Consider the following 114,240-nt stretch of genomic DNA (forward strand, 5'->3'; position numbering starts at 1 on the left):
GCTGGTCTTGAAGGAATTGAGCAGGATGACCGCGAACGGGGCGAGGAAGGCCAGGACGAAGGCGGTGACCGCGGCCACGATCGCGTAGGAGCCGGGGCTGCGGCGGCTTCCGGTGGGCTTGCGGTCCCTGTGCTTGTGCTTGGGGGCGGCGTGGCCGGGGTGTGCCGGTGCGTGGGCGCGGGGTGAGGTGGGCGCGGGGGTGGTGATGTCGGTGGTCATGGTCATCCGTCCTCGCGGGCCTGGCGGGTGAGCATTGTTCCGGCGATGATCAGCACGAGCAGGGTGATGGTGCTGGAGATGGCGGATCCGTAGCCGACGTCGGCGCGCTCGAAGAAGTTCTGGTAGGCGAAGTAGGCGGGGACCAGTGTCGAGTTGCCGGGTCCTCCGCCGGTGAGGACGAAGATCTGAGCGAAGACCTTGAGGCCGGCGATGGTGGTGGTGACCAGGACGACGTAGACCTCGGGCCGCAGGATGGGCACGGTGATGCGGGTGAAGCGCTGCCACCAGGACGCGCCGTCGAGGGATGCGGCTTCGTAGAGTTCGGGGTCGATGCGCTGGAGGCCGGACATGAACAGTACGAGCGGGTAGCCGAGCTGCATCCAGACCAGAACGCCGAGGACGACCCACAGGGCGAGGTCGGGGTCGCCGAGCCAGTTCTCGGTCAGTGACGAGAAGCCGATCGTCTCCAGGACGCTGTTGACGGCGCCTTCGGGGGCGAGAATCCATCCCCACATCAGGCCGGTGACGGCGACCGGGATGACCTGGGGCAGGTAGAGGCCGGAACGGAAGACGCTGACCAGGCCGTCGCCGTGCTTCTTGCCGATGTAGTCGAACAGGAGGGCAGCGAGGAACAGCCCGAGGAGGGTGGGGGTGACCGCGATGCCGATGATGACGAAGGCGATGTTGCGGAAGGAGGCCCAGAAGTCCGCGTCGCCGAGGAGCCGGGTGTAGTTGTCCAGGCCGATCCAGGTGGGGTCGCCGATGCCCTGCCACTGGGTGAGGCTGTAGTAGAAGGTCATCACCAGCGGGACGACGAGGAAGAGCAGGCTCAGCAGCAGGCCGGGCGCGAGGAAGACGGCGTACCCCGTGGACCGCGGGTGACGTGTGGTTTTCACTGTTGCTCCTAGGTGGGCGGGACGGCGGCCGGTGCGGTCGGGCCGCCGTCCCCGGAGGTGAGGGGCTGATGCTCAGGGAGTGGAGCGTCAGTCTCAGCGCCGCGAGGCGGCGTACTTCTCGTACGGGGCGGCGAGCTCGTCGAGGGCCGCGTCGGGCTTGCCGCCGTTCATGAGGTTCTGGGTGGCGGCCATCCAGGTGTCGTAGTAGCCGGTGACGGGCCAGTCGGGGTAGAAGGCGAGCCCGTTGCTGCTCTGGTAGGTGTTGAATGCGGTGATCAGCTCGCGGGACTTGGGGTTGGTGATGGAGTCCGGCTTGGCGGCCAGGGGCACGTTGCCCTCTTCGCCTATGAGCTTTTGGATCTTGTCGGACATGGTGATGTCGATGAAGTCCTCGGCGAGTTCCTTGTTCTTCGCCTTGGTGGGGATGACCCAGTGGTTGCCTCCGGAGCCGAGGGTCTTCTCGCTGCCCGGGTAGGGGGCGGTGCTCCACTGGAAGTTCTCGATGTCGGTGGTGAAGCCGCCGAACCACCAGTTGCCGCCGACCAGGATCGGCCGCTTCTGGGAGACGAACTGCTCGGTCATGTCGTTGCCCTTGAGGCCGACGTCCTTCTTGTCGAAGTAGCCCTTGTCGAGCCACTCCTTGTACTTGTTGACGGCGTAGGTCCACTCGGGTCCGTGGAAGTCGACCTCGCCCTTGTAGAGCTGGTAGTTCTCGACCCAGGTGTCGTCGGCCTTGGACAGGGCGAGCAGGTAGAGCCAGTGTCCGGCGGGGTGGTCGTTGCCGGCGTTGGCGAGTGGGGTGATGCCGGCGGCCTTGAACTCGGCCAGGGCGGCTTCGAAGCTTTTGAAGTCGGTGGGCTTGGTGATGTCGTGCTTCTCGAAGAGGTCGTCGTTGTAGTAGGCGAGGACGAACTCGCCGTAGTTCGGAATGCCGTACCAGGTGTCGCCGCCCATTTCGCCCTTGGCGTCGTAGCGGGCGGTGACGGAGGCGCTCTCGCTGATCTTCTTGTCCCAGCCGCGTTCCCTGACGGTGGCGGTCAGGTCGGTGAGCAGGCCCTGCTTGGCGAGCAGGCCGGTGGTGGCGTTGCCCTTGTTGTACTCCATGACGTCGGGCGCCTTGTCGGAGTTGAGGATCATGCCGGCGTTCTGCTGGATCTGGTCGAACGTCTTCCGTTCGAAGACGACCTTGACGTCGGGGTGGGTCTTCTTGAATTCGGCGATGGCCGCGTCCCAGGCGTTGCTGAGGGCGCCGTCTTCCTGCTCGTAGTGCCACAGGCGCAGGGTCTTGCCGTCGCCCTCCGCGGTGTCGGAGCCGCCACCGCATGCGGCGAGGGGTGCCATGAGCGCCAGGACGGTGCCGGCGAGCAGGGCGTGGCGCGTGGTGTGGCCCGTGGCGCGGAGGCGCATGGTCTTCATGGGAGTTCCTTGGGTGTGCAGGGGTGGGGCGGTGTGGGTGTTCAGGTGGTGCGGCGGCGGTGGACGCGGGCTTCCCACGGCTGCAGGGTGTGCGGGGTCGTGAGAGGTGTGGTGGCGGGTACGTTGGCGATGAGGGTCTCGCTGTGCTCCCAGCCGTCGGGCAGGTCGACGGTGAGGTCGGCTCCGCTGATATTGGCCAGGACGAGCAGTTCGGTTCCCGATGCCGTGTCGTGGCGGGTGAAGGCGTAGAGCTGCTCGTGGTCGGGGTGGAGCATGTGGAAGTCGCCGTGGGTGATGGCCGGTTCGGTGTGCCGCAGGTCGACGAGGCGGCGGTAGTAGTGGAAGACCGAGTCGGGGTCGGCGAGCTGGGTTTTGGCGTTGACTTCCGTGTGGTCGGGGTTGACCGCGATCCAGGGGGTGCCGGTGGTGAAGCCGGCGTGCCGGGTGGTGTCCCACTGCATGGGGGTGCGGGCGTTGTCGCGCCCCATCGCCCGCAGTCCTGCCAGGACGCATTCGGGGTCGGCGCCGTCGGCGACCGCGTGGGCGTAGTGGTTGAGGGATTCGATGTCGCGGAAGTCCTCGATGGAGGTGAAGGGGGCGTTGGCCATGCCCAGTTCCTCGCCCTGGTAGATGTAGGGCGTGCCGCGGTGCAGGTGGAGGACGGTGGCCAGGGCCTTGGCCGAGCGCACCCGGTGGGCGGGGCCGTCGTCGCCGAAGCGGGAGACGACGCGGGGCTGGTCGTGGTTGTTCCAGTACAGGCTGTTCCAGCCGGTGGTGCCGAGGCCGGTCTGCCAGCGGCCGAGACTGGCCTTGAGGTCGGTGAGCTTCAGGGGGCGGGGGTCGAACTTCCCGCCGGGGCCGTGGTCGAGTCCGACGTGCTCGAACTGGAAGACCATGTCGAGTTCGCGGCGGGCGGGGTCGGTGAAGAGCTTGGCCTCCTCCACCGTCACGCCGGGCATCTCCCCGACGGTGAGCAGCCGGCGGGGGTGGCCGGCGAAGACCTCGCGGTGCATCTCGGCGAGGTACTCGTGGATGCGGGGGCCGCAGACGTAGTACGGGGAGCCGTCGCCGTGGCGGCCGCCTTCGGGGACGCGGCCGTCGGGCAGGGCCGGGTCCTTGGAGATCAGGTTGATGACGTCCATGCGGAAGCCGTCCACGCCCCGGTCCAGCCACCAGCGCATCATGGCGTACACCGCCTGCCGCACCCGGGGGTTCTCCCAGTTGAGGTCGGGCTGCTTGCGGGAGAACAGGTGCAGGTAGTACTCGCCGCTGCCCTCGTCCCACTCCCAGGCCGGGCCCGAGAAGAACGAGCCCCAGTTGTTGGGCTCGGCTCCGGGGGTTCCCGGTTCCATGTCGTCGCGGGCGGGCCGCCAGATGTACCAGTCGCGCATCGGGCCGTCCGCGCCGCCGTCGCGGGAGGCGGTGAACCAGGGATGCTCGTCGGAGGTGTGGTTGACCACCAGGTCCATCACCAGCTTCATGCCGCGCTCGTGGACGGCGGCCAGCAGGCGGTCGAAGTCCTCCAGGGTGCCGTAGAGCGGGTCGATGCCCTGGTAGTCGCTGATGTCGTAGCCGTTGTCGTCGTGCGGTGAGGGGTAGACCGGCGAGAGCCACAGGACGTCGACGCCGAGCTGGGAGAGGTGGTCGAGGCGTTCGATGATGCCTTGCAGGTCGCCGATGCCGTCCGCGTCGGAGTCGGCGAAGCTGCGCGGGTAGATCTGGTAGACCACCGCGTTGCTCCACCAGGAGTCGGCGGGGTTGGCTTCGTTCACGGGCACGTCATGACCTCATTGCAGCTACTCGGTTACTTTGTGTGAAAATCTGGAGTATCGGTGACCGGTGCGCCGGCCGACGCCGGGGGTCAGGGGATGGCGGCGCCTACCGCGTCGCGGATGACGAGGCAGGCCGCTCCTCGGGCCCATAGGTCGTGGCGCACGGGGTCGACGTGGACGGCGCAGTCCAGGGCGGCCGTGGAGAACGCGTGCGCCTCCAGCGCCGCGGTCATGGCCGGGCCGAACAGGTCGTAGGCGACCGCGCCTTCTCCGGCGATGATGATCTTCTGCAGGTTCAGCAGGTTGCACATGCCCGCCAGGCCCCGCCCGAGGGCTGTTCCGGCTTCGGTGAACGCCGAGCGGGCCACGGTCTGGGACGAGCCGCCTGCGGTGCGGGCGAGGTTGATGGCGTCGGTGATGGTGGCGCAGTGGACGCCGGCGTCTTGGAGGTGGCGCAGGACGGCCCGGTCGCCGGCGAGGGCCTCGAGGCAGCCTCGGCGGCCGCAGCTGCACATGGGGCCCGCGGGGTCGAGGGGCAGATGGCCGAGTTCTCCGGCCATTCCGGTGGTACCGGAGAAGAGGGCGCCGTCCAGGAGGAGGCCGCAGCCGATGCCGGGGCCGACGGTGACCACGGCGAAGGAGTCGATGTCGCGGCCCTGCCCGAACCAGCGCTCGGCGACGACCAGGGTGTTGACGTCGTTGTTGACGACGACCGGCAGTCCGGTCGCCTCCTGGAGAGGGCCGGCCACGTCGACTTTGTTCCAGTCGAGCAGGGCCGAGTAGCGGCAGACTCCGGCGTCGGAGTCGACGTGGCCACTGACCCCGACGCCCAGGCCCAGCACCCTGTCCGCCGCTTCGGGCGCCTTCGAGAGGAGCCGGCTGGTCAGGGCAGCAGCGGCGGACAGGGCAGTTGTGGGGGTGCAGTCGGCGATGGGCTCCTCGGCGCGGGCCAGGACGTTGGCCGCCATGTCGGTGACCACTCCGGAGACCTGCGCAGGGCCGATCTTCAGTCCGACGACGATGTGTTTGTCGGGGTTGACGTGCAGCATCTTCTGCGGTCGGCCCCTGCCCTGCGGAGCGGTGTCGCTCTCGCGCAGGTAGTCGTGTTCGAGGAGCGGCGGCAGCATCCGTGTCACGCTGGAGGGCACCAGGCCCAGGCGCTGGGCGAGCTGGGTGCGCGAGATCGGCCCCGCGGTGAGTACGGTCGCGAAGATCTCCGCACGGGTCTGTTCACTGACGAGTTCCGAGAACCGGATCTTCGACGGGCTCATCACGCGCTGCCTCCAGATGGCGGTCGGTCAGGGACGGTGGGGCTGGGTCATCACCGTCGGCCCCGGTACGGCTGGTGTCGGCCCCCCGGAGCGCGGGGCGGGACCCGCTGCCGCGCGCGGGACGCGGAGATCGTCATAGTGCCTCCTTGGCTCCGCCGTCGTCGGCGTGAGGACGCCGGTCAACTGCGTATGACGGGAGTGTGTCCCCCGGTTTTTCGTGCGTCAAGAAACAAAACAGCGCGTTACGCAACCGTGACCGATGTAAGTTTTGTCTCATTTGACGCAATAGCCCCTCCTTCTGAGGGCGAGAAGACCTCCGCAGGACGCGAATCTCGTTCATTTCATTGACACGCAGAAGAAATGAGGGGACGTTATCCGGCGACCGAGGAGTGCTGCGGCCGCCGGCCACGGCGTCGCAGCAGCCCTGGTGTCCGCCGACTCCGCCCTGCGCGCCTGCCGGAGGCGCGGAGCCCGCCGGAGGCCCGTGGGGCCGGCGACCTCAATCCCCCGGCCCCACGGATGACGTCCGGTCTCGCCCGCACACAACTCGCCGCCTGACCACCGTCCGAAGCGAGGACTCGATGACGACACGACCTGCCCGCTGGCTGATGCAGAGGCCCGTCCACGGCTCCATGCGCACCGCTACGCCGGCGCGGGCCGGCGCCGCCCGCCGTGCGCACCCCGCCGCACCCGGTCCCGAGCCCTAGACACAGGCGGTGTCCAGCGCAGGGCTCCCCGGGCCGCCGACCCGTGGTGGTGCGCGCATCGCACCCCGGGACCAGGCCAGGCACCTCATGCTCCCGGCGATGCCTCACGGCGTTCCACGCCCGCGGGGCAGCGCGCCGGCTCGCCCGTCCTCTGCGGGCGCATCCGCCCGCAGAGGCGCACCAGGGGCATTGCCCCGATACACACAAGAGAGGACACACTCGCATGTCCACATCACGACCGCGACCACGGGCACGGGCGGCAGCGGCCGTCGTCGGCCTGGTCCTGGCTCTGGCCGCCGGCATAGTGCCCGCCGGCGCCGCGGCCGCCGCCGACACTCCCGGTACGGGCGCCGACGCCAGACGCCAGGCCGCCCAGGCCAAGCGTCTGGCCGCCCAGGCCAACGGCACCGCGGTGGCCGACTCGGCCCGGGCGGAGACGGCGGACAGCGCGCAGCTGAAGACCTGGTGGCACGACAACCACGAGTTCAACACCACCAGCCCCGTGCAGAACGACAAGGTCCGCCGCTCGTCCTTCTACGACGTGAAGGTCGCCACCGCAGCCGCGCCGACGACCCGGTACGACTCGTTCGCCTACATGAGCATCCCGCGCGGCGGGAAGGGCAAGATCGGCTACACCAAGGAGGACGGCGCCGAGTTCGCCTCCTCCGCGAACCTCACCATGAGCTGGTCGTCCTTCCAGTACTCCACCGACGTGTGGGTCGACGTCTCCCTGCGCACCGGCCAGACCGTCTCCTCCGCCGACCAGGTCAAGATCAAGCCCAGCAGCCTGAACTTCGCCAAGGAACTCGTCAACGACAGGACCGTCCGCATCAAGGTCCCCTACGACGCCAAGGGACACCGGTTCTCGGTCGAGTTCGACCCGCAGCTGTACACCGCGTACAACGACATGTCAGGCCCCGCGAACGACGCCGGCAAGCTCACCACGCAGGGCGGCGGCGGCAACCGCGCCATCCACACCGAGCCCCGCAACTCCATGATGATCTTCGCCGAGCCGACCCCGACCGGCGCGGAGAAGGACCGGCTGGTTCCCACGGCCGACTCGGGCAGCATCCACTACCCCCAGCCGGGACAGGTCACCAACCTGAACAACGTCAGCCAGGAGATCATCTACTTCCGCCCCGGCACCTACTCCATGGGCTCGAAGTACCACGCCGTACTGCCGGCGAACGTCAAGTGGGTGTACCTGGCTCCCGGCGCGTATGTGAAGGGAGCGTTCCGCTTCTTCCACGACAACCAGGGCCTGTACAAGGTGACCGGCCACGGGGTGCTCTCCGGTGAGCAGTACGTGTACGAGGCCGACACCAACAACAACTACGACCACCTCAGCGGAGCGTCGAACTGCCACGCCTCCTGCGTGAAGATGCTCCAGTTCCAGTCCTCGGACCGCCAGCAGTACCTCGACCTGCAGGGCGTGACCATCAACGAGCCGCCGTACCACTCGTTCGTCGTCTACGGCAACGAGCAGACCTTCCAGATGCGGGTGGACAACTACAAGCAGGTCGGCAGCTGGTACTGGCAGACCGACGGCATCGAGCTCTACCGCGGCAGCACCATGAAGAACACCTTCTTCAACGCCAACGACGACGTGCTGAAGATGTACCACAGCGACGTCACCATCGATAACACCGTCATCTGGAAGAACGAGAACGGCCCCGTCATCCAGTGGGGCTGGACGCCCCGCAACATCGACAACGTACGGGTGACCAACACCCACGTCATCCACAACCGCATGTACTGGAAGGACGTCAAGTACAACACCTGCATCCTCAACTCCTCCTCCCACTGGGAGGACATGGGATCGACCACCAAGGCCGACCCGGGCGCGTGGGTGAAGAACATGACCTTCGAGAACATCACCGTCGAAGGCATGACCAACTGCGCCATCCGCGTCTTCGCCCTCTCCAGCACCGAGAACATCCACGTCAAGAACCTCAAGATCGGCGCCTGGAACGGGCTCGACCCCAGCTCCCAGGTCAGCCTGCTCAAGCGGTACACCAACTCCGCCGGCCAGAAGGTCACCCTCGGCAACGAAACTCGTGACAGCCGGGGGCTGAAGCTGGAGAACTACACCGTCGGCGGCACCGTCATCAGCAAGTCCGGCGATAATTGGGCCGCCGACAAGCTCGGCCGGATCGGCTTCGACGCCGAGACCTGGGACAACTGGAACGCCTGGGGCTCTGGTGGCAACGACCCCGGCCCCGACCCGGTCACCGGCGGCAAGATCGTCAACGGCGCGACCTCCAAGTGCGTCGACCGCGCCGGCAGCGGCACGGCCAACGGCACCGCCATCCAGCAGTGGGCCTGCGCCGACGTGCCCTCCATGGCCTGGTCGCTCGACGGGCAGCAGCTGAAGTCCGGCGGCAAGTGCCTCGACGTCGTCGGTGGAGGCACCGCCAACGGCACCAAGGCGCACCTGTGGGACTGCGGCGGTTGGGACAGCCAGAAGTGGGCCTTCCAGTCCGACGGCACCCTGAAGAACCTCAAGTCCGGCCGCTGCCTGGACATCGAGGGACAGAGCTCGTCCGACGGCGCCCGCCTGCACCTGTGGGACTGCGGCGGCTGGGACAGCCAGAAGTGGGCCATCACCTCCTGACCCGCCGGAGGGCCGCCGGCCCGTCACACCGGCGGCCCTCGACCCCGCACGCATCCGGCGCCCGGGGCACGGCCTACACGCCCCGTCGAGAAAGGGCATCGCTGTGGAGTCATCGAGATACCAGGGCCCGGCTCTGGGCCTGTTCCGGATGGTGATCGGACTGCTGTTCGCCTGCCACGGGGCGGCGACGCTCTTCGACGTCCTCGGCGGACCCCACGGGCCTCCGCCCGTCGTCGGGCAGTGGCCCGGGTGGTGGGCCGCGGTGATCCAGCTGGCCGGCGGCACGCTCGTGCTGCTCGGCCTGGCCGCACGGCCGGCGGCGATCCTCTGCTCGGGGTCCATGGCCTACGCCTACTTCGTCCACCACCAAGGCGACGGGCTCTTCCCCCTGGAGAACGGCGGTGAAACGGCCGCCCTCTACTGCTGGGCCTTCCTGCTCCTCGCCGCCCTCGGGCCCGGCCGCTGGTCACTGTCCGCCCTGCTCGGGCGCACCACACGCACCGAGCCCCCCGCGCGGAGGGAGGTGGTCGACCGGAGGGCCAACTGAGCCAGGACCGCGAGCAAGACGTCATGTGCGCGCAATGAGCCGCCCGGCCGGCGACACCGGCCGGTGATCCCCCGACACACGGAGGAAGAGCACCATGAACCTCGCACCGAAGACACTGTCCCGCCGCACGGCGCTGAGCACCGCAGTGCTGTCCGCCAGCCTGCTCTGCCTGCTCCCCACGGCCCCGACGGCATCCGCCCACGGCACGGTCATCACCCCCGAGACCCGCAACTACGGCTGCCTGCAGCGCTGGGGCCACAACGAGCCGAACGAGGCCCAGGACCCCATGTGCTACCGCACCTACCACGAGAACCCGAACGCCATCACCGCGTGGAAGGCCGTCTACGCCAACAACACCGGGGGCAACTACCAGCAGGCCATCCCCGACGGCCAGATCTGCAGCGCCGGCGGCCAGGGGGAGACGAACTACCGACCGCTCGACCGTCCCGGTCCGTGGAAGACGACCGACATCGGCGCCAACTTCACCGTCGACATCTACGACGAGGCACGGCACGGCGCGGACTGGTTGGAGATCTACGTCACCAAGCAGGGCTTCGACCCGGAGTACCAGTTGATCGGGTGGGACGACCTGGAGCTGGTGAAGAAGACCGGCCGCTACCCGTACCAGGCGCACTACACCACGGACGTCAGTACGTCGGGCTACAGCGGGCGGCACGTCGTGGTGACCGTCTGGAAGGCGTCGCACATGGACCAGAAGTACTTCCTGTGCAGCGACGTCAACTTCGGCTGACCTCCTGCTGACCGGGCCCCGCGAGATGCCGAGCGTCTCGCGGGGCCCCAGCGCCACCGCCCCCCTCCCCGCAGGCCGGCATCCCGTACCCGCCTGGGTCCCCCCGCAAAGCTGAAGGGCAGACGATGACCAGCACCTTCCGCCGCGAGCCCGCCGACGGCGCGCACCCCGCCGCAGGCCGCCGGTCCCGCACCCGTCAGCTACTTCGACGGCTCGCCGCCCTCGCATGCCGCTACCGGCACAGCAGCACCACGGTCTTACGCGTCTGCGTCGGGGTGGTCTTCTGCTGGTTCGGGGTCCTGAAGTTCTTCCCCGGAGCAAGCGCGGCGGAAGGCGTCGCCGTCCACGCCATGACACGGATGACCTTCGGCCTCGTCCCCGCCCAGGCGTCACTGCTCATGCTCGCCGTCCTGGAGGCAGCCATCGGTCTCGGCCTCATCACCAAAATGATGCTCCGCTACGCCCTGGCCGCCTTCTTCCTCCACATGGCAGGAGTCTTCCTCACCCTCCTCCTGCTGCCCGGCGACATGTGGCACACCTACGGCGCCGTCCCGACCCTCGAAGGCCAGTACGCCATCAAGAACCTCGTCCTCGTGGCCGCCTGCCTCCACATCGCCGCCGAAGAACTCGCCCCCTGACCCCTCGCACACCCCGCCGGCACTCCACGCACCAGGAGCAGCACGTTGGGCAGCACCATCACCCTCCACGACCTCGCCAAGACCTACCCCAACGGGCAGACGGCCGTGAACCGGTTGTCGCCGGCCATCGAAGCGGGTGAGTTCCTCGTCCTGCTCGGCCCCTCCGGCTGCGGTGAGTCCGCCCTCCTGCGCATGATCGCCGAACTGGAGACGATCACCGAGGGAGAACTGCGCCTGAGCGGCCGCCTCGCCAACGACCCCGACCCGAGCGAGCGGGACGTCGCCGTGATCTTCCAGAGCTCCGCCCTCTACCCCACCATGCCGGCGGCCGAGAACATCGGCTTCTCCCTGGCGGTCCGGAAACAGGACCCGCCACACGTGGCGGTACAGGTGCAGACCGTGGCCGAGCCCCTGGGGATCGGCCACCTGCTCGGACGCTCCCCCTCCCAGCTCTCCGGAGGAGAGCGGCAACGCGTGGCCATGGGCCGGGCCGTCGTCCGCCGCCCCTCGGTGTTCCTCATGGGCGAGCCGCTGTCCAGCCGCGACGCGCGGCCGCGCAACCGTCTGCGGATGGAGATGCTGTCGGTAGCGCGCAGCACCGGCGCGACGACCGTCTACGTCACCCACGACCAGGCCGAGGCCATGGCGCCGGGCGACCGGGTGGCCGTCCTGCGAGGCGGTGCGCTCCAGCAGGTCGACACCCCGCGCCGGCTCTACGAACTGCCCGCCAACGCCTTCGTCGCCTCCTTCGTCGGCACACCACGAATCAACCTGGTGCACGGCACCGTCCACGCCCTCATCGACGGGTCCCTGTCCGTAAGCCTCGGCGCGCAGCACCTCCCCTGCCCCAGCCGCTCGCTCACGACCACCATATGCTCCGTGTCGTGCAGAGCCGCCCCCTCCTGATCGGCCTGCGCCCCGAAGCCGTCCGCATCGCCGAACACTCACAGGCCACCCTGTTCGAACGCCCTCTCACCGGCGTCGTCGAGCACATCGAATTCCAAGGACACGAGGCTCTGCCGCACCTGTCGCTCGGCGGACGACAAGCCGACGTGCCACCCCATCCACTCCCCCAGGAACCGCACAAGCCCTCACGAAGCACCACAGCCGACCTGGTCCGACGACTCCTCCACCGAGTCCGCGCAGCGAAGGCAGCCCGGTTCACCCACGAAAACCGCTGACTACCACAAAACGTGTTGAAACCCGCACAATCGGGCATCGGTGAGTTGATCGTGCGCACGACGCCGGGCGCACACCACCGCAGAGGACAGCGCATCCCCTTGCTTGTCGATGTCCGCGGCCTGCTCGTCTTGGACGAACACGGTGACCACATCAGTCCAGCCCCCGCCCGGATCCCCGACATCTGACCACTCCCCGAAGGGCCGGATGGTCAACCGTCCGGCCCCGTCGCGCCTCCTCCCACTGCCGGAGACCTGTCCGCGGCGCCGCTTCGCCCCCGATCGGGTGCGGGTCCGGGACGGGGACGCCTACCGGGCGGTGGACCGCGCCGTCGCCCCGGGGCGGTGGGTGGCCGCGATGCATCCGGGGCCGGGGGCGGCTGGGGCACGTCGCCCTCACCGTCGCTCCTGACGGGCGGTCGGCGTCGGGGTGGATGCAGTAGGCGGCGGCCTGTCCCGGCCCGGGCGCCCGGCCCCCGGCCCCCGGCCCCCGGCCGCCGTGTTCCGGCGCAGGATCCTGGCGTTCTGCTTGCAGGCGAGGAGGTCGAGCAGGCCGATCCAGGCTGTGGGGCTGGCGACGTAGGCGAAGGGGTCGGGGCGGGTTCCAGAGCGAGGGGGCCGGGGGTGGTGTAGCGGGCGGTTTCCAGGTCGTGGTGGCGGAAGTGGTTGCAGTGCAGGCCGGTCTCGGGATGGGCGTATGACCGTCTCTTCGGTGACCTGACCCGGGCCGGCGTGGGTCAGGTGCAGCCGGGAGGCGGGTGAGACGGCGGACAGCAGGCGTCCGGCGGCGTCGTAGGTGAAGGAGGTGACGGTGCCCGCCGCGTCCTTGGTCACCGTGCGATCCGTCGCGTCCAGGGTGAGGGAGGTGGCGCCGCCCGCATCCCGCAAGACGCGGGCGGCACCGGAGAGCTCGCGCACCACATCCGTGAACACGGATGTGTCCGGTGGAGTCCGGCACCTTTCGGCATCGTTCGGCGGACGGGTCCTCTACCGTGTTGTCCGCACAGGTGAGGGGGTGCGCATGAGCGAAAGGGACGCGCCAGTCCACTCGTCGGCGCCGTCGTTCGATGAAGAATTAGCGCGCTTTGCTCACGATTTGCGTGATTTGCGCATATCGTGCGGCAAGCCGTCACTGCGGGCGCTGGGGAAACATGCGCCTGCCGCGCGTCCGTTGTCGGCTGCCGCGCTCAGCGAGGCTTTCAACGGAAAACGGCTTCCGCGGCTGGACTTCCTGATGGCCTTGGCCAGGGCGCTCCTGGCCATTCATGACGGGCGCCCTGTGCCCCACACCGACGACCGGCTGGCCCCATGGCGGGATCGGTGGATGAACCTGGAACGCCTGCGCCAGGGGCAACGACTCGCCCACCGGGCCACGGGAGCCGCCCATGTGGCCGAGCGCGGTGAGGACCGCGCACCGGACGTGCCGGCAGGCGAGCGGGGACCGGAGCCCGGCAGCGTGAAGCCGGTACCCGCCGGCAGTGAGTCCGGCCGTTCCCGGGACGAGGCTCTGCTGGCAGCGGCGAGACGCGAAGCGGAAAGCCTCAGGGCAGTAGCCGCCGCCCGCGCTGAGGAACTTCTTGCCGAAGCTCAGGCCGAGCGCGACCAAGCCGCCGCCGAGCTGGCACAGCTGCGCAGCAGGGTCGCCGAGGAGATTTCCTCGGCCGCTGAGGAGTCCAGGCGCCTGCGAGAGCAGGCCACAGCAGAGGCCGCCCGCATACGTGAGCAAGCCGAGCAGGACGCCGCAGCGCGCATGCGTACCGCCCCCGAAGCCACCGCACCGGCCGACACCGGCACTGACGCGGGCCCTCCCCCAGACAGCGCAGCATCCGATGCGGTGAGGAACGCCAAGGCTGCCGGCGGCAGCTTCTCCGACATCATGGACGCGTTTTTCGGCCCCGCCTCACAGCGCGGACCGAAGACCCGCACACGGCGCGGCCAGGACACCACGATCCGGCTCGACATCGATCTGGACGAGGCCGCCTTCGGCGCCACCAAGGACATCCGGTTCGACACCGCAGTCCGGTGCGGCACCTGCCAGGGCGCATGCGCGGCTCCGGGCACATCCGTCCACACCTGCGGCACATGCCGCGGACGGGGCGAGATCTCGCAGGCCACCCGGTCCGTTCCGGGCAAGGTCATGACCACACGCCCCTGCCCGGACTGCCAGGGCTTCGGCACGGTCATTCCCACCCCCTGCCCGCAGTGCGCCGGCGAGGGCCGGGTACGCACCCGGCGCGACCTGACGGTGAAGATTCCAGCCGGTGCCGGTGATGGAACCCGCCTCCGGTTCGCCGGCGAGGGCGAGGCCGGCCCCGGTGACGGGGAAGCAGGCGATGTCTACGTCGAGGTCCACCAGATGGCGCACCCGGCCCTCCAACGGGACGGCGACGACCTGCACTGCATAGTCACCGTCCCCATGACTGCTGCCGTCCTCGGCGCGAAGGTGCCGCTGGAGACGCTGGACGGCCCGGAGGAGATCGACATCCGACCCGGCACCCAGTCAGGGCAGACCATCCCCTTGCGCGGCCGCGGCATCGCTCATCTGCGCGGCCAAGGACGCGGTGACCTGATCGTCCATGTCGAGGTCCTGACTCCCACCGCGATCAGTCCAAAGCAGGAGGAACTGGTCCGAAGGCTTGCGGAGTTGCGCGGGGAAGAACACCCGCCGGGGCAGTTCCAGCCCGGTCAGATGGGCCTGTTCTCCCGCCTGAGGGATGCCTTCAACGGCCGCTGAAGCCGGCAAGTGGATCCGCCCGAGAAAGCAGGCACTGCATAGCGCCAAGAACCGGGACACGGTTGCCCGGCACCGGAACAGGCGCAAGGGCCCGCGCCCGGACCTTCCAAGGAGCAGACTCCTTCACAGTCCGGAGGCGGGCCCCTGGCGGTGTGGTGGATGCCCGGCTGCTTCGGTGGTCAGCGAATCAAAGTGCGCAGACCCGGGATGCTGGCGCCGGCACTGGTCAGCCCGGCGGTGACAGCGGCAGCCACCGGAACGCCGGTAAGGGCGGTGAGTCCGCCGATGACAAAGCCGATGATGACGGCGGCGAGCAGGACCACGGCGGCGTGCAACGTGAGGAACGGCTGCGCGGAAGCAGACTCGCTTGAGGTGGGCGGGATGGACTGCTGCGGGCTCTGAGAATCATTCATACCTCGACTGTGGGGACCCGCGAGGCTATGACCTGCATCTTCCGAACGAATCCATTGGAACCCGATCAGGCGGCCAACACCGGCGAACGACAACTGTGTTCGGCCGAACAGGACCGATCCGGTCCCCCGGCCGGACTCGACGCCGCGGTGTTCAGCGGTGTTCGGCCGACCGCCGTCACCTCCGCTTTGGGCAGCAGCGCCTGCAGCCGAGGGGACGACATCGCCACTGCTTGCCCCCGGGAACCGCAGGGAACGGCTGTGGACCAGACCGGCCCGCAGCCGCTACCGCGGTGCCGTCGACGGGGGCGGATTGACGGCGGGCCCGCTTTTGCACTTGCGGCGCCTACCACCGGGGCGGTTCGGAGCGTGTCCTATGTGGTGGACCACGCCGGGGTGATCTCGTTCCCGGGATCCGTGAGGCAGGTCTGGCGCATTCCGCAGTCGGCTGCCCTTGTGCTCTGCGGGCATGCGCGCGTAGCGGCGGTCGGCTCCACGGCGCGTCGGCGGCAGCAGGCGTGACCGCGTATGCGCTGGGCCGTGCGATTACTGCGCTGAGGTGTCTTGCACCCCGATAGGGGTTAGGTTCTGCCCGGTGGATCATGTGGCCTTCTGGCCGGTCGCTCGTTGGTTCGGTCATGGGTCGGGGGGATCTGACGCATCGCGAGTGGTCGTTGCTGGAGCCGCACCTGCCGCCTCCGGGTGGTCGGGGCGGCCGGTGGAACGATCACCGCACCGTGGCCAACGGGATCCCGTTCCGGGTCCGGACCGGTGTCCCGTGGCGTGACCTACCGCTTCACCGGCACCTACCCCGACCCCACCGGCCTGTACAAGATGGGCGCGCTACTACGACCCCCACCTGGGCCGCTTCACCCAACCCGACCCCAGCGGACAGGAAACCAACCCCTACCTCTACGCCACCGGCGACCCCACCGACAACATCGATCCCCAGGGCACGTCGAGCTTCGGCGGAATCACGAGTATCGGTGACTGGACCAGCATGGTCAGTGACACACTGAACGCTTCTCATCCTGTGGTTCGTGGGTGATGGCGGCTGGTGGTCGGGGACCGTAACGCGGCAGGGCTCCTGGTCGCTGCGGCAGGTGATCTCACTCGCCAGCGTCTCGACACAGAAGCCCTGCTGGTCCCGTACCGTGCCATGCTCGACGTCCCTCACGAGGTCGTTGAGCACGTTTCCTGGCTCATCTACGTCCGAAGGTGTGAGCTGAACTCCCGCTGGCGGAAGCTGGGCTGCCTCCGCCAGGCCCTGCTGGTCCTGGTACACCTGCGCACGAACGAGACCCTGGCCCAGGCCGCGGCGGGGTTCGGCGTCTCCACCGCCACCGCCGGCCGGTACGTGAGCGAAACGGTCGACCTCCTCGCCGAGCGTGCCCCGAGCCTGCACGAGGCCCTGCGCGAGCTGCCGCCGGAGGGTTCGTCATCCTCGACGGCACTTTGACCACTACCAACCGCATCGCGGCGGACGAGCCGTACTCCTCGATGAAGCACCGCCGTCACGGGATGGACGTGCAGGCCGTCACCGACCCGACCGGCCATGTGCTGCGGATCTCGCCGGTCCTGCCGGGCCGTACCCACGACCTGACCGCGGCCCGCACCCACCGGATCATCCGGATCTGCGAGCGGCAGGGGGTACCCGTGCCGGCCGGCCGGGCCCATCAGGGTGCCGGGTCCTGGGTGACCACCGGCCGCAAACGGCCGCCCGGCGGCGAGCTGTCGCCGACCCAGCGCACGGTCAACCACGCGCCGGCTCAGGCCCGGGCCCCTGTCGAACGCGGCGTGGCGCGGCTGAAGTCCTGGCGGGTCTTCCGCAGGGCCCGATGCAGCCCGAATCGAATGTCGTCAACCACCGCAGCCGCCCTCAACCCCGGGGCGGCAACGCCGAAAGACCTCGGTGACTGCTCGGGCTCTGTCCGAGGCGGAGCCGGCCGAGGCACTCGGAGCCGTTCACGCGCGCCTCGCCGCACTGGAGGAGAACGAGGCCCTGCGCTCCCGGCTCGCCCGGCGCGTGTGAGGCGGCCCGGCGGACGGCGGTCAGGACAGCAGCCTCTCCGCCATCTGCCGGGCCCGCCGGAACGGCTCGACGCTGCACTCGCGCATCGCGGTGACCACGGCCCCGTCCATGAGCAGCGTGAACTGCTCCGCCAGCTCCGGCGCCCCGGCGTGGCCGGCGTCCTCGATGAGGCCGCACACGTAGTCGGTGACCTTGCGTTTGTGCTCGACCGCGAGCCGGTGGACGGTGTCGCCGGGTTCCTTCGCCCTCTCCGCCATGGCGTTCATGAAGGCGCAACCGCGGAACGCGCTGTCCTGCGCCCCCTCGGCCAGGACGTCGAAGACGGCCAGGGGCGCGCCGCCGTGGGCCTCGACCCGGTCCTGCAGCCACTTCCTCCAGTGCTCGTCCCGGCGCTGCAGGACCGCGGCCACCAGATCGTCCTTGCCGTCGAAGTGTCGGTAGAGGGAGGCGCGGCCGACACCGGAGTGGGCCAGGAGGCGCTCTAGGCCCACTCCGTTGATGCCCTCCTCGTAGAAGAGCTCCTCGGCTGCCTGCAGCAGGCGGTCACGTGCGCGAGTCGGCATGTGGCCAGGGTAGTCGCCCTTGACGCTAAACGGTACCGACCGATACCGTCCGCTGAGATGGTACCGATCGGTACCGAACTCAAGGAGGGTCCATAGTGAGTGAATCCGTCCCGGACCGGAGGAGCGAGGCGCCGGCGGAGAAGGCCGCGGAGGGGGATTCCGCCGCGTCGTGGCGGGGAGTCCTCGTCCTGGGGTTCGGCACCTTCGCCATCGGTACGGACGAGTTCGTGCTCGCCGGTGTGCTGTCCGAGTTCAGCGATTCCCTGTCCGTCGACATCACCACGGCCGGGCAGGTGGTCACCGTGTTCGCGCTGACCTGCGCGGTGATGGCTCCGATCCTGGCCACCCTCACCGCCGCCTGGCCGCGTCACAGGGTGCTCAAGCTGTCCGTGCTGATCTACCTGCTGGGCGTCGCGGGAACCGGCCTGGCGCCGTCGTTCCCCATGGTCCTGGCAGCCCAGGTCGTCGCCGCCGTCGGTGCCGGCCTCTACATTCCGGCGGCCAGCGTCACCGCCTCCGCGCTGATGGGGCCCGAACGCCGGGGCCGGGCCATCGCGGCCGTCACCACGGGGCTCACCGCCGCCACCGCACTGGGCGCACCGATCGGGACCGTCGTGGGGAGCGTCTTCGACTGGCGGGCCACGATGTGGTTCATCGCCCTCCTCACCGTGCTGAGCCTGTTCGGCGTGTTCACCCTCGTGCCGCGGGTGGCGGTAGGGGCTCCGGGCGGTCTGCGCCAGCGCCTCGCGCCGCTCGGCGACCGCCGCGTGGTCGCCGTGCTCGCCGCGACGCTCGTCGCCTTCACCGCGGCCTACATCGTCTACACCTACATGGCCGAGGTGTTCGCCCCCGCCACCGGCGGCGACGGCAGGAAGCTGGCCATCCTGATGTTCGCCTTCGGCCTGACGGGCATGGTCGGCAACTTCTACGCCGGGACGCTGGCCGACCGGTTCGGGGCACGCCTGGTGGTGGGCGGCGCGGTCACGCTGCTGGCGGCCAGCCTCCTCGTGCTGCCGTTCGCCACCGGTTCCTTCGCCGCCGCCGCCGTCGTCATCGTGGTGTACGGCATCGCGGCATGGGGCATCACCGCACCGCAGCAGTCGCGCCTGATCACCCTCAACCCGGAATCGGCCCCCCTCCTGATCTCGCTCAACGCCGCGTTCCTCTACCTCGCCATCGCCCTGTCCGGTGTCATCGGCGCGGTGGGTATCGGCGCCGTCGGAGCCCGGAACATCAGCCTGATCGGCGCCGCGGTGGCCGTGCTCGCGCTGGGGCTCTCCGAACTGGGACACCGGCTGGCCAGGAGTTCGCCGGCGCAGACGGCCAAGGTCACCGCGTAGTCGACGGACGTGTCGTTCACCCCGTCGTGAAGGGCGTTTCCGATGTGCGGAATCGCTGGACGGGTGGACTTCGGACGCGGCCTCGTGAAGGAGGCCGCCACCGCAGAGGCCATGACCAGGACGACGGCCTGCCGTGATCCGGACGACGAGGGGATCTGGAGCACCGAGCACGTGATGCTCGGACACCGCCGGCTCGCGGTGATCGACGTCGAGGGCGGTCGGCAGCCGATGCGCACCCCGGAAACCGGTTCGGACGGTGAGCCGCTGGTGGCCATCGGTCAGAGGTTGCTTTCTCCCGGTGTTCCATCCCGGAATCTGCGGTTGAGTCGGCTCTGCGGGGTCGCGCCAGGAGATGGTGTTCTCTCCGGTCAGGCGGCGGGCCGTGAGGTCGGTCACGGCCAGGTGGATCATGGCTTCTGAGCGGGCCGGGAGCGTCTCGCAGTCGCGGGCCAGGTGGCGGTGATGCATCAGCCGGCCGTGGGTCCGTTCGACCGCCCGGCGTCTGGGAATCGGCGTGAAGCCCCTGGCCCGCGGTGTGCGTTGGACGGTTTCCAGGTCGATGCCGAGGGTGGCGGCGTGCTCGACGAAGTGTTGGCGGTAGCCGCCGTCGGCCCAGACCCTGCGGATGGCGAGGTGGTCGGCGGCGACCCGGCCGAGGAGGCGGGTGCCGGCCGCGGAGCCCTGGACACTGGCCGCGGTGACCAGCACTGCCATCAGCAGCCCGGGGGTGCCGGTGACGATGCTGCGTTTCCTGCCCACGACCTTCTTGCCCGCGTCCGTGCCCTGACTCGCGGTGGGCACGCTGGTGGAGGTCTTCGCGCTTGGTGCGTCGATCACACAGGCCGACGGGCCGCCTCTCCTGCCTTCCTTCTGCCGTACCAACTCCCGCAGCAGCCCGTTGGGCTGGGTCCGGGTCGTGCTCGTCGCAGCCGAGGTGATCGGTGGCCTCGCCTTCCAGGGCGGACTCCAGCAGCCGCTTGGTCAGCCGTTGCTGGGGGTTGTCCCCCTCCGGGGACAGCTCGCCCTCGCCGGTCAGCCGCAGGTCCTCAGCCTGGGCCCGGCCCACCGGCTGTCCCCTTCCAACGCATAACTGATCGTTTCAGAACGGCTGCTGCGTTGGTCGCCGCCTCATGTCAGGCGGGGTCTTTCTCCGAGTAGTTCCGCGACCCGCTGGGCGGCTTCGTCTGGTGGTAGCCCGGCCGGCCAGGGGAGCCGTTCGGCGCCGTCCTGGACTGGTCTCTCATCACGATCCAGGGGGATGAACCGCCAGTCCCGGCCGTGCTGCCAGAACACGACCACCCCGTGAGGCCACGCAGGACGGAGGCAACCGACACGACGTCACCCCGCTCCTGTCACTGGTGGATGCAGCCCCATTGATCCGAGGTCTGCAGGGGCGGCCGCGCCGTCGGCCCCGGCGACTGTATGCCGACCGGGGCTACGACTTCGACAAGTACCGCCGCCAGCTGTGGAAGCGCGGTATCAATCCGATGATCGCCCGACGCGGCACTGCTCACGGCTCCGGAGTCGGCAAAGTGCGCTGGGTCGTGGAGCGCGCGTTCGCCTGGCTGCACCAGTTCAAGCGCCTGCGCATCCGCTACGAGCGCCGGGCAGACCTTCACCGGGGTCTCCTCGAACTCGCCTGCTCGATCATCTGGCGAAACCGTCACGCCGACGATCAGCGGCTACACGCCGTGGTCGCCAGGGCGAACGTTGACTGACCCACAGCTACACGCCGGTGGTGCCGTCGATGCGTTCCCGGAGCAGGTCCGCGTGGCCGTTGTGGCGGGCGTATTCCTCGATCATGTGGACATAGATCCAGCGGAGGCTGACGTCCTGCTCCATGAAGCGGCCGGTGTCGGTCAGGGCACGGTCGGCGCAGTGCTCGCGGGCCCGGGCGATCTCCGCATGCCAGGTGGTGAGGGCGTCACGCAGGGTGGCGCCCTCGGCCAGTTCGAAGCCGCCCTCGGGGGCGGATGGGTCGGCCTGCGGGTCGTAGATGGGCGGGGCCTGTTCCCCGGCGAACACTCGGCGGAACCAGTTCCGCTCCACCTCCGCCATGTGCTGGACGAGGCCGATCAGAGTGAAGCCGGATGGCGGCACGGACGCGACGGCGGCCTGCTCGTCGTCCAGGCCCTCGCACTTCATGGCGAGCGTGGTGCGGTGAAAGTCAAGCCAACCTTCGAGCACGGTGCGCTCGTCGGCGTTCAGGGGCGGCATGGGGCGTTCGATGGTCACCGGCCGATTGTCGCCAGCGGCCGAAGCCGCTGACAAGCAGGGCCCCACAACAGGGCGAACGTTGCCCGATGCGGCGCTGGGAGCAGCGTGGGCCTTCGCCGACCCGCACTACGAGTTGGTCGGTTGGTTCGGCACATGAGTGAAGCCCCCGGCAGACGGGTTCGCAGCCAAGACCACCCGATGCCCGCCAGAGGCTTCGCGTGCTTGTCCGCCCGTGCGGGCCGGACACGTCCGGGCAGGCCCTGACCCTCCTCACCGCTCGTCCGCGCGAACACCGCCGGCGGATCGGACGCCGCCGGCACCGGCTCCCGGTCGGCCGTCAAACCCTGCCGGTATTGGCGCATCGACGCAACGGGACCACGTATGCCCGGCTCGCAACGGGTTTCGAGGCCATCCGGGCCGCTTCGGGGAGCGCGAGGCGGGCTGTCCGGCAAGGAGCTGGCCGTAGTGGCGGGCAAGCCGCCGGAGACGGTGTGCGGTGAGTGGCGTCTTCCCCGGCTCCGAGCTACAGGTAGCTGTCGTCGTGGCGGGCTCGGCGCCACTGCGCCTCGAACTCCTCCCGGTCCATCTCCTTGTCCGGCAGCCCGGGGTCGAACAGATCCACCACGGGCGGATTGAAGACCCAGTCCTCCGGCCCGCTTCTGAGGGCGGTCCCGTCTTCGGTCAGCTCCACCTGCCGGAGCCTGCGCCCGTCGCCGCCCACCTCCACCAGGTAGACCGAGCGGTCATCGTCTCCGTGGAGTCCGCCGCCCAGGCGCAGGTGGACGACGGACCGGCCGGCCAGCGCGCCGAAACCGGGGAGGCCACGCTGAGCGTCGCGCCGGGCACGCAGCTCCTCCAGACCACCGGGCAGAACCGGCGCGTCGATGTCGGTCTCCTCCAGCTCCCACGCCCCGGCTCTCCCGACGGCCTCCGGGTCGTCGACCACCTCGACCTCGGCAAGCCTCTCGGTCACTTCCCGTGCCGACTCCGCCCGCACCCACCACCACAGCCCGCCCATCCCGTAGTCATGGAGGACCAGGAAACGCGCCCGGGGCGCGGCATCGGCGTCTGTCACACCGGGTGACGATACCGAACCCGCCCACGCGAGGCCGGTCCGCCGTCCGGGATCGGGCCGATGCAGGTGGGACGACCGTCGGTATGAGGAATGTCGGGTGCGCCGGCTGCGTGCGTGTGGGGAGCCGTGAGGCGCTCTTGCGTTGTGTGTTCTTCACGTCGGGGTGGCCGCGGCTCGGAGTCCTCCGAAGGAGTTGACGGCCGGTGGACCGGTCGTGAGCACTGCTCACCGCCAGCGTATGCACGTGCAGATGCATGTGCATACGCACGCGAACTCCACTACAGTGTGAGCCGGTTGACCGATCCACCAGTCGTCGCCTACGTATCCGCAGGAGGACTTGATGCCCCTCACGCGCTGCGGCGCGGTGCTCGGGAACGGTCATGGGGCAGCCCGGGGCAGCGGCGCCCGGGGAAGGGGAATGCGTCCTTCTCCGCCCGCGTCCGCCGGCGGTGTGCCGTATGGCGGCGGCATCGCTCCCGGCGGCCGGCCCGGGCGAGGGAGCCGTGGCCGTACCGGCCGAGGGCCCCGGCACCCGTGCGAGTTCCCGTCAACCAGTACCCCTCGGCCCCTCCGGCGCCCTCCCGCCGCGTCAACGCGGCGGGGGGAACCTGCCCTCTGCGGCCCCCCGGGCCCGCTTCGGTGGAGTTGCCGGGGCAGGTTCCGCACCCCTTGATACGCGGGAGAGCCCGCGGTTCCGACCCCGGGTTTCCTAGGCCACCGGGTCGGGCGGGCTCTCTGCGCGGTGACCTCACAAGCCCACTGAGACTCTGAAAGGAACACCAGTCATGGAGCATAAGCGCAACGGCATCCCCGGCGTGCGGCAGGCCCATGCCGCTCTGCGGCGCCTCGCCCGGTGGGGCGTCCGGCGCCGCCGCGTCGCGGCCGGCTACCTCCTGCGGGGAGTCTGCTCCGGCATCGGCACCACCGCGGTGGGACTGACCGTGGTCTGGCTCCAATCCCGCTACTGACAGCCCCCGGGCCAGGGCCGCCCACCAGCGGCCCTGGCCCGATCCGCCGAACCTCACGAAAGCACCCGGGTCTCCCCCACCACAGTGTTGGTTCATCGGTTTGGCAGGGTCGGCCCCCAAGCCGGAACCCCGCGCAGGACGGCGCCACCGGGCCGGCGGCGGCGATTCGGCCGGCCAGGGGAACGCAGGAGGCGGCAGTGCTCAGGAGGGGGCGGGGGTGAGGTGGGGATCGGCCCAGACGAAGTCCTTGACCTTGCAGAACAAGGGGTCGCCGACGAGGTCGACGGTCTGCAGCGTCAGCCGTTCCGCGCCGGTCAGGTCCACCTTGATGCTGGCGGTCCGGTCGCGGGTGGCGGTCCAGGAGCCGGCCAGTTTCCCATCCACACGCACACCGAAGGTGCCCACCGCATCGGCGTTGTCAGGACCCGCGGTGATCCCCACGGTGGCGGTGAACCGCGTGTACCGGCCTTCCAGGACGTATTCGGTCCCACCCGACAGGGCGTCTCCGGAGAACTGGCAGTCCCTGGAGAGGCTGTCGGGGTAGTCGCGGCCGGCCAGACGGAACGATCCGGGCGTCAAGGTTTCGGAGCCGTCCTGGGGAACCATTGCGGACAGCGGCCGGGCCGCGGGCGGGGTGCTGCGGGAAGCCGACGGGGAGGCGGAGGGGCTCTGCCGCGGTGCGGGAGAGCCCGGTTCGGAACTGCGGACGGCAGCCGGCGGGTCGCCCTGGGAGACAGGAGCGCCGGAGTCCTCGCCCTGCGCTGTCAGCCGCAGGAAGAGGAGGACCGCTGCGGCCACGGTCGCGGCCGCGGCGATCAGCCACGGAACCCTGCTGCCGGCGGTGGCGCGGGAGGGACCTGGTGGAGCAGTGCGTTCCCGCCGGGGGACAGAGTCGGCCATGACCTCCCCGCCGGGGAACGGCGGCGGCGCGGTGGGGGCGCGCAGGCCGCGGTCGCCGTCTCCCAGGGAACTCTCGCGGTGGGCGATCTGTGCGCGGATGCGGTCGTACTGGACCAGTAGCGCGCCGTGTCGGGCGCGCAGTTCCTCCTCCCGGTCGCCCGGCTCCCCCTGGCCGCCGGGGAAGGCCCCGTCGGTCGGCTGCCGCGGGTGCGTGGCCCGAGCGCGGAGCCGTTCCAGTTCGGCAGTGAGCTCCTCCAGCCGTAGCTCCAGCTCGTACAGTTCCAGCAGCGTGGCGCTTCCGCCGGCCTCCAGCGCCGCACGGTAGAGGGTGAACGTCAACCGGCGCGCCTCCTCGGTCAGCGGCGCTCCCGCCTGCCGGCCGTGTTCGGCCAGCAGCGCGTCGAGGAAGGCCTTGCGCGGCAACCGCTCGCCGCTCAGGTACCGGGAGATGGCGGAGGGGCTGAATCCGTACCGGTGGGTGAACCCCCGCAGCGAGAGCCCGCACCCCTCGAACAAGACCCGTAAGTGCCGGCCCAGCGCCCGCCGCGCCGCCTCGCTCCCGTCTCCGTCCGACACCGGCCCGCCCGTACGCCGTCCCTCGCCTACCACGTGTTCCCCCTCCGCATCCCACCGAGCCGGCGAACCCGCCGTGCCGGAAACAGTCTGTTCCCCTGACGCACCACCCCGCCGGGCTTTCACCGTAGTCCCCATCACCGCGCTGTCCAGCAGGTCCCAAGCCGGCCCACCTGCAGCGGCAGCGGCCCGCACCCTCCTGGAGCAGATGAGGACACCACCGATGACGACCGACCCCGCCACCCCCACCTCCCACTACGACAGCCGCCATGGCCCGCACCTGCGCCTGATCACCGTGGCCGCGTTCATCGCCGGCGCCCCCTCTGCCTCGCACGCCGGCACCCCGCCCTCACCGAACCCCTCGCCACCGCCACCGCGAACCTGCGGCGTCCCCGCCGGTCATCGGGGCGGGGACGCGGAGGCAACGCCCCCCGCATCAGATCCACCCCTCAGGCGTCCGGCTCACCGAGAACACGCAGACAGAGGCGCCGCGGACCGATGCGAGGTTGCGGAGTCATCTCCCACGCCCTCCCCGGCCGACCCGCCCCACACCGCGCCCCCTGACAGGGCCGTCCCGTCGTCTGCCCGCGACACAAGGGATGGCAGCGCTCCGCTGTCCACCGCACGCGTGCGACCGGCGCATGCCCCACACCCCCAGGGAGACCACATCATGACCACGGCCGAGCCGGACGCGCCGCACCTCCCGGAGCCGGACCCGGGCCGGGACCGGCTGCTGCACCGGCTGACCACCGGTGCCCTCGGGCTCGCGTTCGCCGGCTACGTCTTCCACCAGCACCCGGCGCTCCGGGAGACCGCAGTCGCCGTGGGCGGCGTCGGCACGTTCCTCCTGGCTGCCGTACTGGCCGCCCGCAGCCGCCGATGACGGCCTGCCGGGGGCGGCGGCCCGTGAGCCGCCGCCCCCGGCAGGCACCGCGGCCACCCGAACCGGCGCCGCAGCGGTGAGCGCCGGGCGGGCCGCTTCGGCTTCGGCGACGGCGCGGGCTTCGGCCTCTGGCGCTCGTGCTCCTTGGCCCGGGCGCACACCGTGCAGTCGTCGCCGGGCGCGGCGGGGTCCTCGCTGCCGCCCCGGGCGGAGTGACGGGCGGGTAGGCGTGTGGGGCGCGTCCGTATCGAAACGGCGAGGCGGGCCGCAACCAGTCGTACGCCTGGTCAGTACTGACAGTCATGAGGCCTCGTCCGCCCCGGCGCCGGACCGAACGGCGCGGTCTGCGCCCGTGGCTGTCGGCCTCGCCCTGGCCTTCGGCACCGCGATTCCGGTCGCCGCCACGGTGTTCCGCACCGGATGGGACCTGCCGGGCGCCCGGGGGTCGAGGACCGAGCGTCGCACCGACTCCAAGGCACTGTCCGATCCGGTCGAACTCTCCCTCGGGGTGGTCGCCGGAGCCGGCGCCTCGGTCGCCTTGGCCGTGGCTTGTCGCTGCCGGAGACCCGGGGAGGACGGCGCTCCGCGGGAGGCCGCCCGCTCACCCGCCGAGCGTTTCACCACCGCCGTCTCCCGGCTCGGTGCCGGCTCCGCCCCGGTCCGTCCGGGCGGCGTGCACGCTCTGACCGGTCCTGCCGGCGACGCCCCCACCCGCGAGCCGCGTCAAATCCGGATCCCCCGCGCCGCCTCGACCCGGGGCCGCCCCGAGCGAGACGGGGACGCTGGAGTACGATCCCGGTTCGATCACCCGTACGGCTCCGAGGGGGGACGGGCCTTGAGCGCCCAACTGAGAGAAACTGCAGCGCACTTAGCGGACATGCTCTGGAGCCGGCACACCGTGTACCGGGACCGAGCCGGGGAGGTGGTCATCCGGGGAGAACACGTGCAGCGCTGGATCAGCCTGGCCCCCGCGGGCCGCAAGGGAGAGATCCTGCTCCGTGCGGGCCGCATCCTCGACGGCGGCACCACCGCTCCGGCACGTTCGCAGACCGTCGTACCGCTCCAGTCCAGCACCGGCGAGCTCGCCATGGCATGCCGCCGCCTGCTCGCCGAGACCGCCGCCGACGCCGCACCGCCCGCCTCGTCGGCTCCCGGCCGCACCAAGCGGTCCGAGAGGCCGAGGCGCCCCGGGCGCGGAGGGAAGCGGATGCGCCTCGCCTCCTGGGTGATCCTCGCCTGCGTGGTCAGCGGCATCGTCCTGTACGTCTACGGCGCGGCCAGGACAGGCACGCGCTGAGGAACGCCCGCGGACCCACGAGGCCGTCCGCCTCGCCCGGCACCACGAGGCTGATCCCTTGGAGTGGACGTCCGGCAGTGCGGGCAGGGGCGGCCGGCCCGGTCCGGTTGGAGGCCGGGCCGGCCGTGCCCGGCCTGCCGTGGGGTGCCCGGTCAGGGGGCGGTGAGCCTCGCCGACGGCCACCGCGCCACACCGGCCCGTCGGGGCCGTGCTCGACCGGCACGGGCAGGGTCGCGATCGCCACGGTGCCGGAGTGGCTCACACGCGAGACGCGGCGGGCTCGGTCGTGGAGGGCGGCCTCCCCTGTGGCTGCGCACGGCGCGGGGTTGGGGGCGAAGACGACCAGCGGCTGCGGGAAGGACCGGCCGTCCGAAGGGCCGACGTGCCCTTCCCGCCTGTGGGACCGCGGGGATCGTTGCGGGGTTCGCTGCGGGGCCGGCTGCCTCAGGCGTACCCGGCGGGCCCGGCCGGGCCGGTGGGGCGGGTGTGGTACTCACCGCCTCCTCGGACCCTTCCGACCGCACAGGGCCGGATCGGCGGGCTGGACCGGCCCGCACACGCCGGGCGCGCGGGCCGCAGCCACCGTGGGGGGACACCCTCGGCCGGCACTCTGGCCGCTCGCGGTCCGCGGTGCCCGCGATGCCCCTGGGCCCCTCCTCGCCCGACCGTCTTGCCTGCGACCGATTCTCCGGCCGGTGCGCCTTCCCCCGCGGGCGGCCGGCGTCCGCCCGCGGGCCCGTCCTCGCGTCGCGGGTCCGCCGCCTTCCGACTCGGCTGGGAAACGGCTCACGGCGTACCGGGGCGCTGCCGGCCGCTCGGCGTGCGGTTCCGCAACGACATCGTCAGAGGACGTCGTAGGCCAGGTGTGTCGCGGTCGATGTCGGGGTCACGCTCCGCCGCACCAGCGTGCGCGGCGCCGTGCCGGTGAACAGGGGCGTCCCGGCGCCCAGCGTGACGGGCGCGAGGTGCAGTGTCAGCGCGTCGAGGAGCCCGGCGGCCAGCGCTGAGCCGATCGTGGCGCCGCCGCCCATGAGGACGACATCGAGGTTCTCGCCCCGGTCCGATGACGCCGCCTCGGCGCGCTCGCGCGCGGCGGTGACGGCGTCGGGCAGACCGGTGGTGACGAACGTCCAGTCGAGGTCGGTGAGCCGTACCGACTCCGGCGGTGAGCTCGTCACGACGACGAACGCGGGCCTGCCGACCTCGTCGGCGCCGTAGCCGCGGGTGTCGTCCCAGCCGTCCGGCCCGTCGACCACGTCGAACAGACGGCGGCCCAGGACGACGGCGCCCGAGCGTGCGGTCGCCTCGCGCAGGATCCGGCGGTCGTCGGGATCCTCGGAGAACGCCCAGGTGTGCAGGGCCTCGCCGCCGGTGCCCAGACCGTTGTCCGGACCGGGGTCGGGCCCGGTGACGAAGCCGTCGAGGGAGACCGAGATGTCAGCGATGATGCGAGTCACGCCAGGGCAGACCCGGGCCGCCGCCCGGACTCATCGCTCGCGCACGAGGCGCGTGCCGGATGCTCCGGGACTGCTCCCCCGCCCCCGGCAAGGCGACGATCCGAGACGGGACGGCTGCGGGGTGATCACATGCCCCGGCCCTGTGCGTGGACGCGGTGCGGCCCACGGCGTGTGCGGGGCCGGTCGGGTCGGGCGTCCCCCCGGGCCGGGACGACCGGTGCGGGAATGCGTCCGCGGGCGGGAGATCGTAGCCGCTGGCGCGGGCCCATGCCCGCACGGTCCCGGAGTCGACGCGCCTCCCGCCGCCGCTGGGGGTCGAGGACTGCACGGGTACCGAGGTCCGAAGCGTCTGCGGGAGCCGTCCGGGTCGGCATCCGTGACATGCCGGATGCCGATGCGTCCTGGCCCGGCCAGTCTGAGGGGATGACCACACGAACCCGTCTCGGTCTCGTCGTACTGGCGGCCGCTCTTGTGCCGGCGCTCGGGCTGCTTCCCGCAGCGGTACTCCCCGCCACGGATGCTCCAACGACCGCCTCGGTGCCCCCGGGACCTCCGGCAACTCGTTCCGAACGCCCGGCCCGTGTCGTGGACGAGGAACGGATCGGACCCCGGCTGCTCGACCTGACCATCCAGTCCCCGGCCCTCGCGGGCATCGGCAAGGTACGGCTGCTCACCCCGGACGGCTGGGACTCGCGGCGCCCCGGCGACCGCTGGCCGACGCTCTACCTGCTGCCCGACGGCAGCGGGGACCACCGCAGCTACACCGACGAGTACCACCTCGAGAGGTGGCCCGAACTGCGCAAGGCGCTCGTCGTCATGCCCCAGATGCCGTTCTACGGCTTCTACAGCGATTGGTGGAACAACGGGGCGGGCGGCGCCCCGGCCGTGGAGACCTTCCACCTGGACGAGATGCTCACCATCCTGGAGCGCGACTACGGGGCCGGACGGCAGCGGTCGATCGCCGGGCAGTCACAGGGCGGGTACGGGGCCGTCAAGTACGCGGCACGCCGCCCCGGGACGTTCAGGGCCGCTGCCAGCTTCGGCGGTTTCCTCCACCCCCTCCAGTACCCCGAGGCAGTCAGCGGCGGCGCGGAGTACCTCGGGGTGCCGTGGCGGAGGATCTGGGGCGACCCGGTCCGACAGCGCCACATCTGGCAGCAGAACGATCCCTACCACCTCGCCGAACGGCTCCGCGGTACACGGGTCCACATCGCCGCCGGGGACGGCACCCCGGGCGCCCTCGACCCGCCGGGCACCGAGCCGGACCCCGACATCCCCGGCCTGGCGGACCTGGCTCCGCTCTACCCGGACGAGGTGATCTCGCTGACCGAGGCCGTCATGGGCGACGAGTCCCGCACCGTGGCCCGTCGCCTCCAGGAAGCCGGAGTCCACGTCACCACCCACTTCTACCGGGGCACCCACAGCCCGCCGTACTGGGAACGCGAACTGCGCCGGGTCCTGCCGGTACTGCTCCCCTGACGCAGCCCTGGAGCACGCTTGCGCGCGATCACGGCTCAAGGGCGTCGGCTCGCCCGCGCCGGGTCCGCTCCGCACCGGGCGGTGTGCCGGGAGTGGAGTCCCGGTTCCCCTCTCGAACCCGGTGTGTGCCCCCGTCGGTGGAAATCGACGTTCCCGGGTGCCGGCCCTCCATCCGGAGGAGTCCGCCTCCTCGTGTGCCGGGACGAGGGGCGGGTGCCTCCACTCCCGCCCGGCCTCGGAACGCAGCCGGGCGGGAGCGGAGCAGCCCGGCGCAAGCCGGGCGGACAGCACTTCGGGCCCGCCCCGGAGACGCTCCACCGCCGGCAGGGCCAGTCGGTGACGCCCCGAGCCCGGCCACCGCAGGCCCCCTCCGAGTGCGAACGGAACGCCGTTCGTCCACGAGCCGAGGCGGGAAGGGAAGGAGGTATGCGACCGGCACGCGCGGCGCCCCCTCCGGGGGGTGCCCCTGGTGTCTCGCCAAGCGAGTCGAGGGGGCCTCGACTCGTGGAAGGCTCCGTCGCGGAGCACGGCGAGCAGGACGCTGATGCGGTGGCGGGCGAGGCGGAGGAGGGCATGGGTGTGGGATGTGCCACGGGCCCGGCACTGGTCGTAGGAGGCGCGGGAGGCGGGGTCGTGCAGGGCCGCGAACGCGCAGGGCAACAGTCATGCCGGATCCGGAGGTCAGCGCTCCTCCTGCGGGGCCGCGAAGAAGACAACGGGGGGCGGACGTGCGGGCCCGAACCCCGTGGACCGGAGCAGGCCGGCTTCCGCGCTGCATTCGTGCCCGATGCGGGAGGGTTGCCCTTCCTCGTCGGTCTTCCGGCCGCCGACGCCCACGGCAACGAAGCGCTGGAGCCGGTGGTGACCGGTCACCCGAGCGGGGCACGGCCCCACCACGGCCGGCACTCCGAACCCCAGCGCCTCCATGCCGACGAGGCCTGCGCCGCCCCCACCCGCGGGACCGGCTCCGGGAAAGCGCATCGGCGTGCGCGTCGCCCGCAAGGGCATCGGTCCGGCGAACGGCCGGGCCGCCGTCGGCGGTCGTCGGGCGCACCGTATCCCGGTTGCCGGGCCACCGCCGGCTCGGTCCCGCTACGAGCGTGGCTCCCGCGGCTGCCTGGCCTTCCTCAGGCTCGTGGCTGCCCTGGCCTGCCACGAGCGGCTCGCCCGCCACACCACGCGGAGTGCGGCCCACGTCACGGGAGCGGCGGCGAAGGACCTTGCCGAGGAAGGGGGCCGGGCCTGCCCCGGCTGCGGTTGCGGAGCAGCGCTGCCCCGATGAGAGCGAGCGAGAAGGCAGCAGCTGCGGCGGAGGCGGATTGGCTCGGGTGCAGGGGCCACGTCCACGGGTAGGGCCGGCCGCCGGGGCCGAGCCCGATGAACGCGCAGGCCACGGGGAGCAGGGCCGCCGCCGCGGGGCCGTACCGGCGCCCGGCGACTCGCTGTGCCACGAGGCCGAAGCCCAGGTAGCCGGCGGTGTTGCGGGCCACCGCCAGGGCCAGGGGGAAGTCCATCCACAGCGTTTCGGCCACGGCCAGCAGCGCTGCCGCCGTGCAGGCGCCGGTCAGGAGCCCGACCGACCATCGGGTCATGGGCCCTGCCGCGGTCGCTTCCGTCTCGCTCGGCGCCCGGTTGAGCCCGTACAGCAGAGCGCAGGCCGGCAGGACGGGCAGGACGAGAGGAACGGGAACGGTCGAGGACAGTCCGCCGAACAGGGAGGGGACGGGGAGTGCGGAGGACGACAGCAGCGGAGCGAGTACGAAGCAGAGCACCACCGCGGCGGCGCAGGAGGGCACCGCGTGGATGCGCAGCCACCAGGTCATGGGGCACCGTCGCCGGGTGCGGCGGCCTTCGCGGGGTCCGGTTCGGGCTGGACGCGGCAGTCGTGGAGGGCGCGCAGGTTGCGGTCGTACCAGGCCCTCTGAGCCGGGACGGGCAGGGTACGGACCTGCTGGGCGAGGGAGATGGCCTCCTGCGGCCAGCGCCCGGCCAGGGAGTCCGGTGAGGAGCCGGCGGTCAGGGCGAGCCAGACGTACAAGGGGGCGAAGGCCGCGTCTCCGGGGTAGTGGGCGCCTGGCCCCTGGGAGCAGGCGGGGGGTTCGGTGGGCAGGAGACCGGCGGCGGTCACCGTCCGGATGTCCGACGGGCCGGGCTTGACCATGCCGAACTCGATGCGTGCGGGCGGCTGAAGTCCGACGGCGCGCAGGTGTTCGGCTGCGCCGGTGGCCTCGCGGACGAAGACGTTCCTGTGCGGTTGCTGTTCGGGCCACAGGCACACCTGCGGCTTGCTCCCGGTGCATCGGAAGGCGGAGGCGTCACGCGGCTGGGTGCCGTCGAAGCCCAGGGGCACGGCCAGTGTGGCTGCGGTGAGGGCGCAGGCCAGGAACAGGGCCCATGCCGATGCGGTCCGTTTCCTGCTCCTGTCGAGCAGCAGCACGGCCAGGGCTGCGGCGATGAGGCCGAGGCTGAAGACCGCGGTCGCACCGAGACTGCGCAGGGACGGTTGTCGGTCCAGGGAACAGCATTCGCCGATGCCTTGGCCGTTCAGGTGGCGCAGCCAGGCGGCTTCTCCCAGGGCCGCCGGCCAGAAGCCCCACAGGTATCCGCCGGTCAGCATCACCGCTGCCGCGAGGAGCCGGGGGGCCTTGAGACCGAGGAGGTAGCCGGCGGCCATGTGGCCGAGGACGACGAGATGGGCGGTGGCCAGGATGGCGGGGTCGGGCAGGCCCGGTCCGCCCAGAGCCGGCGGAGCGTGGACGGCCAGGGCGGCGGCGAGACCGGTCAGCCCCAGGGCGGCGGTGGGGACGAGGTGTTCGGTGGCGATGCGCAGCCGGCTGCGGGCCGGTGCCCACTCCAGTACGTGCGCGGTCCGGATCCGGGAGGCCTCCCAGGCGGCGCAGGCTCCGCAGGCGGCGCTGACGAATCCCAGCACGATGGTGGACTGGGCCGTGACCGAGTCCCAGGTGGCGATGGTGGAGCCGGTGTTCTGGAGGCTCAACCAGCACAGGGCCGGAATGAGGACGAGGGCGGTCCAGGCGGCGGGCCCGGACCGGAGGAGGGTGGACAGAAGCATCAGGGTTCAGGCCTCCCCCTGCACCAGGGCGCGGTAGGCCGTCTCGGCCCGCCGTTCGGCGGAGTCGCCGTCCGCGGCCGGGGCGAGGAAGTCGGCGGTGTCGCCCTGGTAGGCGACGCGGCCGCGGTCCAGGACGACGACCTGGCGGTAGGTGTCGGCCAGGTCCTCGGTCTGGTGGGTGGAGACGATGAAGCTCATCCGGTCCGCCAGGTCGGCCAGCAGGTCCCGGAGGACACCGCGCTGGACCGGGTCCAGTCCGGCGGTGGGCTCGTCCAGCAGCACCACTTCCGCGCGGTGCACCAGGGTCTGGGCGATGCCGAGGCGGCGTAGCTGCCCGCCGGAGAGTTCGTGGCTGCGGCGCTCGGCCGACTCGGTCAGGCGGACGCGGTCCAGTGCCTGAGCGGACCGGTCCCATGCCCGCCGTTTGGACAGGCCCTTGAGCCAGCCGGCGTAGGCGGCCTGCTCGCGAACGGTCAGACCGGGGACGGGGCGGATGTGCTGCGGTAACCATCCCACCCGCCGGCGGTAGGCCGCTCTGTCCTTCTTGCTGGCGCTGTCGAGGGAGCCCAGGACCACCCGGCCGGCCAAGGGCGTGAGTACGGAGGCGCCGAGGGAGAGCAGCGTGGATTTGCCCGCTCCGTTCGGGCCGAGCAGCACGGTGCTGCCGGGTGGGAACTCCACGGTGAGGGAGTCGAGCACGGGGACACCGGTTCGGTAGCCGAAGGAGCAGTCCAGGTAGCGCAGGGGCACGGGAGCGTCCTAGGTCGGAGGTGAGGGACGGCCGCATGCGGCCGTCCGGTCTGCAGTGGTGATGCTGCAGACCGGGCGGCCGGTTCCTGGGGAGGTCGGTACCTGGCGGTGACGGTCCTCACGCCGGAGGGCGCCCGGGGCCGGCCACTGCCGTTGAGGTGGGAGCAGTGGCCCGTGGCGGGGTGATCGCCGGGCACGGATCCGGGCGCCGTCGATGGTTCGGGTCCCGTCGGCGCCGAGGTGGTCGATGACCTCGGTGAGGGTCCGCGACCGCGTGCCGGAGCCGGCGGTGCAGCCTCGCTCGGCGAGCGGGGGCTGCCCCTCGCCACGGCCCGGGTGGTGGAGCGTTCCCCACCGCACAGCCGTGATCAGCGGTCACGGACCCGACGTCTCCCTGCCGGCTTTGTCGACGAGAACGAGCAGCAGATGTTCACCACTTCGGGAGGCACCTGCTTCCAGCTCTGTTCGATGTTCATGGCCTGGGCAGCACAGCTCCGGAGTGAGGCAGCCGCGGTGGGGTGTCAGCCCCATCTGCCAGCATGCTGCCGTGACAGCCACACATGATCAGCGTCCCGTCGAAGCCACTCTTGACTTCCTGCGCTCCGCGTTTCCGCCGGAATGGCGCGAGCCGCCGCTCGGACATGAAGCCGTCGCGGACTGGGAGCAGGAGAATGGGGTGGTCCTCCCGGAGCCGTACAGGACGTTCATCGCGGAGATCAGCAACGGGTCGAGCCTGGGGCCCGCTGGCGACGGCGGTCTCCAGCCGCTCGGCTGGCTGCCCGACGCATGGCCTGACCTTGGTCCGCGGCAGCCAGGAGAACCGTTCCCCCTGGAAGCGGCTTGGCCCTGGGAGGACGACGAGAGTGTCGGCCCCGGGGACCCGCGGATCGACGCCGCGTTCAACAAGGGGTCCGTCGTTCTCGGGTCCGAGGACGGACAGTCGTTCTGGCTCCTGCTGACCACCGGCCCCCGCCGCGGCGAGGTGTGGATGATCGCCGACGTCGGCGCCGTCCCGGCGCCCGGCGACCAGGCATGGGGCTTTGAGGAGTGGGTGCAGCGTTGGCACACCGGCGACGACTGGTGGGACTGAACGCTCCGTACTGACCGGCCGCAGGTCACGGGCTGTTCGAATCCCGGGTGCTTCCCAAGGTGGTGAACATTCGCTGTCCGTACTCATGGACAAAGCCACCCTGCCCACCGTGCACGGGTTCGTTCGGCGTTCGTCACCTGCGGTACCGGGTGAGCTGGTGGAAGGCAGCGATCGAAGCGTTCCGGTTGTCACTGCGAGGTACGGGGCTCGTCGCATGTACTCGCTCGGCAGCTCTTGTGTCACCGGGAGCGGGAATCTACGGGCAGTCCTCGGCTGTGACGGCCTCCGCGATCCGCAGGGCAGCCTGGGCGGGTGTGAGGTGCGTGGTGTCGACGACCTCGGCTTCCGCGTGCAGCCATGTACGGGCCGCCTCGGCGTAGGGCTCGAGGTGGGCGAGACGGAACGGGGAGTCGGGGCCGACAACGGTGTCGTCCGCGATGCGCCGGCGGAGGGTGTCCCGGTCGGCGTGGAGGACGAAGTGCCGGACCGGAATCGCGTGCCGGGCGAGGCCGGACTCGATCTCACGCCAGTAGGGCTCGATCAGGACGGTCATGGGGATCACCAGCGTGCCGCCGGTGTAGTCGAGGACGTGTCGGGCCGTCTCGACCACGAGCGGCCGCCACGGCGGCCAGTGCTGGAAGTTGTCCGTCTCGGGCAGCCCCGGCGTGATGTCCATGAGCGTCTCGCCGACCTTCTCGGCGTCGAACACCCGTGAACGGGGGATCAGCCGCTGCACGAGTGCACTGGTCGTCGTCTTGCCTGCGCCATGGGTGCCGTTGAGCCATACGATCACGGCCTCAACGCTAGCGTTGTGCGGGACGCAGGTGGTCTCGACCGGCAGGATGGGTGCCACCTTCCCGAGCACCGGCGTCACGGGGCGCACGCGCAGGTGGTGACCGACCCGGCCGGGTGGTCGCTGCGGGTTTCGCCCGCACTGTCCGGACGTGCCCGCGACTCGCACGCATCGGGTCACCCGGATCTGCGAACGCCAGGGCATCCCGGTGCTCGCCCGTAGAAGTCGCCGCGTCAGAGCTTGTCCATGAGGGTCTCGTTTCGCTCTTCCCCCTTGCGCTGGACTTCGGCGACCCTGCGTTTGCATTCGATGCGCTTTTGCTTCTCGACCTGGGCGGAGTAGGCCCGCCGGGCGGCGGTGGGGTGGGTGACACCGCTGCCCCTGGTGTAGACGTGGTGGTAGCCGGTGTTCTGCCGGGTGGTGCAGTTTGATGAGATGGTACCGCCGCGGGCTTTGGTCTCCCTTTCGCAGTTCTTGCCGAACTCGGCCTTTTTGAGGTCTCCGGCACCGCCGTAGCCGTAGCCGCAGTTGTACTGGCCACTGACACACTCTTCATGTTCCTGGCCGGTGGGGTAGGTGAAGTCGGCTGGATTGTTGTTGCCGTAGCTGTACGGGTTGTGTTGGGTCGGGTCGTCGACGAGCAGGAGGGGGTCGACGGACAGGAACGGCCCAAGGCCGGGTCGTACTCGCGGGCACCGAGATGGGTGGTGCCGGTGGGATCGGCGGTGCCGGACAGGAAGCCGCGGTCGCCTGGCCAGACGCCATGGAGGCACGGGGCCTTCCGAAGAGCAACTGCTTGCGGCGGGTGTGACAGCCTGGCCGGCGCCCCAGCCGACAGCGATGAGGGCAGTGCCGTGGTGGCCGGGGAAGAGGAAGGTGGCGGAAGAAGCTTCCCCGGGGAGCGTGTGAGAGGGCGGCGGGTGGTCGCCCGGTCAGAGGGGTAGCGGCAGATCCTGCAGGGGCGAGGCGAGGAGGGCGTCGAGGCCGGAGACGACGGTGAAGCACACCAGCGCCGTCTCCGGCCGCCCCAGCCGGTCGGTCCGCCAGCGTGTGCCGCGCGAGGACGCGATCACTTCCCGGCCCCGGCTCGTCTCCAGCACAAGGTGCCGGTGGAGGCGGTGCGCGGTGAAGGCCAGGGTCCGGCCGTCGTCCAGGGTGAAGCGCATCGCGCGTCGGGACGGCCGTATCGCCCGGTGCCGTGCTCGCGCGGTGAAGGGCACGCCGCCGAGCCGGCCGTGCATCCCGCTGCGCGCCCTGGCCCGCACCCCGTGCCAGGGCGCGGCCGCGTCCTCGACCTCCAGCACCGTCTGGCCGCCCAGAGTCAACTCCCACTGCTCCCACACCTCGGCCTTCGCCGTGGTGCCGGGCCCCCGGAACAGGACGCAGTCACCGTAAGGGGTGGGGATGACGGCATGCGCTCTGCGCCGGCGGGCGGGAGCAAGCCACACCGCAAGCGGCACCCGCTCACACGGTTCCACTCTCCACCACCCCACCGCGCCCCTCCCCCTTCTTCCACCGCGTCCCGGCCGCAGAGTGCCTGCTCCTGACGCCCCCGCCGGCCGCAGAACGCCACCGTCCGGCACGACCGGCCCGGCCTCGACCACCGGACCGCCAAGGCGGATTCTGCCACCGTTCAACGCAACCTCTCCCGGGCACGCCCTGGCCGGCCGGCCATTGGACGTTGCCGCCCCCCCCCCCCGGGGTGTCCGGCGGCTGGGCGCGCGGCGGTTCGCCGGAATCCGTACGGCGATGGTTCCGGCCGGATCTGCTGCTTCGTCCACGAGAGAGGACAACACTTCGACAGCGTTTCGGAAGGCGTCCGGCCGTTCGCCTGGCGGGATGTTCGCGAGTTTCCACAGCACTGAACTCGGTCCTGCCGCAGTGCCGTCGCATGACGGATCCGCGCCTGTCGGGTACGGGCTCAACCGGACTATGTGGCCGAGGACCACACGCCGAACCACTGCTGGGCGCCCCACTCCTCGAACCGCTCCACCTCGGTGAACCCCAGCTTCGCCGCGAGGCGCATCGAGCGGTCGTTGGCGGTCTGGGTGCAGAGCACCACCGGCTCGCCGGGAAGCGCGTTGGTGAACCAGGCGAGTGCCGCCGCGCATGCCTCGGCGGCGTATCCGTGTCCCCACGCCTCGGGCAGGAACGTGTAGCCGAGCTCGGCGTGCCCGGCTTCCGCGCGGATGTGCCCCGGACGCTCCGCGCCGCGCCGATCGAACGTGATCACACCGATCATCGCTCCGTCGAGATCGACCGCAAAGAGGCCGGGGCGCCGGCCGGGCACCGCAGGCGTCGCGCGCTCGAGTTCATCACGCGGTCGAGGTCCACCGAGGTAGGTGCGCACCTCTGGCGAGGCGAGCAGCTCGATGAACGCCGCGCGGTCCCGGGCCTCGGACTCGCGGAGCACGAGTCGCTCGGTCCTGATCGGGGCAGGCGGCCAGGCGACGGGTCCGAGTTCAGTCATGGCGGTCAGCAAAACAGCAGGGTCGCCGGCGATCAACCCACCGGCCGGGCCCTGCCCTGCCCATGCGGGAGTTGGCCTCCTCGGTGCGGTGGCCGGACGAGGAGTCGCCGCGGATCCGCCCCGCGGTCTTGGAGGCCTGTCCGCGGCACCGCTTCGCCCCCGATCGGGTGTGGGTCTGGGACGGGAATGCCTACCGGGCGGTGGACCACGCCGTCGACCCGGGCCGGTGACGGCGCCGCAGGGTGGTCGGGCGGCGCCCCGTATGACCGGGTGATCGCCACCTACGCCGTCGAGGAGGTCCCGTGGGCGTGGGTGGAGCAGACCCGGCCCGGTGGGCGGATCGTCGCCCCCGGGGACGCCTCGGCCATGTCGCCCTCGCTGTCGCCCCTGACGGGCGGTCGGCGTCGGGGTGGATGCAGGGGTTGGGGATGTTCATGCCCGCCCCCGGCACCGATCAGGGGGCGCCGTTCGACCGCATCCGCGACCGGCAGCCCTTCAGGCCGAGGGGGCCCTTCCCCCGCCCATTGGCGTCTTTGGTGGGTCCGGAGGGCGGGCATCTGCTGTTCACGCTGCGGGTGCTGCTGCCCGAGGCGCGCACCACCACCGAAACCGGCGAGGCAGGCGAGGTGACCGCGTGGCTGCACGACGGCCGCGCCTCCTGGACCACCCTGGCCACCCGCACCAACACCGGTGCGGGGCCGGTGACCCACCAGGGCGGGCCCCGGCGTCTGGCCGAGGAGCTGCTACGGGCCTGGAGGGTGTGGGAGGAGCGCGGGGTGCTGGACCTGTACGACTTCGGCCTCACCCGCACCGGGCACGGGCAGTGGATCTGGAGCAGCGACCCAGGCGGCCCCCGCCGGTAGCCACTGGAGACGGCACGAGCGCGCTGACCTCCGCGGTCGGCTGCTGTGGGCGCCTTGGCCGTACGCCAACCCGGGGCGGGAAGGTATCAGCCGGGCGTGCCGGACCGGTCCCGCATCTGGTCCTCGGCGAAGGCCACGGCCTCGCGGCCCACCTCGAGCGTGCCGAGCGGGGTGTCCAGCGCGGCTTCGACGTCGCGCTGCGAGCGGCCCTGCCGCACCAACAGGCGGGGCTCCTCGTGGTGTGCGAACCGGCTGAGCGCGAACTCCGTGTTCCGGATGTGGAACAGGGGCACATCCACCTCGCCCAACTCCTCCCAGGTGCGCTCCACTTCCAGGCGCAGCCGGGCCGCGACCGCCTCCGACGACGGCGTCAACCCGGTGGCTTTGTTCATGAGTCGTGGTTCTGGCTCAAGTTCTGTGACCCGTAACAGTGCGTGATCCAGTGAATATGGAACAGTGCGTCTTCCTGAGGGCCGGATTCGGGTGCGAGGACGGTGCGAAGGCGGCTGATGCTCTGCCGCCACTGCGGGCCACTGGGTGTCTCGTCCCAGAGTTCAGCGAGTTCGGACTTCTCGGCGATCACTCGGTCGAGTGCCTCAACAGCAAGCGGCCGAAGATCGTCGGCGAAATCCGGAAGGGCTTCCTTGGGGGATCACCGAGGTAAGCCCAGAAGGGACCACGGGATGATCTTGGAGTTCTGAGCGCCTGCCCGTCACCCGTTCGGCTCAAGGCCGTTGGTTGTGATGTTGGGCTGTCGTCTGGGGCCGGGGCGGGATTGTGACCTCGATCGAGCGGACCGCGTATCCGCGGTTCAAGCGGCTGATCACTGCGCATGAGCTGCATCTGTTCTTCGCGCCGACCCGGGACGAGTTCGAGTGGGCGTCCAGTGCCACGGACTGCGACGAGCACCTGCTGGCCCTGCTGCTGATGCTGAAGTCGTACCAGCGCATGGGGTGTTTCCCGAAGCTGGAGGATGTCCCGGAGATGGTAGTCGACTTCGTACGGCGGGCGGTGGAGCTGCCGGAGGGTACGCTGCCGGTGTACCGGGCGGTGAAGACCGCGAAGAACCACCGGGGTTTGGTGCGGCAGCGGGTGGGCGTGGTCTACGACCAGGCCGAGGCCCGCCGGATCGCCGAGGCATCCATCCGCAAGGAGGCCGCGGCCAAGAACCGCCCGGCCGACCTGATCAACATCGCCCTGGAGAAAGTCGTAGGGGCCGGGCTGGAGCTGCCAGCGTTCTCCACCCTCGACGTGATGGCCTCGACGGTCCGCAAAGAGGTGAACGCGTCGATCTGCGCGGGCATCCACGACCGGATGAGCGCGGTCGAACGGGCGGGACTGCTGCGGCTGCTGGAACAGCACGAGGCCGACGGCACCACGCAGTACAACCGGCTGAAGAAGTCCGCGCAGAGCCCGACCTGGTCGCACTTCAAGCGGCTGATCACGCATCTGGACTGGGTGGACGCCCTGGGCGACACCGGGGTGTGGATGGACGGTGTCGCCTCGCGGAAGGTCACGGACTTCGCCGGGGAGGCGGACGCGGCGGACGCCTCCGAGCTCATGGCGTACGCGCCCGTCAAGCGGGTCGCCCTGATGGCGTGCCTGGCGCACAAGGCGAGGATGCGGGTCCGCGACGAGCTGGCGCTGATGTTCTGCAAGCGGATCGCGACGAAGATCAAGAAGGCGAAGGAGGAGCTGGAGGAGATCCGACTCGCCGAGCGGGAGATGACCGAGGCGCTGATCGGTAACTACCGCAGTGTGCTCAAGGACATCGACGACGGCGGCCCGGCCCAGGCCGCACTGGCGAAGGCCGCCGAGATGACCGCCGAGGCCATGGCCGCCCTTCAGGGGCTGGACGAACAGGCTTCGGTCGAAGAGGTCACCCGGCGCCTGGACGGCGAGGTCTCCCCGGCCGTCCTCGCCCTGGCAAAGGCCCAGTTGGTGCAGGCCGGCGGGCTGGGCACGGTCACGAAGACCGTGGAGAGCTTCGGCGGGTTCGCGAAGCAGTACGAGCAGATCGACAAGGTCTCCGCCCACCACGGCAACTTCTGGGAGGTGCTGCTGTACGGGCAGGTCGGCCGGGACCGAGCGCTGATGTTCGACCTGGCCGAGAAACTTCAGTTCACCGCCACCTCGGAGGACGGACGGGTGCTGGACGCGCTCGCGCACGCGCAGCGCAACGAGGCCGCCCGCGGCGAGTACATCAGCGCGATCGGTGAGGACGGCGAGCGGGTCGACATCTCGTTTGCCACGCAGAATTGGCAGAAGGCCGTGATCGACAGGACGCGGCCGGGGCAGTTCGTCCGCAAGCACTTCGAGGCGATGGTCTTCACCTGCCTCGCCGAGGAACTGCGCACCGGCGACGTGGCGGTGGTCGGCTCGGAGGAGTACGCGGACTGGTCGGGGCAGCTGCTTGCGTGGGAGGTCGTCGAGGAGAAGCTGCCCGCCTACCTGGTGGAGGTCGGGCTGGCGGAGGAGGGCGAGGCCGACTCCTTCGACGCCGCGGCCTTCCGGCGGCAGTTGGAGGACCGCCTGCGGGCCGCCGCCGCAGCGGCGGACGCCGGGTACCCGGACAACGAGAGCCTGGTGATCGACCCGTCCACCGGTATCCCCTCGCTCAAGGCGCACCGCTCGGAGGGGCAACGCCCGTCGGCGAAGCGGCTGGAGCAGGAGATCAAGGCGAGGATGCCGGAGCGCACGCTGATCGGGATCTGTGCCCGCACCGCGTACTGGGTGGAGTGGTGGCGCCGCTTCGGCCCGCCATCGGGTAACGACCCGAAACTTGCCGACCCGTTCGGCCGGTACGTGCTCACCACCTTCGTCAAAGGCACCAACATGGGCCCCTACGAGGCTGCCCGCCACATCCCCGGCGTGAGCGGGCACGAGCTGGCGTACACGGCGAACCGGCACTTCTCCCTCGTGCTGCTCAACGAGGCCATCGCCGACCTGGTCAACGCGCACGCGCGCCTGGACATCTCGCAGGCGTGGGGCGACGGGACCGCCGTGGCCGCCGACGGCACCCACATGGACACCTACCTCGACAACCTGCTCGCCGAGACTTCCGTCCGGTACGGGAAGCCGGGAGGCATCGTCTACCACCACATCTCGGACACCTACATCGCGCTGTTCACGCACTTCATCCCGTGCGGGGTGTGGGAGGCCGTCTACATCATTGAGGGTCTGCTCAAGAACGCCTCCGAGGTCAAGCCCACCACCGTGCATGCGGACACCCAGGGCCAGTCGCTGCCGGTGTTCACCCTGGCCCACCTGCTGGGATTCGATCTGATGCCCAGGATCAGGAACTGGAAGGGGCTGACCTTCTACCGGCCTAGCAAGACCACGGAGTACGTGCACATCGACGTCCTGTTCGGCGAGCCGGGCAAGAACGTCATCGACTGGGACCTGATCGAGTCCCAGTTCCGGCATCTGATGCGGGTGGCCGTCTCCGTACGCGAGGGCGTCATCTCCTCGGCGACGCTGCTGAAGAGGCTCCGGTCCGGGTCACATAAGAACGCCACGTACGTCGCTTTCCGCGAGGTCGGCCGCGTGATCCGGACCGTGCAGTTGCTGCGGTATCTGACGGATGCGCCGCTGCGCCGGCGGGTGACGGCCGCGACGAACAAGGTCGAGTCGTTCAACCGGTTCTCCCAGTGGGTCGGCTTCGGCAACCAGGGCGTCATCGCCGACAACGACCCCGTCGAGCAGGAGAAGGCGATGAAGTTCAACTCTCTGCTCACGAACGCGGTGATCTTCCACAACGCCCTGGACATCGCCGAGATCGTCCGCCAGCTGCTGGAGGGGGGATGGGAGATCGACCCCGAGGACCTGGCCCACATCTCGCCGTACCTGACCGAGCACATCAAACGGTTCGGCGAGTACTCCACCCACGAGCTCGGCATCGAGCCAGAGGCGTACGACCCGAAGCTCGACGTCGACTTCACCCCGCTGCGCGAGCAGGACCTGACCGCCGCTGGCCTCGGCCAAGCTGCCTGAGTACCGCCGAAGGACTGCGAGGGAGTTCGCTCAGTAGGACCGTGCCACCAGTCCCGCTTCGTAAGCGAGGATCACGAGTTGCACCCGGTCACGTGCGTCGAGTTTGGCGAGCAGCCGGGTCAGATAGGTCTTGGCGGTGGCAACGCTGATGGAGAGCTGGTCGGCGATTTCGGCATTGGACAGGCCCTTGCCGACCAGGGTGAGCACCTCACGTTCCCGGTCGGTGATGCGCTCGAGTTCCGTCCGCTGTGGCGGCGTCGCTGTAGGGCGGTCGGCGAACTCCTTTATCAGTCTGCGGGTGACACTCGGTGCGATGAGGGCGTCCCCGGCAGCCACGATACGGACTGCGGCAAGGATGTCGTCCAAGGCCATGTCCTTGACCAGGAACCCGGACGCGCCGGCGCGCAGCGCTCCGTAGACGTAGTCGTCGTCATCGAAGGTCGTCAGCACAACAACGCGTGTGGTGCTGTTGCCCGTGGTGATCACGCGGGTGGCTTCAATGCCGTCCATGCCGGGCATCCGGATGTCCATCACCACTACGTCGGGGGTGAGTTCCCCGGTCAGCCGGACCGCTTCGGTGCCGTCTCCGGCCTCGCCCACGACCTGGACGTCTGCGGTGTCGGTGATGACCATCTGCAGGGCGGCGCGGACCAGGGGCTGATCGTCGGCGAGTACCACGCGGATGGTCATCTGGCTCCAGCCTTCGCTGCGGGTTCGGTCCCTTCCGCTGTCGGCACCGGTAGCCGGGCGGCTACCCGGAAGCCGCCCCCCGGAAACGGCCCGGCGGTGAAGCGGCCGTCCAGTAAGGCGACTCGCTCCCGCATGCCGACCAGGCCGAATCCGGTGTACGTGTTCCTCGTGTTCGTGCCGCTGCCCTTCCCTCGGTCGACGACCTCGACGACGAGTTCGTCCTCGCGGTATTCGACTTTCACCTGACAGTGATCAACAGCCGCGTGTCGTACGACGTTGGTCACCGCCTCCTGGACGATCCGGAGCGCCGCGAGGTCTATGTCCGCGGGGAGCGGGCGACGTTCGCCCTGCCACCACACTTCCACGCGGACGCCGGCGGCCGTGGTCGTTGCGGCGAGCCGTTCCAGATCCGCCAGACCGACAGCCGGCCGCAGAGGAGCCTGTGTGCGCCCCTGGTCGTGGCCGGTTGGTTCCTGATCTCGGGTGGCGGGTTCCTGCACCTGGTCGGCCTGCCGCAGTGCGCCCAGCATCCGCCGCAGTCCCGCCAGCGTCTCACGCCCTACGTGTTCCACGGTGACCATCGCCTCGCGGGCCCTGGCCGGCTGTGTCTCCACCACTCGGGCTGCGGCTCCGGCTTGCAGGGCGATGATGCCGATGCTGTGGGCGACCGTGTCGTGCATCTCGCGGGCGATGCGAAGCCGTTCGGCGGTGACTGCCTGGGCGGCGAGCCGGGCGTGCAGCTCCGCGGTGTGGGCACGGGCTTGGTGCACCGAGTTGCCGATGAGCCAGGCAATGATGACCGTCAGGGCAATGAACGGTTCGGAGGCGGTGCCGGATTCCCCTCCCGGGATCCACCGCAGGACGAGGTATCCGGCGAGCACGCCCAGCGTTCCGGCGGTCGCGGTGATCGCGGTGCGCCGGGGCTGGGTGGCCGCGACGTAGCAGAGGGCGACATCCACCCCCAGAAACTGCAGGGGCAGAACTTCGTCCTGCCGCCAGGCCACCGACGAGATGACCGTGCCGACGATCACCAGACCGTACGCCACCGCCGTCTGGCGGCGCAGCAGCGCGCTGCCGGTCAGGACCACCAGGAAGGCAAGGGCGAGCAGCGCCTGAGCCGTGAGCGAGTCAAGGCCGTCCCGGGGATAGCTGAGGGAGTACTCATGCCGCGGCGGCATCAGGACGTACTCGACGATGGGCTGCACTGCTGCCACGAACCACACCAGCGCCGTCCACAGGCCCGGCGGTATGCGCTTGAGCAGCGGCAACGGCGGTGGCGGTGAGGCGGGCATGCCGAGATCGTAAGCGCGTACACGCAATGGGGCATCGGCCTGCGGTCGTACAACCAGGGTCGACACTCGCGCCCGGCGATTGTCAGCACCGGTCCGACGACGAGCGGGGGCGCCGAACGGCACCGTGGGCGCGTGATCGAAGTCAACGAGCTCACGAAGCGATACGGCGGCACAACAGCCGTCAAAGACCTGACCTTCACCGTGCGCCCCGGTCAGGTGACCGGGTTCCTCGGGCCGAACGGCTCCGGCAAGAGCACCACGCTCCGGATGATCCTCGGCCTGCACGAGCCCACCAGCGGCACGGTCACCATCGAGGGCCGGCCCTTCCGTGACCGTCCTCGCGGCCTGCGGCATGTCGGCTCCCTTCTCGACGCGCACGACGTGCACGGCGGGCGCAGCGCGGCGGCGCATCTGTCGGCGCTGGCGCGCAGCAACCGCATCCCGCGGCGCCGGGTGGACGAGGTGCTGCAGGAGGTCGGTCTCGCCGAGGTCGCCCGGCGCCGCATCGGCGGATTCTCGCTCGGCATGAAACAACGGCTCGGCATCGCGTCCGCCCTGCTCGGCGACCCATCGGTGCTGCTCTTCGACGAGCCGCTCAACGGCCTGGACCCTGAGGGGGTGAAGTGGGTGCGTGAGCTGTTCAGGCGGCTCGCCGCCGAGGGCCGTACCGTGTTCGTCTCCAGCCATCTGATGTCGGAGATGGAGCACACCGCCGACCAGCTGATCGTGATCGGCCGTGGCGAACTACTCGCGGCGGAGAGCCTCGCGGAGTTCTCGGCCCGCAGCGACCGGCAGAGCGTCTCCGTGACCACGCCCGCCGCGACCGCCCTGAGGGACCTGCTGACGGCCGCGGGTGCGGCCGTGCATGTGGAGGGCGAGCAGCTCACCGTGACTGGCCTGACCGCGGTGCGGATCAGCGAGATCACCCGACGGCACGGTCTCCCGCTGTACGAGCTCAGTACCCGCTCCGCCTCGCTGGAAGAGGCCTTCATGGAGCTCACCGCCGACCGTGTTCAGTTCCCCGGAGGAGATCCCCGATGACCACGACCACGACCACGGACGTTCCCGGCAGCGAACGCGCCGCCCGCGAACCCCGCGCCCGCTTCCGTGACCTGGTCGCCGCCGAGTGGCTCAAACACCGGTCGCTGCGCTCGACCTGGATCGCCTACGGGGCCACCGCCCTGGCCGTCATCGGCTTCAACACTGGCATCGCCTACGACACGTACAGCCACTGGACGCTGCAGGTGTCCAAAGACCGCGCCTCCTTCGCCAGCGACGGGATCGCGCTGCAGCAGGTCTTCAGCGCGAACGCGGCCCTGCTCATGGCGCTCGCCATCGGCGCCATCGGCGCCCTCACGATCATCGGCGAGTACAGCACGGGCACCATCCGGACGACGTTCGCGGCCGTCCCGTCCCGCCGCTCGGTGATGGCGGCCAAGGCGGCCGTCGTCACGGTGGTCACCACCGTCTTCGGCGCGTTCGTCGCAGGTGTCTCGTTCATTGTGACGCAGGCGATCCTCGACGGCCGGGACGCGGGCGTCTCCATCGGCGATCCGGGCGCCTTCCGTGTCGTCCTGGCCTCCGCCCTGCTAGCCCCGGTGTGCGCGCTCGCCGGCCTCGCTCTCGGCGCCGTCATCCGGCACACCGCCTCCACCATGATCACCTCAGTGGTGGTCATCCTCGTGCTGCCCCTGGTCTTCACCGACGGCCGCCACTGGTCGGCGGTCGTCAGGCACACCCTGCCTTACCCCGCGTGGCTCCGGCTCGTGGAGGCCGGCGATTCCCCGACGCTCTTCCCCTGGACCACCGGCGGAGCCTGGACCGTCTACGTGGTGTGGGCATGCGCCGCATGTGCGATTGCCGTCACCAGCGTTCACCGGCGAGACCAGTGAGTGGCCGAAGGTTGCATAGTGCTGATCAGCCTGGGCTGTCGCATTCACCCGTGGGCAGTTCCGGGCGCTTACGGCGTTGTCGGCTATTGAAGATCTCGGCCAGAGCTGTGTGGCTGAGGACCCGAGGTGCTGACCGGTGATGGTGGTTCGGCCGCTGGTGAACGCCGATCCTCCGGCAGGACCAGTCCCGCATATTCTCCGGACATGGTTGATCAACGATCGGTCGACGTTGGCGGGGTCCGGCTGGCCTATCAGATATCGGGTCCGCCGGATGCTCCGCCGCTCGTCATGTTGCACGCGCTGGGCGAAGATGCCACTGACTGGGAGGCGGTTGTGCCCGCCCTCGCCCGGAGTCGGCGGGTGTATGCCCTCGATCTTCGCGGTCACGGCCGAAGCGACTGGACGGGGGACTACTCGCTCGAACTCATGCAGGCTGATGTGCTCCAGTTCTTGGACGCACTGGGACTTGGCCCAGTGGATCTGATCGGGCACTCCATGGGCGGGATCGTGGCCTACCTGCTCGCGGAGGACCATCCGCAGCGGGTGAGCCGGCTCATCCTGGAGGACGTTCCAATCCCGCGTCCCCGGGAGCAGACCACCCTGACCAGGCCGGACGGCGCCCTGACCTTCGACTGGGAGATGGTGCTGGCCGTCAGGCGGCAGATCGACGTGCCTGACCCCAGGTGGCTGGAGCGACTCAGCGAGATCACCGCCAAGACCCTCGTGCTCGCCGGCGGCCCACACAGCCATGTTCCCCAGGACGGCGTCGCCGAGCTCGCCCGCCGCATCCCCGGCGGGCGAGTGGTCACCATCCCGGTTGGACACCTGATCCACCACGCAGCGCCGGAGCCGTTCACCGAGGCGGTTTCGGCGTTCCTGCAGGAGAACTTCCGTCCTACCCGCCAACCATGAGTCGCGGTCACAGGCCGTGACGTGGGGACGGCCGCACAGGTTCTTCGAGTCTGACCAAGAAGTGGGCCCGTGCGGCCTTGTCCCATCCTGCCTTCACAGGCGTCTCACGTGCACATCTCGGCGGTTTGATCGAGGAGTTGGCCGGGCCGTGGCAGGCCCGGCGGGAATCGGCATTGCATCGGCGGCGGGGCGGGAAGCGTCATCGTGCCGCCGGGGCGGGCCGCAAGCACGAGCTGGTGTTCACCGACCGGGTGCTGGTCGCCCTGGTCCACCTGCGCACTCAGCTCCCGCACGCCGCGCTCGCCGAGTTGTACGGGGTCGGCCGCTCCACCGTCACCGAGGCCATCGGCGAGATCCGCCCGCTGCTCGCCGACCGCGGCTTTGCCGTCCCCGACCAGCCCGGACTTCGCCTGCGAACGTTGGCCGACGTGTTCGCCTACGCCGATGCGGAGGGCGTGACCTTGCGGATCGACGGGACCGAGACGCAGGTCCGCCGCCCGAAGGCCCACCACGCGGGCCGCTGCGCGTTCGTCTCCGGCAAGAAGAAGCAGAACACCATGAAGACCACCACGATCAGCGATGGCCGGGGCCGCACCCTGTGGTCCGGGGCCGACCGGCCCGGAAGAATGCACGATCAGACCGCGATGCGCACCGAAGGCATCGCCGAGCAGTTCCGCCTCCACCCAGACGTGAAAGCCGAGGTGGATGAGGGCTACCGGGGTCTGGCGAACGAGTTCCCCGAACAGGTCAGTGCGCCGCCGAAGAAGCCAAAGGAAGACGCCCCGCTCGGTGACCGGTGCGCCTGGCGTGAGCAACGGCGCCGCCAGTCCTCGGCGCGGATCTGCGTCGAACACGCCAACGCCGAGCACAAGCAGTGGCGCCCGCTGCAGCGCTTCCTCGGCCGCCGCGAGCACTACCCGGCCACACACCGGGCCGTCGCCGGCATCACCCTGCACCCTCGTCCGCTACCGCCGGCTCCCCGCGGGAGGTGATCTGTTACGGGAGGACGATGTCGCGGCCGGGGCCGCCTTCGAGGGCGTCCTTTCCGGTGCCGCCGCAGACGAGGTCGTCGCCGCCTTCGCCGTCCAGTGTGTCGTTGCCGGGGCCGCCGAGGACGATGTCGCGGCCGTCCCCGCCCATGGCGTGGTCGTCGCCGGGGCCGGCGTGCACGGTGTCGTCACCGCCATAGCCCTCGATCATGTCGTCGCCCCGGCCGCCCCACATCTGCTGGTTGCTGCTGTCGCCCATCAGGTGGTCCATGCCGTCGCCGCCGTGCAGGGCTGCGGGTCCCATGACCATGTCGTTCCCCGCGTCGCCCAGCACCGTGCGTGCGGTGTGGGCGTGCAGTTCGTCGTCACCGGGGCCGCCGCTGACGGTGCCGATCCCGGGGGTGAAGGCGGCGATCGTGTCGTTGCCGTCGCCGAGGAAGACGTCGATCCTGTCGGGCCGGGGGCTGTCGGCGGGCAGTTCGCAGACGACGGAGGTGGTGTCCTCGGGTCTGGAGTACGCACAGTGGCCGCCCGGTTCGAGCGGGACCACGTCGCTGAAGCCGATCCGCCGGATCCCGTCACTGGTGTACATGGAGAATATGTTGAGGTTGTTGGCCTGTCCTGCAGCGGCCGTGAAGACGATCGACTGGGTTGCCCAGTCGGCTCCGACGCGGGCCTTCGCCTCGGTGGCGGTGGCGGCGGCTGCCGGGCCGGCGGCGAGACCGGCGGTGAACAGGGTCACGACAACCGCGCTGACGGCGGCTCGGTTTCGGTTCATGAGACCTCGTCTCGGTGGGGTGATGGCGGACCGATCTGCGTGGCGTGGCGCTGCCGGGGCCGGGCAGACCCGGTCGTAAAGGCAGCCTCCCCTGCTGGTCCGGATCCGCAGGACCGCGAAGTGGCGCGGCGTCATGGTAAGCCGATGTCCCTCCGGATGCGACGGTTGTGCTTCTTCGGTCAGGCATGCTCCCGGTGTCGTCGCGCCGGGATTTACTAGTCCGACTCCTGTTCGGCTGAGGTGAGTTGACCGAGGCAGTCGAGGGTTGGGGTTGCCGGAGGAGCGGAAGGCGGCTGCCCGGGTGCGGGCGGAGGGTTCGGCGGGGGCACCGGCACCAGTGGGGAACCGGCGACGGCCGAGCCGCAGCCCGGACCGCCCGTTCACCGCGGGGCAGCCCCGTCCGGAACAGCCGCGTCAGCAGACGTGGAACGGACCCGGGCGTGATCAGCCGGGTCTCCTCTTCCACGGCCTGGCCGGCGGTCCACCGGGAAGTGCTCCGGCGTCCGGTCCGCGAGCGTTCTGGGGTCGCGGCGGCCCAGGCGAGTCGGAGCGCGCCGGGACCGATCTGCGGCGCCGGCGGCTTCCCTCGCTACGGCGTCCATGCTCCGGTGCCGCCGGTTCAGATCCGAGGAGTACCCGCGTTCCCGCTGCGAGCCATCGGCCGCGTTCCCGCCCAGTGCGCCATACGGTCACAGCCCCTGCCAGGCAACTCGCCCGGCGGGGCCGACCCGGGGGTACGGAAGCGCACCGTCGGGACCCGAGGTCCCGCGTGTTGTGGAGCCGGACAGCCCTCACGCCGGAACCAGGTCCCGTTGCCGTGCTGCGAACGCCCCTCCCTGGCACCGTCCCGCACACCGGCCCGGGCCGCGTCCTCGCTCTCCGGCCCCGGGAGCGGTTCCGGCCCCCCGGTTCGCGGCAGATTCCCTGCTCGCCGCCCACCTCTGTAACCAACTCTGCTTGTTTCGTTGACATTTCACTCAGAAGACGTACCGTTGGGAGCGCTCCCATCAGAGCCTTGCAACTGGAAGGAGTTCCCCCCACATGCGCACCCAGAGTCCGTTAAACGGACGTTCGCGGTCGTTCCTCCGCAGGCCTCTCCAGGCGCTCTTCATGGCGCTCACCGTGGTTGTCGGCGCACTGGCCTGGTCGGCTCCCGCCCAGGCTCACGGCACCATCGTCAACCCCGCCTCCCGCGCGTACCAGTGCTGGAAGACGTGGGGCAGCAACCACACGAGCCCGGCCATGCAGACCGAAGACCCCATGTGTTACCAGGCGTTCCAGGCCAACCCCGACACCATGTGGAACTGGATGAGCGCGCTCCGCGACGGTCTCGGTGGCCAGTTCCAGGCGCGGACCCCCGACGGGACGCTCTGCAGCAACAACCTCTCGAGGAACGCCAGCCTGAACAGGCCCGGGCCGTGGAAGACGACCAACGTCAGCAACAACTTCACGGTCCAGCTGCACGACCAGGCGTCCCACGGTGCCGACTACTTCAGGGTCTACGTGAGCAAGCAGGGCTTCAACCCCAAGACCCAGACCCTGGGCTGGGGCAACCTCGACTTCATCACGCAGACCGGCCGCTTCGCCCCGGCGCAGGACATCAGGTTCAACGTCAACACCTCCGGCTACACCGGACACCACATCCTGTTCGTGATCTGGCAGGCCTCGCACCTCGACCAGGCCTACATGTGGTGCAGCGACGTGAACTTCGGCTGAGCCGGAGAGCGCCGCACACGGTACCGGCCTCTGCCGGGCGCCGGTGACCCGCCGCCCGGCCGACCGAGCTCCGTCGGGGCAGGGGACCAAATGGGTGCCCCTGCCCCGGCGGGGCTCCCTGCGCTCTTGGCGTGAACACACCCGATCGCACGGCAGTCGCACAGTGCCGGCCCCACCGTCTCGTCGTACGACTCCGGCACTCAGCGGTCCTGGAGGATCCTCGGCACCGTCAGCCCACCGGGGCGTACTGCGCCGCCCTGGCCTTCCCCGGCCACTCCCGGAGACCTCGTGCCCTGACGAAGCTTCCTCCCGGAGCACGCCTCACTTACTGATCACTTCAGAACAAGCTTGATTCAAGGGCTTGGCAGTCGGGCTGGTGGGCGACGGAGTTCTGCAGGTGTCGGATGATCTTGTGCCTGATGATCCGTGGGATCGTGTCGCCCGCCGCGGCGTCGACGGTACCCAGGTCGGCTGCCGGCGGATGACCGTGCGGCTCCGTACGGGATCGTCTACGTCATGCGCACAGGTGCGACCCGGGCGGACGTGTCGGCCGAGCGGTCACCCCGCCGGCACAGCCCGACAGGGCTCGTGCGGTGCCGACCGGGGCGATGGTGCCGTACGCGCGCATCCGCGCCATGCGGACCCGCCGTCCGCAGGTGACCGGGCGTCGTGCTGGGCCAGGCGGTAACCGGGTCTCTCATCAGCGTTTCCAGCGGCACCCCGCGGGCCCGGTGACACCGCCTCCGGGTCACGCCTTCGACAGGGGAACAGCCGTGCCGGGCCCAGAGGCAGGCAGTCTCCTCCCGCGGGATCGCGAACACAACGGGGGACTCAGGTCCTGAAGACCGGCCGGCCCTCCGGGGCCCCCCGCCACGCCGGGCGCTCCGTCTCCGCACGACGCGGTGCGGACCGGGTCACCGTGGTGTAGGAGCCGTCGTGGCGTACCAGCGCCGGCTTCCTCTCCCGTATCCCGCCGGCGTCGACCTCGCCGATGACCAGGGTGTGGTCCCCGGCGGGATGCCGGGCGACGACGCGGGCGGTGAGCCAGGCCGGTGCGGCGGTGAGGATCGGCAGTCCGTCGGGTTCGCGCAGGTACGCCGTACCGGCGAACCGGTCGATGCCGCCGCGCGCGAAGCGGTCGGCCAGCCCGGAGTCGCCCGCTCCCAGTAGGTGGACGGCGAAGCGGTCGGCCTGCTGTACGGCCTGTGCGGCCGAGGAGGCCGTCGCCACGCAGAAGGAGATCAGGGCGGGTTCCAGGGAGACGGAGCCGAAGGAGGTCGCGGTGAACCCGGCCGGTCCCGGCACGGTGACGATCGTGACGCCGGCCGCGTGGCGTCGCAGCGTCCGGCGCAGGAGGGCGGCCTTGGCGGCTTCGGGCGTCTCCCGCCCGCGGCGGGGCACGGTGGTGTGGGTCATGGCCTTCCTTCGCTCTTGCGGTGCGGCGGGGGGTGTTTCCTGCGGCGGTACCGCCTCGGGGAAGCCCGGTGTCCCGCACCAGGGGGCGTTGCTCTGGTGCGGGGCGGTCCGGGTTGTCGATGCTCGCCGGCGTCGCTTGCCCCGCCGAGGGAGCAGGCGACGCCGGCGGCCTCAGACGGCGGGCCGGACGGCGCTCGCCGCCGGGTTGTCCGCCGAGGGGTGGGAGGCGAGTCCCCCGAGGATCTCCCTGAGTCGCTCCGTCCCCTCGTCCGACAGGGGCAGCAGGGGCGGCCGTGGCCGGCCGACCCCGCGGCCCTGGATCCGAAGGCCCGCCTTGATGGCCCGCGGCAGGCCGTGGCCGACGATGAACTCCAGGAACGGCAGCAGCTCGGCCAGAAGCGCGTCGGCCCGCTCCTCGTCCCCCCGCGTCGCCGCGGCGTGGAGCTCCAGGACCCGCCGTGGTACCAGGCAAGGCGCCGCGGTGCACCAGCCGACGGCGCCGGAGCGGAACGCCTCGAGTGCGATCGGGTTGTTTCCGTTGTAGACCGACAGCGCTCCGTCGGACAGCTCGCGGATGGCCCGGAAGCGGGTGACGTCGCCGGAGCTTTCCTTGACCATGGTGATGTTCGGGATCCGGCGTGCGAGCGCGACCACTGTTTCCGGCACCAGGTCGACTCCGCTGGTGCCCGGGTTGTTGTAGAGCATGATCGGGAGGTCCGTCGCCGTCGCCACCGCCGTGTAGTGCCGCGCGAGTTCCGTCTCGGTCAGCTTCCAGTACACCTGTGGAAGCACCATGATCGCGGTGGCTCCGTGACGGGCGGCCACGCGGGCGCGGCGGATCGTGCCCTCCGTGCTCCAGTGCGAGACGCCGACCAGAGTGGGGACTCGGTCTGCGACGGTCTGCAGGGTGGTCTCGCAGACGGCGTCCCACTCGGCTTCTTGGAGGTAGGCGCTTTCACCGGTGCTGCCCAGTGGAGCGACGGCGTGGCTTCCGGCGTCCACCAGTTCGTCGGTGAGCCGGCGCAGCGCGGCCAGGTCGACCTCTCCGGTGGCGGGGTCGAAGGGGGTGACAGGGTAGGAGATGATGCCTTCCAGAGGCGGGTTCGCCATCAGATCTCCACCCGGCCCGTGATGCAGTCGGGGTGGTTGCGCAGCGCCTTGCGCGCGTAGTAGGCGAAGTTCGCCGCGTTGCGCTGGTCGGTGGAGGTCCAGTCGTGGGCCTCGCGGGCGAGGGCCGGATCCAGCGGCTGGATGGTTCCCGCCGACATGGCCAGCAGCTGGAGGCGTGCGGCACGCTCGATGAGCACGGCCAGGTTGCATGCCTCTTCGATGGTGGATCCGGTGACGAGCTGACCGTGGTGGGCCAGGATGATGGCGCGCTTGTCGCCGAGAGCTGCGGAGATGATCTCGCCCTCCTCGTTGCCCACGGGGATGCCGGGCCACTCCTTGAGGAAGGCGCAGTCGTCGTACAGGGGCGTGGTGTCCATCTGGGAGACCACCAGGGGGACTTCCAGCATCGAGAGTGCCGCCGTGTGCAGCGAGTGCGTGTGGATGATGCAGTTGACGTCCCCCCGGGCCCGGTAGATCCAGGAGTGGAACCGGTTCGCGGGGTTGGGCATGCCTTCCCCTTCCAGGACCTGGAGGTCCTCGTCCACCAGCAGGAGGTTGTCCTCGGTGATCTCGTCGAAGCCGAGGCCCAGGCGCTGGGTGTAGTAGGTGCCGGGCTCCTGTCCGCGCGCGCTGATCTGGCCGGCGAGCCCCGAGTCGTGCCCGCCGTCGAAGGCGATGCGGCATGTCAGGGCCAGCTTCTGCCGCGTGGTCAGCTTCGAGGCGCCGAAGTGGTCGCTCATCTGCCGTTTGGCGCGGTCGACGAGTACGTCCTTCGGGTCTCGCAGGGTGTCTGCCATGTTCTGCTCCGGTTGTAGGGCCCGCCTGTCGGCGGGCCTCGTCTTGGGGTGCCGTCCGAACCGGCACCGCGAGGAAACAAGGTTGACTATAGGACACCTTGTGTCATGACGCAATGGCGGCCCGCCCGGCACAGGCCGGCGGGGAGCGGGCAGACCCCGACCCCGCAGCTGCGGAAGACGGCTGGTCGAAGGGCAGTCACAGGACATACTGGGAAGTCCGCGCGGGCCCGTTCCGACGCCGGGCGCTCGAAGGGAAGACGTCATTGATCAATCGCGTACGACAGCTGCGCAAGGAGCGGCTGATGACACTGGAGGCACTGGCCGAGCGCGCCGGCGTCACCAAGAGCTACCTGTCCAAGGTCGAGCGCGGCCAGAGCGTCCCGTCGATCGCCGTCAGCGCCTCACTCGCCAAAGCCCTGGACGTCCCGCTGGACACCCTGTTCGCCGACGCCGAGGAACTCGCCGAAGTCACCGTCACGCGGGCCGGGGAACGGCAACCGCTCACCTCGGACCGGGAACCCGGCACCCGCTACGAGGGCATAGCCCTGCAAGCGGGCTCCAAACGGATGACCCCCTTCATGCTCCACCCGCCGCACGACACCGGCCCCGTACCCTTCCGGGACCACCCGGGCGAGGAGTTCCTCTTCGTCCACCGGGGGCGAGCCGAACTGATCTTCCCGTCCCGGACCGTCACCCTCGAAACGGGCGACAGCGCCTACTTCAAGGCCACGACACCCCACAAGGTCCGCTCCCTGGGTGCCGAACGCGCCGCCCTGCTGCTCCTGGTGGCCGACGACCGCAGCGGCACGGAGACACCCCACCCGCACCTGCCCTGACCTGGGAGGCGGCCGGGAAGGGACCGCCGGACAGGCCTCGGCGTCCCCCGCGGCCACATCACCGTCGAGCGGACCGGGACCGCCTCCGGTCCGGCCCGGGGCCGGACCGGAGGCGGTCCCGCAGGCGCGGCCATCACCTCGGTGGAGGGGGCACGCCACCGGCCCGGCCGGTGGTGAGGCGGAGAGCCGGCGGCCAGCGGTGGTCGTCGGCCGCGAGGTGCGTCGTGGCGGCCGGTCCGCCGCGGGACCGGCCGATGGCATGGTCGCCCGGCTCCCCGGCCGGGGCCCCTCTCTGCGGGCCCCGGCCGCATGCCGGTGGGCGCGGACGCTGGTTCCAGCCCGCCGAGAAGGCCCGGGCGAGGCCCTCGTCCGCCTCGGCCCGGACCGCCAGGACGGTGAACACCCGCTCCCACATGCCGGCGGAGGACCGCATCCGCATCCGGTTGCCGACCTCCCGGCAGGTGCGGTACCGCTCCGGCAGGTGCACCCGCCGGGCGTCGGTCTGGAACGTGAACGCGATCACATCGATCACCTCACTGGCCCCGCCGGCCGTGCGGCCCAAACGAAACGGCCCGGTTCCGGTCCCGCGGCCGCCGCCGGGCCGCCGCCCCGCTGCAGCCGATCCGCTCCGTGGGCACGTCAGCCCGGTTCACGCCCTCGCGTGGCACGTAGACGACTCCACGCAAGGGCAGCTCGGCCGTCCACCGGCAGCCGGCAGCCGGCAGCCGGCCCGGACACCGGCGACGCCGCGGCGGGCGAGGAGGGAGCCGTGGGGCTGCACGCTCCCGCAGGTGGTCAGACACAAGATCATCCGGCACCCGCCGGAGTCTGCTGCCACCCCACGTTCACCGCCGAGCCCTTCACCGAGCTCATCCTGGAACGATCAGTTGGGCGACGTGAGGACTTCGGCTCCGGACTCGGTGATCGCGATCGTGTGCTCACTGTGCGCCGTCCGGCAACCTGTCGCGCTGCGGAGCGTCCACCCGTCGGCGTCCATGACGAGTTGAGCGGTGTCGGCCATGACCCACGGCTCCAGGGCGAGCAGCAGTCCGGGGCGCAGTTTGTACCCACGGCCGGGCCGCCCGGTGTTGGCCACATGCGGGTCCTGGTGCATTGTCGATCCGATGCCATGGCCCCCGAACTCCGTGTTGATCAGGTAACCCGCCTCGCTGAGGACGGTGCCGATGGCGTGGGAGAGGTCGCCTGTGCGAGCCCCGGGTCCGGCGGCGGCGATCCCCGCGGCCAGCGCACGCTCGGTCGTTTCGATCATCGCGACGCTCTCCGGGGGCCTGGTGTCGCCGACGATGAAACTGATGGCGGCGTCCGCGGCGATTCCCCCCCGGGAGACGGCCAGGTCGAGCGTCAGCAGGTCTCCGTCGGCGAGCGTGTAGTCGTGGGGCAGCCCGTGGAGCACGGCATCGTTGACGGCCGTGCAGATGTAGTGCCCGAACGGGCCGCGCCCGAAAGAGGGCGCGTAGTCGACGTAGCAGGACTGCGCGCCCGCCTCGGTGATCATTTCCCCGGCCCACCGGTCGATGTCGAGCAGGTTCGTGCCGACCGTGGCGCGGCCCTTCAGCGTGTGCAGGATGTCCGCGACCAGGGCACCGGAGTCCTTCGCTCGGGCCAGCTGGACGTGGTTCAAGACCTCGATCATGCGACGCTCTTCTCGTGCGGCCAATAACTATCCCGGCCAAACTATACCGGGATAGAATTGGGCCCATGGTCAGGTTGCCGCTCACTCCCGCAGAAGTCGCACGCGGTCAGCGCCTCGGCGCCCTCCTGCGTCGGGCCCGGGGAAACCGCTCGATGCTCGAGGTCGCGCTCGACGCCCGCGTCTCGCCGGAGACCCTCAGGAAGATCGAGTCGGGCCGCGTGGCGACCCCCGCCTTCCCGACCATCGCGGCGATCACCGATGTTCTCGGCCTCTCCCTCGATGCGGTGTGGGCGGAGATCAGCCGGCCCGATGACGACGTTGGCCCGGCGACCGGTCACAGCACACGTGAACAGCTGACTGCCTAGGGCCTGTTTGGAATGTTGATTTTGGAAGCACGGACTGCTCGGGCACTGGAGGTCCTTCTCTGGTGCCCGGGCAGCCCGAGTGGATCTCGGTTATCGCAGGGCGTGGTTGCTACGGGCGGTCCAGATCGCCAGGGAGGCTAGCAAGGCGCAGACGCCACCGAGCCAGAGCACGCCCTGGAGCGTGAGCGTGTCGACGATGATGCCGCCGGCCAGCGCGCCAAAACCGATGGACAGGTTGAACACCGCCACCCACAGCGAAGAGGCCGCTTCTACAGCCTGCGGAGCGGTTTTGATCATCCAAGTCTGGAGGCCCACGGACACACCACCGAAGGCCAGACCCCAGACGATTAGCAGGATGGCGCCGCCGATCGCGGTCTGACCCAGCAGCAGGAAGAGTGGCATCGCGGCCGTCATGGCTACGGCGATGGTCAGCATGCTGCGGTGCACGCGGCGGGAAAGTGCCGAACCGGCGACGAAGTTGCCGATCATGCCAGCCGCACCGAACCCGAACAGCAGCGGACCGACATAGCGCTCGTCGATCCCCGACAGCTTCTGCAGCGCAGGGCTCACGAACGTGTAAGCGGCAAAGTGTCCGAACACGAGGAGCAGCGTCGCGATGATGCCGACGCGCACGCCTGGGTTGCGGAGCTGCTCCATCAGTAGCTTGGGCCGGATGGCCTGGGAGGCGACCAGCCTCGGAAGTACCGCCAGCAGGGCGATCAGGGTCACGAGCGCCAGGGCGCTGAGCGAGGAGAAGGCAATGCGCCAGCCGGTCAGGTCACCGACCAGAGTGCCGAGCGGGACACCGAACACGTTCGCGGCTCCGACGCCGCCGAAAATGACCGCGGTGGCGCGAGGCACGTCCGCGGGGGCGACGAGCCGGACCGCCAGGCCGGCGGCGACCGCCCAGAAGCCGCCGATCGCTATGCCGACCAGCACCCGGAAGCCCACCAACACCGCGAAGTTCGGCGCCAGGGCGGAGCCCAGGTTCGCGACAGTCATCAGGGCCATCAGTCCGAGCAGCAGGACGCGGCGGTCCAGCGACCCGACGATCATCGGGACCAGCGGTGCCGCGAACCCGGCGACGATGCTGGGCACCGTCACCATCAGTCCTGCCGTCCCCTCGGAGACCGACAGCGCGGACCCCACAGAGGTCAGCAGACCGATCGGCAGTTGCTCGGCGGTCACCAGCAGGAAGGTACCCAGAGTGACTACGGACACCGCCAGCCAGCGGCTCTTATCCGGGGTCCCCGGTTCCTGTGTCTGGGTGGGGGTCTGTTCTGCGGTCGTCAACGGATCCTCCTCCACACATTCGGGAGCGATCGCTCCCGTATCTGGACCCTAGTATGGGAGCGAGCGCTCCACAAGTTGGGTAAGATGAACTCATGGCACGCCCTCGACAGTTCGACGAGCAGAACGCGGTCACCTCGGCAACCGAGCTGTTCTGGCGGCGCGGTTACCACGCAACTTCGGTGCGTGATCTCGGAGACGAGCTGAAGCTCACGCCCAGCAGCCTGTACCGGACGTTCACGGACAAGCACACGCTCTTTCTGCGCGCGCTCGACCACTACCGGGCCACCGAGTCAGCGCAAGCCCGCCAGCGTCTGGATGCGAGTGACCGCCCGGTTCGTGAGGTGCTGCGGGAATGGATGCTGTGGCTGGTGACCTGCCCGGCCGACGGCACGACCGGCCGCGGCTGCTTCGTGGTCAACACCGCCACCGAACTCGGCACCACTGACGACCAGGTCCATGAGCGGACCGAGGCTGCGTTCACGGTCACCCGGCAGGCCCTGCATGCGGTGCTGGCCGAGGGGCGGGAGCGAGGCGAGCTGTCCGCCGATCTCGACATCGACGGAGCCGTGGAATTGCTGTTCACGACGGTGCTCGGCCTACGGGTACGAGAGCGCGCTGGCCACGATCTGGAGCGCCTGACCACCGCGATCGATCTCGCGATCCGAGCCCTCGGAACCGCACCCACGCAACCCGTCTGACGGCAGCGGGAGATGCGAGGGCCAGTTCGGAGTGTTGATCACCGCCGGTGCATCATCTCCCGATGAGCCGTGGAGACCTGACAGACAAGCAGTGGGGGCGCCTGAACCCGTTGCTGCCGCCGATACCGTCGATGGGACGCCCGCCCAGGGACCGCCGCCAGGTGTTCAACGCGATCTGGTGGCGAACCAGGACCGGCTCACCGTGGCGGGACATTCCCGAGCGGTACGGACCGTGGGCGACGGCATACGCAGTCTTTCGCCGTTGGCAGCGCGATGGCGCCTGGGCCCAGATCCTGGCGGCGTTGAACGCTGCCGCCGACGCCGACGGGATCCTGGACTGGGAGGTGTCGATCGACTCCACCGTCTGCCGGGCGCACCAGCACGCTGCCGGAGCCCGTAAAAGGGGGCTGCCGGTGCGCCCGCGGTGCCGGAATCGCTGGTGAGCGTCGAGCCCGACGATCACGGTCTTGGCCGCTCCCGCGGTGGCCTGACCAGCAAGGTTCACCTGGCGGTCACCGCCTCGATGCACGTGCTGGCCGTCATCGTCACCGCCGGGCAGCGCGGGGACGCCCCACAGTTCCTACCGCTGATGCAACGCATCCGTGTGGGCCGCCCGGCCGGTGGACGCCCACGCATCCGGCCCGACCACGTGTTGGCCGACCGTGCCTACTCCTCACGCGCGATCCGCTCTGACCTGCGCCGCCGCGGCATCGCCCACACCATCCCGGAAAAGAAGGACCAGGCCAGGCACCGCGTCCGACGCGGTTCGGCCGGCGGACGACCTCCCGGCTTCGACACGGAACGCTACAAGGCCCGGCACAAGGTCGAGTGCCGGATCGGACTGTTGAAGCAAGCCCGAGGTGTAGCGACGCGCTACGACAAGCTCGCCTGCCGATACGAGGCCACCATCCAGGCCACCTTGATACGCCAGTACCTGTGAGCGGACCGAACACATCTCAAACAGGCCCTAGTAGCGCTGTGCCGGGAACGCCGGTCCGGTTCCTGGCCGGACCGCTTCGGACAGCGGACGACCGCGCCGACGGAGGTCTTCTTCGCCGCGGATGCGGACACGTTCCCCGCACCGGTCGGTGAGCACGTGGAGGCGGCGGATGCGGGCGTCGTACCGGCGCAGGTGGTGGTGCAGGGCCGGGCTGTGCGGGGTGAGCTGCCGCACAAGGGGCCGAAGGGGGCTTCGGCGGGGCCCAAAGTGGGTGTCAAGGAGCGTGGCGCCTGCTGCAACACCAAGGGATGGCCGGTCCGTCTCCTCGTCGTCGACGACATAGGGACCTTGCAGGCCCGGGCCGGGAAGCGGGCGGTGGCTGCCTCGTCGGGAAGAACTTCGCTGTACCCAGCGCGACGAGCGAGACCCGGCAGGATCTCCGGGCTCCGGCTCCGGGCTCCGCTTCCTGCTTCGCGAGGGCACGGCCGGCATCCCCGGCGACTACGGAAAGGAACCGCCCCTTGCGGGCGGCCGTGTGCTGACGAGGCGCATCAGCTGACGCCCGGCCGCCCGGCGAGGTCCCGACAGCGGCGCCCGTCCGGCAGCCGGCCCGGGTGGTGAGACCGCAGCGCGTTGGCGTGGACCCTGTGGGCCGAGCACTCGGCAGGGGCGCTGGCATGCGCATGTGCTCCGCCACGGACCGGGCATCAACGTCCTACCGGTGCCGGTTGTGAACCGGTTCTCCTGCGTCCAAGGACGGAGCCGGACGTCACTGCGGGGGGAGTCCCGCTGCCCGGTCGCCGTCAGCGTCTTGATCGTTGCCTGCGGGGCGCATAGGCTCCCGTGCCCATGGGGAGGGGGGAGCCGGACCACGGTCGGCGGCCGCGGCGCGAGCGGCTGGGCAGGCGCCGTGGAGCCACGGGGTTGCTGGCCGGAGCGGTGGGCCTGGTGGTTCTGGGAACCGTGTTCGTCGTGCTGCCGGGCGTCGTGGTCGACCACGATCTCGCCGGGGCGAGCGTCGCCCCGCAGGACCGGCTGAAGGCGGTGAACGATGTCCGGACGGCCCTCCTTCAGGTGATCGGCGGTCTGGTGGTGCTCGTCGGCGCGTACGCCACCTGGCGGCAACTGCGGATCAGCCAGGACAACCTGCGCCTCACCCAGGAGGGATACATCACCGACCGGTTCAGCCGGGCGGTCGATCAGCTCGGCAGCGACAAGCTGGACGTGCGCATCGGCGGGTTCCACGCACTGTGGCGGATCGCGGAGCAGTCGGCCCGCGACCGCGAAGCCGTCATCTCCATCCAGGCCGCGTACCTGCGCACGCACCTGCCCTGGCCGCCCCGCGAGCCGGAGCAGCCGGCGGAGGACATGCCCATCAACGGCATCGCGCCGCTGGAGGCCCGTGCCCCCGATGCCCAGGTGGCGCTGACCGGCCTCGGTGTGCTGTGCCAGCACCGCGAGCAGCGCTGGGTCAACCTCAGCGCCACCGACCTGCGCCGGGCCGACTGCGACGGGCTGTGGCTGCCCGAGGTCAACCTCGACCGCGCCTGCATGGAGGCGGCGGGCCTCTACCACGCCAACCTGACCCAGACCTCCCTCGTCTCGGCCAACCTGCGGCACGCCGACCTGAGGACCGCGATCCTGCGCCGGGCCCGCTGCGTCCTGACCGACCTGCGGGGTGCTCGACTCGTCGGGACCGACCTGCGGAATGCCGACTTCACCGACGCCGACCTGCGCGAGGCGAACCTGCGCAAGGCCGACGCCGAGGGCACCGTCCTCCGCCGCGCCGACCTGCGCCTGGCCGACCTGCGCGGTACCGACCTGAGCACGGCCGACCTCGGCCAGGCACAGCTGACCGGTGCCCTGGCCAGTGAACTCACCCACTGGCCCGTCGGCTTCGACCACGCGGCTGCGGGAGTCGTCGTCACAGAGGACCCCGGCCCGGAGCCCCCGCCCCTGCTCCAGCCACCGGGGATAACGACACAGCACCCGCCCTTGCGGTCCCTGCCGTGATAAGGGCGACCCGGTGAAGACCCCGCCGCCTTCGGGACCGGGCCCTGGCTCGAGTCCTGCGGGGCGGCCACGCCGGACACACCGGGAGCACGGGGAGTGGGCGGTCTCTGCACTGGCTCCGACCGCCGCCATGCGGCTGTCGGGCGTGTTCGGCGCGCCGGGCCGGCTGGTGCGGGTACCACCGGAGCACGGCCGTGTGACGGACGGATGGCCCCGGGGACGTCCGGCTATGCGGACAGCAGCCCCGTGCATGTTCTCTTCGCGTTCTTTGGACGCACTGAACAGGCGGACCGAGGCAGGAGGGGGCCGGCGACTGCCGCTGGCCCGGTTCCGGCCCGGCACCGTCATCGACGGCCGGGACGAGTCCCCTCGGGAGGACCGCATCCGCCGGATGGGCGTCGGGAACGCTGAACTGGGCTGTGCCGAGCCGGCCGTCCGATGCGCGGTCACGATGGTCGGCCAGCGCAGCGGCGCCGGGACAGGGCCGGAACCTTTGCGGCCGCATGCCGCTCACCGCGGGGCGGCTGAGGACGGTTCGCCTTCGGTGGCAAGTTCTCCGTGTCGCGGCCCGGCAAGCCGGCTGTGGACGACGGGGTGACCGTCACCGCGTGGGGCAGCCCGCAGGTCCGACAGCCGCCTCCCGACGAGTCGGCGATGGTGGGCGAGGACCGAGGCGAAGCCGGGGAGGTGGGTACTCAGGCTTCCGCTCGTGACAGCGGTGCGGACGGCAGCAGCCCGACCACCGGGAGACCGCCCCCTCGATCACCCACCGGTACCGGCCGAGCTGCTGCGAGACCGGGGCGGCTCGCCTGTGCCGTTGCGGGTTCGGCATTGTCGCCGAAGGCTGACGGCCAGTAGATTCACGTCATCGGGTCCGAGCGGAGGGTTGCTGGATGCTCACCTTGACGGCGGTCGCCGAGGACCCCCTTGTTCTGACCCAGCGCCTAAGCCTGGACGACGGCTCGGAGGTCGTCTTCCGCCCGCTCACGTCCGCTGACGTGGATCATCTGGCAGCCTTCCTCGAGGGGTTGTCCGCCGAATCGAGGCGACTGAGTACGTTCGACGGATACGACCTCGGGGCTGCCCGGGAGCTGTGTGACGCAGTTGCCCGTTACGACAAGCTCAGGCTGGTGCTTGAGGAGGTGCCGTCCGGCAGGGTCGTCGGCCTCCTGGAATTCAGCCTTGATCTCCACCCGTCGGACATCGCCCGCTACCGAAGAGCCGGCATCCGGCTGACGGCGACGGACTGCCGCTTCGGTCCGACTCTCGCTGACGACTATCAGGGCAGGGGGGTGGGGACACAGGTCTTCCCCCTCATCGCGGATGTCGCACGACGTTTCGGCAAGAGGAGGATCATCCTGTGGGGCGGCGTCCTCACCGACAACCCGCGCGCCATTCACTACTACGAGAAACAGGGATTCCGAACCGTCGGCCCCTTCGCCGGCGCGGACGGCACACAGGCACTCGACATGATCCTCGACCTTCATCCGTCACGGGGGCAGCAGTAGGACTCCGCCAGGCCTTTCTGCCGGCCTCGTCCGGGGCATGGTGGGTGTGTGGACACGCACGAAGTGAACCGTGTGCGGGCGAAGTCAGCGTTGGACGGGCAGGAAGTAACGGCGCTTCTCCTTCGCTTGAGCGCCCAGCCGGTCGTAGAACCTGATCGCGTCCTTGTTCCAAGGGGGAGTCTGCCACTGCACTTGGTCGAGTCCGAGTGCACGTGCTTCGTCCAGCACGGCATCCACCAGCATCCGGCCGACCCCCAGGCCCCGGTAGCGCTCCCGCAGGAAGAGGCAGTCCATGTGGAGGTACTCCGCACCGCCCCAAGTGGACACCTCGGGCGCGCACGAGGCGTATCCGATGATCCCGCCGTCGCCCAGCTCCGCGACGAAGCAGCGCAGCCGCCCGGCCGCGGAACCGAAGAGCAGCGCCTCCAGCCGCCGGGGCAGATCGGCAGGCGGCTGCGCCGCGTTCTCGTACGCCGCATGCTCGGCAGCCAGCAGGGCGACGTGCGAGAGATCGACGGGCCGTGCATGCCGCACCCGCGGCATCCCGACAGCCGTCATCGGACCTCGCCTTCGACCACGTCACCGCGCCACACGACCAGCCGTTCCTCCAGCGCGCCGTCTCCGTCCAGCACGTGCCGGCTGAACGCGTCCCGCTCATGAGCCAATACCGCCGCTTCCCAGACGCACGGAGCAAGACCCGACCGGCCGGGCCGCAGCCGGCTGATGTCACCCGCCGGCCCGGTGAAGACAGCGAGGTCGGACATGTACCCCTCGATCCACGTGTGCACCAGAACGTAGTCACCGTCACCACCGGCGTGCACCAGCAGCACAGCCAACCCGAGCGAGCCCCGCAGGTACGCCGACGACAGGTGGTCGGCCGCGATCCGCACCGCTGCTTGTGCATCCTGGTCCGTCACGGTCCGGCCGGGCGCCTCGATCGCGTAGGACTTCACCGCGTGTCCGGCGACCTCGGAGCAACCCAGGGCGCGCACGGTCCGGGCATGGTGGCCCTCGGCCAGCGCACGCAACGCGTCGGTGCCACCAGGTGCCGGAGACCGCCCAGACCGGACTTCGGTAAGATCCGTCATACGGTCATGATGCACGCTCACCCACAGCAGCCGCCATGGGCGGACGATCCGCACCGCCGTCTGGCCCGCGACTGTGAGACCCGCTGCCACCACTCGAAGTCCATGACTCACGTCACGGTGATCGATCCCACGAGCCGCAGGCTCAGCCGCTGATCCACCCTGAGTGGTGGGACTCGCGCACGACTTCCGCGCCGCCGGCGCCGGCGGCGTACTGGTGCGCGCGTACGACGGTGGAGTCCACGGAGGTGTTCCAGTCGATGCCTCGTCCGTCAAGTCCCCGCGCATGTTCGTGCTGCGGAAAACGAGTTCTGCCGCCCGGTCGGCACGGCCTACGCTTCGGTGGTCGACGGTACCGAATGTCCGAGACGACAGGGGTCTTGTTGTGGGCGCGAACAGCGGCAGCGGCCTTGCACCGCTGGAACGGGTGCCTGGTTACGTCTTTCGGCCGTATCGCGGCCATGAGGACCACGGTGCCATGGCCGCTGTGCGGCTGGGCTGTGCGGAGCGGGATCGGATCGACGCCCACTCGGTCGTGGAAGGACTGCCTACGGCAGCCGAGATCGCCGAAGCCTCCGCCAGGCTGGACGACCCGTCCGGGAACCAGCTCCTGGTGGAGTACAAGGGGAGCGTCGTCGGCTACTCGACGATCAGGTGGTGGCAGGAGCGGGACGGGACGTGGCTGTACCTCCACCGTGGTCACCTGCTGCCCGAGCACCGCGGCCAGGGCATCGGCTCAGCCATGCTCAACTGGGCGGAAAACCGTGTCCGCCGGCTCGTGCAGCAGCACGGAACCGCTCGGACGGCCGTGTTCGGCGCGAACGCCATGGCGGCTGAACAGGATGCGACAGCGCTACTGCTCGAAACGGGATACCGGCGTGTTTTCAGTCTGGTGGAGTTCAAGCTGGCCGATCTGAGCCGGCTCGCCGACGGCAAGCCGTTGCCGGCCGGCATCCGAGTCGGTGCCGTCGGTTCGAGCAGCTACCGCGCGGCCTGGAGGACGGTCGTTGATGCGTATGCGGATGCCGCCTACACGAAGAGGTGGACGTTCCAGAGCTTCCTCGCCACGGCCGCCCCGGCCTGCTGGCGGGCTGCTTGGGAGGGGGAACGCATGGCCGGTGTCGCCCTGTGCTCGATCCGTCGGCAGGACCCGACTGTCGGCGAGGTCGAGGAACTGAGCGTTCGGGCAGAGTCGAGGCGTCGGGGACTCGGGCGAGCCCTGCTGCTGGATGGGTTGCGATGCCTTCGCGAGCACGGTGCGGAGACCGTCCGCTTGTACACCGGGACCGCGAATCCGCACCGGTCCTACGACCTCTACGAGAGCGTAGGGTTCCGGCGTCGGAACGAGTACGTCCGCTACCGCAAGCCGATCACCGTCTGATCCGGGAGGGGTGGCTCCGTCGCGCCTTGGCGGGGCGAATTCCCGAAGAGCGGGCTCGGCCTGATCGACCGGACAGGTCCTAGGTGTATCGAAAGTGGATCCTTGACCATGAGTGATCACTGTTCATGGGTCGGGAAGACCTCACGGACGAGCAGTGGGCGGTGCTGGAGCCGTTGTTGCCGAGGGGTGCCAGGGTGGGGCGGCCGCCCGTCTGGCCTCGGCGGCAGCTGATCGACGGCATACGGTTCCGGGTCCGGACCGGTGTTCCGTGGCGGGACGTGCCCGTCGAGTACGGGCCGGGACGGTCGCGCGGCGGGTCCTCCACCAAGCTGCACCTGGCCGTCGAGCAGGGTCGGGAGCCTCTGCCGATCGTGGTGACGGCGGGGCAGCGTGGGGACTCGCCGCAGTTCGAACCCGTGCTGGCAGAGGTCCGCGTGCCCCGCATCGGGCCGGGCCGGCCACGCGTTCGTCCCGATCGGGTGCGGGCTGGCAAGGCGTACGCCTCCCGCAGGAACCGCGCACATCTACACCGCCGCGGGATCCGCTCCACCATCCCCGACAAGGCCGACCAGGCACGCAACCGCCGGAAGCCGGGCTCTCGCGGCGGCCGGCCGCCGCGCTTCGACCCGGTCGACTACCGCAAGCGCCATGCGGTCGAGTGCGGGATCAGCCGCCTCAAGGGACACCGGGCTGTCGCCACGCGCTACGACAAGCCCGCCGTCCGCTACGAGGCGACCGTCCTCGTCGCCGCCGTCAACGAGTGGCTGTGGCCCTCGGACGTCACGCGGTGGGATCCACGTAGGGTGCTCCGGGTCTCACTCGGCTGCTGTGGGCAGCAGCGGGGGCAACCGCTGACCGGTCCAGCGTGCGAGCCGTTGCCGCATCGGGAATCCCCTGGTCGTCATCGGCGTTGGGCCCTGCTGTCAGCAGCCGTCATGTGAAGGGCATTTCGTGCGCGCCATACGGATCGATCGCTTCGGTACCCCTGACGTCCTCGACATCGTCGATGTTCCCGAGCCCGAAGCGGGCCCCGGGGAGGTACTCATCCGGGCAGTTGCGACCAGCGTCAATCCCGTCGACGACAAGACACGGGAGGGAGCCATCGGCGAAGGGACACCGCCTCTACCGATGACGCTCGGCTGGGACCTGGCCGGCATCGTGGTCGACGGTGGCAGCAGCGGGTTCCGTGCCGGTGAACGTGTCGTCGCCATGTCGCATCAACTCAGCTCCGGCCGGGGGACCTGGGCCGATTTCGTCGCACTTCCCGCACACACGGTCGCCACCGCGCCGCGGACGGTCAGCCTGGCCGACGCCGCCACGTTACCGCTTCCCGGGCTGACCGCCGTGCAGACACTGGACTGGCTGGCGGTCAGGGCCGGTGAGCGGCTACTGATCGCGGGGGCCGCCGGTGCAGTCGGCGGGCTGGCACTGCAGATCGCCCGTGCGCGTGGCATCAGGGTCGATGCTCTGGTCTCCCGGGACACGCAGGCAGCCTTCGCCCGCGATCACGGTGCCGACCTTGTCACTACCGACCGCCACGCTCTTCAGGACCGCACCTATGACGCGGTCTTCGACACTTTCGGGGCGTTCGTGACCGATGCGGTGGCCGACGGCGGCCGGTACGCGTCGATCGCCACCCAGGCCGGCCCGGTCCCCGACCTGTCCTCCCGCGGTGTGCGTACCACCGTCAACCAGGTCCGCGAGGACGGCACGGGACTGAACGAGCTGACCGAACTCGTCGACAACGGCTCCTTGCGGTTGCGTGTGGACTCCACTTTCAGCCTTCAGGACATCCAAGCCGCCCACGCCCGGTTTCGTCAGGGAAGCCTGACGGGGAAGGTCACCATCCTCTTCTGACGCCTCCCGATCCTCCGGCCCTTGCGCTCCTGGCCGGAGGATCCGAGGCAGGCAGTCGGCCTGGACGACGACGCCCTCGTCCCCGTGCTCGTCACCGGACACCACTCCTTTGACCAGCGACTTCAAGGTGGCGGAGGGTCACCGCATCAGCCGCGCACCCACTCCCCCGGTGATGCGGCCACCGGCGCGCGCCGGGCGCGGAGTGCGCCGCGTGAGCCGGCACCGAGCGCTCGTCGCGCGCCGCCTTCAGGTGCCGGCGGTGCCGGCGGTGTCGGTGCGCGCGGCCTGCCCGGGCATCGGCTCTCCCCGGTCTGCTGTGTCACCGGCCTTCGCCGCGCGCTTCCCACTACATTTACCCGGCGTTTCCGGAAGGGTTGTCCGGAGTGCACCGCCATCACCGACGATCCTGGCCCGGCCACACGGGGAGAACGCAGGTGTCACGGAGGGGGAACGCAGGTGCCCGCGAACAGACCCGCTACCGAAGAGCCGCGGTTAACCGTCACCAGACCCCCGCGCCGCCACCTGCGCAGAGCGCTGGCGGCGGCGCTGCCCGTCCCGGTCATCGGGCTGGTCCTGCTCGTGGCCTCCGGGAACCTGCTGCTGCCGGTGCGGCCGGTGGTCACCATCGAGGCGAAGATGGCCTCCAAGAAGGACTTCTTCCAGGACCCCGAAGTCGAGCGGCTGCTCATGAAGCACGGTTTCCGCGTGCACATCACGAGCATGGGCTCGCGTGAGATCGCCAAACAGGACTACGGCGGGTACGACGTCGTCTTCCCCTCCGGCCAGCCGGCCGCCGACCTGATCAGCCGGGAGCGCGCCCGGGCGAACCGTCCTGTGCTGCTGTACCGCCCGTTCACGAGCCCCATCGTGCTGGCCACCTACCGGGACTACGCCGAGGCGCTCGAGGCGGAAGGCGTCGCGGAGCGCCTGCCGGGCTCGGGCGACCCGCCGATGTACTACACCCTCGACATGCGGAAGTTCCTCGACCTCGCGCGCGGCAAGAGGAAGGGCGTCCAGCGTGATCCCGAGGACGGCTACCGCTGGGACGAGATCGACGACAAGAACCACGTCCGCAACGGCAACAAGATCCTCGCCCAGACCTCGGACATCTGCGAGGCCAACTCCGCCGGTACCTACCTCGGACTCGTGGCCTTCGTCGAGCACGGGAACGACGCACCGGACAGCGAGGCCGAGGCCGACCGACTCGCCCGGAAGATCAAGCCGCTCCTCATCGAGCAGGGCCTGCCGTCCTCCGAGCGGGCCGACACGTATCTGTCCCCCGACGGGCAGGGCATCGCCCCGATCTCGGTGATCTACGAGCACCAGTTCCTCGCCCACCAGCTACGGCACAAGGCGCAGAAGGGCGAGACCGACGACGAGCGCGTCCTGCTCTACCCGTCCACGCGCTTCGTCACCGAGCCCCAGCTCGTCGCGCTGACCGGCGACGGCGCGCGGCTCGGCGAACTGGTCAGCGAGGACCCCGAACTCCAGCGCCGCGCCATGGAGCTGGGCTTCCGGACCCGCGGCGCCGGCAGTGGTGCGAGCAGCGACGAGTTCACCCGGTTCCTCGCCGAGCGGCAGATCCCGCTGCCCACCACCTCCTCGGACGACACCCGCGCGGTCCTGCCCAGCCTTCCCCTGCTGGAGAAGATGATCGAGATCGTCGGCGACTGCCCGGATCGGACGGGCAGCCCGTGAGGCGCGGCACGCGCCTGCCGGCGCTCTGCCTGGCACTCGTCGTCACCCTCCTCACCGCCTGCTCGGGCGACGCCGACGACGACAGGGTCCGGCTGCGCGTCCTCGCCAGTCCCGATCTCGCCGTACTGGGCCCGCTGCTGGGCGAGCTGCGGGACGAGACCGGCGTCGACCTGCGTCTGGAGCACCGGGCCGACGCCGAGACGAGGACCCCGGACCGCGACCGGTACGACCTCGCGTGGCTGTCCTCCGACCACTATCTGCGTCTCACCGACAGACACGGGATCCGGGGACTGCAGCGCACGGCCACCATGACGTCCCCCGTCGTCGTCGGCCTGAAGCCGGACGTGGCACGCGAGCTTCGCGCCCGGACACCCGGCTCCCGGCTCACCTGGGCGGACATCGCGGACGCTGCCGCCACCGGCACCGTCCGCTTCGGCATGGCCGACCCCCGACAGGCCGGCAGCGGGCTCGCCGCCCTCGTCGGCGTCGCCACCGCCGCGGCCGGCACCGGAGCCGCGCTGCGCCCCGAGGACGTCTCCTGCGACCGGCTGCGCGGTTTCCGCTCCGGCCAGACCCTCACCGCCGACACCGGCCCCGCCCTCGTCGACACCTACGTCGACCACCAGGACGAGGCCAACGCCCTCATCACGTACGAGTCCGATCTGCTCGCCCTCAACTCCTCCGGCCGCCTCGACGACCACCTGGAGGTCGTTCGCCCCGAGGACGGCATGGTCCTGGCGGACTTCCCGCTGCTCCTGCTGAACCCGGCCCACCGTGCCGCGTACGACAAGGTCACGCGCTGGCTGCGGCGTGACCCGGTGCAGCAGCAGATCATGCGGCACACACTGCGCCGTCCCGTGAGTACGACGGTCACCCGGGACGCGCGGCTGCGCGAGCCGGTCGGCAACGCGCTCTTCTACCCCGACCAACCGGCTGTCGTCGAAACGCTGCTGGCGGACTACGGCGACCCCGACCGCCGCACCACGAGCCAGGTGATCTTCCTGCTCGACTTCTCCGGCTCGATGCGCGGCGCCCGGATGGCCGCCCTGCGCGAGGCCTTCGCCGGACTCAGCGGTGCGGACCCCTCCGCCTCCGGCAAGTTCACCCGCTTCCACCGGGGCGAGCGGCTGACCGTCGTCCGGTTCGGCGGCCGGGTGCTGGAGCAGAAGACCGTCACCGTCGCCGGTCCGAGGGATCTGACGGCCCTCGCCGGCACCGTCGCCCGGGGTGGTTACGGCGACGCCACCGCCCTGTGGTCCGCCCTCGACCACGGCTACCGCACCGCCGCTCATGAACTGGCCGCCGACCCCGACCGCTCCGTCTCACTCGTCCTGATGACGGACGGTGAGAACAACGCGGGCCTGTCGTACGCCGAGTTCGTACGCCGCCACAAGGCGCTGCCCGCCGCCGTACGCGCCGCCGTCCCCACCTACCCCGTCCACTTCGGCGAGGCCGACGCAGACGAACTGCGGCGCGCGGCGGCGAGGACGGGCGGACGGATGGTGAAGGCCGCCGGCTCGTCCCTTTCCGAGGCTTTCAAGGAGATCCGTGGCTGTCACTGACGCACTGTGGTGGAGCCTTTGGTGGCCGTGGATGGCGGTCTGGTTGGTGACGGCCGCCGGCGCGGTGGTGCTCGCGGTGATCCTGGTGCGCCATGCCCGGGAGCGGCGCAGGCACCTGCGGCGCTGGCAGTCGGCGTACAGCATCTGCCTGTACCTCGACGAGCAGGCCGTGATGGACCTGTACGAGCTCGGCAACTACCGGTCCGCGCTGGAGGAGGCCGTCGAACTGCGGACGAAGGTCGACACGAGTGTCGGCTTCTGGAGCCGGGTGCTGACGTGGCTGTTCCGGTTCCGGCTGAAGCGGGACGTCAGCCAGGAGACGTTCCGCAAGTTCGTGCGCAAGGACAAACCGATCAACGTGATCGGCGTGGTCGTGGAGGCCTTCGACCGGTCCGACGCCATCGTCCACGCCGACCTGATCACGATGACGGTCGTCCCGAACCGGAACCTCGCTGACAACCTGGCCGACGGTCGTACGGTGACCCTGAGCCGCATCGGCGAATTCGTCTCGGTCAAGGGCGTGTTCTCGCGCGTGCCGGACGTGGCGGAGGGATTCGTCCTGCGGGCCGAGTACGGCGGGGAGCAGCCCCCGGTCCACATGCGCGTCGTGGCCTCCGGGAACGCGCGCCGCTCCATCCCGGACGGTACGTTCACGGCCCGCTGCCTCGGCAAGATGACCGGCTGGCGCGCGGAGACCCGCGAGGTGACGCTGGAGGCGATCGCGATCTTCTGGTGACCGCCGCCTTCGAGTGCATCGAGCCCGGGTCCGATGCGCTGCCCGGCTGGATCGACTCGAAAAGTCCCGGACGACCGGTTCATCGCCCCGGTCCCGCTCCTGCGGTCGCGCCGCCCCGGCTCCCCGCGGTGCGGCCGGCCGGGAGGGAACGGATCCACCGTCGCGCTGCGCCTGCCCCGTGGCCGCCGCATGGCCGCCCACGGCACGGTCGCCGAGGAGCTCGGCTCGTCCGCCGGGGTGCCGCAGGCCGGCTCTGCGGCAGGCTCGCCCCATGCCGTCCCTGCGCCATACCGTCACGCTTGAGCCGGTTCCCCGCCGGTGGGTGGAGGACGTGGTCGTCTCCCTCCACCGGCTGCTGGAGGAGTTGCACCCGGAGAACGGGGTCCTCCATTTCGAGGGCGATCCCGTCCCCGGCATCCGGCACACTGCGGGACGCCATCTCGCTCCCGGGGCCCGGTACGAGGTGGTGGGGAGCGAGGGCGGGGGCGGGCCCACCGTCGAGGCCGGGGACGGGACCGCCGGTGAGGCCGGGACGCGGGGCCGGCTCCTCCGGTCGGGCGCGGCGCGCCCGCTTGCGGGGGCCCCGCACGCGCGGGGAGCGGGACCGGTGCCGCGTCCGTGAGGCCTCCGCGTGGCCGGCGGGTCGCGGCCGCGGGTGGTGCGGTTCTCCCCGGGCGGGGCGGTTCGATCGGTCGATCGGCCGGGGCTGCGTCCGTCCGGCCGCCACGGGCGACGTTCCCCCTGTCCGTCGGAGGGCCGGGGCTGTCCGCCCCGGCACCCCACGGCCGGGACCCGAACGCCAGTTCAGTCACTCACCCGTTCGGTGCTTTCCTCCGTGCCGCAGGCAGAACCCGGCCACTCTGTCGAGGGGACGTCCCGGGGCGGTGACCGCCCTGCCCCGCCGACGGTGCCGGTCGCGGCACCGCCGGCGGGCCTGCGGATACGGGAGGGGAATGCGATGACGCACCGAGCAGGGCGGGAACGCGGTCCGGGGGGCAGTGACGCGGTACTGCTGGCCGTGGGAGCCGCGGACTGGGCCCTGGGCGGTTTGGCCGCCGCGGTGGAGGGACTGCGGGGTCTGCTCGGCCGGGCGGACGTGGGCGAGTTGGCCGAGGAGGGGCGGGAGGACCTCAAGGCCCGCGGACGGCTGGCCCTGGACCGCATGGCCGCCTCCTCACCCGCGTATCTGGAGGTGCTGGCCCGGCACGCCGCCGACCGGCGCGGCGATGTCTGACGGCGGCGCGCCGACCGTGGCAGCGCCCGGCAGCGGGATGCAGATGGCCCTCAAAGGCCGCGTCGACGAGGTGCTGCACCGCTTCGTCACCGACGAGACCGACCGTCTGCTGGCCGTGGACGCGGACCTGGCGCCGGTGGCGGAGCAGTTGCGCGTGGCCACCGCGCACGGCAAGCGGCTGCGGCCGGCGTTCTGCTACTGGGGGTGGCGGGCGGCCGGACAGCCCGACAGCGACGCGCTGGTGCGGGCCGCGGCCGCGATGGAGCTGGTGCACGCCGCGGCCGTGGTCCACGACGACCTGATCGACGACAGCCCGCTGCGGCACGGCCTGCCCACCACCCATGTCGCTCTGCGCGCCGCCGTGGCCGGACGCGGGCGGACGGCGGCGGCGCGGTCCCTGGCCATGCTGGTGGGGGACCTGCTGATGTCGTGGGCCGGCCAGTTGTTCGTCTCCTGCGGTCTGCCCGCCGCCTACCTCTCCCGCGCCCGCCCGCTGTGGGCCGCCCTGGCCCGGGAGCTGGTCGCCGGGGAATGCCTGGAGATCCTGCACACGGGCTCCGCACCGGATACGGCCACCTCACTGAAGGTGATCCGGTACAAGACCGCCAAGTACACCGTCGAGCACCCCCTCCTCATCGGCGGTGTCCTGGCCGGTGCCTCACCGGAGCTGCGGGAGGTCCTCACCGGCTACGGGCTGCCGCTGGGCGAGGCCTTCCAACTGCGGGACGACCTGCTGGGCCTGTTCGGCGACCCCGGGCACACCGGCAAGGCGAACACCGACGACCTCGTCGCCCACCGCCCCACCGCTCTGCTGGCCGAGACCTGGCGCGAGGCGACACCGGCCGAGCGCGAAGATCTCAGACATTTGCTGGGCCGCCGCCGGCCGGATCAGGGCGCTCTGGCGCGGGTGCGCGAGATCATGTGCCGCACCGGTGCTCCGGGCCGTGTCGAGAACATGATCGAGCAGCGGGTGAAGGCCGCCACCGACGCCGTGGAACGGGCCCGCCTGCCCGCCGAGGCCGCCCACGCCCTGGTCCACCTCGCGGCCACCGCCGTCTTCCGCCATCACTGACCACCGCCCGACCGGGAAGGGGCGGTCTCCGGTCGGCGTGGTCGCCACCGCGGGGTCTTCGGATCCCGACTGCGAGAGGAGAGGACCTTTCATGACCTACACCGATGCGTCGATGGACGCGCTGCGGACGGTCGGGGACGAACTGGCCGACGCCACGGTGGCGACGCTGTTCGAGCGCGGGGAGGTGGGGAAGTTCAACGCCCTTATGCGGTACGTCTCCACCGCCGGCCAGGACCTGCCCGAGGGGCTGCCCGACGTCGCCCGGGAGTACCTGCACGCCACCGGCGCCCCACCGTCCTGGGTGGACTGGGAGGAGATGGAGAGGGCCCGGCTGTTCTTCCTCGACAACAACGTGCACATATCCACCGCGCTGTCCTTCGCGGCCATGCCCGCCTGCTACGTCGTCCCCCACGTGGCCAGACTGCTGTCGGCGACGCATTCGCTGGAGTACCCGTCCAAACGGATGGCGGAGACCGGGCAGTTCACCGTCTACCTCATGCGGCCCGACGCCTTCGAGGCCGGCGGCCGCTTCATCCCCGCCGCGCAGAAGGTCCGGCTGCTGCACGCCGCCGTCCGCCACCACCTCAGGCGGGAGAGCCTCTGGGACGTCGAGAACCTGGGGACGCCGATCTGCCAGGAGGACATGATCGGCGGGCAGATGTTCTTCTCCCTGCTGGTGCTGGACTCCCTGCACCGCCTGGGCGTCCACATGTCCGCCGAGGGCGCCGAGGCGTACTACTACGCCTGGCGGGTGGTCGGCGTGATGCTCGGCGTCGACCAGGGCTCCGTGCCCGAGGACCTCCAGGCCGCCCGCCGGTTCCTGGACCTGTACCTGGTCCGCCACATGGGCCCGAGCGAGGAGGGCGCCCACCTGACCCGGCAGCTGATCGACCTGTACGAGGAGGTCGTCCCCGGCACCTTCTTCGACCCGATCGTCTCCGCCCTGATCCGCCATCTGATCGGCGGCACCTGCGCCGACTGGCTCCAGGTGCCCCGCACTCCCTGGGACACCCTCGTCAGGGCCGCCCCCGCCCTGCTGGAGGTGTTGGAGACCATCGAGGACCGCTCACCGCTGGGCGCCTGGGCCCTGGACCGGCTCGGGCACCTCACCACGGTCTTCGAACTGTCCTCCCTCACCCGCGGCCGGGTGATGCACTACGCCATCCCCGAACAGCTCAAGAAGGACTACGGCGTGCCCACCACCGTCCCCCGCACCCGCCGCTGGGTCCCGCCCGCGCCCACCGTTGCCCCCTGAGGGACGGCCCGTACTCCCCCACGGCCCCGCGGCGGACGCACCGCGGCCCGTGCCGCCCGCAAGCGGGCGGGGTCCGGCGAGCCGTCGGGGCGGCTCCGCCGGGGGAGCCCGGCGGAGCCCTACCGCGCCTGGGAGGCTTCGAGCAGCCGCAGGGCCGTCTCCTTGAGTTCCGGGGTGGCTTCGGCGGCGTTGCCGGAGTCGAACGGGGGCCGGGGGTCGTACTCGACGGCGAGCTGGATCGCTCTGGCCACGGTTTCGCCGGCCATCTGCGCTGCGAGGTACAACGCCATGTCCACCCCCGCCGAGACACCGGCGGCTGTGATGATCTTCCCCGAGCGGACGTAGCGCGCGGGCAGGTAGGTGACGCCGAACGTGGTGCTCAGGTAGTCGGCGGAGGCCCAGTGCGTCGTCGCTTCGCGTCCTGCCAGCAGGCCGGCCGCGGCCAGGACGAGCGAGCCGGTGCAGACCGATGCCGTCCAGCGGGTGGACCGGTCGGTTCGGCGGATCCAGGAGAGCAGGGCGGGGTCGTTCATGGCGGCGACGGTGCCGTCCGCCCCGGCGCCGGGCACCAGCAGGACGTCCAGCCGCTCGACCTCGTCGATCGATCGGTCGGCCAGTACGGCCACGTCCCCGGTGTCGGTGCGGACGGCACCGCGGCGTCGCCCGATCATCGTGACCGTCGCGCCCGGCAACCGGGAGAGCACCTCGGCCGGCCCGGTCGGATCCAGGAGGCTGTAGCCGTCGTACAGCAGGATCCCGATCTCGGGTCCGCCGGTGCGCGGGCGGCGGCGCTGCCGGGCCTGTGCGTCTCCGGCCGCGGTGAGGCCGCCGGCGGTGGCCAGGGCTGCGCCGGCGGCCACGCCCCCCAGCACGGTCCTACGTGTCGTTGTGTCTGCCATGGCGAGGAGTCTGCCGCTGCGCAGGTACACGCGCCCGCGGCATGTCCGGCATCCTGCGAAGCGCGTCCCCCGCGACGCCGTAGTGGCGCAGCAGGGTCGTCCTCAGGGTTTCGGCCGAACCGAGGCCGCAGCGCCGGGCCACGGCCGCCACCGGCAGACCGCTGGAGCGCAGCAGGTGGGCGGCGGCCTCCGCGCGGGCCGCCCGTACAGCGCGTGCCGGCGTCGTGCCCAGGTGCGCCGTGAACAGGCGGGTCAGGTGTCGGGTGCTGATTCCCGCCCGCTCGGCCAGTGCCCGCGGGGACAGGTCGTCGGCGAGATGGCCCGCGATGTAGCCGGTCAGATCGCGTACGAGCCTCTCCCCCGGCGGTGGGGCCGCCAGGAACATGCTGATCTGGGCCTGATCCGCCGTCCGGTGCAGGTAGGTGACCAGCTCGCGGGCCACCGCGCGCGCCAGCGTCGGCCCGTGGTCGTCCTCGATCAGCGACAGCGTCAGGTCCAGTGCGCTGGTGACCCCGGCCGAGGTGTAGACGTTGCCGTCGCGTATGAAGAGCGGGGCCGGGTCCACGGCCACGGCCGGGTGGCGTTCGGCGAGCCGGCTGCCGTGTCCCCAGTGCGTGGTCACCCGCCGGTGGTCGAGCAGTCCGGCCGCCGCCAGTACGTACGCGCCGGTGCACACCGAGGCCACCCGCCGGCTGCGTCCGGCCAGACGGCGCACCTGGGCCAGCAGCTGCCGGTCCTGCGCAGCGGTCTCCGCACCGAGGCCGCCGACGACGACAAGGGTGTCCAGGCGGCCGGTCACCGCCGCCAGCCGCCGCCCCGGTCCCAGGCCGATGCCGGCCGACGTGCCCGCCGTCCGGCCGTCGGGAGTGCTCAGCTCGATGGTGTACGGCGGCGCCGCGCCGTAGCGGTTGGCGACGTCCAAAGCACCGCTGGGGCAGGCGACATCCAGGATCTGCGCGTTCTCATAGGCCACGATCACCACACGTCGACGGTCGTCCATGCCACGAATACCACCATGCGCCGGCCGGGTGGCTCGCCTTGTCGTGCGACTCCGCCGGGCCCTGTGCTCCCTGACCGCTCCGGGGGACGACCGCCCCGGCGCCGTGGTGCCCGGTCGGGGGCCTGCTCCCCCGGTACTCCGGCAGCGGCTCCCCGTCGGTGCCGGCCGGCTGCATCGAGTGCGGTGGAGCCGGCCGGACGCACGGGTGACCGGGGTCCGGGGCCGGCGGTGTGCCGCAGCGTCGGCGGCGGCGCGGATCCGGTGGTCGCCGGTGTCTCGAACCTCCGCCGGTGGGCGGCGGGGTGGGGGTGGCTGTCAGGGCGCGTAGTCCCAGTGCTGTTCGTCCGAGCCGAGGCAGTTGTAGATGATCACCTTGGTGCCGTTCGAGGTGCCGCCGCCGCCCGCGGTCGACATGCACTTGCCGGCTTTCATGTTGTACCACTGGTGTGTGCCCGAGTAGTCCCATTTCTGCTCGGGGCCGCCGTTGCAGGTCCACAGGATGACTTCGGTTCCGTTTGCGGTGGAGCCGCCGCCTGCAAGAGACAGGCACTTGCCGCTTTTGAGGTTGCGGATTTCACCCGAGGGCGTGGCGTGGAACCAATACTGCTCGTGTCCGCTGTTGCAGTCCCAGATGATGGCACCGGTTCCGTTGCTCGTACCGCCGCCGCCCGCCAGTGAGAGACACCGCCCGCTTTTGTAGTTCACCGTCTTCGAGTGGATGTCGGCCGCGCCCGCGGCGGGTGAACCCACTGCCAGGGCCGTGACCGCCAGGGAACCTGCCGCCACCGCGCCCCAGAAGCTCTTGCGCATGTGAGAGAACCCTCCGTCCCGCGAGGCGTCCGCCGCCTCGCCGTCTCCTCGACTGCTCCGCCACGGATCCGCAGCAGCCCAGACATGTCGATCCTGGTTCACCGAGCGGGTTCCCGAACATGCCCCTTCCGGCCATCCGACATGCAAAACCGGGTCAATGCCGGATGAACCTTTCCTGTATGGAATTCCCCCGTGCAGCGGCCGACCGCTTTCTTCGTCCCGGGTTGGGCGGAAGATCAGCCGGGAGTGACCGCACTGGTGCGGCAGAAAACGGTGGCGCGAAGGATCCCTCCGCGGCCCGCCGAGCACCTGGGCGTCACCTGGCGGCGGCGGCCGCTTTCCGCAAGGCGGCCGCCGCGCCGCGGGTGATCGGGTCGCCGTGTCCGAACACCGCCGCGTCGACGTCGAGCGTGGCGAGTCGGCGCAGCGACCGCACGGCTCGGGCACGGTCGGTGTTGAAGACGCCCAGCATGGTCCGGCCGACGTTGGCGACCGCGTCGCCGGTGAACAGCACTCCCGGCCCGGGCAGGTGGAGTGCGATCGACCCGTCCGTGTGCCCGGGCGCCGCGACCACCACCGCCCCGCCGCCGAACGCCAGCACATCACCGTCCCCGACCTCCCGGTCCACGCGGCACGGCGGAGCCGGCGGCAGCGGAGGAAGGGCCTCCCTGATCGGCACCTCGAACTGCTCCAGCACTGGTGGCGCCCCGACCGCCTCCCCCCGGATCACCGGAGCGTCCAACCGGTGCGCGATCACCACCGCTCCGTGCCGGCCGGCCAGTTCGGCTGCCGAGCCGGTGTGGTCCTCGTGCCAGTGCGTCAGCACGATCCGCCGCAACTCGCCGTCCAGCGCCGCTTCGATCCCTTCCGCGCCGTCAGCCGCGCCGGTGTCGACGAGGGTCAGCCCGTCGTCGTCTTGCCACAAGTAGGCCGCTCCCACGGGAAAGCGGAGCATGCGCAGCTTCGGCAGTACCTCGATGACCTCCATGGGGTACAGCCTGCGGGGCTGCCCTCGTGGTCGTGCGGGCGTTCGCCGAGGGCACAGCCGGGGCATCCGCCCATGGCCCGGAGCGGCCTGGGGCCGCCCCCTCCAGCAGGTCCGTCCCCCGCCCCGGCATCCGCGCCCACCGACGCTGGTGAAGGCCGGCAGCACCGGCCGTGCCGAGTACCGCGAGGCCGTCGGCGACGGCAGGGCCGGCTCGGCCTCGTCCGGGAGCGGGCCTGCGGCGCAACCCGCCGCGCGGGCCGGACAGGTCACGGGGACGAGGCGGGCGGCTCAACCGATGTGCCCTGTACCGGAATCCACTTGGTCCAGGAAGTCCCGTGCCTCCCGGCGCAGTCGTGCCGGGCTCAGGGGACCGCCCCCGTGGACACGGGTGGTGAAGCCGTATTCGGGGTTCGGCCCGGTCAGCCATGTGAAGTCGTACGTTCCGGGTTCGCCGAGGCGCTCGTGAACCTCGAAACCCTCCCCGTCGACCACCAGGTGCCACCGACGCGTTCGCTCGCCCATGCCCGTCAGTCTGCCGGGCGTCGACAGCCGCCACGGCGTGCCGGCCCGGCGGCGGGCGACCCGTACCTGCCCGCGTGGGGCCGTACCCCCGTTCGCCGCCTCGGGCCTGGGCGAGAGGGCCGACTCCGCGGGGACGACAAGATCGAAAGATGCTCCGGCTCACACCCGGTACAGGCGGTGTCATCAACGGCGGAGGGGGAAGCCGCCCTAAGATTGTGCAGGGTCTGCCTGAGGGCTGCGGCCTCCGACGGTCCGGCCGAGGGATGCGACCCGAGGCCGCCTTGTGACCGAAGGGGGTTGGACATTGCTCGGCAACGGCTTGAAGGTGCTGATCGTGGGGGACTGCGAGGGCCTCACAGAAATGATCAGAGACCTCGAGCGGCACGGTTTCGAAGCCGAGTCGGTGGCGACCGGCGCCGAGGCCATGGCCTCCCACCGCGAACACGACGTGGTGCTGATCGACCTCGATCTGAAGGACTTCGACGGTCTGACCCTGTGTCGGCAGATCCGCAACGCCAGTGACATCCCGATGATCGGCTTCGCCTGCTCCGCCGCGCTCGAGCGCGTCCTCGCCCTGGAGGCGGGCTGTGATGACTGCGTGGTGAAGCCGTACTACAGCCGTGAACTCGTGGCGCGCCTCGGCGCGCTGCTCCGGCGGGCCCGCGTGCTGTCCCCACCGGCGCTGACGGTCGGCAAGCTGCAGATCCATCCCACCCTGCGCCAGGTGAGGGTCGGGAACCGGCCGATCGAGACCACCCGCAAGGAGTTCGAACTGCTCCACCTGCTCGCCGCCGAACCCGGCAAGCTCTTCTCCAGGGCCGAGCTGCTGCGGCGGGTATGGGGCTACGACGCCGTCAGCGCGGACGTGACATCGCTGGCCGGCCGCACGATCGACACACACGTCAGCAGCCTGCGCAAGAAACTCGGCTCGCCCGATTGGATCATTACCGTCCGCGGGGTCGGCTTCCGGTTCAACAGGGAAGCGACCCGCGGCGAGCCCTGCCCGGACAAGGAGCCGGCCCGCGCGAACGGCACCTCGGGACGCCACGCGCCCCGGCCGCCGTCGCACGGGCTCCTCCGTGAGGTGAACTCGGCGCCGCAGTGAGCCGACCGCCGTGCGGACGAGCGGACGAGCGGACGAGCCTGCCGGAGCCGACCCAGCGCAGCGTCGGGGAAACCTCCGACAGCGGCACCCCCTCAGCACGGCACCTCCTCGGTCATCGTGACCGGGGCCGGACTGGCCGGACTGGCCGGACTGGCCGCGGCCTGCGCATTGACGAGGCAGGGCGTCACGGTCACCGGACGGACTTCGGACGTGCTCACTGCCGGTCCCCTCCCGTCGCGTCGACATGGCGGTGGCGGTGCGGCGTCAGCCCTGCACCTGCGCGAGATCGGCCCGCAGGTATTGGGCGGTGACCGAGTGCTCGTGGGCGGCGAGTTCCTTCGGTGTGCCCTCGAAGACCACCCGGCCGCCGTGCCGGCCGGCGCCCGGTCCGAGGTCGATCACCCAGTCGGCGTGTTTGACGACCTGGAGGTCGTGCTCCACGACGACGACCGTGTTCCCGTCGTCCACGATGCGGTCGAACAGCGCGAGCAGCGTGTCGACGTCGGCCATGTGCAGCCCGGTCGTCGGTTCGTCGAAGACGAAGACGTTGCCGGTGTCCTGGAGCCGGTGGGCGAGCTTGAGCCGCTGCCGCTCGCCTCCCGAGAGGGTCGACAGCGGCTGGCCCAGGGTCAGGTAGGACAGCCCGACGTCCTGGAGCATCGCCAGCTTCCGGACCACCGCGGCGTCCTCGTCGAAGAAGGACAGCCCCTCCTCGACGGTGAGCGCGAGCACTTCGGCGATGTTCTTGCCGCGCAGTGTCTTCTCGAGCGCTTCCGCCCGGTACCTGCGGCCCTCGCACACCTCGCAGGTCACGGTCACCGGGTCCATGTAGGCGAGGTCCGTCTGGATCACGCCGCGCCCCTGGCAGGCCGGGCAGCCGCCCGTGGAGTTGAAGCTGAACAGGCCGGGCTCGGCGTCGTTGGCCTCGGCGAACATCGCGCGGACCGTGTCCATGATGTCCACGTAGGTGGCCGGTGTGGACCGCGAGGAGATGCCGATGCTCGACTGGTCGATCATGACCGCTTCAGGGTACTGGGCGGCGAACGCCCCGGAGATCAGCGAACTCTTCCCCGACCCGGCCACTCCGGTCACCGCGGTCATGATCCCCGTGGGAATGCCGACGGTGATGTTCTTCAGGTTGTTCAGCGTGGCGTCGCGGACGGTCAGGAAGCCGGTGGGGGTACGCAGCTCCTCCTTCAGGCCGCGGCGCTGGCGGAGCTTGCGGCCGGTGAGCGTGTCGGCTTCGCGCAGCTCCCGGTAGGACCCCTCGAACACGATCTCGCCGCCGTGCACACCGGCTCCGGGCCCCATGTCGACGATGTGGTCGGCGGCGGCCATGACGTCCGGATTGTGTTCCACGACGAGCACGGTGTTGCCCTTGTCCCGCAGCTCGGCGAGGAGTTCGTTGAGCCGGTGCACGTCCCGCGGGTGCAGGGCGACGCTCGGCTCGTCGAAGATGAAGGTCAGGTCGCTCAGACTGCTGCCGAGGTGCCGCACCGTCTTCAGCCGCTGGCCCTCGCCTCCGGAGAGGGTGGACGTCTCGCGGCCGAGACTGAGGTAGCCCAGCCCGATCGCCTCCACACGTCGCAGGGCCGCGGTGACCGCCTGCACGATGGGTTCGGCCACCGGATCGTCGATGCGCCCCAGCTCGGTGATCAGTTCGCTCACCTCCATGGCGGCGTAGTCGGCGATGTTCTTGCCGTGGATCCTGGAGGCGAGCGCCGCCTGGTTGAGCCGGCCACCGCCGCACACCCCGCAGGTGCCGACCCGAACGACCTGCTCGACGGCCTGGCGCTCCTTGCCCTTCAGCGCGTCCATGCCGTTCTTGAGATAGCGGCGGTTGAACCGGACCACGATCCCTTCGTATTCGTTGGAATACGTCAGTTCACGGCCGGGACGCTGGACCTTGAAGCCTCCTCCGTAAAGCAGCAGCTCCCGATCCTCCGCGGTGAATTTCTTCAGCGGCTTGTCGGGGTCGAAAAGGCCCGATTGGGCATACAGCTGCCAGTTGAAACTGCCCACGGCGAACAGCGGCGACGTGATGGCACCGTCGTTGAGTGACTTGCTCTCGTCCAGGAGCAGCCCGAGGTCCAGCCGCGCGGTGCGGCCCAGCCCCTCGCACTCGGTGCACATCCCCTGCGGGTCGTTGAACGAGTACATGGTGGACGGGCCGGCGCTGGGCTTGCCGTGCCGGGAGAACAGGACGCGTAAAGCCGCGTTGATCTCCGTCATGGTGCCCACCGTCGACCTGGAGTTGCCGCCGATCGGTTTCTGGTCGACCACGATGGCGGCGGACAGGTTGGCCATCCCCCTGGCGTTCGGGCGCTCGTACTTCGGCAGCCGGTTGCGGATGAACCAGGGAAAGGTCGCGTTGAGCTGCCGTTGGGACTCGACGGCGATCGTACTGAAGACCAATGACGACTTACCGGATCCCGACACACCCGTGAACACGGTCAGCTTCCCTTTCGGGATGCGCAGCGACACGCCCTTCAGGTTGTTCTCCCAGATGCCGTCCAGCGCGATGGTGTCGCTCGCCTGCCGCCCGCCCCGGCTTTCCATCAATCCTCCTCGGCCTTCCGGCAGCTTTTCACGGACCGGAAATCTTATCAGCGGCGCGACCATCCGGCAATTTGTGAATGCCGTTCCGCGCGGCACCCTGGCGCCACTCGGATGAAATCACCCCGATTGGTCCCCGTTCAGACGCTACCGCACCTGCGCAGACAGGCGCCGCCATCCGCCCGGCGCCTGTGTGAAATTTCTTTTGAAAAGGATCTGACAGGAACTTGGAAATCGCCTGAGTGTGTCCGTCGGCACCCACGGCCGGTGTCCGGCGCAGAGCAATTCGAGCCGCGGCCGCCGCCTGGGAGGAGTTCACCGCGCCCGGGCTGAGCGCCGGGACATCGCGTTGCCGTGGCCGCGGAGTCGAAGACGCCCGGCGGGACATGGCGGGAGACGGCGTGACGAGACGCCCTCCGCGAACGCCGCGGTCCTGGGCTTCGACCCGGCCGAACGCACGTGGGTCAACGGCCCCGCGACGACGGCGCCGTCGTTCGCCGCCGCACCGGCGCTGGGGGGCGAGCCTCTGATCGACGAGGCGTCCCGCCAGGCGGTCGCCACCGACCCGGGCAGCATCGCCGTCCGCAAGCCGGGCGCGGTGCTGCGACCGCGCTCGGCCCGGGACATCGCCGCGGTGGTCCGCTTCCGCCGGGCACACGGCTCACGGTCTCCACCAAGGGCAGGCGCACACCACGCTCGGTCAGGGCCTCACCGGCGGACTCGTCGTCGAGGCCCGGTCCCTGCACCGGATCCACTCGCTCGGTCCGGACGTCGCCGAGGTCGGCGCCGGCGTCCACTGGAAGGACCTGGTCACCGCCGCCTTCGGGCAGCCGCCGGGGCCGACCCCGCCGGCGGTCACCGGGTACACCTCGCTGACCGCGGGCGGAACGCTCCCGGTCGGCGGGCTCGGCCAGTGCGGCATCATCACCAAGGCGGTCGTCGAACTCGTCCCCGCCAGGGAGCGCGCCCGCACCCACGTGCTGGAGCACACCGACAACGCCGCGTTCTTCCCGGGTTCGTGCGGGCCGCGGCCGGCACGCGTACGCGGTATGCGAGTAGGACCGGGCGACGACCTTCGGGGGGAGGAGGTCCATGACGCTCAGCACCGACGGCCCGGAGATCATCGAGCTGCAGGACGAGAAGCAGCGCCGGGAGCGGCAGGTCTTCCTGCTGCCCGGCCTTCCCGAGATGATCAGCGCCATGCACGTCTGCCACGCCGTGCGGGCGATCGCCGAGGCCCCGCTGCCGGAACGGCTGCGCAACGCCCCCCGGCGGCCCGACGACGGCCTGCCAGCCGGCCTCGACCCCGACATCGGTGCGGGTTTCCTGCGTCACCTGGTGAACCGGGGCGTCCTGGAGACCCGCGGTGACGAGTTCTTCCTGACGCGGTTGGGCGAGTTCCTGACCACGGACGTCTCGCTGGCCCGCCTCGGCGTCCACCTGGGCGCGTACGGCGGGGTCACCAGCCGGATCGGCGACCTCACCGGCAAGGCCGTCCACGGCACGGACGTGACGCGCGACGGCGGGCAGCTGATCGTGGACGCCTGTCTGCGCGACCCGTCCCTCACCGGCACCGGTCCGGACATCGACGCGAACGTCATCGCGGTCGCCAACGATCTCGCGCGCCGCCACGGCGTGTCCGACCGGGTGGAGTTCGTCGCCGCGGACGCCTTCGCGCCCAAGACGCGGCCCGAGGTCTGCGCCGAGGCCGACGGGCTGTGCATGATGAGCGCGCTGCACGAGCACTTCCGCAAGGACGAGCAGGCTGTCGTGGACCTGCCGAACGAGGTCTCGGCGAAGTTCCCGCAGCAGAAGGTCCTGCTGATCGGCGAATCGGAGATCCGCCACGACGGCAGGAAGAACGACGACGACTTCCTCCTGATCCACGTCCTGACCGGGCAGGGGCTCCCGCGCGACCGCGCCGCGTGGCTGCCGGACCGGGGCGGGGCCGCACGTCGGTGTGGCCGGGATCGGCGCGCAGACTGCGGAACGCCTGGTGCCCGTGCGGTGGCCGTGCTCCCTCAGCCGCCCAGCACGCCGCTCAGGTTGAGGAGGAACACGCCGGTCCCAACGAGACCGGCGACTGCCCAGATCCCCCGGAACAGGCCGGGTCCGAAGCGCGGGTCCACCCCGCCGGGGGTCATGCTCGCGGTGAGGTCGTAGAGCCGCAGTCCGATGTTCCGGTAGTCGGACGCCACCAGCAGGCCCAGGATTCCGAGCACCGCACCCCACACCAGATGCGGCAGCTGCTCCGCGGGGCCCTCGGCCAGGGGGACGAGTTCGAGTGTGGGGTGCATGGTTTCCATTCCCTGTCGTACGGCCGAGTGACGATACACGAGGGCGCCGGACGCGCTCCGGTCCGGCGCCTGCGCGGGAACCGGACCTCAGTTCCAGAACGTCACCTTGTCGGCGAAGGATCCCACCAGGCCGGCCGCGGCCTCCGGGACGTCCGCGATCCTGGTGACACCGGTGAAGCCGGAACCGAAGTTCACTCCCCCACCGGCGCCGATGCCGAAGCCGGTCGTGATGGAGTGCACGATGTCCCCCCGGGAGTTCCGGGTGCCGAACGTTCCGCGGTGACTGGCACTGACCGGACCGAAGCTCCCGCCGAACCCCGCGGACTCGCCCCTGATCTGGTCGAAGGCGTCGGCGTTGCTGAACACCATCCCCACACCGCCCCAGCCCACGCTCGCCTCCGGCCCGATCTGCCCCTCCAGGGTGCCGGAGAGCCCGTACGCCGCCTTGCCGTCGGGCGCGGTCGTGCGGATCAGGCAGATCGACCCCTCACCGCCGAGTCCGAGGCCGGCGTGGCCGCTGGTGCAGATACCAGCGGTGTTGCTGTAGCTGGCGATGTAGCCGGCGACGTTCGAGATCTTGTCCCCCAGGGAGCCGAGCCAGGGGAGGGACAGGTTGGATCGGGTCGGCACGTTCACCACCGGAGGAGGAGGCGGCAGCTTCTGGGCCTGGTGGGTGGCCTCCATCCGGTCGTACCAGGCGTTGCGATCGAAGCCCGGGGACGTGCCCAGCTCCAAGGGCGGGGACATGTACTTCTCGGACCTCCGCACGTCCTCGGAGCAGTCGCTCGAGCACTTGAAGGCTCTCAGGCCCGAGGGGTCGGTGTACTGCACCGGGTTGTTGAAGGCGTAGGAGTAGGCGCCGACGCCCTGCGGCTTGTACGGCTCGATCAGTTCGTCCGTGCTCAGGAACCGTCCCAGGTCCGCGTCGTACATGCGGGCGCCGAGCAGGGACAGGCCCGTGCTGTCGTCCTCGGCCTTGCCGAGGAAGCCGCGGTCCGTGCCGGAGGGCAGGCCGACCAGTCCACGCTGCTTGCCGAACGGCGTGTAGCGGCGCCGGGTGATCACTCCGGCCATGGACACGAAGAGGGCGCTCGACGCCTGGCTGTCGCTCAGCAGCCAGGTCAAGGTGCCCTCGGCCGAGCCGTCGGCGGTGCGCATCGCGACCGCGGTTCCCGCGACCTCGTAGGTGCGCGTGGCCCTGAGGTCCTGTCCCGCTCGGGCGTGCAGTTCGTGCCCGTCGAGGTAGAGCACGTTCCCCTGTGGGGAGGTGCGCAGCAGGACGTTGCCGTCGATGTCGTACACGTAGGTCGACACCTCGTCGCCGGCCGGCCCAGCACGGGTGATCCCGGTGACGCGCTTCTGCGCGTTCCACTCCAGCGTGGAGGTGACGCCGTCGACCGTGCGGGCGGTCATCTGGCCCGCGTCGTTGTAGCCGAAGGTGTCGGTGCCCGCCCTGGTCACCGCGTGCGGCCGGGGCTGCCCGGGAGTGTACGCCGACTCGTCCGCGCTGTAGCCCGGGTAGGTGTAGTTTCTGACCGTGGTACCGGCGGCTGTGGCGTTCCGCACCGACTGGAGGTTGCCGATCTCGTCGTAGGCGTACGTCGTGTCGTACGGGTCCGGGGAACCGCCGAGGTCCGGGGTGGCCGCGCCGGAGCAGCCGTCGGCGTCCTGGGTGGTCCAGGCCCGGGTGAGCCGGCTCAGCTCGTCGTGGGAAAAGCACTCGCTCTGCCCGGCCAGGGCGTCCCGGACGGCCGTGGTCCGGCCGCCGAGGTCCCGGGTGAACGAGTCGTCCTGCGCCGCCGTGGTCGCGCCGCCCGCCGTGACCGCGGCCTTGGTGCCGAGCAGTGTGCCGGTGCCGTCCGCGTCGTTGTACGTGTAGGTGCGGTTCACCGTGGCGTCCGTGCCGCCGCCCGCCCCGTAGGTGCGGGCGTTCAGGCGTCCCAGGTGGTCGAAGCCGATCGCCGACTGGTAGGTGGCCAGCGGACTGGTGAGCTTCTGCGGGTTGCCCTGCGCGGTGTAGGACGTGGTGACCCTCTCTGCGGGCAGCCCGCCGATCGCCGGGTAGTCGACCGCGGTCAGGTGGTCGGCCCGGTCGTAGCCGTAGCCGAAGGTGTAGCTGCCCGCGAGGCCCGACCCGTCGTCCGGGACGGTGATCCGCTTCCCGGTGACCCGGCCGCGCGCGTCGTACCCGGTGAAAGCCTGCGTGTACGCCTTGCCGCCGGAGTACGTGGTGGTCGAGGCCACCTGGCCCGCGCCGCCCGGTGCCGTGTCGTACGACGTCCTGGAGACGGTCGTGGTGCCCTCGGACACGGTGGTGGGCCGCATCAGCGCGTCGTAGGCATAGGTCAGGGTCCTGTTCTCGGCGTCCGTGGTGGTGGCGACCCGGCCGTTGGCGTCGTAGGTGCTGGTGGAGGCTCCCGCGTCGGGGTCGTTCGTCGCCACCCGGTCCCTCGTCCAGTTGTAGGTGTACCGGGTGGTGTTGCCCTTGGCGTCGGTGATCTTCTTCAGCTGGTTGCTGCGGGTGTACTCGTACGAGGTCGTCGCCGCACCCGTCGGGCCGTGCTCGACGACCTTCGTGATCTGGCCGAACACGTCGGAGTGGGTTTCCCTGCGCTCCCCCGCCGCCGGAACCTCGACGGTGTGGTCGCCGTGGTAGTGGGTCCGCGTGTGGCCGACCGCCTGGACCGCGCCGTTGACGAGGATCTGCGACCCGGTCGTCCGACCGGCCCAGTCGATGATCAGGTCGGTGTAGGAGGGCAGGTCGGCGACGGTGGGCAGGACCATGCCGGAGCCGGGAGCGCCGGAGTTGCGGAACGGTGCGGAGGTGCCGGTGTTGTTGCCGGAGGTGTCGTACCGGATGGACACAACGATGCGCCCGGTGCCGTCGGGGGTCGGCGTCTGGATCTCGCGCCGGCGTCCGAGGCCGTCCAGGTAGGCGTACGTCCTCAGGTAGGTGGTGCCGGACTGGAGGGCGCTGGTGGTCACCCGCGGCGGACCGGTCACCGCGTCCGGGACGCCGTCGGCGTTGGTCGTGGTCGGGATCGTGTAGTCGAACGTCGTCGACGGGTCGCCGTCGGGGTAGTTGCCGACCTCCGTCGGCTTGAACACCCGGTTGAAGCGGCCCACCGCGTCGTGGACGACGCGGGTCGTCCGGCCGTTGGCGTCCAGGACGCGGTAGGGGGTGCCCCACAGGCGGGACGACCAAGTGGTCGTGGACATCGCCGTGCCGGGGCCGGTTCCGTCGGGGTCGGGCGTGGTGACCTTCACTCCGTCGACCGGCCAGGACGTGGCCGGGGAGTAGGTGGTGGTGGTCCGGTTGCCCTTGCCGTCGACGGTCGCGGTGACGCGCCCGCCGGCGTCGTACTCGTACGCGGTCGAGCGGTACTCCGCGGCTTCGGTGTGGACGCGCTTCTCGGTGGGGTTGCCGTCCGACAGGGCGGCGTCGTTGTCCGCGACGGACGCGGCGCCGTCGTACAGGGTCACCGTGTACGCGTCCTGGTTGGCTGCCGCGCGACTGGCGCAGTCGGCCGCGTAGTGCCGCCGCTCGTCCTCCAGCACCATCCAGCGCTTGACGTCGGAGCCCGGGAAGTTGGACGTCTTGTAGGTGCGGCCGTAGGTGGTGCACCGGTTGTCGCCGTGGTTCTCCAGACCCCAGTCGTTGGTGCGCAGCGGCAGGCCGTACGTCGTACTGGTGGGCGACGTGCCGTCGTACTCGTCCTTGACGGTGTGCACCCGCCATCCGGTGGAGGTCCTCTGGTGGGTGGAGGTCTTGCTGTCACGGACGAAACGGGCGTCGGGCAGGCCGTCGTACCGGGCGGTGGTGTGCACCCAGTACTCCTTGAGCACGCGCTCGTGGGAACTGCCGCTGCCATCCCGCTTGCTGGTCTCGATGGTCTTGCCGGCCAGCCAGGGCGAGTCGGTGTAGGCGGTGCCGAAGCCGTCCTCGACCTCGACGCTGCGGGTCGCCGACGGGTCGGTTTTGGAGGTGCGGTCGCCGTCCAGACCGCGGTGGAGCCAGTGGTAGGTGGAGGCGGCGTTGCCCTTGGTGCCGGTGAACACCTCGACCTGCTGGTAGCCGCGCCAGTCGGACCAGGTCTCGTCCTCGTCCTCGGTCAGCGGGTCATTGGTGAACCGCCAGCCGGCGCCGCCGTTGTACTCGTACCGGGTGGTCATGGCCGGGTCGCCGTCGCTGCTCGCGCCCTGGCCGACGCCCGGGTCCTCGGAGACCCGGGTGACCACGTACTTCTTGAACCAGCCGGTGCGGGACTCGGTCGAGCCCTCGGGGGTCCACCTCTGCCAGAAGCAGGGCTGGGTGTTGGAGGACTGGCTGGGCAGGGCGTTGATGTCGCAGGCGTCCGGCTGACCGTAGGTGACGTTCGTGACCGCGCCGAGGTCGCCGTGGATCCTGGTGACCCGGCGGAAGTGGAGAAGGCCGGAGCCGACCTGGTTGTCCTTCCACTCACCGTTGAAGTTGACGACCGGCAGGCGCAGGTCGGGGCCGTCGCCGTAACCCTTGCGCTGGACGTAGTCGAGCCAGAGGGTCTTGCCGACCGTTCCCTCCGGGTTCGGCAGGCCGTACTTCATCTGGTACTGCATCGCCGGGGACCAGGCGGAGCCGTCGTCGTTGCGGACGTAGGTCTTGACGTCCCACAGCATGTCGGTGGTGAAGAACGTCGGGTAGTACGTCATGCCCGCGCAGTGGTCGTCGGACGCCGTGCCGTCGCACATCAGGTCGGTGGGCACGTCCGGGTAGGACTCGGGGTTGCCGGAGATGCCCGGGCAGGCCGCGGGTTCGGTGGTGAGCGGGTCCTTCTCCGCCATGCGCTCCACGCAGCGGCCCACGTGCGTCAGCTCGACCTTCGCGGGGAGCTGGGCTCCGGCGATCTGGGAGGCCCAGCCGTACTCGATGCGGGTCAGATGGCTGCCCGCGTCGTAGGAGCGAGCCTTGTCGGCGTTGACGACCGAGCGGTAGTGGTTCTTCTGCTTGTCGTAGAAGTAGGCGTTCTCGACCTCGTTGGGATCGACGACGCGGTCGAGGTTCCAGCGGTAGGCCTGGGTGCACGGCTCGGGGAACTGGGCGTGGCACGGCTCACCCGTGTCGTTGCCGACCACCGGGATGGTCAGTACGGAGTTCGTGGCGCTGCCGGTGCGTTCGTCGCGTCCCCAGCCGAAGTAGTGGCGCATGCCGTCCTGGCCGGAGATCACCCAGTACTCGTCGTCGCTGCCGTGCCCGCCCCACAGATGCTGCACCCGCCATCCGGGGTCGTCCTGCACATGGTAGGAGCCGGTGCCGTTGCCGTCCTGGACCAGTTGCGAGGTGACGCCGTTGAGGTTGACGACGTACATGGCGCCGTCAGGCTCCCCGGCCGTGTTGGGCGAGTCCCAGCACATGTCGCCGAACGTGGGGTGGCCGTCCTGGGTGCAGTTTCTGTAGCGGCGCTCGATGAAGCCGACGTCGAGGTCCCAACCCATGCCCGCCCAGGACGCCTGGTTGTTGGTGGCGGACGTACGGCCGTCCACGGACTGCGAGTTGTACGACAGGCCGAGCGACGGGGTGGTCCCGGTCGGGGCCTCGGGCAGCCGGAACGGCAGCTCGTAGGTGAACGCGCCCGAGCCGATCGACACGTCCCAGGAACCGGCGGGGTTCAGCGAGGAGGCCCGGTAGTCGCCTTCGTCGGACGACGAACCGGTGGTGACGGCCAGGACCGTGGCGCCCGAAGACGGGCCGGACGCCGAGAACGTGCCCAGCCGGGGACTGCCGTCCTCGGCGGCAGCCTGCGCCGAGGGGTCGGCGTCGGCGAAGACCGTCGCCGACAGGATGCCGGCCTCCTCGTCGTTGTCGGTGGCGACGAAGTGGCGTCGGTCCGGTGAGCAGCCGGTCCTCTCGGGGGTGGTGAGCGCACACGCCGGCATCTGCACCAGCCGCAGGCGCGAGGCGAAGTCCCCGCCGTGTGCGTTGCGGAATCCCGAGTAGTCGACGTCCACCCGCACCGGGCCCGGTGCGGCCTCGCCGTCCGCCCGGGTCACCTTCAGGCCCAGGCCCACACCGCCGACCGGTTTCACCTCCGAGCGGTCCAGCACCTCGACGTCGACGGCGTCGGGCTTCGGGCCGACCAGGGTGAAGGCCTCGGCGCCCGGTTCCCTGCCGATGAGCCGCTCCGTCGACGGGCGCGCGAACTCGTGCTGCGGGGGTGCGCCGGCCTCGACGACCTGCGTGGCGCTCGGAGCCCGCACGGCGACGACGGCGGCTCGGGCCGCCTTGCTCGTCCCGCCGGCGTCGACCACGTCACCCGACGGCGCCACTGCGAGACCTCTGCCGGACCGGGCGCGCGTCAGGTCGACCCGGCCGCGGGCGGGCTCGGGCCAGCGCACGTCGGGTGCTTCGGTCACGGTCGGTTCCGCCTGCTGCCGGGGCGCCGCCTTCACGGTCCGGGACGGCACGTCGACCGCCCGGTCCGTCGGCCCGGCGACGGCCGACGAGGCCACCGCGGCGAACGCCGGCACGGACATGAGGCCTGCCAGCAATCCACCGAAAACGCTCAGGACAACGCCACGTCCGAAAACGTGCACCGCAAACCCCACCCCATCGACTCCGAAAACACGACACGGACCCGGCGGAGCAGGATCACGGCCCGATCTGCTCACCTGCGAACGGTGAAGAGCAATGACCGAAAGATGAACGAACAGGCGACCGGAGAATAACCGAACGATCGACAAGATCCAACCTTCCCCCTCATTCCCCTTCCGGCGGCACGGGTCCCTTTCGCGACAAATCCGGGCACGCGGCCTCCGGGGCCGCTACCCACCGCCGACTCCGGGTGCTTTAATAGCCGGCCACAGACCGTCCGGCCCCGGCGCGCAGAAAGTCCCTTTTCCCCGCACAAGGATGCATGACGGTGGCACTCATCCTTTTCTGGGGGTTTTACTCGCATGTTTGAGCGGAGACGGATCCTGAAGCTGGCGGGCACCGCGGCCGCAGCGGCGGCCGTCCCGGCAGTGGCCGTGGCGGCGCGGGGTTTCGCCCATTCCGCCGACGCCTCGCAGGCCGGGGTCACAGCGGGCGCGGTACCCGGCACGAAGCGGTTCGACCTCTCCGCCCCGTCCGAGAGACTGCTGCGCGAGGTGAGCCTCACCGAGACCCGCGTCCTGCAATCGCTGGCCTTCGACAATTCGCGGGGGCACATTTTCTTCGTGCAGCTCGTGGACGGCGGACGGCAGCTCCCCGGCGAGTCCCGCGCCTACACCGGCGCCGAGCGCGGCGCCAACGGCGACCTGTGCGTGACCCGGACCGACCTCGGCGGGAACATCATGGGCGCCATGTATCTCAGGGGGTTCGGGCACGGCGTGCAGATCGGTGTGGAATCCACCGAATCCGGGAGTTTCCTGTGGACGGAGACCAAGGCGGTCAAGACGCAGAACCCGGACGGCACGCACACCGGCTGGGGCAGTCGCCTCGCGCGGTTCAAATTCGCGAACGGAACCGTCCTCACGCCCGAGTCGCCGGCCCTCGCTCAGTTCGCACTGGAGGAGGGTGTCGACCGCACCACCGTGACACTCGACCCGGTGCACCAGCGGCTCGCGGTCCGCTGCCGGGTGAGCGGAGCCTTCCGGTACCGCCTGTACGATCTGGCCGCCTTCAAGGCCGGCGGCCGGACCACTCTGGCCGACGTCGCGCAGCCCGCCGACCTCCAGCCCGGCCACCCGGACACCTTCCAGGGCTTCGCCGCCTTCGGGAATCACCTCTACCTCCTGGCCGGCACCCAGTACGGCAAGGACGGTTCGGTCAGCCCCGACGGCAACACCTTCATCACCTGCGTCGACTGGAACACCGGCGCCGTGGTGGAGCAGGAGCTGACCAGGGCCGGATACAGCCTGCCGTACCGCGAGCCGGAGGGTATGGCCATCCAGGTGCCCGACACCGCCAACCCGCAGGCGGTGCGGCTCTGTTCGGGATTCGCCTCGGTCACGTCCGGCACCGACTCCCGCAAGCGCGCGAGCGTCTACTACAAGGAGACGCTCGTCTGACGCTCGGGCAGCCGCGGTCGGCCGGGACGGGGTCCGCCGGGTGGGGCGAGCCGGGACGGTTCCGTGGGAGCAGGGGACGCCCCGTGCGGTGTGCCGTCCGAGTCGTGGCCCGCGGCGCGGCACGGCCCGGCTCGCCTCTGAAGGGCCGAGCCGCACGGGCGGACCGCCGGCCCGGCAGCCCGCCTTCCGGTCACGGCGCCGGGTACACCGAATGCCCCGGTCCCGGTGCCCGCAACGTCACGGGCACGACGGCGAAGCCGGTCCTCAGTGCTCGTCCCAGTGCCCGTCGTGGCCGGCGTGCCGGCACCCGTCGTGCACGTAGTCGGTGTGATCCCCGTGCGGGACGGCCAGGTGGCCGCAGCCCTCACCGTGCCGGTGCGGGTGGTCACCGTGGACTGTGTGGCCTTCGGGCTCGCACTCGTCGACGTGGCCCTCGTGGATGCGGTGGAGATGGCCTTCGTGCACGTAGTCGGTGTGATCTCCGTGCCCGAAGGCAACATGACCGCACCCCTCACCGTGCCGGTGGGGGTGCCGGGTATGGGGAGCGTGCGTGGTGGCCATGGCCTTTCACCCGCCTTGGGTGGCAGATTCGGTCTTCGGGTCCTGGTTCCAGGGTCCTCCCGGGCGGACCGTTCCCCAAAACCCGCCGCGCCTCCTCGCCCTGCGCCGTCGACGGCCCGGTCACCCGGGCCCGTGCCACCCGCAGCCGCGGTCGGCACGGGAAACCGGATCCGCGAAGCCGACGCGCAGGTGAGCGGCGTCCAGGAGACCCCCACCCGCGGACGCCGAGAGGGCGGACCTCGACCTCACCGGCCACCGAGTGCCGTTTTTCGGCGAACTCACCAAAAGACACGAAACCCATAAAAAGTTACAATGTGGATGAATCCTGGTTCTGCTGCCTTCCCTGCAGGAGGAACGATGGCGAAGAAGAGCGGGAAGCCGCGCAAAGGCGACAGGGTCGCCTGGAAGAGCCACGGCGGCGAGGCCACCGGCCGGGTCGAGGAGGAGATCACCTCGCGCACCGAGGCCGCCGGCCGCACGGTGAACGCCTCCCCCGACGACCCGCAGTACCGGGTGCGCAGCGAGAAGTCCGGCAGCGACGCGGTCCACCGCCCCGACGCCCTCCACGAGAAGGGCTCCGAGGATGACTGAGCACCGGGGCGACCGCGACGAGACCGTCGCCGAGTTCAAGAAGCTGGTCAACCTCACCCCCAGGCAGCTCGAGGAGTGGCTGGAGCGGGACGAGTCCGAGGCCGCCGGTCAGCACAAGGACGGCGGGGAGAGCACCGGCCACGCCTCCGGTCGGCGCATCGTCGACCTGCTGCGGACCTCGGCGTCCGACCTGAGCGACGACGACGTCGCACACATGCGCAAGGTGACCGGCTACATCAAGCGGCACCTGGCCCAGCGGCCCTCCGGCGACGTCGCCGACACCACGTGGCGCCACTCGCTGATGAACTGGGGGCACGACCCGCTCAAGGGCTCCTGACCCCACTTCCCGCACACCGGCAAGTGGGGGCTGCGCTCGCCCCGGGCACGCAGGGGGTGCGGCGGTGGCCGGCGGTCCCGTGCGGTCCCCCGTCCCCCGTCCGTCGGCCGGCCGGCCCGGGTGTGCACCGCTCCGTACGGGACGGGGCCGGGGCAGGGCCCGGCCGCCCCTGCGGACACCTCGTCGTACAGGCCGTGCTCAGCGGTCGAGGAAGAAGTCCCGGATGTCCCGGGCGAGCAGCTCCGGCACCTCCATCGCGGCGAAGTGGCCGCCGCGGTCGAACTCCGACCAGTGCCTGATGTCGTACAGCCGCTCGGCCAGCGGTCGCACCGGCTGTGTGATGTCGTGTGCGAACACCGCCACGCCCACCGGCACCGGGCACGGCTCGGTCCGCCGCGGCGCCTCGCGGTGCAGCCGCGCCGAGGAGGCCGCGGTGGCGGTCAGCCAGTACAGCGAGACGCCGGTGAGCATCCGCTCGTCACCGACGGCCGAGCGGGGGTCGGTCCACTGCGCGAAGCGCTCGGCGATCCAGGCCAGCTGGCCGACCGGTGAATCGGTCAGCGCGTAGCCGATGGTCTGCGGGGCGGTGGCCTGCAGGGCCTGGTACGGCGGGCGGTTCGCCATCAACTGCCGGACCTTGTCGAGCCGGGCTTCGTCCGTTTCGGACAGTTCGATGCCGGCATCCGGGTCCGGCCGGGTCGGCAGGTAGTTGACGTGGACCCCGGCGACCCGCCCGGGTGCCACCGCGCCGAGCGCCAGGGAGATGCCCGAGCCGAAGTCGCCGCCCTGCGCGCCGTAGCGCTCGTACCCGAGGCGGCGCATCAGCTCTGCCCAGGCCCGCGCGATGCGGGCGATGTCCCAACCGCGCTGACGGGTCGGCCCCGAGAAGCCGTAGCCCGGGATGGACGGGACCACCAGGTGGAAGTCGCGTGACAGCGGCTCGATCACGTCGAGGAACTCCAGGAACGAACCGGGCCAGCCGTGGGTGAGGACCAGCGCGAGCGCGTCCGGCTTCGCGGACCGGACGTGGACGAAGTGGATGTCCTGCCCGTCGATCTCGGTGGTGAAGTGCGGAAGCTCGTTGAGCTCGGCCTCATGCGCCCGCCAGTCGTAGCCGGTGCGCCAGTACTCGGCGAGCTCCTTCAGTCGCGCCAGCGGGAAGCCGTAGTCCCACCCGGCGCCGGCGACCTCGTTGGGCCAGCGGGTGCGGGCGAGACGGTCGGCCAGGTCGTCGAGGTCGGCCTGGGGGATGTCGATGCGAAACGGCTTGATCACGGTCTTCACTCCGGAGGGGTCCACGCGACGCCAAAACATTAGTGTCACTAACGAAAGTAGACTGTTAGTGTCACTAACGCAACAGAGGGAGGACCTCCATGAGCCCGAGCCCCGACCCCGCCCCGGTCCGGCTGCGCACCGTCCCCAGCCGCCTGCTCGCCGGAGCCGCGGCCGTCGCCGACCGGCTCGTCAGCGAGCGCCTGGCCGCCGAAGGCGCCCGCAAGTGGCACTTCGCCGTGCTGGTCGCGCTCGCCGAGGCCGGCGCCGCCAGTCAGGCCGGACTCAGCCGCCGTACCGGCATCTACCGCAGCGACATGGTCGCCGTCCTCAACGAGCTGGCCGACGCCGGATGCATCCGCCGCGAACCCGACCCCGCCGACCGCCGCCGCAACGTCATCACCCTCACCCCCACCGGCCGCCGCCACCTGGAGCGTCTCGACACGCTCGTCACCGAAGCCCAGCGTGAACTCCTCGCCCCCCTCACCCCCGGCCAGCAGGACGACCTCGTCCGCCTGCTCATCGCCCTGACCGAGCACCACCGCCCCCCGCACGGCGCGCCATAGCCCCACCCGCACCGCCCCGGGGCGAGCGACGCGGCGGCCCCCCGGACGAATCCGTCCGGGTCGGCGAAGGAGCCGGCGGTACCACCGAGGACGACGCGGTGCGAGCCGGCGCCGCCGGGGGCGTTCCACCGGCCCGGCGCCGGCGGCGCCTCGTCCGTCACCGCCCAGAGTCTCACATCATGGACAGTATCCAACCATCTCGTGAGATGCGTGAGATCGTTGCGGCGCCCGCACCGGTCGCGCGGCCTTGCCACGAGGGGAGCCTGCGCCACCGTGCGGGACCGCCGGCCCTCCACGTCGGCGGCCGAGCTCCACCCTCGTGGGAAAGTCCCAGACATGTCCGCTCCCGCCACCGGGCCCGCCCAGGCACAGCTCCAGTCCCCGTCGCAGTCCCCGGCCGAGGCCGCGCCCGTCAACTCGCGCTCCCGCGTCCTGGTCGCCAGCCTCGTCGGCACGACGATCGAGTTCTACGACTTCTACATCTACGCGACCGCCGCGGTCCTGGTCTTCCCGGTGCTCTTCTTCCCGAGCAGCGACGCGACCACGGCCCTGCTCTCCTCCTTCGCGGTCTTCGGCGCGGCGATGGTCGCCCGCCCGATCGGTGCGATCGTCTTCGGGCACCTCGGCGATCGCCTCGGCCGCAAGGGCACCCTGGTGGCCTCGCTGCTCACCATGGGCATCGCCACCTTCCTGATCGGTGTTCTGCCCACCTACGCGCAGGCCGGCTGGGTCGCCACGGCGCTGCTGGTGGTGATGCGGCTCGCGCAGGGCTTCGCGCTCGGCGGCGAGTGGAGCGGCGCGGCCCTGGTCGCCACCGAGAACGCACCCGCCGGGAAACGCGCGCTGTGGGGCACGTTCCCGCAGCTCGGGGCCCCGCTCGGGTTCATCATCGGCAACGGCCTCTTCCTGGTCATCGGCGCGCTGCTGCCCTCCGCGGAGGGCGCCGACCCCTCGCAGCCCTCCGACGCCTTCCTGAGCTGGGGCTGGCGGATCCCGTTCCTGTTCTCGGCCGTCATGGTCGCGATCGGCCTGTGGGTGCGGATGCGCCTGGTCGAGTCGCAGGTCTTCGCGAGGACGCAGGAGGCCGGCACGGTCCGCAAGCTGCCGCTGGCCACCGTCTTCCGCCACCACTGGAAGCAGTTGGTCCTCGGCACCTTCGCGATGCTGGCGACGTACGTCCTCTTCTACCTGATGACGACGTTCTCGCTGAGCTACGGCCGCACCGCCGAGGACGCGGACGTCCCGGGCCTCGGCTACAGCTACACCGCCTTCGTTCTGATGATGATCTTCGGTGTGCTGTTCTTCGCCGCGTTCACCCTGGTCTCCGGCCCGCTCGCCGACACGTACGGCCGCCGCAGGACCCTCGCCTGGGTCACCGCCGGCATCATCGTCTTCGGCCTGGTCTGGGTACCGCTGATCGGCCTGGGCACGCCCGGCGTGGTCCTGTGGCTGGTCCTGGGCTTCACCCTGATGGGCATGACGTTCGGCCCGATGGGCGCGCTGCTCCCGGAACTCTTCCCGACCAGCGTCCGCTACACCGGCTCCGGCATCTCCTACAACGTCAGCTCCATCCTCGGCGCGGCCGTCGCCCCCTTCGTCGCGGTCGCCCTCTGGGAGGCCGGCGACGGCTCCCCGTGGCTGGTCGGCGTCTACCTCTCCGTGATGGCCGTCCTCACCCTGACCGCCCTCCTCATCGGCAAGGAGACGAAGGACATCGCCCTGGACGAGGGCGAGGCCCCGACGGCCCCCGCCCGTGCCGAGGCCCCGTCCGCCTGACACGGACCGAGCCCGGCGGACGCGGCGGTGCCCGCGGCCTGTTCCGGCCGCGGGCACCGTCACATCCGGCGGCCTCCTCCACCGCCCGGCCGAGCGAAGCCCTCGCCACCTGCCGCGCAGCGGCACGCCGTCGGGGAGGGCCCCGTCCGCGCTCCGCCGCGCGGCAGGGGTCAGCCTTCCGCGTGGGTCACCCGCACCGGGTCGAAGGCGACCCGGGTGCGCGCGCCGCCCGCCCAGACGACCTCGACGCCGGTGGCGTCGGCGGTCGTCGCGGTGACGGCCTCCGCCAGGGGGACGGGGCCCGGTCCGGTGGTGAGGACGGCCAGGCAGGCGTATGGCGCGGTGCCGTCCGCCGCGCCGGTGAGGCGCGGCATCCGGGCCCAGCGCGTCCAGGCGGTGCCCTGCGGGGCGCGCACCGTCTCCGGGGCGGGATCCCAGCCGTGCAGGGGGTGCAGCGCCGAGACCAGGTCCTCCTCCGGCCCGGTGGCCCAGCCGGTGTGCGTGACGCGGGCCCCGGCCGGCGCGCCGACCACCCGGTGCACCCGCAGCTCGTACGGGCCCCGCGCCACCGTCACGCTCTCCACCCGCAGCCCCGGCACCATCGGCGGCCCGCCCGCGAACACCGGCCGGTGCCAGGACGCCGCCCAGCCCCAGCCCTCGCCGCACCCCGCCCCCAGAGGGTGGATGCGGCGCCGTACGCTGCGGCGGCCGTCCACCTCGACCGACAGGTGGTTGTCGGCGGCGTTGCCGGGGGCCGTCGGGCCGGTGCGGGTCGAGTAGGCCTGGCGTCCGTAGTGCGGGTCCTCCTCGGCGGCCGACTCGCCCTCGTGCGGCCGCACGTGGTCGCTGCCGTGGTTGTGCAGCCGTACGATCCCGTCGTCGCGCGTCGACTGCACCAGCAGCCCGGGCACCGGCAGGGCGAGGACCCGGTCGGCCTCCTCCACCGGTGCGGCCTGCTCCACCTCCGTCCACAGCGGATGGTCCGCCGGTGCCAGCAGCGACACGAACGCCTTCGACGCCCAGTACGGGGAGGCAGGGCCGGAGTACGACTGCAGCGTCGCCTCGTGCGGGCCGTACCAGCCCGGGCTCAGCAGCCCGTCCCCGGTCAGCGCCCCGCGGTCGAGGAAGTGGCGCAGGGTGCCGCAGACCAGGCGGCGGGAGGCGCCCGGCGTCAGCGGCGTGTGCCCGGTCAGCGCGCCCAGTCCGACGGCCGCCGAGGCCGCGAAGCGGTAGGTCAGCGACCGGCCGAAGTGCAGCGGCGCCCCGTCCGCGCCGAACATCGCCGCGAACCCCTCCAGGTGGGCGCGGAGGCGGGCACCGTACCGGGCGCCGAGGTCGCCGTCCCCGGCCAGGTGGGCGTCGAGCACCGGGTACAGGTGCAGGGCCCAGCCGTTGTAGTGGTCGAAGGCGCGGCCGTCCCCGTCGGCGTACCAGCCCCCGCCCAGGTACCAGCCCTCCATCAGCTCCAGCGCCCGCTCCCGCGCCGCGGCGGTCTCGGCGTCGCCGCGGCCCACGGACTCCAGGAACCCGGCCACCGTGTAGGGGAACAGGTACCAGTTGTTCGGCGCGGGGGCGTGCCGCAGCGCCCCGCGCAGCCACTCCTCCGCCCGGTCCCGCACACCCTCGTCGAGGTTCTCCCACAGCCAGGGCGCGGTCAGCCGCAGGCCGAGCGCGACCGAGGCCGACTCCACCATCGGCTGGCCCTGTACGTCGTGGTCGAGGATCAGCGGCCAGGACTCGGTGTCGTCGCGGCCCGGTGTGCGGGTGCCCGCGGCCAGGCCCCGCGCGTAGCGGTCCAGCCAGCCGTGCGGATCGCCGCCGCCGGCGCCCGCCACCCGGAACGCGGCCGCGAGGAAGGTGCGCGCGTAGCCCTCCAGGCCGTCGGAGCGCACCCCGGAGCGGGAGGGCCGGCCCGGCAGGTCGAGCAGGGCGCCGCCCGGGGTGCTCCAGCGCCAGGCCGCTGCCAGCAGCCCGTCCGCCACCGCCTCCCAGTGGGCTCGGGTGTAACCGGTGTACGGGCTCGACGCACGGTCCTCGGCGGGCAGGTCGAACGGGATGCTCATGCGATGAAGGCCAGCCTTTCGCGTCGTACGGGATGGAGGAAGCCGGACCCGGCCGCCCAGCGGGCGGTCTCGGCCAGGGCGAGGTCGGCCAGCCGGCGCCACTCGTTGCCCTGGGACCCGGCGAGGTGGGGGGTGATCAGCACGTTCTCGCAGTCCCACAGCGGGTGGTGCGGCGGCAGCACCTCGGGGTCGGTGACGTCGAGCACCGCCCGGATGCGGCCCGCCAGGGCGGCGTCGGTGAGCGCCTCCTGGTCGACGACCGCGCCGCGCGAGGTGTTGATCAGCACGGCGCCGTGCGGCATCGCGTCGATCAGGGAGCGGTCGACCAGGCCGCGCGTGGCCGGCAGCAGCGGGGTGTGCACGCTGACGGTGTCGCAGCGCGCGAACAGCTCCGGCAGCTCCACGCGCCGGACGCCGAGGCCGGCCGCGTCGGCGTCGCCGACGTAGGGGTCGTACAGCAGAACCTCGAGGTCGTGCGGACGCAGCAGCTCGATCACCCGGCGGCCGATCAGGGAGGCGGACAGGATGCCGACGGTGCGGTGGTAGTTGCCGACGCCGCACGGGGTGTGCAGCCAGTTCCCGCGGTCCCGGGAGGCACGGTACTCGCGGGCCCGCTCCAGCACCTGCTTGCCGGTGAGCAGGATCATGCCGAGGGTGTACTCGGCCACCGGCACGGCGTTGGCCGCGGCGGCGGAGGACACCTCGATGCCGCGCTCCCAGCAGGCGTCGGTGACATGGCCGCGGACGCTGCCCGCGGTGTGCACCACGGCCCGCAGCCTCGGGGCCGCGCTCAGTACGGGGGCGTCCAGGGGCGGACAGCCCCAGCCGGTGATCAGCAGGTCGACGTCGGTGAGCACGGAACGGGCCCGCTCGGTGGTCAGGTCGTCCAGCACCGGGGGCGGGACGAGATCGCAGACCGCGCCGAACGCACGGAGCACCTCGGGGTCGAGGACGGCCGCGGCGGCGTCCGGGGACATGGCCAGGGCGGCGCGCGGCCGGAAGCCGGGGCCGGGTGTTGCCTCGCTCATGGGGAAGGAGGGACTCCTCACTCGGTCGGGCCGCCGGGCCGGGGGCCCGGGGCTACTTGACGGATCCCGCCGTCAGGCCGCTGCGCCAGAAGCGCTGGAGCAGGACGAAGGCGAGGATCAGCGGCAGGACGGCGAGCAGCGAACCCATGATCACCACCGGGTAGTACTCCGGGGAGACCGACGCCGAGCTGTTCCACGCGTACAGGCCGAGGCTGACCGGGTACAGGTCCTGGTCGGACAGCATCACCATGGGCAGGAAGAAGTTGTTCCAGATCGCGGTGAGCTGGAACAGGAAGACGGTGACCAGCCCGGGCCCGAGCATGCGCAGCGCCACCCGGACGTAGGCGGTCAGCTCGCCGGCGCCGTCCATGCGCGCCGCCTCCAGCACCTCGTCCGGGACGTAGCCCCGGCTGAAGATCCGGCCGAGGTAGACCCCGAACGGGTTGAACAGGACCGGGATGAACACCGCCCAGAAGGTGTTGACCAGGCCGGTGCCCGAGGCCATCAGGTACAGCGGCAGCGCGAGCACGGTCTGCGGGACCATGACCGCCGCCAGCACCAGGCCGAACAGTTTCTCCTTGTGCCGGAAGGCGTACTTGTCGAAGGCGTAGCCGCAGGCCACACCGGCCAGCGCGCCGACGGCGGCGCCGACCACGGCGTACAGCAGGCTGTTGGCGTACCAGCGCCCGTACTGGCCGCCGTCCATGGCGAGCAGGTCGCCGAGGTTGGACGGGAACGAGAAGTCGCTCAGCGACAGCAGGTCGCTGCCGAACAGCGCGTCGCGGTTCTTGGCGGCGGCGAGCACCAGCCACAGCACGGGCAGCAGCGTGTACAGGACGGACAGGGCGACGACGGCGTTGACCGTCGCGCGGCCGAGCAGGCGGGAGCGCGGCAGGGTGCCGCCGGTGGCGCTCATCGGGCCTCCTCGGCGGTGTCGGCGCGGCCGGTGAAGCGGGTGACGCCGTAGGACAGGGCGGCGGTGAAGGCCAGCAGGACGACCGAGGCGGCTGCCGCCAGGCTGTAGTTGTTGCGGGTGAACGCCGCGTCGTAGATGTACATGCTCGGCGAGAACCGGGAGCTGATCATGGGCGAGGACTGGCTGAGCAGCATCGGCTCGGTGAACAGCTGGAGCGCCCAGATCAGGGTGAACATCGCGACCATGACGATCGAGGCGCGCACCAGCGGGGTCTTGACCTGGAGCGCCGTGCGCACCGGGCCCGCGCCGTCCACGACGGACGCCTCGATCACCTCGCGGGGCACGGCCTGCAGGGCGGCGTAGAAGACCACCGTGTTGTAGCCGAGGTTGCTCCACAGCGCGATGTTCACGATGGAGGGCAGGACGGTGTGCACGCCCAGGAAGTCGACGGTGATGTCGGCGCGGGCGAACAGGTCGACGACCGGGCTGATGCCGGGCGTGTACAGGTACAGCCAGATGAGGGCGGCGATGATGCCGGGGACGGCGTGCGGCAGGAACAGGCCGAGCTGGGCCCAGGAGCGCAGTCTGACCACGCCGGAGTCCAGCAGCAGGGCGAGGACGAGCGCGCCGGCGACCATGAGCGGGATGTAGACGAGGCAGTACAGGGCGACGGTGCCGAGTCCGCCGAGGAACGTGGGGTCGGTGACGACGGCGGCGTAGCTGCGCAGTCCGACGAAGACCGTGCGCTCGGGGCCGAAGCCGAGGCCGGGCTGGTCGTCGCTGTAGAGGCTCAGGTGGACGGCCGTGCCGACGGGGATCAGGAAGACGGTGACCAGCAGGGCGAAGAACGGCGCCATCAGCACGCCGCAGGCGGTCATCTGGCGGCGCCGGGCCGCCTTGCGGGCTCGCACGGAGGAGGGCGCCGGAGCGGGGGCGGCCGCGTTCGGCGCGCCGGCCGGTCCCCGGGGCCGGATGGTCGTGGTCATGGGGCGTCACCTGCCTTTCGGCGGCTCAGGTGCTGTGCTGGGTGGTGGACAGGCCCAGGGCCTTGAGGTCGGGCATGGTGCCTTCCTGTGCCGTGCGCATGGAGTCGATGAGGCTGCCCTGGCCGGCGCCGACGCGGGCGAAGGAGTCCTGCATGATCTTCTGTGTGGCGCTCATCCGCGGGCCCCACACCCAGCCCTCGCGGATCTTGTCCGCCTCCTGCTCGAAGAGCCGGTAGACGTCCTGGCCGCCGTAGTAGGAGCGGTCGAACGCCTCGCGTCCCACGGCGACCAGGTCCGGAGCGGCCGGGTACTGGCTGCTGGTGCCGCTGGAGAGCCGGGCGCGCAGGGCGTCGGGGTGGGAGACCTGCCACTCGATGAACTCCATGGCGGCCTCGGGGTGCCGGCTGTCCTTGGTGACGGCGAAGGTGGAGCCGCCGTGCGTCCCGACGGCCGGGCTGCCGAGGTCCCACTGCGGCAGCGGGGCGATCCGCCACCGGCCCCTCTGCCCGGGTCTCGCGTTCATCTGCGCGCCCGCGTCCCAGGCACCGCTGAGGCGGGTCAGCACCAGGCCGTCGCCGATCTGGGCGTCGGCCTGCCTGCTCTCGACGGCGTTCACGAACACGTCGTCGCGGTCGATCAGTTCCTGCCAGTACCGCGCGACACGCCGGGTGGGCGCGTCGGCGAGGGAGACGTTCCAGGCGCCGCGGGAGGTGTCGAACCAGTGGGCGCCCGCCTGCCAGGCGTACGCGGCGAACTGCGTCATGCCGTCCGTCGGGAACAGCGCCAGCCGCCGGCCGGGCGCCCTGCGGTGCACACCGCGGGCCAGGCCGGCGAACTCCTCCCAGGTCCGCGGGACCGTCAGTCCGTAGTGGTCGAACAGGTCGGCGCGGTAGTGCATCACCATGGGCTCGACGTCCAGCGGCACGCTGAAGACCCGTCCCTCGAAGGTGGTCAGTCCGAGCGCCTGCGGCAGCAGCCTGCGGCGCAGGCCGTCACCGACGAGGTCGGTGACGTCCCGGGCGACGCCGTCGATGGCGTACCCCGGCACCTGCGGGTACTCGATCGTGGCCACGTCCGGGGCGTTGCCGGCCCGGGCCGCGTTGCTGAGCTTGGCGTAGCCGCCCTGCCCTCCGGAGGGGATCTGCTGGAAGTCGACCCGGATGCGGTCGTGCGTGCTGTTGAACGCGTCGACCACTTCCCGGCTGCCGCGCAGGGCGGACCAGAAGGTGATGCGCGTGGTCCTGCTCGTGCCGCCCGGCCGGGCCCCGTCTCCTCCGCTGCAGGCGCCCACGGCTCCTGTCAGTGGTGGGGCGGCCATCGCGGTGAGCACGGACCGGCGGCTGTGTCGACCAGGCATGGCGCCTCCCGCGGCTCCTGCGCATCCGAGACACGCTTGGTGGGGACACCGGAATCCTCATCACCCGAGCCGAAGCGGTCAATAGACCGATCAGAAGAAAATGAAACGATCAAACGATCAGTCGGATGACCGGCCCGCCGCGCGGGTCGAGCCCCGCACCGACAGCCGCGGCAGCAGCTCCACCCGCCGCACGGCCGCCCCGCGGGAGTCCGTCAGCCGGCGCAGCAGCAGCTCGGCGGCCACCCGTCCCACCTCCGCCCTGGGCGGCGAGACGGCGGTCAGCGGCGGCGTGCCGAGGCCGGCCACCACGTCGTCGTACGCCACCACCGAGCAGTCCTGCGGCACCCTGACCGCTTCCTCCGCCAGCCGCTGGACGATCATCAGCGCGTCCACGTCTCCGTGCAGCACCATCGCGGTCGCACCCACCTTGCGCAGCAGCACCGGCAGGTCGGCCGTCTCGTCCGCCGCGTACGGCCCCTCGTCGCCGGCCTCGGGCGAACTCAGCGCCCACGCCCACTCCTCCACCAGCGGGTGCGCGGCGGCGATCTGCGCGAAGGCGGCCCGCAGCGTGCGGGCGGTCGGACTGTCGTCCCGCGTGGCGAACACGACGCGCCGGTGGCCGAGCCCCACCAGGTGCTCCACCGCGAGACGGGCGCCGTACCAGTGGTCGGAGCACACCGAGTCCAGGGCGTGCAGCGCGCTGCCCGGCCGCGGGCGCCGCTCCATCAGCACCGTCGGCACGTCCAGCCCGGCGAGCCACCCGTAGTCGCCCTCCTCGTCCGCGCGGCCGCGCCACCGGGGCGCCAGCAGCAGCCCCCGCGCGCCGTCCGCGAGGGCCCGCTCCACCAGCGGACGCTCGGCACCGGCGACCTGCGGGGCGATGTGCAGCGCGAAGCGCAGACCGGCCTCCTCCAGCACCGTGCGGGCGCCGTGCAGGGTCTCGGTCAGGTACGTGTGCCGCTCCGGCACCACCACGGCCACCCGGTCCCCGTCCGCCACGTCGCCCGCGGGCACCTCGGGGGCCGGCACCGTGGAGCGCACGACGCCGTGCCCCCGGCGCAGCCTGCCCTGCCGGGTCAGCTCCTCCACGTCCCGGCGCACCGTCACCACGGAGACCTGCAGCTCGTCGGCGAGGTCGCGCACCCGTGCGGTACCGCGCGCCTGGACCGCGGCCAGGATCCGCTGACGCCTGAGATCGACCGGTTCCCGCATCGGGCCCTCCCCGACTGGCGATGTTCGTTTGAACGTTTCTCGCATCATCATACGATCGTTGCGTCGGAGGGGCGCGGCGGCGGACACCGGCCGCCGGACGGGCACGGCCATCGCTCCCGGCCGCAGCGAGGACAGCACGGGGGCGAGTTCGTGTTCGCGCGGCGCCGGCGGAGCGAGGACCGGGCGCGCGCCGAGTCGGATCAGGGCGGACACGAGGACGACGAGCCGGGGCCGGTTGGGGAGCCGCACGAGTACGTTCTCGCCGGGGTGCGTCCGCAGCGCGCCGGCCGGGCGGCGCAGCCCGGCACCGCGGCGTCCGGGTCGCCCCCGGTCAGGACCGGGTCCGGCCCGTCCCCGCCCGGGGCGTCGGCGAGCTGCCGCAGGGTGTGGTCGTGCTCGCCCCGGAGGTCGACGCGGACGCCGGACCGCTCGGAGAACCCGGTCTTCCCGTTGCGTGATGCCGACCGAGCCGGGCCCGAGGTGGGCGCGCAGGAGCGCGTCCTCGCGCAGGTGTCCCCGTTCGATGCCCGGCTCGGGGAGGATCCTCCGCACGTCGTCGACGTCCGGCAACCGGCTCTCCCCGTCGGGCCGAGGGAACGTTTCGGTGGTGGGACGGCCCGGGCGGCGGGCCGCTCGCGGTCCGCCGCCCGGGCCGGCACGGCGGCCGGAGCAGCGGGATCGCGGGTCCCGCTGTCCGCCGCGTCCGGTGACCGGCCGCGCGGGCGGCCTCAGACGACGGTGAGCGTCGTCACCCCGGTCGCGCCCGTGACACCGGTGGTCAGGCACAGCAGCAGGGCCGGCTGCGGAAGGGTGATGACCTGGGTCGCCGTGCGGCCCACGAAGCGGCCCTGGACGACGGTCCCGGTGAGCGTGGTGACCACCTGCCCGGCGACCGCGGTGCTGCTGCCCTCGGCTTCGACGACGCTGGTGTCGCCGGTGTTCCACGTGAAGGTCCGAGGGCCCCGGAACCCGTCGAGGAGGTCGTTGCAGCCGGCGTGGAGGGTGAACCGCTCCCCGTACGCCCCGCTCGCCACCTCCCCCGTGCCGTCGACGCACGAACCGAGGCGCCCGTCGGTGGTGACGTCGACGTCCCGCGGCTGGAAGGTGATCCCCGGGCTGTAGGTGACGGACTCGGTCCCCTGGCACTGCAGCAGCGCGAGTGGTTCCGCGCGGACGGGACCGGCGGCCAGTGCGCCGGTGCAGAGCACGGCGGCGGCGGTTGCCAGGACTGCCGGGCGTGCCCGTGATCCCATGGCGGACATGAGGGGGCCTCCTTCGCGGTGAGCGGCGTGGTGTGCGGTCGGGGTGATGCCCGGTACGCCTGTTCGCAAGACGGGCGTGCGGGGGCGGTGACGGAGGCGCGCGAAGCCCTGTGCGCCGTCTGCACGAGGACGCGCTGGGTGGCGCCCCTGTTTCCTCGGTCTGCCCCTTGCCGCCCGGGATGCGGGTGTGAGTCAGTGGACCGTGTGCGCGGCGAGCGGGACGCGGGCTTCGGCGCCCCCGCACGCGGGCGATCCCTCGGGGCCCCGGAGCGCCGCGCCGGGTTCGAACCCTGGAGTGTGATGGATCCACAGGAGAGCGGCACACTTGCGGTACCGGGCGCGAGGCTCCACTTCGAAGTGCGCGGAGAAGGACCGCCGGTGCTGCTCGTCGCGGGCGGCAACTCCGACGCGGCCGTCTTCACGCGCCTGGCCGCCGTCCTGGCCGCGGACCACCGCGTCATCACGTACGACCCGCGCGGCAACTCGCGCAGCCTCCTCGACGGCCCGCCGGCGGACCAGCGGGTCGAAGAGCACGCCGACGACGCGTACCGCCTGCTCGGCCACCTCACCGGGCCCGGCGAGCCCGTGCGCGTCTTCGGGAGCTGCTCGGGTGGGCTCGCCGCACTCGAACTCGCCGTCCGGGACCGGGACCGGGTCCGCTTGACGATCGCCCACGAGCCGCCCGCCGTGGGGCTGCTGCCGGACGCCGGGGACCACCTGGCGTTCTTCGACGACGTCCACGGGACGTTCCGCCGCGAGGGCGTGGCGGCGGCCCTGCGCAAGCTCCGGCTCGTGTTCGGGGACGAGCCCGCGCCGACGCTGCCCGAGGCACCCGACAACACCGCGTTCTTCCTGGCCCACGGCGTCAGGCCGATCACGCGTTTCATGCCCGACCTCACCGCGCTCGCGGCGGTGGCGGACCGGATCGTCGTGGCGGGCGGCCGCGACTCACGCACCCACACCGTCCACCGGCCCGCGGTCGTCCTCGCGGAGCGGCTCGGCCGTGAACGGGTGCTGTTTCCCGGCGGCCACGTCGGCTACGCGAGGTACCCGGCCGAGTTCGCCAGGCGACTCGCCGAGGTCTTCGCCGCCCCCTCCGGCGCGGTGCCCCCGGGCCGCACCGGTGCGGAACACTGACATGCGCATCGTGATGGGGGCCCAGAACTGCGGCTTCGGCCCGGTCTCCGAACTCGTCGCGGTCTCCCGGCTGCTCTCCGGCCACGAGCGGGTGTTCGTCGGAAGCGGCGTGGCGGCGACGTTCGCGCGGCGCAACCCGGACGCCTTCGACGCCATCCGGGAGACCGGCGGAGCACACGGGAGGAACGGGGCCGCGCTGATCGGCGAGCTGCTGGAGACCAGCGACCACGTGGTCTCGGTCATGGACGCCGACCTCGTCCTGCGGTCCGTCGTGGCGCGGCGGCCGGTGGTCATGGTGGACAGCCTCTTCGGCTTCTGGCGGCTCACACGGCCGCTGGCCCGCATCCTCGACCTGTGCGCGAGCATGCCGCGCTCCTCCCACGCCGCGGCACGCCGGCACCTGGCCGCTCTCTCACCGCACGAGCACATCGTCGCGGCGCACCTGCTCGCCACGCACAGCGTGGTGCAGAACTTCCCGGGCGTCCCCGAGCGCGCGGCCGAGTTCGCCGCTCTGGGCGCCGGGTCCGCGATCCACCTGACCGGCCCGATCATCGACTTCGAAGGGCTGGGAAACACCCCGCGCGACGCCGAACCGGAGCACGACCTGCTGGTCAACGTCGGCGGATTCAAGAACTTCCTCCTGGACTTCGAGGTCAACAACGACTACCTGCGCCTGCTCCACCGCTGGATCCCCGACCTGCTGCGCGACTGGCCCCGGTTTCCGCGCGTCCTGGTCTGCGGCGGTCCCTTCGGCGGGCACCGGGAGCGGACCGTCTCGGTCGCCGGCCGGCGGGCCGACTGCCGTCTGCTGCACCAGCGCGACCTGCTGCGCTCGGTGGCGAGCACACCCGACTACCTGCTCGCCCCGGGGCTCACGGCACTCCACGAGTCGGTGGCTCTGGGACGGCTGCCGCTGGGGATCCACGAGCAGCACTACGCGCACGTCTTCACCCTGCGCCGGCTCGACGGGACGCTCTTCGGTCGGAGCGCCGGCCGGTTCGCGGACGTCCTGCCGCACCACCGGGTGCCCGAGGACGACTTCGCCGGGACCGCGGCCCTCGTGGGGATCGCCGGCCGCGTGCTGGAGGACGACGAGCTCTACGGCGTGTTCCGCAGGACGTTCAACGAGCGGATCGAACGCCACGTCTCGCTCACTCCGGCGCGGCGGCGGCACGGCGTCGGGGAGCTGCGGAGGCTGCTCGGCGGTGAGCCGGTCCGGGCGGTGCTGGCCAGGATCGTCCCCCCGGGGTGCGACGGATGACGGCCTGCGGGCAGCGGCTCCGCGGAAGCGGCCGGACCGGTCGGCCGCTGCGGCCCGTACCGCACCCGCCGCGCGGCGGGCAGCGGCACCTTCCCGACACCTGGAGACGGATTGAACGCTTGTGAAGAGCCCGGACCCGCGGCCTTCTTCGCTCTCAGGGACCGGCTGCTCGGCCCCCTGCGCAACCGGTTCCTGACCACGGACCAGCTGTGCGAGGCGGGCCGTCTGCTGTGCGGCCGCCCCGAGGGGCTGTCCCTCTACGGCATCCCCGCACCCGAGATGGAGGCCCGAGGGCTCCGCATCCTGGGCCGCACCGCCGTCGAGTGCACCAAGGACCCCCACCCCGAGGCCGTCGCCGCCGCCATCGCCGAAATCGAGGCCACCGCCCCCGGGGCCGGCGACGGGGCGATGGTCGTCGACCTGTTCTGCGGTTCCGGGAACTTCGGCCACCACCTCGGCCGACGCCTGGGCCGTCCCGTGTACGCCTCCGAACTCGACCCGGTCGTCCACGCGGCCGGCCGGCACAACCTCGCCCGCGTCGGATCCGCCGTCGATCTCCGGCTGGCGGACTACCGCGACCTGCTCGGCGCGCTGCCCGCCCGCAGCGAGCACGACGTCTACGTCGTGGAGCCCGCCTGGGGCCCGGCCCTCACCCCGGACGGTCTCGATCTGGCCCGCACCTCGCCCCCGGTCCCCGAGATCATCGGGAACATCCGGCGGTCCCGCGGCCGCGTGCCGTGCCTGGTGGTGATCGAGACCAGCGACCGCGTCCTCCACGGCTCCCTGGAGTCCTCCTTCAGGGGCGCGGTCCACCTGCGCACCGTCGTCCCCGACCCGTTTCCACCCCACCGCACCGGCTCGCGCTTCCACCTCTACCGCCTCGGGGAGCGCCGCGTCCGCCCCGTGCGGGCCGTGGAGGGGAAAGGCCCCGGTTCCCCGGCGCCTCCGGGCGGAGGCCGGTGAGGCGGGCGGAGGCGGTCCACCGGCCCGCGCCGCTCCTCGGGCACCGGAACGCCGGACGGCCCGTCCGTCCGGCCGCTGCCGCATCCGCGCAGGAGGTGTGGGATCCCCGGCCGCGGCCGTCGGCCGGTCCGTACGCTGGGCGACGCTCGCCGCTCCGGCCGGGAGTCCTTCCCCCATGCGACGTCTTTGCGTCACAGGAGTGACGAGATATCTGCTGTCGGGACCGAGCAAGCGCTTTCTATAGTGATCGCGATCCGCGAGGCCGGAGCGCTGGGGGGAGCGGCATGCTGATCCGATCGTTGGCCGAACTGGCCGGTTCCCGGTACGAGGTCGACTGGGGCAACGGCACCAGTGTCCGTCTCCTCACCGCCGCGGACAACATGGGTTTCACCGTGTGCCACACCGTGGTCCGGGCGGGCACGTCCTCGTTCCTCGAGTACCGCTCGCACCTGGAGGCCTGTTTCTGCCTGTCGGGGTCCGGGGAGATCACGGACCTGGCGGGCAACAGCCACCGGATCACCCCGGGGGTGCTCTACGCGCTCGACCGGCACGACCGGCACCACCTGCGCGCGGACCCGGACGGCGACATGACGCTGCTCAGCGTCTTCAACCCACCGCTGCGGGGCACGGAGCGCCACACGCTCCACCGCGAGAAGGCGTCGTCCTACTGATGGACGGCCTGCTGCACGACGGCGCTCCCGGCGCGGCCGGACACGGCACGCGGCTCGTCGGGCTGTTCGAGGAGAACGCCGCGCGGCACCCCGCACGCGCCGCCGTGACCCTGGACGGCACCACCGTCTCCTACGGGACGCTGAACGAGCTCGCCGACTCGTACGCGGCACGGCTCCTCGGCCTCGGCCTCGGTGCCGGCGACCGCGCGGTGGTCTACGCGGACCTGTCCCTCGACGCCGTCGCGGCGACCCTCGGGATCCTCAAGGCGGGCGGCTGCCTGGTCACCACGCATCCGACGTTCTCGCGGCGCAAACTGGTCCACCAGGTCCGCGCCTGCGATGCCGCCGTCCTGATCACCGACCGGGCCGGGGCCCTGGGCAACCTCTTCCCCGACACCGGCCTGTCCGCCGTGCTCCCCCTGGGCGCCGGCGAACCGCCCGGCGAGCCGGTGTTGCGGCCGCGTCCGCTCGGGCGCCCCAGGAAGGGTCCGGGCATACCGGTCGAGGGCCCGCCGGCCGCCGTGTTCTACACCTCGGGCTCCACTGCGTCGCCGAAGGGCGTGACGATCGGCCACCGCGCCATGACGGCGGCCTTCGAAGCGGTCACCTCCTCCCTCGGCCACACGGCCGACGACGTGGTGCTGAGCTGCACGCCCATCGGCTCCGACTTCGGCTTCCACAACATCGTGATGCCGCTGGCCTTCGGCGGTCGGGTGGTGCTGCTGCGGGGCCTCGCCGCGTCTCCGCGGGAGGTGTGGGAGACCATCGGCAGGGAGGGCGTCACCGCGGTCCACGGTTTCCCCTCCCTGCTCGCCCACCTGTGCCGGGTCGACGACCTCGGCCGGTCCCCGCACGCGTCCCTGCGCATGCTGTCCAGCACCGGGCAGCGCCTCCCCGTGGAGCACATCAGGACACTGCGTGAGGCCCTCCCCGACGTGCCGATCCACTCGATGTACGGGCTCACCGAGTGCAAACGCGTGTGCTCCCTGCCGCCGGAGGAGATCGACCGCCGCCCCGGCTCCGTCGGCGTGCCCGTCCCCGGCGTGCGCGCCTACCTCGTGGACGGTGCCGGCGCCCTCGTCGAGGAGCCCGGGGCGACCGGCGAACTGGCGGTCGCGGGCGACCAGGTGATGCAGGGTTACTGGGGTGACCCCGAGCTGACCGGCCGTGTCCTGCGCGCCGGCCTGTTCGGCGAGGACCGGCTGCTGTTCACGGGTGATCTGTTCACCCGGGACGAGGACGGCTTCCTGCACTGGGTCGCCCGCGGGGACGACGCCTTCAGCCGCTCGATGTTCAAGGTGAACCCGCACGAGGTCGAGGCACGGCTCAGGCAGCATCCCGCGGTGGCCGACGCCGCCGTGGTGCCGGTGCCCGACGAGGAGGAGGGCGAGGTGCCCGCGGCCTGTGTGGTGCCCCGCGGCGGCCACGCACCCGACGCCGAGGAACTGCGCCGGCACTGCGCCGAGCGCCTCGACTGGCACATGGTGCCCGCGGTCGTGGTCTTCCGCGGCGAGCTTCCGCGCACCGAGTCCGGCAAGACCGACCGGCGGGCCCTGCGGCAGGCACTCACCGGCCCGGCCCCCGGGCCCGCGGACGACAGCCCCCGCCGGTACGTGGCGTCGTCCTCGATGACCGGCCTCGCCGACCGCTTCGACGCGATCGCGACCGGACGGGACCAGGTACCGCGCGTCCCGGTGCGCTCCACGATCCGCGGCGCCGTCCCCGACCGGCTGTTGGACTATCAGGACGCGATGGTGGAACGCTCGGGTCCGCTCTTCCGGCACTTCCTGGCCAGCGTCCCCGGTGTCCTGGAGGAGCTGTCCCGGGTCGGCGTCGCGCTGGCCCGCCTGGCCGAGCGCCGCGCGCAGCGCGACGGGCGCGGCCTGACCTTCTACGAGGCGGACGCGTTCGACGGCAGCAACGGGCGCACCCTGGCGGCCTTCGCCGGCGGCCGCGTCACCACCCTGACCAGTTCGCCCAACCGGGCCAACGAGCGGTGGTTCCGCACCTGGGCGGACCCGGCCCGCTCCCGCTACTTCCCCGGCTCGCTGTTCCACCTCGACCGCGCCGGGCTGCGGGCGGTACCGGAGTACGCGCCGTTCCGCGACGGCTTCGACGTGGTGTACGAGACGGCCGCGTTCCAGTTCTACGGCACGGACCGTGCCGCGCAGATCGCGCACCTCGCCGAGGTGCTCAGACCCGGCGGCCTGGCGTTCTTCCTGGAGAAGCTGAACCACCCCGACCCGCTGGAGTACGAGCGCCGGGAACGGGTCAAGGACGAGGTGCACAAGGCCCGCTACTTCTCCCCCGAGGAGATCGAGCGCAAGCGGC

The 114,240-nt window shown here is 71.2% G+C and carries 94 protein-coding genes and 12 pseudogenes (2 of these 106 running past the window's edge); 57 read left to right on the top strand and 49 right to left on the bottom strand.

What is annotated here, in order from left to right:
* The 5 genes from ACFSJS_RS16255 to ACFSJS_RS16275 all read right to left on the bottom strand — a co-directional run.
* On the bottom strand, positions 1–219 hold the beginning of the coding sequence (locus tag ACFSJS_RS16255) for a carbohydrate ABC transporter permease (protein WP_380900919.1). The gene continues 717 nt to the left of window position 1, outside the view; the window shows 219 of its 936 coding nt (coding positions 1–219); the start codon lies at positions 217–219; its stop codon lies beyond the left edge, outside the window.
* Between the two features lie 2 nt (positions 220–221).
* The gene (locus tag ACFSJS_RS16260) at positions 222–1,115 is read right to left on the bottom strand and encodes a carbohydrate ABC transporter permease (protein WP_380900921.1); all 894 of its coding nucleotides are present in this window, start codon (positions 1,113–1,115) and stop codon (positions 222–224) included.
* Between the two features lie 93 nt (positions 1,116–1,208).
* Positions 1,209–2,531 carry an ABC transporter substrate-binding protein gene (locus ACFSJS_RS16265; protein ID WP_380900923.1) on the bottom strand — a complete coding sequence of 441 codons (1,323 nt, stop codon included), beginning with the start codon at positions 2,529–2,531 and terminating at the stop codon, positions 1,209–1,211.
* A gap of 41 nt (positions 2,532–2,572) precedes the next feature.
* A complete protein-coding gene (locus ACFSJS_RS16270; RefSeq protein ID WP_380900925.1) occupies positions 2,573–4,309 on the bottom strand; it encodes a glycoside hydrolase family 13 protein in 1,737 nt (578 codons plus the stop codon).
* Between the two features lie 83 nt (positions 4,310–4,392).
* Positions 4,393–5,574 carry an ROK family transcriptional regulator gene (locus ACFSJS_RS16275; protein ID WP_380900927.1) on the bottom strand — a complete coding sequence of 394 codons (1,182 nt, stop codon included), beginning with the start codon at positions 5,572–5,574 and terminating at the stop codon, positions 4,393–4,395.
* A gap of 930 nt (positions 5,575–6,504) precedes the next feature.
* On the opposite strand from ACFSJS_RS16275, the gene ACFSJS_RS16280 reads away from it, so the two are divergent.
* From ACFSJS_RS16280 to ACFSJS_RS16310, 6 genes and pseudogenes are all read left to right on the top strand, one after another.
* Positions 6,505–8,895: a family 49 glycosyl hydrolase gene (locus ACFSJS_RS16280; protein WP_380900929.1), complete on the top strand. Its 2,391-nt coding sequence runs from the start codon at positions 6,505–6,507 to the stop codon at positions 8,893–8,895.
* Between the two features lie 148 nt (positions 8,896–9,043).
* A complete protein-coding gene (locus tag ACFSJS_RS16285) occupies positions 9,044–9,442 on the top strand; it encodes a DoxX family protein (protein WP_380901287.1) in 399 nt (132 codons plus the stop codon).
* A 94-nt stretch (positions 9,443–9,536) separates the two neighbouring features.
* Complete coding sequence (locus tag ACFSJS_RS16290; RefSeq protein ID WP_380900931.1) at positions 9,537–10,193, top strand: lytic polysaccharide monooxygenase; 657 nt, start codon at positions 9,537–9,539, stop codon at positions 10,191–10,193.
* Positions 10,194–10,318: 125 nt separating this feature from the next.
* The gene (locus ACFSJS_RS16295) at positions 10,319–10,831 is read left to right on the top strand and encodes a hypothetical protein (protein ID WP_380900933.1); all 513 of its coding nucleotides are present in this window, start codon (positions 10,319–10,321) and stop codon (positions 10,829–10,831) included.
* Between the two features lie 45 nt (positions 10,832–10,876).
* A pseudogene (locus ACFSJS_RS16300) lies at positions 10,877–12,198 on the top strand (ABC transporter ATP-binding protein).
* A 1,660-nt stretch (positions 12,199–13,858) separates the two neighbouring features.
* Positions 13,859–14,743: pseudogene (locus tag ACFSJS_RS16310) on the top strand (DnaJ C-terminal domain-containing protein); the annotation flags it as partial.
* 179 nt (positions 14,744–14,922) lie between these two features.
* Here ACFSJS_RS16310 and ACFSJS_RS16315 read toward each other — a convergent pair.
* Positions 14,923–15,156 (bottom strand): hypothetical protein, encoded by a 234-nt coding sequence (locus ACFSJS_RS16315; RefSeq protein ID WP_380900937.1) that lies wholly within the window; start codon positions 15,154–15,156, stop codon positions 14,923–14,925.
* Positions 15,157–15,791: 635 nt separating this feature from the next.
* On the opposite strand from ACFSJS_RS16315, the pseudogene ACFSJS_RS16320 reads away from it, so the two are divergent.
* From ACFSJS_RS16320 to ACFSJS_RS16330, 3 genes and pseudogenes are all read left to right on the top strand, one after another.
* A pseudogene (locus ACFSJS_RS16320) lies at positions 15,792–15,947 on the top strand (transposase); the annotation flags it as partial.
* 65 nt (positions 15,948–16,012) lie between these two features.
* Positions 16,013–16,201, top strand: a complete 189-nt coding sequence (locus ACFSJS_RS16325) for an RHS repeat-associated core domain-containing protein (protein WP_417823977.1) — start codon at positions 16,013–16,015, stop codon at positions 16,199–16,201.
* 93 nt (positions 16,202–16,294) lie between these two features.
* Positions 16,295–17,034, top strand: a pseudogene (locus ACFSJS_RS16330) (transposase family protein); the annotation flags it as partial.
* Positions 17,035–17,205: 171 nt separating this feature from the next.
* On the opposite strand, the gene ACFSJS_RS16335 reads toward ACFSJS_RS16330, so the two are convergent.
* Complete coding sequence (locus ACFSJS_RS16335; RefSeq protein ID WP_380900939.1) at positions 17,206–17,748, bottom strand: TetR/AcrR family transcriptional regulator; 543 nt, start codon at positions 17,746–17,748, stop codon at positions 17,206–17,208.
* Between the two features lie 95 nt (positions 17,749–17,843).
* On the opposite strand from ACFSJS_RS16335, the gene ACFSJS_RS16340 reads away from it, so the two are divergent.
* Both ACFSJS_RS16340 and ACFSJS_RS16345 read left to right on the top strand, forming a co-directional pair.
* Entirely contained in the window at positions 17,844–19,088 is a 1,245-nt protein-coding gene (locus tag ACFSJS_RS16340) for an MFS transporter (RefSeq protein ID WP_380900941.1), read from the top strand.
* Between the two features lie 111 nt (positions 19,089–19,199).
* Positions 19,200–19,508 carry a class II glutamine amidotransferase domain-containing protein gene (locus tag ACFSJS_RS16345; protein ID WP_380901289.1) on the top strand — a complete coding sequence of 103 codons (309 nt, stop codon included), beginning with the start codon at positions 19,200–19,202 and terminating at the stop codon, positions 19,506–19,508.
* Here ACFSJS_RS16345 and ACFSJS_RS16350 read toward each other — a convergent pair.
* Positions 19,395–19,994: pseudogene (locus ACFSJS_RS16350) on the bottom strand (transposase); the annotation flags it as partial. The gene ACFSJS_RS16345 and the pseudogene ACFSJS_RS16350 sit on opposite strands and share 114 nt — an antisense overlap.
* On the opposite strand from ACFSJS_RS16350, the gene ACFSJS_RS16355 reads away from it, so the two are divergent.
* Together ACFSJS_RS16355 and ACFSJS_RS16360 are read left to right on the top strand one after the other, a co-directional pair.
* Positions 19,882–20,178 (top strand): hypothetical protein, encoded by a 297-nt coding sequence (locus tag ACFSJS_RS16355; protein WP_380900943.1) that lies wholly within the window; start codon positions 19,882–19,884, stop codon positions 20,176–20,178. The pseudogene ACFSJS_RS16350 and the gene ACFSJS_RS16355 overlap by 113 nt on opposite strands.
* A gap of 220 nt (positions 20,179–20,398) precedes the next feature.
* Positions 20,399–20,806, top strand: a pseudogene (locus tag ACFSJS_RS16360) (transposase); the annotation flags it as partial.
* 7 nt (positions 20,807–20,813) lie between these two features.
* Here the strand turns inward: ACFSJS_RS16360 and ACFSJS_RS16365 are convergent.
* Together ACFSJS_RS16365 and ACFSJS_RS16370 are read right to left on the bottom strand one after the other, a co-directional pair.
* Positions 20,814–21,305, bottom strand: coding sequence for a DinB family protein (locus ACFSJS_RS16365; protein WP_380901291.1), 492 nt, complete (start codon positions 21,303–21,305; stop codon positions 20,814–20,816).
* A 523-nt stretch (positions 21,306–21,828) separates the two neighbouring features.
* Positions 21,829–22,380: a hypothetical protein gene (locus tag ACFSJS_RS16370; RefSeq protein WP_380900945.1), complete on the bottom strand. Its 552-nt coding sequence runs from the start codon at positions 22,378–22,380 to the stop codon at positions 21,829–21,831.
* 785 nt (positions 22,381–23,165) lie between these two features.
* On the opposite strand from ACFSJS_RS16370, the gene ACFSJS_RS16375 reads away from it, so the two are divergent.
* Positions 23,166–23,348 carry a hypothetical protein gene (locus ACFSJS_RS16375; protein ID WP_380900947.1) on the top strand — a complete coding sequence of 61 codons (183 nt, stop codon included), beginning with the start codon at positions 23,166–23,168 and terminating at the stop codon, positions 23,346–23,348.
* A 201-nt stretch (positions 23,349–23,549) separates the two neighbouring features.
* On the opposite strand, the gene ACFSJS_RS16380 is transcribed toward ACFSJS_RS16375, so the two are convergent.
* Entirely contained in the window at positions 23,550–24,824 is a 1,275-nt protein-coding gene (locus tag ACFSJS_RS16380; RefSeq protein WP_380900949.1) for an NPCBM/NEW2 domain-containing protein, read from the bottom strand.
* A gap of 667 nt (positions 24,825–25,491) precedes the next feature.
* On the opposite strand from ACFSJS_RS16380, the gene ACFSJS_RS16385 reads away from it, so the two are divergent.
* Complete coding sequence (locus ACFSJS_RS16385; protein ID WP_380900951.1) at positions 25,492–25,704, top strand: hypothetical protein; 213 nt, start codon at positions 25,492–25,494, stop codon at positions 25,702–25,704.
* Between the two features lie 898 nt (positions 25,705–26,602).
* Positions 26,603–27,001 (top strand): hypothetical protein, encoded by a 399-nt coding sequence (locus ACFSJS_RS16390; RefSeq protein WP_380900953.1) that lies wholly within the window; start codon positions 26,603–26,605, stop codon positions 26,999–27,001.
* Between the two features lie 842 nt (positions 27,002–27,843).
* Here ACFSJS_RS16390 and ACFSJS_RS16395 read toward each other — a convergent pair.
* On the bottom strand, positions 27,844–28,458 hold the full coding sequence (locus ACFSJS_RS16395) for a dihydrofolate reductase family protein (RefSeq protein WP_380900955.1): 615 nt from the start codon (positions 28,456–28,458) through the stop codon (positions 27,844–27,846).
* A gap of 423 nt (positions 28,459–28,881) precedes the next feature.
* Between ACFSJS_RS16395 and ACFSJS_RS16400 the strand changes: the two are divergent.
* Positions 28,882–29,856, top strand: a pseudogene (locus tag ACFSJS_RS16400) (alpha/beta hydrolase); the annotation flags it as partial.
* A gap of 561 nt (positions 29,857–30,417) precedes the next feature.
* Here ACFSJS_RS16400 and ACFSJS_RS16405 read toward each other — a convergent pair.
* The 4 genes and pseudogenes from ACFSJS_RS16405 to ACFSJS_RS16420 all read right to left on the bottom strand — a co-directional run.
* Positions 30,418–30,588 (bottom strand): annotated as a pseudogene (locus ACFSJS_RS16405) (IS110 family transposase); the annotation flags it as partial.
* A gap of 545 nt (positions 30,589–31,133) precedes the next feature.
* The gene (locus tag ACFSJS_RS16410; RefSeq protein ID WP_380900957.1) at positions 31,134–31,760 is read right to left on the bottom strand and encodes a hypothetical protein; all 627 of its coding nucleotides are present in this window, start codon (positions 31,758–31,760) and stop codon (positions 31,134–31,136) included.
* Complete coding sequence (locus ACFSJS_RS16415) at positions 31,757–33,010, bottom strand: DUF7224 domain-containing protein (protein WP_380900959.1); 1,254 nt, start codon at positions 33,008–33,010, stop codon at positions 31,757–31,759. Before ACFSJS_RS16415 ends, ACFSJS_RS16410 begins: the two co-directional genes overlap by 4 nt.
* A gap of 6 nt (positions 33,011–33,016) precedes the next feature.
* Entirely contained in the window at positions 33,017–33,760 is a 744-nt protein-coding gene (locus tag ACFSJS_RS16420; protein WP_380900961.1) for an ATP-binding cassette domain-containing protein, read from the bottom strand.
* A 547-nt stretch (positions 33,761–34,307) separates the two neighbouring features.
* On the opposite strand from ACFSJS_RS16420, the gene ACFSJS_RS16425 reads away from it, so the two are divergent.
* Positions 34,308–34,850 carry an SMI1/KNR4 family protein gene (locus ACFSJS_RS16425; RefSeq protein WP_380900963.1) on the top strand — a complete coding sequence of 181 codons (543 nt, stop codon included), beginning with the start codon at positions 34,308–34,310 and terminating at the stop codon, positions 34,848–34,850.
* A gap of 256 nt (positions 34,851–35,106) precedes the next feature.
* Here the strand turns inward: ACFSJS_RS16425 and ACFSJS_RS16430 are convergent, their stop codons facing one another.
* On the bottom strand, positions 35,107–35,643 hold the full coding sequence (locus ACFSJS_RS16430) for a P-loop nucleotide/nucleoside kinase family protein (protein ID WP_380900965.1): 537 nt from the start codon (positions 35,641–35,643) through the stop codon (positions 35,107–35,109).
* Between the two features lie 66 nt (positions 35,644–35,709).
* On the opposite strand from ACFSJS_RS16430, the pseudogene ACFSJS_RS16435 reads away from it, so the two are divergent.
* A pseudogene (locus ACFSJS_RS16435) lies at positions 35,710–35,869 on the top strand (IS5/IS1182 family transposase); the annotation flags it as partial.
* Positions 35,870–35,876: 7 nt separating this feature from the next.
* Here the strand turns inward: ACFSJS_RS16435 and ACFSJS_RS16440 are convergent.
* From ACFSJS_RS16440 to ACFSJS_RS16450, 3 genes are all read right to left on the bottom strand, one after another.
* Positions 35,877–36,416: an RHS repeat-associated core domain-containing protein gene (locus ACFSJS_RS16440; protein WP_380900967.1), complete on the bottom strand. Its 540-nt coding sequence runs from the start codon at positions 36,414–36,416 to the stop codon at positions 35,877–35,879.
* 159 nt (positions 36,417–36,575) lie between these two features.
* Positions 36,576–37,103 carry a hypothetical protein gene (locus ACFSJS_RS16445; RefSeq protein WP_380900969.1) on the bottom strand — a complete coding sequence of 176 codons (528 nt, stop codon included), beginning with the start codon at positions 37,101–37,103 and terminating at the stop codon, positions 36,576–36,578.
* A 470-nt stretch (positions 37,104–37,573) separates the two neighbouring features.
* Positions 37,574–38,113 (bottom strand): GNAT family N-acetyltransferase, encoded by a 540-nt coding sequence (locus tag ACFSJS_RS16450; RefSeq protein ID WP_380900971.1) that lies wholly within the window; start codon positions 38,111–38,113, stop codon positions 37,574–37,576.
* Between the two features lie 186 nt (positions 38,114–38,299).
* Between ACFSJS_RS16450 and ACFSJS_RS16455 the strand changes: the two genes are divergently transcribed.
* Both ACFSJS_RS16455 and ACFSJS_RS16460 read left to right on the top strand, forming a co-directional pair.
* Positions 38,300–38,743, top strand: a complete 444-nt coding sequence (locus ACFSJS_RS16455; protein ID WP_380900973.1) for a protein-L-isoaspartate O-methyltransferase family protein — start codon at positions 38,300–38,302, stop codon at positions 38,741–38,743.
* Complete coding sequence (locus ACFSJS_RS16460) at positions 38,647–38,976, top strand: hypothetical protein (RefSeq protein ID WP_380901307.1); 330 nt, start codon at positions 38,647–38,649, stop codon at positions 38,974–38,976. Before ACFSJS_RS16455 ends, ACFSJS_RS16460 begins: the two co-directional genes overlap by 97 nt.
* An 86-nt stretch (positions 38,977–39,062) precedes the next feature.
* Here the strand turns inward: ACFSJS_RS16460 and ACFSJS_RS16465 are convergent, their stop codons facing one another.
* Positions 39,063–39,368, bottom strand: a complete 306-nt coding sequence (locus ACFSJS_RS16465; protein WP_380900975.1) for a hypothetical protein — start codon at positions 39,366–39,368, stop codon at positions 39,063–39,065.
* Positions 39,365–39,586: pseudogene (locus ACFSJS_RS16470) on the bottom strand (DUF4259 domain-containing protein); the annotation flags it as partial. The gene ACFSJS_RS16465 and the pseudogene ACFSJS_RS16470, both read right to left, overlap by 4 nt.
* Positions 39,587–39,753: 167 nt before the next feature.
* Between ACFSJS_RS16470 and ACFSJS_RS16475 the strand changes: the two are divergent.
* A complete protein-coding gene (locus tag ACFSJS_RS16475) occupies positions 39,754–42,969 on the top strand; it encodes a Tn3 family transposase (protein ID WP_380900977.1) in 3,216 nt (1,071 codons plus the stop codon).
* Between the two features lie 30 nt (positions 42,970–42,999).
* Here the strand turns inward: ACFSJS_RS16475 and ACFSJS_RS16480 are convergent, their stop codons facing one another.
* Both ACFSJS_RS16480 and ACFSJS_RS16485 read right to left on the bottom strand, forming a co-directional pair.
* Entirely contained in the window at positions 43,000–43,659 is a 660-nt protein-coding gene (locus ACFSJS_RS16480; protein ID WP_380900979.1) for a response regulator, read from the bottom strand.
* Entirely contained in the window at positions 43,656–44,951 is a 1,296-nt protein-coding gene (locus tag ACFSJS_RS16485; RefSeq protein WP_380900981.1) for a sensor histidine kinase, read from the bottom strand. The genes ACFSJS_RS16480 and ACFSJS_RS16485 overlap by 4 nt, the downstream gene beginning before the upstream one ends.
* 132 nt (positions 44,952–45,083) lie before the next feature.
* Between ACFSJS_RS16485 and ACFSJS_RS16490 the strand changes: the two genes are divergently transcribed.
* From ACFSJS_RS16490 to ACFSJS_RS16505, 4 genes are all read left to right on the top strand, one after another.
* Positions 45,084–45,992 carry an ABC transporter ATP-binding protein gene (locus ACFSJS_RS16490; protein WP_380900983.1) on the top strand — a complete coding sequence of 303 codons (909 nt, stop codon included), beginning with the start codon at positions 45,084–45,086 and terminating at the stop codon, positions 45,990–45,992.
* On the top strand, positions 45,989–46,843 hold the full coding sequence (locus tag ACFSJS_RS16495) for an ABC transporter permease (protein ID WP_380900985.1): 855 nt from the start codon (positions 45,989–45,991) through the stop codon (positions 46,841–46,843). The genes ACFSJS_RS16490 and ACFSJS_RS16495 overlap by 4 nt, the downstream gene beginning before the upstream one ends.
* Positions 46,844–47,047: 204 nt before the next feature.
* A complete protein-coding gene (locus tag ACFSJS_RS16500; protein ID WP_380900987.1) occupies positions 47,048–47,755 on the top strand; it encodes an alpha/beta fold hydrolase in 708 nt (235 codons plus the stop codon).
* A gap of 50 nt (positions 47,756–47,805) precedes the next feature.
* Entirely contained in the window at positions 47,806–48,747 is a 942-nt protein-coding gene (locus tag ACFSJS_RS16505; protein WP_380901293.1) for a transposase family protein, read from the top strand.
* A 4-nt stretch (positions 48,748–48,751) separates the two neighbouring features.
* Here the strand turns inward: ACFSJS_RS16505 and ACFSJS_RS16510 are convergent, their stop codons facing one another.
* Entirely contained in the window at positions 48,752–49,522 is a 771-nt protein-coding gene (locus ACFSJS_RS16510) for a calcium-binding protein (protein ID WP_380900989.1), read from the bottom strand.
* A 1,041-nt stretch (positions 49,523–50,563) separates the two neighbouring features.
* Between ACFSJS_RS16510 and ACFSJS_RS16515 the strand changes: the two genes are divergently transcribed.
* The gene (locus ACFSJS_RS16515; protein WP_465269798.1) at positions 50,564–51,238 is read left to right on the top strand and encodes a lytic polysaccharide monooxygenase auxiliary activity family 9 protein; all 675 of its coding nucleotides are present in this window, start codon (positions 50,564–50,566) and stop codon (positions 51,236–51,238) included.
* Between the two features lie 831 nt (positions 51,239–52,069).
* Here ACFSJS_RS16515 and ACFSJS_RS16520 read toward each other — a convergent pair.
* The 3 genes from ACFSJS_RS16520 to ACFSJS_RS16530 all read right to left on the bottom strand — a co-directional run bounded on the left by ACFSJS_RS16520 (position 52,070) and on the right by ACFSJS_RS16530 (position 54,561).
* Positions 52,070–52,654 (bottom strand): flavin reductase family protein, encoded by a 585-nt coding sequence (locus ACFSJS_RS16520; protein ID WP_380900993.1) that lies wholly within the window; start codon positions 52,652–52,654, stop codon positions 52,070–52,072.
* A gap of 171 nt (positions 52,655–52,825) precedes the next feature.
* A complete protein-coding gene (locus ACFSJS_RS16525) occupies positions 52,826–53,764 on the bottom strand; it encodes a dihydrodipicolinate synthase family protein (RefSeq protein ID WP_380900995.1) in 939 nt (312 codons plus the stop codon).
* Positions 53,764–54,561, bottom strand: coding sequence for an aldolase (locus ACFSJS_RS16530; protein ID WP_380900997.1), 798 nt, complete (start codon positions 54,559–54,561; stop codon positions 53,764–53,766). Before ACFSJS_RS16530 ends, ACFSJS_RS16525 begins: the two co-directional genes overlap by 1 nt.
* A 263-nt stretch (positions 54,562–54,824) precedes the next feature.
* Here ACFSJS_RS16530 and ACFSJS_RS16535 point away from each other — a divergent pair, with 263 nt between their 5' ends.
* On the top strand, positions 54,825–55,397 hold the full coding sequence (locus tag ACFSJS_RS16535) for a helix-turn-helix domain-containing protein (RefSeq protein ID WP_380900999.1): 573 nt from the start codon (positions 54,825–54,827) through the stop codon (positions 55,395–55,397).
* Positions 55,398–55,530: 133 nt separating this feature from the next.
* Here ACFSJS_RS16535 and ACFSJS_RS16540 read toward each other — a convergent pair whose 3' ends face one another.
* Both ACFSJS_RS16540 and map read right to left on the bottom strand, forming a co-directional pair.
* On the bottom strand, positions 55,531–55,920 hold the full coding sequence (locus ACFSJS_RS16540; RefSeq protein WP_380901001.1) for a hypothetical protein: 390 nt from the start codon (positions 55,918–55,920) through the stop codon (positions 55,531–55,533).
* A 360-nt stretch (positions 55,921–56,280) separates the two neighbouring features.
* Positions 56,281–57,051: a type I methionyl aminopeptidase gene (map, locus tag ACFSJS_RS16545; protein ID WP_380901003.1), complete on the bottom strand. Its 771-nt coding sequence runs from the start codon at positions 57,049–57,051 to the stop codon at positions 56,281–56,283.
* Between the two features lie 65 nt (positions 57,052–57,116).
* Here map and ACFSJS_RS16550 point away from each other — a divergent pair, with 65 nt between their 5' ends.
* Positions 57,117–57,416 carry a helix-turn-helix domain-containing protein gene (locus ACFSJS_RS16550; protein WP_380901005.1) on the top strand — a complete coding sequence of 100 codons (300 nt, stop codon included), beginning with the start codon at positions 57,117–57,119 and terminating at the stop codon, positions 57,414–57,416.
* A 90-nt stretch (positions 57,417–57,506) separates the two neighbouring features.
* On the opposite strand, the gene ACFSJS_RS16555 is transcribed toward ACFSJS_RS16550, so the two are convergent.
* Positions 57,507–58,709, bottom strand: coding sequence for an MFS transporter (locus tag ACFSJS_RS16555; protein WP_380901007.1), 1,203 nt, complete (start codon positions 58,707–58,709; stop codon positions 57,507–57,509).
* A 92-nt stretch (positions 58,710–58,801) separates the two neighbouring features.
* Between ACFSJS_RS16555 and ACFSJS_RS16560 the strand changes: the two genes are divergently transcribed.
* The 5 genes from ACFSJS_RS16560 to ACFSJS_RS16580 all read left to right on the top strand — a co-directional run bounded on the left by ACFSJS_RS16560 (position 58,802) and on the right by ACFSJS_RS16580 (position 63,868).
* Positions 58,802–59,407, top strand: coding sequence for a TetR/AcrR family transcriptional regulator (locus ACFSJS_RS16560; RefSeq protein ID WP_380901009.1), 606 nt, complete (start codon positions 58,802–58,804; stop codon positions 59,405–59,407).
* Positions 59,408–59,469: 62 nt separating this feature from the next.
* Positions 59,470–60,347, top strand: a protein-coding gene (locus ACFSJS_RS16565) for an IS5 family transposase (protein ID WP_380901011.1) whose coding sequence is annotated in 2 segments (ribosomal slippage) — positions 59,470–59,814 and positions 59,817–60,347 — 876 coding nt in all. Because the reading frame shifts where the segments join, the coding sequence is not laid out codon by codon here.
* A 945-nt stretch (positions 60,348–61,292) separates the two neighbouring features.
* Positions 61,293–62,360: a pentapeptide repeat-containing protein gene (locus tag ACFSJS_RS16570; RefSeq protein WP_380901295.1), complete on the top strand. Its 1,068-nt coding sequence runs from the start codon at positions 61,293–61,295 to the stop codon at positions 62,358–62,360.
* Between the two features lie 250 nt (positions 62,361–62,610).
* Positions 62,611–62,958, top strand: coding sequence for an MOSC domain-containing protein (locus tag ACFSJS_RS16575; RefSeq protein WP_380901013.1), 348 nt, complete (start codon positions 62,611–62,613; stop codon positions 62,956–62,958).
* 295 nt (positions 62,959–63,253) lie between these two features.
* On the top strand, positions 63,254–63,868 hold the full coding sequence (locus ACFSJS_RS16580; RefSeq protein ID WP_380901015.1) for a GNAT family N-acetyltransferase: 615 nt from the start codon (positions 63,254–63,256) through the stop codon (positions 63,866–63,868).
* Positions 63,869–63,952: 84 nt separating this feature from the next.
* On the opposite strand, the gene ACFSJS_RS16585 is transcribed toward ACFSJS_RS16580, so the two are convergent.
* Together ACFSJS_RS16585 and ACFSJS_RS16590 are read right to left on the bottom strand one after the other, a co-directional pair.
* Positions 63,953–64,426 carry a GNAT family N-acetyltransferase gene (locus ACFSJS_RS16585; protein ID WP_380901017.1) on the bottom strand — a complete coding sequence of 158 codons (474 nt, stop codon included), beginning with the start codon at positions 64,424–64,426 and terminating at the stop codon, positions 63,953–63,955.
* On the bottom strand, positions 64,423–64,956 hold the full coding sequence (locus ACFSJS_RS16590; RefSeq protein WP_380901019.1) for a hypothetical protein: 534 nt from the start codon (positions 64,954–64,956) through the stop codon (positions 64,423–64,425). The genes ACFSJS_RS16585 and ACFSJS_RS16590 overlap by 4 nt, the downstream gene beginning before the upstream one ends.
* Positions 64,957–65,431: 475 nt before the next feature.
* Between ACFSJS_RS16590 and ACFSJS_RS16595 the strand changes: the two genes are divergently transcribed.
* The 10 genes and pseudogenes from ACFSJS_RS16595 (at position 65,432) to ACFSJS_RS16640 (ending at position 75,748) form a co-directional block, all read left to right on the top strand.
* Positions 65,432–66,334, top strand: a complete 903-nt coding sequence (locus tag ACFSJS_RS16595; protein WP_380901021.1) for a GNAT family N-acetyltransferase — start codon at positions 65,432–65,434, stop codon at positions 66,332–66,334.
* 125 nt (positions 66,335–66,459) lie between these two features.
* Positions 66,460–67,101, top strand: a pseudogene (locus tag ACFSJS_RS16600) (transposase); the annotation flags it as partial.
* Between the two features lie 184 nt (positions 67,102–67,285).
* Positions 67,286–68,191, top strand: a complete 906-nt coding sequence (locus ACFSJS_RS16605) for an NADP-dependent oxidoreductase (RefSeq protein ID WP_380901023.1) — start codon at positions 67,286–67,288, stop codon at positions 68,189–68,191.
* Positions 68,192–68,647: 456 nt separating this feature from the next.
* A complete protein-coding gene (locus ACFSJS_RS16610; protein ID WP_380901025.1) occupies positions 68,648–69,889 on the top strand; it encodes a hypothetical protein in 1,242 nt (413 codons plus the stop codon).
* Positions 69,886–71,451 (top strand): vWA domain-containing protein, encoded by a 1,566-nt coding sequence (locus ACFSJS_RS16615; RefSeq protein ID WP_380901027.1) that lies wholly within the window; start codon positions 69,886–69,888, stop codon positions 71,449–71,451. Before ACFSJS_RS16610 ends, ACFSJS_RS16615 begins: the two co-directional genes overlap by 4 nt.
* Positions 71,438–72,187, top strand: coding sequence for a hypothetical protein (locus ACFSJS_RS16620; protein ID WP_380901029.1), 750 nt, complete (start codon positions 71,438–71,440; stop codon positions 72,185–72,187). The genes ACFSJS_RS16615 and ACFSJS_RS16620 overlap by 14 nt, the downstream gene beginning before the upstream one ends.
* A gap of 271 nt (positions 72,188–72,458) precedes the next feature.
* Positions 72,459–72,809: a hypothetical protein gene (locus tag ACFSJS_RS16625; protein WP_380901031.1), complete on the top strand. Its 351-nt coding sequence runs from the start codon at positions 72,459–72,461 to the stop codon at positions 72,807–72,809.
* 336 nt (positions 72,810–73,145) lie between these two features.
* Positions 73,146–73,421: a hypothetical protein gene (locus ACFSJS_RS16630; protein ID WP_380901033.1), complete on the top strand. Its 276-nt coding sequence runs from the start codon at positions 73,146–73,148 to the stop codon at positions 73,419–73,421.
* Positions 73,414–74,493, top strand: coding sequence for a polyprenyl synthetase family protein (locus tag ACFSJS_RS16635; protein WP_380901035.1), 1,080 nt, complete (start codon positions 73,414–73,416; stop codon positions 74,491–74,493). Before ACFSJS_RS16630 ends, ACFSJS_RS16635 begins: the two co-directional genes overlap by 8 nt.
* Before the next feature lie 91 nt (positions 74,494–74,584).
* Positions 74,585–75,748 carry an oxygenase MpaB family protein gene (locus tag ACFSJS_RS16640; protein ID WP_380901037.1) on the top strand — a complete coding sequence of 388 codons (1,164 nt, stop codon included), beginning with the start codon at positions 74,585–74,587 and terminating at the stop codon, positions 75,746–75,748.
* Positions 75,749–75,867: 119 nt separating this feature from the next.
* Here the strand turns inward: ACFSJS_RS16640 and ACFSJS_RS16645 are convergent, their stop codons facing one another.
* From ACFSJS_RS16645 to ACFSJS_RS16665, 5 genes are all read right to left on the bottom strand, one after another.
* On the bottom strand, positions 75,868–76,647 hold the full coding sequence (locus ACFSJS_RS16645) for a DJ-1/PfpI family protein (RefSeq protein WP_380901039.1): 780 nt from the start codon (positions 76,645–76,647) through the stop codon (positions 75,868–75,870).
* Positions 76,625–77,629: a GlxA family transcriptional regulator gene (locus ACFSJS_RS16650; protein WP_417823980.1), complete on the bottom strand. Its 1,005-nt coding sequence runs from the start codon at positions 77,627–77,629 to the stop codon at positions 76,625–76,627. The genes ACFSJS_RS16645 and ACFSJS_RS16650 overlap by 23 nt, the downstream gene beginning before the upstream one ends.
* 333 nt (positions 77,630–77,962) lie before the next feature.
* The gene (locus tag ACFSJS_RS16655) at positions 77,963–78,457 is read right to left on the bottom strand and encodes an RICIN domain-containing protein (protein ID WP_380901043.1); all 495 of its coding nucleotides are present in this window, start codon (positions 78,455–78,457) and stop codon (positions 77,963–77,965) included.
* Positions 78,458–78,773: 316 nt separating this feature from the next.
* Entirely contained in the window at positions 78,774–79,445 is a 672-nt protein-coding gene (locus tag ACFSJS_RS16660) for an MBL fold metallo-hydrolase (RefSeq protein ID WP_380901045.1), read from the bottom strand.
* A gap of 288 nt (positions 79,446–79,733) precedes the next feature.
* Positions 79,734–79,967 (bottom strand): hypothetical protein, encoded by a 234-nt coding sequence (locus ACFSJS_RS16665; RefSeq protein ID WP_380901047.1) that lies wholly within the window; start codon positions 79,965–79,967, stop codon positions 79,734–79,736.
* A gap of 304 nt (positions 79,968–80,271) precedes the next feature.
* On the opposite strand from ACFSJS_RS16665, the gene ACFSJS_RS16670 reads away from it, so the two are divergent.
* Complete coding sequence (locus tag ACFSJS_RS16670) at positions 80,272–81,072, top strand: response regulator transcription factor (protein WP_380901049.1); 801 nt, start codon at positions 80,272–80,274, stop codon at positions 81,070–81,072.
* A gap of 264 nt (positions 81,073–81,336) precedes the next feature.
* On the opposite strand, the gene ACFSJS_RS16675 is transcribed toward ACFSJS_RS16670, so the two are convergent.
* Positions 81,337–83,631: an ATP-binding cassette domain-containing protein gene (locus ACFSJS_RS16675; protein ID WP_380901051.1), complete on the bottom strand. Its 2,295-nt coding sequence runs from the start codon at positions 83,629–83,631 to the stop codon at positions 81,337–81,339.
* Positions 83,632–84,308: 677 nt separating this feature from the next.
* Here ACFSJS_RS16675 and ACFSJS_RS28050 point away from each other — a divergent pair.
* Both ACFSJS_RS28050 and ACFSJS_RS16680 read left to right on the top strand, forming a co-directional pair.
* Positions 84,309–84,542: pseudogene (locus ACFSJS_RS28050) on the top strand (FAD-binding protein); the annotation flags it as partial.
* A 178-nt stretch (positions 84,543–84,720) separates the two neighbouring features.
* Positions 84,721–85,791, top strand: coding sequence for an SAM-dependent methyltransferase (locus tag ACFSJS_RS16680; protein ID WP_380901053.1), 1,071 nt, complete (start codon positions 84,721–84,723; stop codon positions 85,789–85,791).
* 221 nt (positions 85,792–86,012) lie between these two features.
* On the opposite strand, the gene ACFSJS_RS16685 is transcribed toward ACFSJS_RS16680, so the two are convergent.
* Entirely contained in the window at positions 86,013–92,315 is a 6,303-nt protein-coding gene (locus tag ACFSJS_RS16685; RefSeq protein ID WP_380901055.1) for an RHS repeat-associated core domain-containing protein, read from the bottom strand.
* Between the two features lie 540 nt (positions 92,316–92,855).
* Between ACFSJS_RS16685 and ACFSJS_RS16690 the strand changes: the two genes are divergently transcribed.
* Positions 92,856–93,950 (top strand): phage baseplate protein, encoded by a 1,095-nt coding sequence (locus tag ACFSJS_RS16690; protein ID WP_380901057.1) that lies wholly within the window; start codon positions 92,856–92,858, stop codon positions 93,948–93,950.
* Positions 93,951–94,214: 264 nt separating this feature from the next.
* Here the strand turns inward: ACFSJS_RS16690 and ACFSJS_RS16695 are convergent, their stop codons facing one another.
* Positions 94,215–94,511 (bottom strand): hypothetical protein, encoded by a 297-nt coding sequence (locus tag ACFSJS_RS16695; RefSeq protein ID WP_380901059.1) that lies wholly within the window; start codon positions 94,509–94,511, stop codon positions 94,215–94,217.
* A gap of 357 nt (positions 94,512–94,868) precedes the next feature.
* Here ACFSJS_RS16695 and ACFSJS_RS16700 point away from each other — a divergent pair, with 357 nt between their 5' ends.
* Both ACFSJS_RS16700 and ACFSJS_RS16705 read left to right on the top strand, forming a co-directional pair.
* The gene (locus tag ACFSJS_RS16700) at positions 94,869–95,102 is read left to right on the top strand and encodes a hypervirulence associated TUDOR domain-containing protein (RefSeq protein WP_380901061.1); all 234 of its coding nucleotides are present in this window, start codon (positions 94,869–94,871) and stop codon (positions 95,100–95,102) included.
* On the top strand, positions 95,095–95,439 hold the full coding sequence (locus tag ACFSJS_RS16705) for a DUF3140 domain-containing protein (protein WP_380901063.1): 345 nt from the start codon (positions 95,095–95,097) through the stop codon (positions 95,437–95,439). The genes ACFSJS_RS16700 and ACFSJS_RS16705 overlap by 8 nt, the downstream gene beginning before the upstream one ends.
* A 198-nt stretch (positions 95,440–95,637) precedes the next feature.
* On the opposite strand, the gene ACFSJS_RS16710 is transcribed toward ACFSJS_RS16705, so the two are convergent.
* Positions 95,638–96,714: an epoxide hydrolase family protein gene (locus ACFSJS_RS16710; RefSeq protein ID WP_380901065.1), complete on the bottom strand. Its 1,077-nt coding sequence runs from the start codon at positions 96,712–96,714 to the stop codon at positions 95,638–95,640.
* A 98-nt stretch (positions 96,715–96,812) separates the two neighbouring features.
* Between ACFSJS_RS16710 and ACFSJS_RS16715 the strand changes: the two genes are divergently transcribed.
* Together ACFSJS_RS16715 and ACFSJS_RS16720 are read left to right on the top strand one after the other, a co-directional pair.
* Positions 96,813–97,277 (top strand): MarR family winged helix-turn-helix transcriptional regulator, encoded by a 465-nt coding sequence (locus ACFSJS_RS16715; protein ID WP_380901067.1) that lies wholly within the window; start codon positions 96,813–96,815, stop codon positions 97,275–97,277.
* 336 nt (positions 97,278–97,613) lie between these two features.
* Complete coding sequence (locus tag ACFSJS_RS16720; protein ID WP_380901069.1) at positions 97,614–99,053, top strand: MFS transporter; 1,440 nt, start codon at positions 97,614–97,616, stop codon at positions 99,051–99,053.
* A gap of 170 nt (positions 99,054–99,223) precedes the next feature.
* Here ACFSJS_RS16720 and ACFSJS_RS16725 read toward each other — a convergent pair whose 3' ends face one another.
* The 7 genes from ACFSJS_RS16725 to ACFSJS_RS16755 all read right to left on the bottom strand — a co-directional run bounded on the left by ACFSJS_RS16725 (position 99,224) and on the right by ACFSJS_RS16755 (position 107,877).
* Complete coding sequence (locus ACFSJS_RS16725; RefSeq protein ID WP_380901071.1) at positions 99,224–101,116, bottom strand: DUF2264 domain-containing protein; 1,893 nt, start codon at positions 101,114–101,116, stop codon at positions 99,224–99,226.
* The gene (locus ACFSJS_RS16730; protein WP_380901073.1) at positions 101,113–102,144 is read right to left on the bottom strand and encodes a hydroxyacid dehydrogenase; all 1,032 of its coding nucleotides are present in this window, start codon (positions 102,142–102,144) and stop codon (positions 101,113–101,115) included. The genes ACFSJS_RS16725 and ACFSJS_RS16730 overlap by 4 nt, the downstream gene beginning before the upstream one ends.
* A 52-nt stretch (positions 102,145–102,196) precedes the next feature.
* A complete protein-coding gene (locus ACFSJS_RS16735; protein WP_380901075.1) occupies positions 102,197–103,060 on the bottom strand; it encodes a carbohydrate ABC transporter permease in 864 nt (287 codons plus the stop codon).
* Positions 103,057–104,046 carry a carbohydrate ABC transporter permease gene (locus tag ACFSJS_RS16740; protein ID WP_380901077.1) on the bottom strand — a complete coding sequence of 330 codons (990 nt, stop codon included), beginning with the start codon at positions 104,044–104,046 and terminating at the stop codon, positions 103,057–103,059. The genes ACFSJS_RS16735 and ACFSJS_RS16740 overlap by 4 nt, the downstream gene beginning before the upstream one ends.
* 25 nt (positions 104,047–104,071) lie before the next feature.
* Positions 104,072–105,403 (bottom strand): ABC transporter substrate-binding protein, encoded by a 1,332-nt coding sequence (locus ACFSJS_RS16745; RefSeq protein WP_380901079.1) that lies wholly within the window; start codon positions 105,401–105,403, stop codon positions 104,072–104,074.
* 117 nt (positions 105,404–105,520) lie between these two features.
* A complete protein-coding gene (locus ACFSJS_RS16750) occupies positions 105,521–106,615 on the bottom strand; it encodes a substrate-binding domain-containing protein (RefSeq protein WP_380901081.1) in 1,095 nt (364 codons plus the stop codon).
* A 728-nt stretch (positions 106,616–107,343) separates the two neighbouring features.
* Entirely contained in the window at positions 107,344–107,877 is a 534-nt protein-coding gene (locus ACFSJS_RS16755; protein WP_380901083.1) for a hypothetical protein, read from the bottom strand.
* A 378-nt stretch (positions 107,878–108,255) separates the two neighbouring features.
* Between ACFSJS_RS16755 and ACFSJS_RS16760 the strand changes: the two genes are divergently transcribed.
* The 5 genes from ACFSJS_RS16760 to ACFSJS_RS16780 all read left to right on the top strand — a co-directional run.
* Entirely contained in the window at positions 108,256–109,014 is a 759-nt protein-coding gene (locus tag ACFSJS_RS16760) for an alpha/beta fold hydrolase (RefSeq protein WP_380901085.1), read from the top strand.
* Position 109,015: 1 nt separating this feature from the next.
* Positions 109,016–110,275 (top strand): hypothetical protein, encoded by a 1,260-nt coding sequence (locus ACFSJS_RS16765; RefSeq protein ID WP_380901087.1) that lies wholly within the window; start codon positions 109,016–109,018, stop codon positions 110,273–110,275.
* 111 nt (positions 110,276–110,386) lie between these two features.
* On the top strand, positions 110,387–111,238 hold the full coding sequence (locus ACFSJS_RS16770) for a class I SAM-dependent RNA methyltransferase (RefSeq protein WP_380901089.1): 852 nt from the start codon (positions 110,387–110,389) through the stop codon (positions 111,236–111,238).
* A gap of 284 nt (positions 111,239–111,522) precedes the next feature.
* Positions 111,523–111,909, top strand: coding sequence for an ectoine synthase (locus ACFSJS_RS16775; RefSeq protein ID WP_380901091.1), 387 nt, complete (start codon positions 111,523–111,525; stop codon positions 111,907–111,909).
* Positions 111,909–114,240: the 5' portion of an AMP-binding protein gene (locus ACFSJS_RS16780; protein WP_380901093.1), read on the top strand. The gene runs 254 nt beyond the window's last position; only the first 2,332 of its 2,586 coding nucleotides appear in the window; it begins with the start codon at positions 111,909–111,911; its stop codon lies off the right edge, out of view. The genes ACFSJS_RS16775 and ACFSJS_RS16780 overlap by 1 nt, the downstream gene beginning before the upstream one ends.

This window comes from Streptomyces desertarenae (genome assembly GCF_042681365.1).
GTDB lineage: Bacteria > Actinomycetota > Actinomycetes > Streptomycetales > Streptomycetaceae > Streptomyces > Streptomyces desertarenae.

Bases quoted from the DNA above. Each gene is read 5' to 3' on its own strand.
- ACFSJS_RS16280 (WP_380900929.1), top strand. From the start codon at position 6,505: ATGTCCACATCACGACCGCGACCACGGGCACGGGCGGCAGCGGCCGTC.
- ACFSJS_RS16630 (WP_380901033.1), top strand. From the start codon at position 73,146: ATGACGCACCGAGCAGGGCGGGAACGCGGTCCGGGGGGCAGTGACGCG.
- ACFSJS_RS16315 (WP_380900937.1), bottom strand. From the start codon at position 15,156: ATGAATGATTCTCAGAGCCCGCAGCAGTCCATCCCGCCCACCTCAAGC.
- ACFSJS_RS16680 (WP_380901053.1), top strand. From the start codon at position 84,721: ATGACGCTCAGCACCGACGGCCCGGAGATCATCGAGCTGCAGGACGAG.
- ACFSJS_RS16590 (WP_380901019.1), bottom strand. From the start codon at position 64,956: ATGACGGATCTTACCGAAGTCCGGTCTGGGCGGTCTCCGGCACCTGGT.
- ACFSJS_RS16585 (WP_380901017.1), bottom strand. From the start codon at position 64,426: ATGACGGCTGTCGGGATGCCGCGGGTGCGGCATGCACGGCCCGTCGAT.
- ACFSJS_RS16450 (WP_380900971.1), bottom strand. From the start codon at position 38,113: ATGACTGAACTCGGACCCGTCGCCTGGCCGCCTGCCCCGATCAGGACC.
- ACFSJS_RS16755 (WP_380901083.1), bottom strand. From the start codon at position 107,877: ATGTCCGCCATGGGATCACGGGCACGCCCGGCAGTCCTGGCAACCGCC.
- ACFSJS_RS16500 (WP_380900987.1), top strand. From the start codon at position 47,048: ATGGTTGATCAACGATCGGTCGACGTTGGCGGGGTCCGGCTGGCCTAT.
- ACFSJS_RS16720 (WP_380901069.1), top strand. From the start codon at position 97,614: ATGTCCGCTCCCGCCACCGGGCCCGCCCAGGCACAGCTCCAGTCCCCG.
- ACFSJS_RS16575 (WP_380901013.1), top strand. From the start codon at position 62,611: ATGTTCTCTTCGCGTTCTTTGGACGCACTGAACAGGCGGACCGAGGCA.
- ACFSJS_RS16635 (WP_380901035.1), top strand. From the start codon at position 73,414: ATGTCTGACGGCGGCGCGCCGACCGTGGCAGCGCCCGGCAGCGGGATG.
- ACFSJS_RS16410 (WP_380900957.1), bottom strand. From the start codon at position 31,760: ATGACCTGGTGGCTGCGCATCCACGCGGTGCCCTCCTGCGCCGCCGCG.
- ACFSJS_RS16640 (WP_380901037.1), top strand. From the start codon at position 74,585: ATGACCTACACCGATGCGTCGATGGACGCGCTGCGGACGGTCGGGGAC.
- ACFSJS_RS16385 (WP_380900951.1), top strand. From the start codon at position 25,492: ATGACCACGGCCGAGCCGGACGCGCCGCACCTCCCGGAGCCGGACCCG.
- ACFSJS_RS16335 (WP_380900939.1), bottom strand. From the start codon at position 17,748: ATGCCGACTCGCGCACGTGACCGCCTGCTGCAGGCAGCCGAGGAGCTC.
- ACFSJS_RS16275 (WP_380900927.1), bottom strand. From the start codon at position 5,574: ATGAGCCCGTCGAAGATCCGGTTCTCGGAACTCGTCAGTGAACAGACC.
- ACFSJS_RS16375 (WP_380900947.1), top strand. From the start codon at position 23,166: ATGGAGCATAAGCGCAACGGCATCCCCGGCGTGCGGCAGGCCCATGCC.
- ACFSJS_RS16595 (WP_380901021.1), top strand. From the start codon at position 65,432: ATGGCCGCTGTGCGGCTGGGCTGTGCGGAGCGGGATCGGATCGACGCC.
- ACFSJS_RS16480 (WP_380900979.1), bottom strand. From the start codon at position 43,659: ATGACCATCCGCGTGGTACTCGCCGACGATCAGCCCCTGGTCCGCGCC.
- ACFSJS_RS16655 (WP_380901043.1), bottom strand. From the start codon at position 78,457: ATGCGCAAGAGCTTCTGGGGCGCGGTGGCGGCAGGTTCCCTGGCGGTC.
- ACFSJS_RS16700 (WP_380901061.1), top strand. From the start codon at position 94,869: ATGGCGAAGAAGAGCGGGAAGCCGCGCAAAGGCGACAGGGTCGCCTGG.
- ACFSJS_RS16560 (WP_380901009.1), top strand. From the start codon at position 58,802: ATGGCACGCCCTCGACAGTTCGACGAGCAGAACGCGGTCACCTCGGCA.
- ACFSJS_RS16520 (WP_380900993.1), bottom strand. From the start codon at position 52,654: ATGACCCACACCACCGTGCCCCGCCGCGGGCGGGAGACGCCCGAAGCC.
- ACFSJS_RS16740 (WP_380901077.1), bottom strand. From the start codon at position 104,046: ATGACCACGACCATCCGGCCCCGGGGACCGGCCGGCGCGCCGAACGCG.
- ACFSJS_RS16690 (WP_380901057.1), top strand. From the start codon at position 92,856: ATGTTTGAGCGGAGACGGATCCTGAAGCTGGCGGGCACCGCGGCCGCA.
- ACFSJS_RS16415 (WP_380900959.1), bottom strand. From the start codon at position 33,010: ATGCTTCTGTCCACCCTCCTCCGGTCCGGGCCCGCCGCCTGGACCGCC.
- ACFSJS_RS16750 (WP_380901081.1), bottom strand. From the start codon at position 106,615: ATGCGGGAACCGGTCGATCTCAGGCGTCAGCGGATCCTGGCCGCGGTC.
- ACFSJS_RS16695 (WP_380901059.1), bottom strand. From the start codon at position 94,511: ATGGCCACCACGCACGCTCCCCATACCCGGCACCCCCACCGGCACGGT.
- ACFSJS_RS16765 (WP_380901087.1), top strand. From the start codon at position 109,016: ATGCGCATCGTGATGGGGGCCCAGAACTGCGGCTTCGGCCCGGTCTCC.
- ACFSJS_RS16515 (WP_465269798.1), top strand. From the start codon at position 50,564: ATGCGCACCCAGAGTCCGTTAAACGGACGTTCGCGGTCGTTCCTCCGC.
- ACFSJS_RS16525 (WP_380900995.1), bottom strand. From the start codon at position 53,764: ATGGCGAACCCGCCTCTGGAAGGCATCATCTCCTACCCTGTCACCCCC.
- ACFSJS_RS16265 (WP_380900923.1), bottom strand. From the start codon at position 2,531: ATGAAGACCATGCGCCTCCGCGCCACGGGCCACACCACGCGCCACGCC.
- ACFSJS_RS16625 (WP_380901031.1), top strand. From the start codon at position 72,459: ATGCCGTCCCTGCGCCATACCGTCACGCTTGAGCCGGTTCCCCGCCGG.
- ACFSJS_RS16530 (WP_380900997.1), bottom strand. From the start codon at position 54,561: ATGGCAGACACCCTGCGAGACCCGAAGGACGTACTCGTCGACCGCGCC.
- ACFSJS_RS16725 (WP_380901071.1), bottom strand. From the start codon at position 101,116: ATGAGCATCCCGTTCGACCTGCCCGCCGAGGACCGTGCGTCGAGCCCG.
- ACFSJS_RS16550 (WP_380901005.1), top strand. From the start codon at position 57,117: ATGGTCAGGTTGCCGCTCACTCCCGCAGAAGTCGCACGCGGTCAGCGC.
- ACFSJS_RS16745 (WP_380901079.1), bottom strand. From the start codon at position 105,403: ATGCCTGGTCGACACAGCCGCCGGTCCGTGCTCACCGCGATGGCCGCC.
- ACFSJS_RS16290 (WP_380900931.1), top strand. From the start codon at position 9,537: ATGAACCTCGCACCGAAGACACTGTCCCGCCGCACGGCGCTGAGCACC.
- ACFSJS_RS16510 (WP_380900989.1), bottom strand. From the start codon at position 49,522: ATGAACCGAAACCGAGCCGCCGTCAGCGCGGTTGTCGTGACCCTGTTC.
- ACFSJS_RS16735 (WP_380901075.1), bottom strand. From the start codon at position 103,060: ATGAGCGCCACCGGCGGCACCCTGCCGCGCTCCCGCCTGCTCGGCCGC.
- ACFSJS_RS16295 (WP_380900933.1), top strand. From the start codon at position 10,319: ATGACCAGCACCTTCCGCCGCGAGCCCGCCGACGGCGCGCACCCCGCC.
- ACFSJS_RS16455 (WP_380900973.1), top strand. From the start codon at position 38,300: ATGCCTACCGGGCGGTGGACCACGCCGTCGACCCGGGCCGGTGACGGC.
- ACFSJS_RS16580 (WP_380901015.1), top strand. From the start codon at position 63,254: ATGCTCACCTTGACGGCGGTCGCCGAGGACCCCCTTGTTCTGACCCAG.
- ACFSJS_RS16660 (WP_380901045.1), bottom strand. From the start codon at position 79,445: ATGGAGGTCATCGAGGTACTGCCGAAGCTGCGCATGCTCCGCTTTCCC.
- ACFSJS_RS16665 (WP_380901047.1), bottom strand. From the start codon at position 79,967: ATGGGCGAGCGAACGCGTCGGTGGCACCTGGTGGTCGACGGGGAGGGT.
- ACFSJS_RS16285 (WP_380901287.1), top strand. From the start codon at position 9,044: ATGGTGATCGGACTGCTGTTCGCCTGCCACGGGGCGGCGACGCTCTTC.
- ACFSJS_RS16730 (WP_380901073.1), bottom strand. From the start codon at position 102,144: ATGAGCGAGGCAACACCCGGCCCCGGCTTCCGGCCGCGCGCCGCCCTG.
- ACFSJS_RS16675 (WP_380901051.1), bottom strand. From the start codon at position 83,631: ATGGAAAGCCGGGGCGGGCGGCAGGCGAGCGACACCATCGCGCTGGAC.
- ACFSJS_RS16485 (WP_380900981.1), bottom strand. From the start codon at position 44,951: ATGCCCGCCTCACCGCCACCGCCGTTGCCGCTGCTCAAGCGCATACCG.
- ACFSJS_RS16365 (WP_380901291.1), bottom strand. From the start codon at position 21,305: ATGCCGCCCCTGAACGCCGACGAGCGCACCGTGCTCGAAGGTTGGCTT.
- ACFSJS_RS16715 (WP_380901067.1), top strand. From the start codon at position 96,813: ATGAGCCCGAGCCCCGACCCCGCCCCGGTCCGGCTGCGCACCGTCCCC.
- ACFSJS_RS16345 (WP_380901289.1), top strand. From the start codon at position 19,200: ATGACCAGGACGACGGCCTGCCGTGATCCGGACGACGAGGGGATCTGG.
- ACFSJS_RS16645 (WP_380901039.1), bottom strand. From the start codon at position 76,647: ATGGCAGACACAACGACACGTAGGACCGTGCTGGGGGGCGTGGCCGCC.
- ACFSJS_RS16775 (WP_380901091.1), top strand. From the start codon at position 111,523: ATGCTGATCCGATCGTTGGCCGAACTGGCCGGTTCCCGGTACGAGGTC.
- map (WP_380901003.1), bottom strand. From the start codon at position 57,051: ATGATCGAGGTCTTGAACCACGTCCAGCTGGCCCGAGCGAAGGACTCC.
- ACFSJS_RS16465 (WP_380900975.1), bottom strand. From the start codon at position 39,368: ATGAACAAAGCCACCGGGTTGACGCCGTCGTCGGAGGCGGTCGCGGCC.
- ACFSJS_RS16705 (WP_380901063.1), top strand. From the start codon at position 95,095: ATGACTGAGCACCGGGGCGACCGCGACGAGACCGTCGCCGAGTTCAAG.
- ACFSJS_RS16495 (WP_380900985.1), top strand. From the start codon at position 45,989: ATGACCACGACCACGACCACGGACGTTCCCGGCAGCGAACGCGCCGCC.